Source organism: Stappia sp. (assembly GCF_040110915.1).
GTDB lineage: Bacteria > Pseudomonadota > Alphaproteobacteria > Rhizobiales > Stappiaceae > Stappia.
This window is the reverse complement of the sequence record NZ_CP157793.1, coordinates 1,021,807-1,136,312: the sequence shown is the minus strand read 5'-3', so window position 1 is coordinate 1,136,312 and position 114,506 is coordinate 1,021,807. Positions and strand designations below refer to the sequence as shown.

92 protein-coding genes, 2 tRNA genes, 1 pseudogene and 1 riboswitch (2 of these 96 only partly in view) are annotated in these 114,506 nt (G+C 68.1%); of the genes and pseudogenes, 59 read left to right on the top strand and 36 right to left on the bottom strand.

Annotated features, from left to right (window positions below; genetic code table 11):
- Positions 1-3,973, top strand: the 3' portion of a protein-coding gene (locus tag ABL312_RS04990) for a translocation/assembly module TamB domain-containing protein (protein ID WP_349360269.1). It extends 86 nt beyond the left edge of the window; 3,973 of the gene's 4,059 nt are visible here — the last part of the coding sequence; its start codon lies beyond the left edge, outside the window; its stop codon occupies positions 3,971-3,973.
- 4 nt (positions 3,974-3,977) lie between these two features.
- Here the strand turns inward: ABL312_RS04990 and ABL312_RS04985 are convergent, their stop codons facing one another.
- From ABL312_RS04985 to ABL312_RS04975, 3 genes are read right to left on the bottom strand one after another with little or no spacing between them, the layout of a single operon-like run.
- Positions 3,978-4,991 carry an Ldh family oxidoreductase gene (locus tag ABL312_RS04985; protein ID WP_349360268.1) on the bottom strand — a complete coding sequence of 338 codons (1,014 nt, stop codon included), beginning with the start codon at positions 4,989-4,991 and terminating at the stop codon, positions 3,978-3,980.
- Positions 4,992-5,038: 47 nt separating this feature from the next.
- Entirely contained in the window at positions 5,039-6,217 is a 1,179-nt protein-coding gene (locus ABL312_RS04980; RefSeq protein ID WP_349360267.1) for a UxaA family hydrolase, read from the bottom strand.
- 2 nt (positions 6,218-6,219) lie between these two features.
- The gene (locus ABL312_RS04975) at positions 6,220-6,507 is read right to left on the bottom strand and encodes a UxaA family hydrolase (protein ID WP_349360266.1); all 288 of its coding nucleotides are present in this window, start codon (positions 6,505-6,507) and stop codon (positions 6,220-6,222) included.
- Positions 6,508-6,910: 403 nt separating this feature from the next.
- Here ABL312_RS04975 and ABL312_RS04970 point away from each other — a divergent pair, with 403 nt between their 5' ends.
- The 4 genes from ABL312_RS04970 (at position 6,911) to ABL312_RS04955 (ending at position 11,182) form a co-directional block, all read left to right on the top strand.
- Positions 6,911-7,627, top strand: coding sequence for a GntR family transcriptional regulator (locus tag ABL312_RS04970; protein ID WP_349360265.1), 717 nt, complete (start codon positions 6,911-6,913; stop codon positions 7,625-7,627).
- Positions 7,628-7,883: 256 nt separating this feature from the next.
- On the top strand, positions 7,884-9,338 hold the full coding sequence (locus ABL312_RS04965; protein WP_349360264.1) for an NAD-dependent succinate-semialdehyde dehydrogenase: 1,455 nt from the start codon (positions 7,884-7,886) through the stop codon (positions 9,336-9,338).
- A 135-nt stretch (positions 9,339-9,473) separates the two neighbouring features.
- Positions 9,474-9,547, top strand: a tRNA-Cys gene (locus tag ABL312_RS04960).
- A gap of 90 nt (positions 9,548-9,637) precedes the next feature.
- Positions 9,638-11,182, top strand: a complete 1,545-nt coding sequence (locus ABL312_RS04955) for a hypothetical protein (RefSeq protein WP_349360263.1) — start codon at positions 9,638-9,640, stop codon at positions 11,180-11,182.
- Here the strand turns inward: ABL312_RS04955 and ABL312_RS04950 are convergent.
- The 5 genes from ABL312_RS04950 to ABL312_RS04930 form a co-directional block, all read right to left on the bottom strand.
- The gene (locus tag ABL312_RS04950; protein WP_349360262.1) at positions 11,155-11,391 is read right to left on the bottom strand and encodes a hypothetical protein; all 237 of its coding nucleotides are present in this window, start codon (positions 11,389-11,391) and stop codon (positions 11,155-11,157) included. The two genes, ABL312_RS04955 and ABL312_RS04950, sit on opposite strands and share 28 nt — an antisense overlap.
- Before the next feature lie 213 nt (positions 11,392-11,604).
- Complete coding sequence (gene arsH / locus ABL312_RS04945) at positions 11,605-12,333, bottom strand: arsenical resistance protein ArsH (RefSeq protein WP_349360261.1); 729 nt, start codon at positions 12,331-12,333, stop codon at positions 11,605-11,607.
- 9 nt (positions 12,334-12,342) lie between these two features.
- The gene (gene arsC, locus ABL312_RS04940; RefSeq protein WP_349360260.1) at positions 12,343-12,762 is read right to left on the bottom strand and encodes an arsenate reductase (glutaredoxin); all 420 of its coding nucleotides are present in this window, start codon (positions 12,760-12,762) and stop codon (positions 12,343-12,345) included.
- Positions 12,759-13,298: an arsenate reductase ArsC gene (locus ABL312_RS04935; RefSeq protein WP_349360259.1), complete on the bottom strand. Its 540-nt coding sequence runs from the start codon at positions 13,296-13,298 to the stop codon at positions 12,759-12,761. Before ABL312_RS04935 ends, arsC begins: the two co-directional genes overlap by 4 nt.
- A 10-nt stretch (positions 13,299-13,308) precedes the next feature.
- Positions 13,309-13,641, bottom strand: a complete 333-nt coding sequence (locus tag ABL312_RS04930; protein ID WP_349360258.1) for a metalloregulator ArsR/SmtB family transcription factor — start codon at positions 13,639-13,641, stop codon at positions 13,309-13,311.
- A 172-nt stretch (positions 13,642-13,813) separates the two neighbouring features.
- On the opposite strand from ABL312_RS04930, the gene cobD reads away from it, so the two are divergent.
- The 3 genes from cobD to ABL312_RS04915 are packed head-to-tail and all read left to right on the top strand — an operon-like array spanning position 13,814 to position 16,428.
- Complete coding sequence (cobD, locus tag ABL312_RS04925) at positions 13,814-14,818, top strand: threonine-phosphate decarboxylase CobD (RefSeq protein ID WP_349360257.1); 1,005 nt, start codon at positions 13,814-13,816, stop codon at positions 14,816-14,818.
- A 6-nt stretch (positions 14,819-14,824) separates the two neighbouring features.
- Positions 14,825-15,805 (top strand): adenosylcobinamide-phosphate synthase CbiB, encoded by a 981-nt coding sequence (cbiB, locus tag ABL312_RS04920; protein ID WP_349360256.1) that lies wholly within the window; start codon positions 14,825-14,827, stop codon positions 15,803-15,805.
- An 8-nt stretch (positions 15,806-15,813) separates the two neighbouring features.
- On the top strand, positions 15,814-16,428 hold the full coding sequence (locus ABL312_RS04915; RefSeq protein WP_349360255.1) for a DUF938 domain-containing protein: 615 nt from the start codon (positions 15,814-15,816) through the stop codon (positions 16,426-16,428).
- Between the two features lie 5 nt (positions 16,429-16,433).
- Here ABL312_RS04915 and ABL312_RS04910 read toward each other — a convergent pair whose 3' ends face one another.
- The 7 genes from ABL312_RS04910 to cobU form a co-directional block, all read right to left on the bottom strand.
- A complete protein-coding gene (locus tag ABL312_RS04910) occupies positions 16,434-16,985 on the bottom strand; it encodes a hypothetical protein (protein ID WP_349360254.1) in 552 nt (183 codons plus the stop codon).
- A 69-nt stretch (positions 16,986-17,054) separates the two neighbouring features.
- Positions 17,055-18,518, bottom strand: coding sequence for a cobyric acid synthase (locus ABL312_RS04905; protein WP_349361347.1), 1,464 nt, complete (start codon positions 18,516-18,518; stop codon positions 17,055-17,057).
- A 23-nt stretch (positions 18,519-18,541) separates the two neighbouring features.
- Positions 18,542-18,844, bottom strand: a complete 303-nt coding sequence (locus tag ABL312_RS04900) for a YrhK family protein (protein ID WP_349360253.1) — start codon at positions 18,842-18,844, stop codon at positions 18,542-18,544.
- 30 nt (positions 18,845-18,874) lie between these two features.
- A complete protein-coding gene (gene cobO, locus ABL312_RS04895) occupies positions 18,875-19,486 on the bottom strand; it encodes a cob(I)yrinic acid a,c-diamide adenosyltransferase (RefSeq protein ID WP_349361346.1) in 612 nt (203 codons plus the stop codon).
- Between the two features lie 17 nt (positions 19,487-19,503).
- On the bottom strand, positions 19,504-23,298 hold the full coding sequence (cobN, locus tag ABL312_RS04890) for a cobaltochelatase subunit CobN (RefSeq protein ID WP_349360252.1): 3,795 nt from the start codon (positions 23,296-23,298) through the stop codon (positions 19,504-19,506).
- Positions 23,299-23,323: 25 nt separating this feature from the next.
- On the bottom strand, positions 23,324-24,424 hold the full coding sequence (gene cobW, locus ABL312_RS04885; protein WP_349360251.1) for a cobalamin biosynthesis protein CobW: 1,101 nt from the start codon (positions 24,422-24,424) through the stop codon (positions 23,324-23,326).
- Positions 24,421-24,978, bottom strand: a complete 558-nt coding sequence (gene cobU / locus ABL312_RS04880; protein ID WP_349360250.1) for a bifunctional adenosylcobinamide kinase/adenosylcobinamide-phosphate guanylyltransferase — start codon at positions 24,976-24,978, stop codon at positions 24,421-24,423. Before cobU ends, cobW begins: the two co-directional genes overlap by 4 nt.
- A 127-nt stretch (positions 24,979-25,105) precedes the next feature.
- Positions 25,106-25,330: riboswitch (cobalamin riboswitch) on the bottom strand.
- Between the two features lie 226 nt (positions 25,331-25,556).
- Here cobU and ABL312_RS04875 point away from each other — a divergent pair.
- The 5 genes from ABL312_RS04875 (at position 25,557) to ABL312_RS04855 (ending at position 33,665) form a co-directional block, all read left to right on the top strand.
- Positions 25,557-25,632 (top strand) — tRNA-Asn (locus ABL312_RS04875).
- 180 nt (positions 25,633-25,812) lie between these two features.
- Complete coding sequence (locus ABL312_RS04870) at positions 25,813-29,619, top strand: leucine-rich repeat domain-containing protein (RefSeq protein ID WP_349360249.1); 3,807 nt, start codon at positions 25,813-25,815, stop codon at positions 29,617-29,619.
- Between the two features lie 227 nt (positions 29,620-29,846).
- A complete protein-coding gene (locus ABL312_RS04865) occupies positions 29,847-31,127 on the top strand; it encodes a hypothetical protein (RefSeq protein WP_349360248.1) in 1,281 nt (426 codons plus the stop codon).
- 5 nt (positions 31,128-31,132) lie between these two features.
- Complete coding sequence (locus ABL312_RS04860) at positions 31,133-32,296, top strand: GNAT family N-acetyltransferase (RefSeq protein WP_349360247.1); 1,164 nt, start codon at positions 31,133-31,135, stop codon at positions 32,294-32,296.
- 10 nt (positions 32,297-32,306) lie between these two features.
- On the top strand, positions 32,307-33,665 hold the full coding sequence (locus tag ABL312_RS04855) for a hypothetical protein (protein WP_349360246.1): 1,359 nt from the start codon (positions 32,307-32,309) through the stop codon (positions 33,663-33,665).
- A gap of 100 nt (positions 33,666-33,765) precedes the next feature.
- On the opposite strand, the gene ABL312_RS04850 is transcribed toward ABL312_RS04855, so the two are convergent.
- From ABL312_RS04850 to ectA, 4 genes are all read right to left on the bottom strand, one after another.
- A complete protein-coding gene (locus tag ABL312_RS04850; protein WP_349360245.1) occupies positions 33,766-35,271 on the bottom strand; it encodes an aspartate kinase in 1,506 nt (501 codons plus the stop codon).
- 138 nt (positions 35,272-35,409) lie between these two features.
- The gene (locus ABL312_RS04845; RefSeq protein WP_349360244.1) at positions 35,410-35,802 is read right to left on the bottom strand and encodes an ectoine synthase; all 393 of its coding nucleotides are present in this window, start codon (positions 35,800-35,802) and stop codon (positions 35,410-35,412) included.
- A gap of 5 nt (positions 35,803-35,807) precedes the next feature.
- A complete protein-coding gene (ectB, locus tag ABL312_RS04840; RefSeq protein WP_349360243.1) occupies positions 35,808-37,097 on the bottom strand; it encodes a diaminobutyrate--2-oxoglutarate transaminase in 1,290 nt (429 codons plus the stop codon).
- A gap of 96 nt (positions 37,098-37,193) precedes the next feature.
- Positions 37,194-37,745 (bottom strand): diaminobutyrate acetyltransferase, encoded by a 552-nt coding sequence (gene ectA / locus ABL312_RS04835; RefSeq protein WP_349360242.1) that lies wholly within the window; start codon positions 37,743-37,745, stop codon positions 37,194-37,196.
- A 190-nt stretch (positions 37,746-37,935) separates the two neighbouring features.
- On the opposite strand from ectA, the gene ABL312_RS04830 reads away from it, so the two are divergent.
- Positions 37,936-38,415 (top strand): MarR family transcriptional regulator, encoded by a 480-nt coding sequence (locus ABL312_RS04830; protein WP_349360241.1) that lies wholly within the window; start codon positions 37,936-37,938, stop codon positions 38,413-38,415.
- A gap of 292 nt (positions 38,416-38,707) precedes the next feature.
- Positions 38,708-39,976, top strand: coding sequence for a diguanylate cyclase (locus tag ABL312_RS04825; protein WP_349360240.1), 1,269 nt, complete (start codon positions 38,708-38,710; stop codon positions 39,974-39,976).
- Positions 39,977-40,057: 81 nt separating this feature from the next.
- On the opposite strand, the gene amt is transcribed toward ABL312_RS04825, so the two are convergent.
- A complete protein-coding gene (gene amt / locus ABL312_RS04820; RefSeq protein ID WP_349360239.1) occupies positions 40,058-42,745 on the bottom strand; it encodes an ammonium transporter in 2,688 nt (895 codons plus the stop codon).
- 422 nt (positions 42,746-43,167) lie between these two features.
- Here amt and ABL312_RS04815 point away from each other — a divergent pair, with 422 nt between their 5' ends.
- The 7 genes from ABL312_RS04815 (at position 43,168) to ABL312_RS04785 (ending at position 49,529) form a co-directional block, all read left to right on the top strand.
- Positions 43,168-43,875, top strand: coding sequence for an ABC transporter permease (locus ABL312_RS04815; RefSeq protein WP_349360238.1), 708 nt, complete (start codon positions 43,168-43,170; stop codon positions 43,873-43,875).
- The gene (locus tag ABL312_RS04810) at positions 43,868-44,701 is read left to right on the top strand and encodes an ATP-binding cassette domain-containing protein (RefSeq protein WP_349360237.1); all 834 of its coding nucleotides are present in this window, start codon (positions 43,868-43,870) and stop codon (positions 44,699-44,701) included. The genes ABL312_RS04815 and ABL312_RS04810 overlap by 8 nt, the downstream gene beginning before the upstream one ends.
- An 82-nt stretch (positions 44,702-44,783) precedes the next feature.
- Positions 44,784-45,617, top strand: a complete 834-nt coding sequence (locus ABL312_RS04805; RefSeq protein ID WP_349360236.1) for a substrate-binding domain-containing protein — start codon at positions 44,784-44,786, stop codon at positions 45,615-45,617.
- 143 nt (positions 45,618-45,760) lie between these two features.
- Positions 45,761-46,585, top strand: a complete 825-nt coding sequence (locus ABL312_RS04800) for a molybdate ABC transporter substrate-binding protein (RefSeq protein ID WP_349360235.1) — start codon at positions 45,761-45,763, stop codon at positions 46,583-46,585.
- Positions 46,586-46,669: 84 nt separating this feature from the next.
- Entirely contained in the window at positions 46,670-47,710 is a 1,041-nt protein-coding gene (locus ABL312_RS04795; protein WP_349360234.1) for an iron ABC transporter substrate-binding protein, read from the top strand.
- Positions 47,686-48,741 carry an iron ABC transporter permease gene (locus ABL312_RS04790; protein WP_349360233.1) on the top strand — a complete coding sequence of 352 codons (1,056 nt, stop codon included), beginning with the start codon at positions 47,686-47,688 and terminating at the stop codon, positions 48,739-48,741. Before ABL312_RS04795 ends, ABL312_RS04790 begins: the two co-directional genes overlap by 25 nt.
- Positions 48,738-49,529: an ABC transporter ATP-binding protein gene (locus ABL312_RS04785; protein ID WP_349360232.1), complete on the top strand. Its 792-nt coding sequence runs from the start codon at positions 48,738-48,740 to the stop codon at positions 49,527-49,529. The genes ABL312_RS04790 and ABL312_RS04785 overlap by 4 nt, the downstream gene beginning before the upstream one ends.
- A 52-nt stretch (positions 49,530-49,581) precedes the next feature.
- On the opposite strand, the gene ABL312_RS04780 is transcribed toward ABL312_RS04785, so the two are convergent.
- Positions 49,582-50,277 carry a GntR family transcriptional regulator gene (locus ABL312_RS04780; protein WP_349360231.1) on the bottom strand — a complete coding sequence of 232 codons (696 nt, stop codon included), beginning with the start codon at positions 50,275-50,277 and terminating at the stop codon, positions 49,582-49,584.
- 383 nt (positions 50,278-50,660) lie between these two features.
- Here ABL312_RS04780 and ABL312_RS04775 point away from each other — a divergent pair, with 383 nt between their 5' ends.
- The 6 genes from ABL312_RS04775 (at position 50,661) to ABL312_RS04750 (ending at position 58,045) form a co-directional block, all read left to right on the top strand.
- Positions 50,661-51,332, top strand: a complete 672-nt coding sequence (locus ABL312_RS04775) for a hypothetical protein (protein WP_349360230.1) — start codon at positions 50,661-50,663, stop codon at positions 51,330-51,332.
- Positions 51,333-51,754: 422 nt separating this feature from the next.
- Complete coding sequence (locus ABL312_RS04770) at positions 51,755-53,233, top strand: deoxyribodipyrimidine photo-lyase (RefSeq protein WP_349360229.1); 1,479 nt, start codon at positions 51,755-51,757, stop codon at positions 53,231-53,233.
- A 24-nt stretch (positions 53,234-53,257) separates the two neighbouring features.
- Positions 53,258-54,562, top strand: coding sequence for an FAD-dependent oxidoreductase (locus tag ABL312_RS04765; protein ID WP_349360228.1), 1,305 nt, complete (start codon positions 53,258-53,260; stop codon positions 54,560-54,562).
- Between the two features lie 2 nt (positions 54,563-54,564).
- A complete protein-coding gene (locus ABL312_RS04760; protein WP_349360227.1) occupies positions 54,565-55,395 on the top strand; it encodes a DUF1365 domain-containing protein in 831 nt (276 codons plus the stop codon).
- A gap of 29 nt (positions 55,396-55,424) precedes the next feature.
- Positions 55,425-56,654 carry a cyclopropane-fatty-acyl-phospholipid synthase family protein gene (locus tag ABL312_RS04755; protein WP_349360226.1) on the top strand — a complete coding sequence of 410 codons (1,230 nt, stop codon included), beginning with the start codon at positions 55,425-55,427 and terminating at the stop codon, positions 56,652-56,654.
- A gap of 29 nt (positions 56,655-56,683) precedes the next feature.
- A complete protein-coding gene (locus ABL312_RS04750; RefSeq protein ID WP_349360225.1) occupies positions 56,684-58,045 on the top strand; it encodes an MFS transporter in 1,362 nt (453 codons plus the stop codon).
- A gap of 43 nt (positions 58,046-58,088) precedes the next feature.
- On the opposite strand, the gene ABL312_RS04745 is transcribed toward ABL312_RS04750, so the two are convergent.
- Together ABL312_RS04745 and ABL312_RS04740 are read right to left on the bottom strand one after the other, a co-directional pair.
- Complete coding sequence (locus tag ABL312_RS04745; RefSeq protein WP_349360224.1) at positions 58,089-58,925, bottom strand: SDR family NAD(P)-dependent oxidoreductase; 837 nt, start codon at positions 58,923-58,925, stop codon at positions 58,089-58,091.
- Positions 58,926-59,252: 327 nt separating this feature from the next.
- Entirely contained in the window at positions 59,253-59,903 is a 651-nt protein-coding gene (locus tag ABL312_RS04740; protein WP_349360223.1) for a ChrR family anti-sigma-E factor, read from the bottom strand.
- 461 nt (positions 59,904-60,364) lie between these two features.
- Between ABL312_RS04740 and ABL312_RS04735 the strand changes: the two genes are divergently transcribed.
- From ABL312_RS04735 to ABL312_RS04705, 7 genes are all read left to right on the top strand, one after another.
- Positions 60,365-61,405: a cysteine synthase A gene (locus ABL312_RS04735; RefSeq protein WP_349360222.1), complete on the top strand. Its 1,041-nt coding sequence runs from the start codon at positions 60,365-60,367 to the stop codon at positions 61,403-61,405.
- Between the two features lie 11 nt (positions 61,406-61,416).
- Positions 61,417-62,868, top strand: coding sequence for a cardiolipin synthase (cls, locus tag ABL312_RS04730; RefSeq protein ID WP_349360221.1), 1,452 nt, complete (start codon positions 61,417-61,419; stop codon positions 62,866-62,868).
- Between the two features lie 161 nt (positions 62,869-63,029).
- The gene (locus tag ABL312_RS04725) at positions 63,030-63,746 is read left to right on the top strand and encodes an alanyl-tRNA editing protein (RefSeq protein WP_349360220.1); all 717 of its coding nucleotides are present in this window, start codon (positions 63,030-63,032) and stop codon (positions 63,744-63,746) included.
- Between the two features lie 52 nt (positions 63,747-63,798).
- Positions 63,799-64,644 carry a 3-mercaptopyruvate sulfurtransferase gene (sseA, locus tag ABL312_RS04720; protein WP_349360219.1) on the top strand — a complete coding sequence of 282 codons (846 nt, stop codon included), beginning with the start codon at positions 63,799-63,801 and terminating at the stop codon, positions 64,642-64,644.
- A gap of 246 nt (positions 64,645-64,890) precedes the next feature.
- Positions 64,891-66,561 (top strand): formate--tetrahydrofolate ligase, encoded by a 1,671-nt coding sequence (locus ABL312_RS04715; RefSeq protein WP_349360218.1) that lies wholly within the window; start codon positions 64,891-64,893, stop codon positions 66,559-66,561.
- Positions 66,562-66,878: 317 nt separating this feature from the next.
- Positions 66,879-67,466 (top strand): hypothetical protein, encoded by a 588-nt coding sequence (locus ABL312_RS04710; RefSeq protein WP_349360217.1) that lies wholly within the window; start codon positions 66,879-66,881, stop codon positions 67,464-67,466.
- A 16-nt stretch (positions 67,467-67,482) separates the two neighbouring features.
- On the top strand, positions 67,483-69,171 hold the full coding sequence (locus ABL312_RS04705; protein WP_349360216.1) for a methyl-accepting chemotaxis protein: 1,689 nt from the start codon (positions 67,483-67,485) through the stop codon (positions 69,169-69,171).
- Between the two features lie 24 nt (positions 69,172-69,195).
- Here the strand turns inward: ABL312_RS04705 and ABL312_RS04700 are convergent, their stop codons facing one another.
- Positions 69,196-70,314, bottom strand: a complete 1,119-nt coding sequence (locus tag ABL312_RS04700) for a methylglyoxal synthase (RefSeq protein ID WP_349360215.1) — start codon at positions 70,312-70,314, stop codon at positions 69,196-69,198.
- Between the two features lie 175 nt (positions 70,315-70,489).
- Here ABL312_RS04700 and ABL312_RS04695 point away from each other — a divergent pair, with 175 nt between their 5' ends.
- The 7 genes from ABL312_RS04695 to ABL312_RS04665 all read left to right on the top strand — a co-directional run bounded on the left by ABL312_RS04695 (position 70,490) and on the right by ABL312_RS04665 (position 77,107).
- Entirely contained in the window at positions 70,490-71,197 is a 708-nt protein-coding gene (locus ABL312_RS04695; RefSeq protein WP_349360214.1) for a B12-binding domain-containing protein, read from the top strand.
- A 3-nt stretch (positions 71,198-71,200) separates the two neighbouring features.
- On the top strand, positions 71,201-71,890 hold the full coding sequence (locus ABL312_RS04690; RefSeq protein WP_349360213.1) for a DUF1638 domain-containing protein: 690 nt from the start codon (positions 71,201-71,203) through the stop codon (positions 71,888-71,890).
- A 103-nt stretch (positions 71,891-71,993) separates the two neighbouring features.
- On the top strand, positions 71,994-72,629 hold the full coding sequence (gene catB / locus ABL312_RS04685; RefSeq protein WP_349361345.1) for a type B chloramphenicol O-acetyltransferase: 636 nt from the start codon (positions 71,994-71,996) through the stop codon (positions 72,627-72,629).
- Between the two features lie 280 nt (positions 72,630-72,909).
- Positions 72,910-73,209, top strand: a complete 300-nt coding sequence (locus ABL312_RS04680) for a virulence factor (RefSeq protein WP_349360212.1) — start codon at positions 72,910-72,912, stop codon at positions 73,207-73,209.
- The gene (locus tag ABL312_RS04675) at positions 73,206-74,102 is read left to right on the top strand and encodes a methylenetetrahydrofolate reductase (protein ID WP_349360211.1); all 897 of its coding nucleotides are present in this window, start codon (positions 73,206-73,208) and stop codon (positions 74,100-74,102) included. The genes ABL312_RS04680 and ABL312_RS04675 overlap by 4 nt, the downstream gene beginning before the upstream one ends.
- Positions 74,099-75,052 (top strand): methyltetrahydrofolate cobalamin methyltransferase, encoded by a 954-nt coding sequence (locus ABL312_RS04670; RefSeq protein WP_349360210.1) that lies wholly within the window; start codon positions 74,099-74,101, stop codon positions 75,050-75,052. Before ABL312_RS04675 ends, ABL312_RS04670 begins: the two co-directional genes overlap by 4 nt.
- Before the next feature lie 15 nt (positions 75,053-75,067).
- Complete coding sequence (locus ABL312_RS04665; protein WP_349360209.1) at positions 75,068-77,107, top strand: ASKHA domain-containing protein; 2,040 nt, start codon at positions 75,068-75,070, stop codon at positions 77,105-77,107.
- A 42-nt stretch (positions 77,108-77,149) separates the two neighbouring features.
- Here ABL312_RS04665 and ABL312_RS04660 read toward each other — a convergent pair whose 3' ends face one another.
- Both ABL312_RS04660 and ABL312_RS04655 read right to left on the bottom strand, forming a co-directional pair.
- On the bottom strand, positions 77,150-78,061 hold the full coding sequence (locus ABL312_RS04660; protein WP_349360208.1) for a DUF1194 domain-containing protein: 912 nt from the start codon (positions 78,059-78,061) through the stop codon (positions 77,150-77,152).
- A gap of 154 nt (positions 78,062-78,215) precedes the next feature.
- Positions 78,216-79,466, bottom strand: coding sequence for an amino acid permease (locus ABL312_RS04655; protein WP_349360207.1), 1,251 nt, complete (start codon positions 79,464-79,466; stop codon positions 78,216-78,218).
- A gap of 211 nt (positions 79,467-79,677) precedes the next feature.
- Here ABL312_RS04655 and ABL312_RS04650 point away from each other — a divergent pair, with 211 nt between their 5' ends.
- Positions 79,678-80,013, top strand: coding sequence for a hypothetical protein (locus tag ABL312_RS04650; protein WP_349360206.1), 336 nt, complete (start codon positions 79,678-79,680; stop codon positions 80,011-80,013).
- Positions 80,014-80,666: 653 nt separating this feature from the next.
- Here the strand turns inward: ABL312_RS04650 and bmt are convergent.
- Both bmt and ABL312_RS04640 read right to left on the bottom strand, forming a co-directional pair.
- Positions 80,667-81,674 (bottom strand): betaine--homocysteine S-methyltransferase, encoded by a 1,008-nt coding sequence (gene bmt, locus ABL312_RS04645; RefSeq protein ID WP_374730176.1) that lies wholly within the window; start codon positions 81,672-81,674, stop codon positions 80,667-80,669.
- A gap of 341 nt (positions 81,675-82,015) precedes the next feature.
- The gene (locus ABL312_RS04640) at positions 82,016-84,577 is read right to left on the bottom strand and encodes an FAD-dependent oxidoreductase (protein ID WP_349360205.1); all 2,562 of its coding nucleotides are present in this window, start codon (positions 84,575-84,577) and stop codon (positions 82,016-82,018) included.
- Between the two features lie 298 nt (positions 84,578-84,875).
- On the opposite strand from ABL312_RS04640, the gene ABL312_RS04635 reads away from it, so the two are divergent.
- The 6 genes and pseudogenes from ABL312_RS04635 (at position 84,876) to ABL312_RS04610 (ending at position 93,441) form a co-directional block, all read left to right on the top strand.
- A complete protein-coding gene (locus ABL312_RS04635) occupies positions 84,876-86,417 on the top strand; it encodes a trimethylamine methyltransferase family protein (RefSeq protein WP_349360204.1) in 1,542 nt (513 codons plus the stop codon).
- 329 nt (positions 86,418-86,746) lie between these two features.
- Entirely contained in the window at positions 86,747-87,841 is a 1,095-nt protein-coding gene (locus ABL312_RS04630; RefSeq protein WP_349360203.1) for an ABC transporter ATP-binding protein, read from the top strand.
- 100 nt (positions 87,842-87,941) lie between these two features.
- Positions 87,942-89,042: an extracellular solute-binding protein gene (locus ABL312_RS04625; protein ID WP_349360202.1), complete on the top strand. Its 1,101-nt coding sequence runs from the start codon at positions 87,942-87,944 to the stop codon at positions 89,040-89,042.
- A gap of 1,256 nt (positions 89,043-90,298) precedes the next feature.
- A pseudogene (locus ABL312_RS04620) lies at positions 90,299-91,132 on the top strand (ABC transporter permease subunit); the annotation flags it as partial.
- 11 nt (positions 91,133-91,143) lie between these two features.
- Entirely contained in the window at positions 91,144-91,998 is an 855-nt protein-coding gene (locus tag ABL312_RS04615) for an ABC transporter permease (RefSeq protein ID WP_349360201.1), read from the top strand.
- A 207-nt stretch (positions 91,999-92,205) separates the two neighbouring features.
- Positions 92,206-93,441: a M24 family metallopeptidase gene (locus ABL312_RS04610; protein WP_349361343.1), complete on the top strand. Its 1,236-nt coding sequence runs from the start codon at positions 92,206-92,208 to the stop codon at positions 93,439-93,441.
- Positions 93,442-93,510: 69 nt separating this feature from the next.
- Here the strand turns inward: ABL312_RS04610 and ABL312_RS04605 are convergent, their stop codons facing one another.
- From ABL312_RS04605 to ABL312_RS04590, 4 genes are all read right to left on the bottom strand, one after another.
- Positions 93,511-94,164, bottom strand: a complete 654-nt coding sequence (locus ABL312_RS04605) for a sarcosine oxidase subunit gamma family protein (RefSeq protein ID WP_349360200.1) — start codon at positions 94,162-94,164, stop codon at positions 93,511-93,513.
- A gap of 207 nt (positions 94,165-94,371) precedes the next feature.
- Complete coding sequence (locus ABL312_RS04600) at positions 94,372-95,703, bottom strand: FAD-dependent oxidoreductase (RefSeq protein ID WP_349360199.1); 1,332 nt, start codon at positions 95,701-95,703, stop codon at positions 94,372-94,374.
- Between the two features lie 152 nt (positions 95,704-95,855).
- A complete protein-coding gene (locus ABL312_RS04595; protein WP_349360198.1) occupies positions 95,856-98,099 on the bottom strand; it encodes a molybdopterin cofactor-binding domain-containing protein in 2,244 nt (747 codons plus the stop codon).
- A gap of 4 nt (positions 98,100-98,103) precedes the next feature.
- Positions 98,104-98,562, bottom strand: a complete 459-nt coding sequence (locus tag ABL312_RS04590; protein ID WP_349360197.1) for a (2Fe-2S)-binding protein — start codon at positions 98,560-98,562, stop codon at positions 98,104-98,106.
- 133 nt (positions 98,563-98,695) lie between these two features.
- Here ABL312_RS04590 and ABL312_RS04585 point away from each other — a divergent pair, with 133 nt between their 5' ends.
- A complete protein-coding gene (locus ABL312_RS04585; RefSeq protein ID WP_349360196.1) occupies positions 98,696-99,703 on the top strand; it encodes a LysR family transcriptional regulator in 1,008 nt (335 codons plus the stop codon).
- A 439-nt stretch (positions 99,704-100,142) separates the two neighbouring features.
- Positions 100,143-100,700: a DUF2335 domain-containing protein gene (locus ABL312_RS04580; protein WP_349360195.1), complete on the top strand. Its 558-nt coding sequence runs from the start codon at positions 100,143-100,145 to the stop codon at positions 100,698-100,700.
- 21 nt (positions 100,701-100,721) lie between these two features.
- Here the strand turns inward: ABL312_RS04580 and ABL312_RS04575 are convergent, their stop codons facing one another.
- Positions 100,722-102,137 (bottom strand): short-chain fatty acyl-CoA regulator family protein, encoded by a 1,416-nt coding sequence (locus tag ABL312_RS04575; protein WP_349360194.1) that lies wholly within the window; start codon positions 102,135-102,137, stop codon positions 100,722-100,724.
- 377 nt (positions 102,138-102,514) lie between these two features.
- Between ABL312_RS04575 and ABL312_RS04570 the strand changes: the two genes are divergently transcribed.
- The 5 genes from ABL312_RS04570 to scpA all read left to right on the top strand — a co-directional run bounded on the left by ABL312_RS04570 (position 102,515) and on the right by scpA (position 108,884).
- Positions 102,515-104,047, top strand: coding sequence for an acyl-CoA carboxylase subunit beta (locus tag ABL312_RS04570; protein ID WP_349360193.1), 1,533 nt, complete (start codon positions 102,515-102,517; stop codon positions 104,045-104,047).
- Between the two features lie 10 nt (positions 104,048-104,057).
- A complete protein-coding gene (locus ABL312_RS04565; RefSeq protein WP_349360192.1) occupies positions 104,058-104,294 on the top strand; it encodes a DUF4160 domain-containing protein in 237 nt (78 codons plus the stop codon).
- Entirely contained in the window at positions 104,275-104,559 is a 285-nt protein-coding gene (locus tag ABL312_RS04560) for a DUF2442 domain-containing protein (protein ID WP_349360191.1), read from the top strand. The genes ABL312_RS04565 and ABL312_RS04560 overlap by 20 nt, the downstream gene beginning before the upstream one ends.
- 162 nt (positions 104,560-104,721) lie before the next feature.
- A complete protein-coding gene (locus tag ABL312_RS04555) occupies positions 104,722-106,725 on the top strand; it encodes an acetyl/propionyl/methylcrotonyl-CoA carboxylase subunit alpha (RefSeq protein ID WP_349360190.1) in 2,004 nt (667 codons plus the stop codon).
- 11 nt (positions 106,726-106,736) lie between these two features.
- Positions 106,737-108,884 carry a methylmalonyl-CoA mutase gene (gene scpA / locus ABL312_RS04550; RefSeq protein WP_349360189.1) on the top strand — a complete coding sequence of 716 codons (2,148 nt, stop codon included), beginning with the start codon at positions 106,737-106,739 and terminating at the stop codon, positions 108,882-108,884.
- A gap of 93 nt (positions 108,885-108,977) precedes the next feature.
- On the opposite strand, the gene ABL312_RS04545 is transcribed toward scpA, so the two are convergent.
- Positions 108,978-109,562, bottom strand: a complete 585-nt coding sequence (locus tag ABL312_RS04545) for a hypothetical protein (RefSeq protein WP_349360188.1) — start codon at positions 109,560-109,562, stop codon at positions 108,978-108,980.
- A gap of 94 nt (positions 109,563-109,656) precedes the next feature.
- Positions 109,657-110,265 carry a hypothetical protein gene (locus tag ABL312_RS04540; RefSeq protein WP_349360187.1) on the bottom strand — a complete coding sequence of 203 codons (609 nt, stop codon included), beginning with the start codon at positions 110,263-110,265 and terminating at the stop codon, positions 109,657-109,659.
- Between the two features lie 244 nt (positions 110,266-110,509).
- Between ABL312_RS04540 and ABL312_RS04535 the strand changes: the two genes are divergently transcribed.
- The 3 genes from ABL312_RS04535 (at position 110,510) to ABL312_RS04525 (ending at position 114,380) form a co-directional block, all read left to right on the top strand.
- Positions 110,510-110,995 (top strand): Lrp/AsnC family transcriptional regulator, encoded by a 486-nt coding sequence (locus tag ABL312_RS04535; RefSeq protein WP_349360186.1) that lies wholly within the window; start codon positions 110,510-110,512, stop codon positions 110,993-110,995.
- Positions 110,996-111,177: 182 nt separating this feature from the next.
- The gene (locus ABL312_RS04530) at positions 111,178-112,311 is read left to right on the top strand and encodes a saccharopine dehydrogenase NADP-binding domain-containing protein (protein ID WP_349360185.1); all 1,134 of its coding nucleotides are present in this window, start codon (positions 111,178-111,180) and stop codon (positions 112,309-112,311) included.
- Positions 112,312-112,511: 200 nt separating this feature from the next.
- Complete coding sequence (locus ABL312_RS04525; RefSeq protein WP_349360184.1) at positions 112,512-114,380, top strand: potassium/proton antiporter; 1,869 nt, start codon at positions 112,512-112,514, stop codon at positions 114,378-114,380.
- Between the two features lie 35 nt (positions 114,381-114,415).
- Here ABL312_RS04525 and ABL312_RS04520 read toward each other — a convergent pair whose 3' ends face one another.
- On the bottom strand, positions 114,416-114,506 hold the 3' portion of the coding sequence (locus ABL312_RS04520; protein ID WP_349360183.1) for a ChaN family lipoprotein. 902 nt of this gene lie beyond the right edge of the window; the window shows 91 of its 993 coding nt (coding positions 903-993); the start codon falls outside the window, past its right edge; the stop codon is at positions 114,416-114,418.

Sequence of the window (114,506 nt, the reverse complement as noted above, 5' to 3'; positions counted from 1 at the left end):
CGTCCTCGGCGGGGCGACGCTCGCCGCCCTGCAGACCGCGCCCGGACGCGTGGCGGCCGCGAACGTCATTTCGTGGGCGGCCTCGGGACCGGACCGCACGCTGAAGCTGGACGGCCTCACGGTCGGCTGGGGGCTCGACGTCACGCTGGAGCGGGCACGGCTCGGCGACGGTACCGGCGATTATCTGACGCTCGAAGGCCTCGCCCTTGCCTGGCAGCCAACCGCGCTTCTGGGCGGACGCATCGCGGTCGATGCGCTGACGCTCGACCGGCTCGCCCTCGACCGGCTCCCGGCCCCCGCCGACGAACCCGAGCCCGCCGAGCCGGCGGGCGAGATCGGCCTGCCGAACCTTCCGGCCGTCGATCTCGGCCGGGCCGCCATCGGCGACATCGCGCTGGGGCCGGCGGTCGCCGGCACGGCCATGCGGCTCACCGCCGACGCGCGTGGACAGGTCGCGGCGGGGGGCCTGACGGCCAGCCTGTCGGTCGAGCGGACGGACGGAACCGCCGGCGCGCTTTCCGCCGACATCGCCTTCGTGCCCGCGCAGAACCGGCTCGACCTCGCGCTTACCGGATCGGAACCGCGCGGCGGTCTCGCCGCGCGCCTGCTCGATATTCCCGGCCTGCCGGCGCTCGACCTCTCGGTTGCCGGCGCCGGGCCCCTGTCCGACTGGAGCGCCGATCTCGCGCTGAAGCTCGACGGCGAGACGGAGGTTTCCGGCACGGCCCGACTGACCAGCGCGGAGGACACGCGCCGGCTGACGGCCGGGCTCGACGGCCGCCTCGCCCGGCTCGCCCCGCCCGTCGCCCAGGCGGTCCTGCTCGGCGACACGCGCCTGACGGCCACGGCCGAGCTTGGCACCGATTTCACCCCGCGCAGCCTCACCGCCGATCTGACGACGCAAACGCTTTCGCTCGACGTCGAGGCGAGCCGGGATGCCGCCACGCAGCGCCTGACGGCCCGTGTCGACGGGCGCCTGTCGGCCGGCGGCGACGCGCTCATCGCCCTCGACCTGCCGGAGCGGCGCATCGCCATTGGCGAAACGACCCTGGCCATCTCGGCCGACGGACCGCTCGACGCGCTCGGCTGGCAGGTCCGGCTCGCGACGGCGCGGCTTGCCACCACGGAGGCCGCCCTGTCGGGTCTCCGCGCGCGGCTTTCGGGCACGGACTTCGATGCCCGGCAGCCGCTCGCGCCGCTCGCTGTGGAGCTTGCGGCCGAGATCGCGGCAGTCGAGGCGAGCGACCCGGCGCTTGCGGCGTTCAACGGCCCGGCCGATCTCGACGCCACCGCCCGGATCGACGCCGCCGCGCAAGGGATGACGCTGGAGACCGCGCGGCTTACGCTCGCCGCGCTGACCGCCTCCGCGACGGGCGACATCGCCGCCGACGCGCTCGACGCGACCCTCGACGTGGAGATCCCCCGGATCGGCGCGTTCGACCCGCGCCTTGCCGGCGCCACGACACTCACCGCCGCACTCACCGGCACGCCGGCCGCGCCGCGCGTCGCCGCCACCGCCACCGCCGAGCGGCTGATGCTGGACGGCAATCCGGTTGAGGACCTGCGCCTCACCGCCGACGTCGATGTCGCCGCGCCGCGCGCGGAAATCGATCTCGCCGCGACGCTGGAGGGCCAGGATCTGACGGCCCGTCTGCACGCGGAACCCGATGGCCCGGGCGCGCGCATCGACCCGCTCACGCTGGCCAGCGGCGACAATCGCATCGAGGGCGCGCTGCGGATCGCCGATCTCGCGCGGGCACTCGACACGCTCAGCGGCGAGTTGACCATCGACGCGCCGGATCTGTCCGCCTTTTCCACCCTCGCCCTCACCGACCTCGGTGGGGCGCTGGAGGGCACGCTCAGCCTCACCGAGCGCGACGGCGTGTCCGATGCCCGCCTTGCGCTTTCGGGCCGCGACGTCGTTGCCGCGGGAACCACCATCGGGACGCTGTCGGCGGATCTCGCCGCGCAAGGCCCGCTCGCCGCGCCGCGTCTGGCGGGCGAGGCGGAGGCGCGCGCACTTGCCTTCGGCGAAACGCGCATCGCCCGGGCGACGCTTTCCGCCACGAGCGAGGCCAATGCGCAGACGCGCGTGCAGCTTGACGCGCGTCTGGCCGAAGGCAACACCGCCGACGGGCTCGCGCTGGATGCCCGGCTGGTGCCGGAGGGCGACGGCCTCGCCATCGTCCTCGCCGCGCTCGACGGCCGCTACCGGGGAATCGACACCAGGCTCAGCGAGCCGGCACGGATCTCGGTCGTCGACGGGGCGGCGCGCATCGAATCGCTGTCGCTGCGCCTCGGCTCGGGCACGCTCACGCTGGCCGGCACGGCCGGCGACCGGCTCGATCTGAGGGCACGGGCGGACCGGCTCCCGCTGGCGCTCGCCAATTCCGTCGCGCCGGGCTTCGGTCTCGCCGGGGCGCTCTCCGGCTCGGTCGAGGTCACCGGCGCGGCGGCGGACCCGCGCGCTTCATGGACCCTCTCCATCGCCGGGCTTGGCGCGGCGCCGCTGCGCAGTGCGGGCGTCGGCGATCTGGCGCTTGCCTCAAACGGCAGCTTTCAGGGGATGCGCCTTACCCAACGCACGCAGGTGACCGGGACCGAAGGGCTTCAGGTCGTGGCCGAAGGGCCGGTCACGGTCTCCGGCGCCGGCGCGCTCGATCTTTCGGTTTCGGGACAGCTGCCGCTCGGCGTCGCCCGGCGGCAGCTCCTGCTCGCCGGCCTGTCGGCGCAAGGGGCGATGACGCTCGCAGGCCGCATCGGCGGGTCCTTCGCCGCGCCACAGGTCGCGCTGACGCTGACGCCGAACGCGGTGGCGCTCACCCATCTCGCCTCGGGCCTCGCACTGCGCGAGGTCGCCGGCACGGTGCGCGTCACCCGGGAGACGGTGACCATCGACGGGCTCGCCGCGGCCATTGCCGCCGGCGGAAGGCTTTCGGCCGACGGCAGCATCGGGCTCGACGGCGGCATGCCGGCGGATCTCTCGCTCACCGTCACGGACGGGCAATATTCCGACGGGCGCATCGTGCGTGCCCGCGTCAACGCCGACCTGCGGCTCAACGGCCCGCTCGCCTCGCCGACCACACCGGCGCGGCTCTCCGGCACCGTGACCATTCCGCGCGCCGACATCACCATCCCCTCCAGCCTGCCCGGGACCATCGATCCGGTGTCGGTCACCCACCGCAATGCGCCGGAAGACGTGCGCCGGCAGGACGCGGCACTGCATGGCGGCGACGGGGGCGGCGGAGGCGGCAATGGCGGCGGACGCCCGCTCGCCCTCGATGTGACCGTCACCGCGCCCGGTCAGATATTCGTGCGCGGACGCGGGCTCGACGCGGAACTCGGCGGCTCGCTGCGCCTTGTCGGCACCAGCGCCGACCCGCAGGCGGTCGGCGGCTTCAGCCTGCGCCGGGGCGTGCTTCAGGTGCTGACCCGGCGGGTGAATTTCGACAAGGGCGAAGCCTCCTTCGCCGGCTCGCTGATGCCCGATCTCGATTTCGCCGCGACCTCGCAGGCGGGCAATGCGGCGGTCACCATCACGGTGCGCGGACCGGCGAGCCAGCCGCAGATCGCCTTCACCTCCTCGCCGGACCTGCCGCAGGACGAGATCCTCGCCCGCTTCCTGTTCGGACGCGGCATGAGCGACCTGTCGCCGGCGCAGATCGCGCAGCTCGGCGCCTCGGTTCTGGCGCTCACCGGCGGCGGCGGCGAAGGACCGCTCGGCCAGCTGCGTCAGGCGCTCGGCGTCGATGCCATCGACGTCGACACCTCCGACGCCGACGGTCCCACGGTGTCGGTCGGCAAATATCTGGACGACAACATCTATCTCGGCGTCAAACAGGGCACGCGCGACGCCTCCAGCCGCGTCACCGTCGACATCGACGTGACCAGGTCCCTGAAACTGCGCGGCGAGGTCGGCGCCGACGGGGAATCGAAGGCCGGCATCTTCTTCGAACGCGAGTTCGGCGACTGAGCGATCAGCCCGCGCCGGCGAGCGCGGCGATCTCGGCGTGCAGAGGGGCGGGAACCGCGATCCCGTCGCGCGCGGCGCGCGCGCGCGCCTCGAGGCGCCGGCTGCCGGGCAGGCGCGCGCCCTCCTCCGCCGCGATGGCCGACACGAGCGTCGTCACGCGCGCGCCATAGGCGCCGGCCGACACGCGGCCCGGATCGATGGCGAGCACCGTCTGACCGAGATCGGGGGGCGCGCCCTCGCCGGTGAACAGGCTCGACGCCTCGAAGGCGAGGCTTGCCCCGACGAGCGCGGCCGACATCACCTCCACCATCAGCGCCAGCGCGGCCCCCTTCGCCTCGCCGATGGGGATCATCGTGCCGGCAAGCGCCGCCCTGGTGTCGGTGGTCGGGCGACCTTGCGGGTCCAGCGCCCAGCCCTCGGGGATCGCCGTGCCGGCCTTGTCGGCGGCCATGATCTTGCCGCGCGCCACGCGCGAGACGGCGAAGTCGATGACCAGCGGCGGCTGGTCGGGCACGGGAGCCGCGAAGGCGATGGGGTTGGTGCCGAAGAGCGGGCGCTTGCCGCCCCAGGGCGCGATGGCCTGCGGCGAATTGCCGAAGACGAAAGCCACGAGCCCCTTGTCCGCCAGGCGTTCGCAATGGGCGCCCGCCTGCCCGAAGTGATGCGACCGGCGGATTGCGGCAATCGCAAGTCCCGTTTCGGCGGCGATTTCCGGCAGATGCGCGACCGTCAGGTCGATGGCAGGATAGGCGAAGCCAAGCCCCGCATCGACGCGCAGCACGGCAGGCGCCGCGCGTTCCGCCACCGGAACCGCGTGGCCGTCGACCTTGCCCGAACGCGCCTGCGCCGCATAAGACGGCACGCGCGACAGGCCGTGCCCGCCCTGCCCGTCGATCTCGGCGGCAATGAGGGCGCGGGCAACGCTCGCGGCATTGTCCGCAGCAGTGTTGCTGGCGATGAGCGCGGCACTCACCAGCGCCTCCGCCTCGCCCGGCGTGAGGGTTTTCGTAGCGGCCATGCGGACTGTTCCGTTCGATTGATCAGGTCAAGACGTTGCGATGCGCGTCACGCGCTGCGATAGAGCTTCGTCATGGAGAACTCGCGGTGGCCGAGTGCCTCAGCGGCGGTGGCGCGGCCGTTGGCGGTGCGCGCGATCATCTGGATCAGCGCGTCGCCCGCCTGATCGATGGTCATCTCGCGGCTGAGCACCCCGGTCACGTCCACGTCGATGTGCTCCGACATGGTGCGAAGCGTGCGCGGATTGCCCGAGATCTTGATCACCGGCACGATCGGATTGCCGATCACATTGCCCTGACCGGTCGGGAACGTGTGGATCACATAGCCCGCCGCCGCCATCAGCGTCACGCATTCGGCGGCCGCCGACGAGGTGTCCATGAAGTAGAGCCCCGGACCCTTCTCCGGCGCGACCGCCGGCCCCAGCGCGTCGATATAGGTCGAGGTGCGGCCGATCTTCTCCAGATTGCCGAGCGCCTTTTCCTCGATGGTCGACAGGCCGCCCAGGATGTTCCCCTTGGTCGGCTGGCTGTCGGAGAGATCCGACGTCTTGAAGGGTTCGATCACCTCGTCCTGATAGGCCTGGAACAGCGCCATGAACTTCTCGCCCGCCTCGGGCGTCGCCGCGCGCCTGACGCAGATATGCTCCGCGCCGGTGATCTCCGAGGTCTCGCCGAAACAGCCGTAGAGCCCGTGCGGCAAGAGCTTGTCGTACATGTTGCCGACCGTCGGGCAGGACGACAGGCCCGTCGTCGTGTCGCTCTCGCCGCATTTGGTCGAGACCCACAGGTCGGTGAGCGGACAGGGCTCGCGCTCCAGCTCGCTCGCCCAGTGGACGAACTCCTTGGCCTTGCGCGAGGCGGCCGCGATGGTCGCGATGTCGCCGTTCTGCTCGATGGAAAAACCCTCCACCGGCTTGCCGGTCTTCGCGATGCCGTCGACGATCACCTTGGTCCATTCCGGCTCGATGCCGATGACGACGACGGCGGCGACATTCGGATTGGCACCGGTGCCGATGATCGTGCGGAAATGGAGATCCAGATCCTCGCCGAACTGCAGCCGGCCGTAGGCATGCGGGATCGCCAGCGTGCCCTTGATGTTGTTGGCGACCGCCTCGCAGGCGGCGTTGGAAATGTCGTCCACGGGCAGGATCAGCACGTGGTTGCGCACGCCGACGCGGCCGTTCTCGCGGCGCCAGGCGCGGACTTCGAGGCTCTTGGGGTCCTGCATGATCACCACCGCTTGGTCTTGAGATTGTGGGTGTGGACGTGGCCGCCCTTCGGGGCCGGGCCGGTCATGCGGCCGATGTCCTCGCCGTATTTGATCACCGTGTCGCCCTCGGCGAGGTCGACCAGCGCGACCTTGTGGCCGATGGGAATGTCGGCGTTCACCTTAAGGTGAAAGTCGCTGTCGTCTTCCGTCACCACGCACAGCATGTCCGTGCCGGCCGTCAGACCCTCCACAACGACAACGCCGACATTGTCGGCCCGGTCGTGAACGAGAAGATGTGGTTTGGACATGCATGCCTCCTAACGCCTCGGCGGGCCGGCCGCGCTCGCGGTTGGTCTGCAAGGACCGGAACTCGGGTCAATCCTTCCCAGGTCCCTGCCCCGATGCGCCGTCGCACGAGCGGGCGCCCTTGAAAAACTTATGTCTTATATAAGACATCTTACATCAAAGATTGGACAGCTTTGCAAGGTCGGACTATGACCGAGGAAACGGATGCCGACCGTCCGGCCGCGCGCGGCCATGCACGGACGCCTCCGCCACAGGCATGGCGAGCCGCGCATGGCGCGGCGGGCATGGCGAGCCGGGCATGGCGCGGCGGGCATGGCGAGCCGGGCATGGCGAAGCCGGGCCGGCCGCCTCGGCCGGCCGGATCGTGCACGTGAAGACAAGACCACCGCAGGAAAGTGACCCGTCATGGCCGACGCGCCGGGATATCGCCCTCTTTATCGTCAGGTCCAGGACATGTTCGTCGCCCGCATCTCCGACGGGCGCTGGAGCCCGGGGCAGGTGCTGCCGAGCGAACAGACGCTGGCCTCCGAACTCGGGGTCAGCCAGGGCACGGTGCGCAAGGCGCTCGACGCGATGGCGGCCGACAATCTTCTGGAGCGCCGCCAGGGCAAAGGCACCTATGTGCGCGAGGTCACGCCGGAGCGCTCGCTGTTCCAGTTCTTCCGCATCGCGCGGCCGGGCGGCGCGCGGCTGACGCCGCAAAGCGGCCCGCCCGACGTCACGCAAGGGCCCGCCACCGAGGCGGAAGCCGCGCGTCTGGCCCTCGCGCCCGGCGAGACGGTGATCCGCATCGTGCGCGCCCGTCTGATCGAGGGTACGGCGCGCATCGTGGAGCGCATCGTCCTGCCGCAGGCGCGCTTTCCCGGGCTGACGGAGCGCGACCTGCCCAATGCGCTTTACGCGCTCTATCAGGGCAGCTACGGGATCTCGATCACCACGGCGGAGGAGGAACTGGCCGCCGTTGCCGCCGATGCCGATGCCGCCCGGCGGCTCGACGTCGCGCCGGGCACGCCGCTGCTGGAGATCGACCGCATCGCCCACGATCTCAACGGCCAGCCGGTCGAATGGCGGCGCTCGCTGTGTCACACGCGAGACCTCGTGTACGCGGTCACCCTGCGCTAAGCTCGCGGGCAACGGGAGGGGCCGGGCGATTCCCCTTTGCGCTCCGCGCGCGCCCGACGGCGGGGCAATGGCCGGCCGCACACCGTCCCAGGGCCGGGCAATGCCCGGCCGCGGAACGCTCAAAGGCCGGCGCCCATGCCCGGCCGCACCCATTCATGTCCCGGACGGGCCGGCCCGGCCCGCCGGCGACGCATCGACCGAGGCGCGAAGGGAACCGTCCCGCGCGCCGCGCAGACGCACAGTCGGGAGGCTCTTCATGATCAGCGATCACCCCCTTTTCAGGCAGGCCTGCCACATCGGCGGACTGTGGTCGCACGCCGACAGCGGCGCGACCATCGAGGTCACCAATCCCGCGACCGGCGAGACGATCGGCACGGTTCCACGCTGCGGACGGGCCGAAACGGCGCGCGCCATCGACGCCGCCTATCTCGCCTTTCAGGACTGGAAGGCGACCACGGCCGAGGAACGCGCCGCGCTGATGACGGCGCTGTGCGACGCGATCATGGACAATCACGACGCGCTCGCCGAAATCCTGACCACCGAGATGGGCAAGCCGCTTGCGGAGGCGAAGGGCGAGATCGCGCTCGGCGTCAAATATGTGCGCTTCTTCGCCGAACAGGCCAAGCGCATCGACGGGGACATCATTCCCTCGCCCTGGCGGGGCAAGAAGATCCTGGTGACGAAGGAGCCGGTCGGCGTCACCGGCGCGATCACGCCCTGGAATTTTCCCCATTCGATGATCTCGCGCAAGCTGGGCGCCGCGCTCGCGGCCGGCTGCACCATGGTCATCAAGCCGGCGAGCCAGACGCCCTATTCCGCGCTCGCCTTCGGCGCGCTGGCGGAACAGGTCGGCTTTCCGCGCGGTGTGGTCAACGTGCTGACCGGCTCGGCCGCCGAGATCGCGGCGGAGATGTGCGAGAACCCGAACCTGCGCAAGATCACCTTCACCGGCTCCACCGAGGTCGGCAAGGGGCTCGCCTCGCATGCCGCCGCCAACATGAAGAAGATCTCCATGGAGCTCGGCGGCAACGCGCCCTTCCTGGTGTTCGACGACGCCGATCTCGACGCGGCGGTCGAGGGCGCGATGGTCTCCAAGTTCCGCAACTCGGGCCAGACCTGCGTGTGCGCCAACCGCATCTATGTGCAGTCCGGCGTCTACGACGCCTTCGCCGAAAAACTCGCCGCGGCCATCGCCGGGCTGAAGGTCGGCAACGGCCTCGACGAGGGCGTCTCCCAGGGCCCGCTGATCGACCTCAACGCGGTGGAGAAAGTCGAGGATCACATCCGCGACGCCACATCCAAGGGCGCAAGGGTGCTCGCCGGCGGCAAGCGCCACGCCAACGGCGGCAGCTTCTTCGAACCGACCCTGATGGCCGATGTGACCGCCGAGATGAAGGTCGCGCGCGAGGAGACCTTCGGCCCGCTCGCCCCCCTCTTCCGCTTCGACAGCGAGGAAGAGGCCGTCGCGCGCGCCAACGACACCGAATATGGCCTGGCCTGCTATTTCTACACGCAGGACCTGGGCCGCGCCTTCCGGGTGATGGAGGCGCTCGAATACGGGCTCGTGGGCGTCAACGAGGGGCTGATCACCACCGAGGTCGCGCCCTTCGGCGGGGTCAAGGACTCGGGCGTGGGCAACGAAGGCTCCAAATACGGCGTCGACGATTATCTCAACATCAAATACGCCTGCGTCGGCGGGCTCGGGCTGTAAGGCCCGGCCCCCAGCGCCTTCACGTCCGGCGGAGGAGGCCCGCGGCCCTCCGCCGGGCGTTATGCACATGCCGGCTGGCGGCTTCGGCAGACATTGCTTGACAGCGCCGGCCAACTCCCTGAAAAGACGCGTCACGGCCTCGTGGCGGAGTGGTGACGCAGCGGATTGCAAATCCGTGTACCCCGGTTCGATTCCGGGCGAGGCCTCCAACCTTTCCTGACAGCTCTTCCCGATGCGCCAGTCGCTGCCGCCTTCGCCGGATCGTCGTGCCATGGCGGCCCCGGGACGGACGGTCTGACATGGCGCGCACGCCGGATCACACGCCGCTTCCGCCCGCCACGGGCGACACCGGCGCGATGCCGGCCCTGTCCCCCACGCCCCTCCTCGCGATTACCCTGCTGCTGACGCTGGCCGTCGGTCTCGCCGATGCCCTCCACCTTGCGCTCGGCTACTGGGGCGGCGGGCGGACCTTCGACGCCGAAACGAGCGGCGTGTGGACGGCGCTGGCGCTCGATGCCGCCAACGGGCTCGTCTACCGGCCGGTGCTGGCCGAGGACGGCTACGGCGGCACGCGCTACATGCCGGTCTTCTTCCTGTTGCACGGGCTGGCGATCCGGCTGATCGGCGATGCGACGCTTGCGGGCGTGCTGCTGATGCAGGCCAGCGTCATCCTCATGGTTGCCGCCATCGCGCGGCTGATCGTGCAGCAGGGCGTTGCGCCGATCTGGGCCATCGCGGTGGCGCTGCTGACCTATATCACCACGCTGTATCAGCAGTATCTCAGCGACGTGAACTGCGACTATCTCGCCGCCGCCTTCAGCCTCTGGGGTCTGAGCCTCTTTCTCGGCCGCACTGACGGCCGGGCCCGCCGCGCCGCGCAGGCCTTCGGCCTCGTCCTGATGATCGCGGCCTTCTACACCAAGTTCTCGACCGTCTATGTGCCGGCGGCGCTTTTCCTGTCCTACGTGGTGCACGGGCGCTGGCGCGCAGCCCTCGCCTTCGCGGTGGCCGCCCTTGCCCTGCTGATTGCCGTCGGCGCGGCCTTTCATGTGCTGTCGGACGGGCGGATGATCGAAGCCCTTGCCGCCACCGCGACCGGCGGCACGGACCTCGCGTTCGCCCTAGGCTTCGCGCGGCGCTTCGCGGAGGAACTGATCCTCTATCATCCGGCCGTCGGCGTCTGTTTTCTCCTGGCACTCGGCAAATGGGCTCTGGACGGCCCCCGCCGCTGGCGCGCGCCGCTGCATTTGACTTTCGTCCTGGTCACGCTGGTGACGCTGGTCGTCTTCACCTCGCGCGGCATCTCCGGAAACCACCTGATCCCGCTTCATGCGGTCAGTCTTGTGCTGCTGGGCTCCGCGCTCACCGGATCGCGCGGCCAACGCCGCGCGCTCGCCGCCGGCATCGCGGTCCTCGGTCTCATCGTGGTCGCGACCTGGCTACCGGGTGTACCGTCGGTGCGCGCAACGCTTGCCGCGCGCGCCAATCCCTCCATTGCCGAGATCCGCGCGGCGATCGATCGGCACGTCCCGCCCGACGGGCTGCTTTATGCGCATCACCCGATGTATCCGATCGTGGCGGGACGCCGGCCCTTCGTGCTCGACGTCTACAACCTCGACCTGTTCCTGCGCCGCGACCATCCGGTCGGACGGGATTTCAGGACCCGGCTCGCGGAGGCTCAATTCGACGCGCTGATCGTCCCCCACCCGGACAGGATCGCCCGCATCCTGGGCGCCGACAGCGACGCCGCCCGGCGCTATCGCGTCGCCGACACCCTCGGCCGCTACACCATCCTGGTGCGCGCCGCGCCCCGCGATCAGTCGCCGGGGGCGCGCGCGGAATGACCGCGGGCGTGGAAATGCGCCCGGTCGCCGGTCAGGACCAGCGCCAGTTCGTCGATATCCTCGATCACCGCATCCATGCAGCGGGCAAGCCCGGAGCGCGGCCGCATGCCGCGCCGCGCCTCCACGAGCGCGCGGCGCAGATCGGCCAGCGTGCGCAAAAGCGCGGCATGGTCGAGCGGGGGCGGGCCGGAACGACGGGGATCGGCCATCGGATCTCCTGCGGGCCTCGCATGCGGGCCGGTTCGATGGGGCAAACGCACGGCCGTGCGGGCTCCCCGCGCGAAGGCGTCTCTTCGCACCGGGCCGCTCGCACAATCGCTCAATGTTCTTTATTTGTTCTTTTATTGTGAGAGACGCGGCGCCTGTCAAGCGCCGCGCCGCAACGGGCGGCCCGCCACCGAGCGCGGGGTCAGAGCATGGGGTCAGAGCGCGCGCTGGTTCACCCGCTTCGACAGTTCCGCCCGCGTCTCCACCCGCTCGGAGTAGCGGTCGACCAGATAGTCGGAGCGCGCCCGCACCATCCAGGTGAATTTCACCAGTTCCTCGACCACATCGACGATGCGATTGTAGAAGGGCGAGGCGCGCATCCGGTCGTCCTCGCCGAATTCGGTGAAGGCCTTGGGCACCGACGACTGGTTGGGGATCGTCACCATCCGCATCCAGCGCCCGAGAATGCGCATCTGGTTGACCGCGTTGAAGCTCTGCGATCCGCCGCAGACCTGCATCAGGGCGAGCGTCTTGCCCTGGGTCGGGCGCACCCCGCCCAGCGACAGCGGCAGCCAGTCGATCTGGGCCTTCATGATGCCGGTCATCGCGCCGTGGCGCTCCGGCGAGACCCAGACCATGCCTTCCGACCAGGTGGCGAGATCGCGCAGTTCCACCACCTTGGGGTGATCGGGCTCGGCCGCATCGGGAAGCGGCAGGTCGCGCGGATCGAAGACACGGGTCTCGCAGCCGTACCAGCGCAGCAGGCGCTCCGCCTCCTCGGCGACCAGCCGCGAGAAGGAGCGCGCCCGCAGCGAGCCATAGAGCAGGAGAATGCGCGGGGCATGGCCGGGATCGCCGGGGCCGGCGAGCGCGGCCGTGTCGACGGGAACCAGACGGTCGGGATCGACCGCCGGCATGTCGGCGAGCAGGTCGGAAGAGGTCATCGGGGCCGTTCAGCTTGCGGGGATGAGATCGGGGTCGGCCGGCGCGCCGTCTTCCTTGCGGAAGTTTTCGGGCAGCGGCGCGTCGAGCAGCGCCAGAACCGTTTCGGACGGGCGGCACAGGCGCACGCCCTTGCGGCTCGCGACGATGGGCCGGTTGACCAGGATCGGGTGCTCCAGCATCGCGGCGAGGAGCGTCTCGTCACCGACGGACGGGTCGGTCAGTCCCAGATCCGCCGCCGGCGACTTGGAGACGCGCAGGGCGTCGCGCGGCGTCAGACCGGCGGCGGCGAAGAGCGCCTGCAGTTGCGGCCGCGTCCAGCCGGTCTTCAGATACTCCACGACCACCGGCTCCGTGCCGCTGGCGCGGATCATGGCGAGCACGTTGCGCGAGGTTCCGCAGTCCGGGTTGTGATGAATCACCACGGTCATTCGGTCGTTTCCCTGTCGGAGGCGGGCCCGTCCGTCGTCGCGTCCATACGGCCGATGTCCGCGAGACGCCGCTGCAGCGACAGCGTGTCGAGGCTGTCGACGGGCAGACTAGCGAAGATGGAAATCCGCGCGTTCAGCATGCGGTAGGCTTCCGCGAAGGCGAGACGCCGCTCGGCCTCGGAACCGTCCACTGCCGCCGGGTCCGGCACGCCCCAATGGGCGGTCATCGGCTGGCCCGGCCACACGGGGCAGGCCTCGCCGGCGGCGTCATCGCAGACGGTGAAGACGAAATCGAGGTCCGGCGCCCCCTCTTCGGCGAATTCGTCCCAGCTCTTGGAACGGGCGAAGCCGGTGTCGATGTCCATGCGCCGCAAGAGATCGAGCGTGAAGGGATGCACCTCGCCCTTGGGGTGGGAGCCTGCGGAAAAGGCACGGAACCGCCCGCCCCCGACCTTGTTCATCAAGGCTTCGGCCAGGATCGACCGGGCCGAGTTGCCCGTGCACAGGAACAGCACCTTGTAGGTCTTGACGCTCATTGTCTTGTCCTCAGCAGTCGCACACAAGCGCATCGAGCACCGGCTGGCAGAGATCCGCCCGGCCGCCGCAACAGTCTTCCAGCAGAAAGGCCATGAGATCGCGCACGCCTTCCATGTCCGCGAAGTAGCGGATCGTGCGCCCCTCCCGCGCGTTGCGGACCAGCCCGGCCCGCAGCAGCACGGCCAGATTGGCCGACATGGTGTTCTGCCGCACATCGAGCGCGGCTCCGATCTCCCCGGCCGCCATGCCGTCCGGGCCCGCGCGCACCAGCAGGCGGAACACATCGAGCCGGGTTTGCTGGCTCAGCGCGGAGAGGGCTTCGAGGGCGCGTTTCGTATCCATAAATCATGAATACATGATATTTTGATGCGTGACAAGCGCGGACGGCACACAAGGCGCCGGCGTCGGCTGCTATCCCCACCCGTGTCGCATGCGCGCTTGGCATCACCGAAGGCGGGCATTACCGTCCGCCTCACGTCCGGCACATCCGGACCGGACAGGAAGGGCGGACGCGATGAAGCACGGCGGAGATCTCGGCAGCGCACTGGCGCGCTTCGGCGGGCTGGCGTCGGAGTGGATGGATCTCTCCACCGGCATCAACCCGCATGCCTACCCCCTTCCCGACACGCTGCCCGCCGAAGCCTGGACGCGCCTGCCCGCGCAGGACGCCCTGACGCGGCTGATCGCGGCGGCGCGCGCCGCCTATGCGGTGCCGGGCGATCTCGATCTGGTGGCCGCCCCCGGCACGCAGGCGATCCTCGCGCATCTGCCGCATGTGATGCCGGACGGCGGCGTCGCCGTGGTCGGGCCGACCTATGGCAGCCACGCGGAGATCTGGCGCCGCGCCGGGCGCGTGGTGCATGACCTCACCTCCCCCTATGCCGATCTGCCGGACGACGTGCGCCTTCTCGTCATCGTCAATCCGAACAATCCGGACGGCCGGCTGGTGGATGCGCAAAGCTTGCGCCACCACGCCGAGCAGCTCGCCGCGCGAGGCGGCTGGCTGATCGTGGACGAGGCCTTCGCAGACTGCGTGCCGGGCGCAAGCGTGCTCCCGCATCTCAACGGCCTGCCGGTCATCGTGCTGCGCTCCTTCGGCAAGTTCTTCGGCCTTGCCGGGCTGCGGCTCGGTTTCGCCGTGGCGCCGCGCGCCCTCGCCGAGCGGCTGACCGTGGCGCTCGAAAGCTGGGCGGTTCCGGGACCGGCGCTGGAGATCGGCGCAAGGGCGCTGGAAGACACCGCCTGGCAGGACGCGATGCGCGCGCGGCTTGCCGACGAGGCGGCCGATCTGACCCTCATGCTGCAGATGCAGGGCCTGAGCGTTTTCGGCGGCACGCCGCTCTTCGTGCTCGCCGGCACGCGCGACGCCGCCGCACTGCACCGCGCGCTCGCCCGTCAGCACGTGTGGACGCGCGTCTTCGACTATGCGCCGACCTGGCTCCGGATCGGCCTGCCGGACGGACAGGCGGGGCGCGCCCGGCTGGAGGCCGCGCTTGCCGCCGCCATCGCGGAGCCCTGAGCGGCCATGCTGTTCTTCTCCGATGCCGCGCTGCTGCTGGTGCTGGCGCTCGCGCTCGACGCGCTCGTCGGCGATCCGCCGGCCCTGTGGCGGCGCGTGCCGCATCCGGTGGTGCTCTTCGGCAAGCTCGTGGAGATCGCCGATCAGGACTTCAACACGCCGGACGCGCCGGAACGCCGGCGCAAGGCCTATGGCGTCGTCTTTCTCGTTGCGCTGGTGGCGCTTGCGCTGCTGATCGGCTTCCTGCTGGAGGCGATCCTGCGCGGACTGCCCTTCGGCGAGATCGGCATCGTTCTCGTCGCCGCGATCTTCCTCGCCCAGAAAAGCCTGTACGAGCATGTGGCCGCCGTGCGCGACGGGCTCGTCGGCGAGGGGCTGGAGGGCGGACGGCGGGCCGTGGCGATGATCGTCGGGCGCGATCCCCGGCAGTTGGACGAGGCCGGCGTCTCGCGCGCGGCGATCGAATCCTGCGCGGAAAACTACGCCGACGGCGTGGTGGCGCCGGCGTTCTGGTTCCTGCTACTCGGGCTTCCCGGTTTGCTCGCCTACAAGGCGGTCAACACGGCCGATTCCATGATCGGCCACAAAACGGAGCGCCACGGCGCCTTCGGCTGGGCTTCGGCGCGCTTCGACGATCTGGTCAATCTTCCGGCCGCACGCCTTGCGGGCCTGACGATCCTGGCCGCCGCGCCGCTGTTTGGCAGCAGGATCGGCGCCTGTTTCGCCAGGATGCGCCGCGATGCGCCCAACCACCGCTCGCCGAACGCCGGCTGGCCGGAAGCGGCGATGGCCGCCGTTCTCGGTCTGGCGCTGGCCGGACCGCGCGCCTATCGCGGCTACACGGTCGACGATCCCTTCATGAACCCGGACGGGCGGCGCGACGCCACCGCCGGGGACATCACCCGCGCGCTGAAAGCGCTCGTGCTCGCCTGCGCCCTGCACGGCGGCCTTATCCTCGCCGTCGCGCTTCCCGCCCTTCTGACCTGAGGCCCGCCATGCTGCCCCATGCCCCCGCCGCCGAGCGCAACAAGGACGCGATCCTCGCCGCGCTGACGCCCCATCTGACGGCACGCCGGCGGGTGCTGGAAATCGGCAGCGGGACGGGGCAGCATGCGGTGCACATCGCGACCGCCCTGCCGCATCTCATCTGGCAGTGCAGCGATCTGGCCGACGCCGTGCCCGGCATCGCCGCGCGGCTCGAAGCGGAAGGCTCGCAGCGCACGCCCGCCCCGCTCGCGCTCGACGTCGCCGCCCCGCCCTGGCCGCTGCCGCCGGCGGACAGCCCGGAGGCCTTCGACGCGGCCTTCACGGCGAACACCTTGCACATCATGTCCTTTGTCAGCGTGGGGCATTTCTTCGCCCGCGTCGGCGATCATCTCGCGCCCGGCGGGCTGCTCGGCGTCTACGGGCCGATGAAATACGGCGGGGCCTTCACCACGGCGAGCAACGCGGCCTTCGACGCGCAGCTCAAGAGCTGGAACCCGGAGAGCGGCATTCGCGATTTCGAGGCGCTGGACGATCTGGCGCGGGCGCAGGGGCTGCGGCTGATCGAGGACATCGCCATGCCCGCGAACAACCAGCTTGTCCTCTGGCAGCGCAAGGCTTCGTAGGCGCTTCAGTCCGTCAGCGCGCCGCCGGGCCGCCAGCCGCGCAGGCGGCGCAGCACGCCCGCCACCTTGCCGGGTCCGAGGACGAGAAGACCGCCGGCCAGCAGCAGGAAGGCGTCGGAGAGGATCTCCGGCCATTGCCCGACCAGCCATTGCGCCGCGCGGTTCCCGGCGAGGTTGTCCGCCATCCCCGCCCCGTAGGCGACCGACCAGTAGACCGCCTTCTTCAGCCCGGCCATGGCCAGCGCGAGGCCGACCAGCGACACGCCGATGACCTCCAGCGGGGCGGAGGCCTCCGCCGTCGCCTCGCTCTCCCGACGGTCGAACCCGAGCCCGCCGAGCAGCACCCCCGGCCAGAGGATGAGGACGAGCGCGACCGCGAAGAGGACAATCATCACGCCCGCGAAAAGCGCGGACTCCAAGGCATTCGGCGACGCGGGCTGCAGGGAGAGGGCAAAGGGGAGCGACGGCATCTGGATGACGAGCAGATAGACCCCGAAAATCCGCACGATGAGGCGGGCGTAGGACGGACCTCGCGCGAATCTGCGAGACAGGGACATGCGGGGCTCCGGGCCGGTTTCAAGTGCAGCGATCACACCGTATCCAGGATCGGCTGCAAAATACACCTACTAATTGCAGGCGATTGAGAACAGAGCCTCGATGTCCAGGCAGCCTTCCAGATGCGCGGCGAGCGCATCCAGCGTCGCGTCGATCTCCTGCGCATAGGCGAGCGACGCCGGCGCGCCGAGCCCATCCAGAAACGCCGCGCGGAAGCGGTCGTCGGTGAAAACCCCGTGCAGATAGGTGCCCGCGATGCGCCCGTTCGCCGCGACCGCGCCATCGTCGTGCGTCCCGTCGTCATGCGTCCCCTCGTCGCCCGAAGAAATCCGGGCGAAGGGGCGGTGCGTGTCCGCGCCCCCCGTGCGGCCGATGTGGATCTCGTAGCCGGCGAGCGGCGCGCCGCTTGCCACGTGACGGCCCGTGACCTCCACGAGCCGCTTGTCGGGCGTCAGCACCGTCTCGACGTCCAGCAGCCCGAGCCCCTCGACCGTGCCGGCCGGTCCCTCGATGCCTTGAGGATCGGAAATCGTGCGGCCCAGCATCTGATAGCCGCCGCAGATCCCCAGCACCCGCCCGCCGCGCCGCACATGGGCGGCGAGATCGATGTCCCACCCTTGCGCGCGGAAGAAGGCGAGATCGCCGACGGTCGACTTGGAGCCCGGCAGCAGCACCAGATCCGCGTCGCCCGGCAGCGCGTCGCCGGGCGACACCAGCGTCAGCGACACGCCGGGCTCCATGCGCAGCGGATCGAGATCGTCGAAATTGGCGATCCGGCTGATCACCGGCACGGCGATCCGGACCGGCCCGTCGCCCGTGCCCGAGGCGAGATCCAGCGCATCCTCCGCCGGCAGCTTGCGCGCATCCGCGAACCACGGCACCACGCCGAGCGGCGCCCATCCGGTGCGCGCCGCGATCTCGCGCATTCCATCGTCGAAGAGCGACACGTCGCCGCGAAACCGGTTGATGAAGAAGGCCTTGATGCGGGCCCGCTCGTCCTCGGGCAGGATCGTATGCGTGCCGACGACGGAGGCGATCACGCCGCCCCGGTCGATGTCGCCGCACAGGACGACGGGAAGGTCGGCGGCCTCGGCGAAGCCCATGTTGGCGATGTCGCCGGCGCGCAGGTTGATCTCCGCCGGGCTGCCCGCCCCCTCCACCAGCACCAGGTCGGCGTCGGCACCGACCCGCTCGAAGCTTTCCAGCACCTTGGGCAGAAGTTCCGCCTTGCGGCTGCCGTAGGCGCGGGCGCGCAGGGTGCCGGCGCGCCTGCCCTGCACGATCACCTGCGCGCCGACGTCCGTTTCCGGTTTCAGGAGCACCGGGTTTATGTGCACGCTCAAGGGCACGCGCGCGCCCAGCGCCTGCACCGCCTGCGCCCGGCCGATCTCCCCGCCGTCGGCGGTCACGGCGGCGTTGTTGGACATGTTCTGCGGCTTGAAGGGCCGCACCCTCAGCCCCCGGTTGGCGAACAGCCGGCACAGGCCGGCGACGATCAGGCTCTTGCCGACATTCGATCCGGTCCCCTGGATCATCAGGGCGGGCGGCCGCCTCGCGCTCACGGGCGATCCTGCTCCTCGAGCCGCGCGCCATAGGGGCGGAATTCGTCCGGCACGGGCAGGCGCGTGAGGTGCAGCTCCAGCGCCAGCCGGATGGTCGGACGCACGGCGAAGAGGATCGAGCCGATCAGGAACAACCACGTGCCGGCATAGAGCAGGCTGTCGTAGAAGAAGAACACGCTGCCGATGACGAAGAACACGGCGGCCAGAAACTCCACCAGCGTGCGCACCAGTTCATAGCGGCGCACGAGCTCCCCGTGATCCGGCGACGCCCGGCGCGTGCTGCTGTCGAAGAGTTTCATCTTGCCCCCAATTGCTTCGTCCGCCTCGTTCTAAAACTCGATCCCCTCCTGCGGCTTCACGCCGGAGCGGAAGGGATGTTTCACCTGCGTCATCTCGGTGACGAGGTCGGCGATCTCCAGAAGCTCGTCCTTGGCGTTGCGGCCCGTGACGACGACATGCACGTCCTCGGGCTTCTCGTCGCGCAGGAAGGCCACCACCTCCTCGATCGGCAGGTAATCGTAGCGCAGGACGATGTTGAGTTCATCGCACAGCACGAGGCGATAGTCGCCGGAGCGGATCATCTCCTTGGCCGCTTCCCAGGCCTGACGCGCCGCGTCGATGTCGCGCTGGCGGTCCTGGGTTTCCCAGGTGAAGCCCTCGCCCATGCGCTTGATCGTCACCAGATCGGAAAAGCGCTCCAGCGCCATGCGCTCGCCGGTCTCGATGCGCCCCTTGACGAATTGCACCACGGCGACCTTGTGGCCATGGCCGAGCGAGCGGAACACCATGCCGAAGCCCGCCGTCGACTTGCCCTTGCCCTTGCCGGTGTGGACGATCACCAGGCCCTTCTCGATGGTCTTGGTGGCCATGATCTTGTCGCGCGCGGCCTTCTTCTTGCGCATCTTTTCCGCGTGGCGCGCGTTGAGCTCCGCGTCACTCATCTCGGCTTTCCTGTCGCTCACCCGATCGTCTCCCCCTGTTCGATTGTCAGCGCCGCGCGCGTCGAATTGCGCCGCGGCGTCCAAAGGCCGCGCTCCACCGCCTCGCGGAAGCGCGCCGCGATTTCCTCAAGCGCCTTCGGATTGGCCTCGGCGAGAAAGTCCCGCACGCGCGGATCGTCCAGATAGGCGTCATAGAGCTGGTCGAAATGATGGTCGCCCACCGCGTTGGTGGTGGCGGCGAAGGCGAAGAGATAATCGACCGTCGCGGCGATCTCGAAGGCGCCCTTGTAGCCATGGCGCATCACGCCGGCGATCCACTTGGGGTTCGCCGCGCGACCCCGCACCACCCGGCCGATCTCCTCGCCCAACGTGCGGATCACCGGGCGCTCGGGGCGCGAATGGTCGTTGTGATAGACCTTCGGCGCTTCGCCCTTCAGCGTCTCGACCGTTGCCGCCAATCCACCCTCGAACTGGTAGTAATCGTCGGAATCGAGCAGGTCGTGCTCGCGGTTGTCCTGATTGTGCAGCACCGCGTCGACCCCGGACAAGCGGTCTTCCAGCGCATCCCGCGCGCCCTCGCCCTGCACACCGCCACCATAGGCATAACCGCCCCAGGCGAGGAACGCGTCGGCGAAATCGGCACGCGCCTCCCACCCGCCCTCGTCGATCAGGGCCTGCAAGCCCGCGCCATAGGCCCCGGGCTTCGAGCCGAACACGCGGAAGGTGGCGGCGCGGGCCGCCGCCTCCGCGCTCTCGCCCTCGGCCGTGCGCCGGCGGGTCTCGCGCTTGATCGCCTCGGCCAGGGGATTGGCGTCGGCAGGCTCGTTCAGCGCGGCGATGGCGGCGACCGCCGACTGGAACAGATCCATCTGGTGCGGGAAGGCATCGCGGAAGAAGCCCGACACCCGCAGCGTGACGTCGACGCGCGGGCGGCCGAGCTCGGACAGCGACAGGATGTCGAAGCCGGTCACCCGGCCCGACCCCGGTTCCCACTTCGGCCGCGCGCCGATCAGCGCCAGCGCCTGGGCGACGTCGTCACCCCCGGTGCGCATGTTGGCCGTGCCCCAGCAGGACAGCACCACGGCGCGCGGGTAGTCGCCCTCGTCCTGGAAATGCCGCTCGACCAGCCGCTCGGCGCTCGCCGCGCCGATCCGCCAGGCGGTTTCGGTCGGCACCGCGCGCACATCGACGGAATAGAAATTTCGCCCCGTCGGCAGCACGTCGGGCCGTCCGCGCGTCGGCGCGCCGGACGGCCCCGGCGGCACGAAACGTCCGGCGAGCGCGTCGACCACGGCCGCGATCTCATTGTCGCCGGAGGCCGCAACCGCCGGGGCGATGCGCGTGCGGATTTCCTCCAGCACGGCGGCGGTCGCCGCGAAGCCTTCCGGCGCCGTCCCCGCCTCGACCAGACGCGCGGCCAGCAGTTCCAGCCGCTCGACCGTGTCGCCGACGCTGCGCCAGGGCGCATCGGACACAGCCGTGAGCGCCGCCGGGCGCGGGCCTCTCCACTCGGCCTCGAAGGCGCAGTCGAGCGGGTCGAAGTCTGTCTGGCTCGTGATCCCGGCGCGCGCTTCGCTTGGCCGGGACGACGCGGGCGCGAGACCCAGATCCTGCGCCAGCGCCCGCGTCAGTCCCGCATTGCCCGCGCCCGCGCCGCGCGGCACGCGCACCAGCGCGGCCAGCAGATCGGTCAGCAGCCGCCCCCGCGGCGCTTCGCCCAGCACATGCAGCCCGTCGCGGATCTGCAATTCCTTCAGGTCGCACAGATGCGCGTCGAGCCGGGCGAGACGGGTCTCCTCGTCCATCGCGTCGGTGAGGCCGATGTCCGCATCGAGCCCGGCGCGCGTCGCGGCATCGAGAATATCGCGGGTCAGCGCCTTGAGCCGGCGCGGATCGACGCCTTGGGCCAGATAATACTCGTCGAGCAGCACCTCGAGTTCGGCGGCGACGCCGTGGCTTTCGGCGCGCGTCAGCGGCGGCGTCAGGTGATCGACGATGACGGCCGAGGTACGGCGCTTGGCCTGCGCGCCCTCGCCCGGATCGTTGACGATGAAGGGATAGACGTTCGGCACGGGGCCGAGCACGGCCTCGGGGTAGCAGGCCGCGCTCAGCGCCAGCGCCTTGCCCGGCAGCCATTCCAGATTGCCGTGCTTGCCCAGATGCACCACCGCATCGATCCCGAAAACCGCGCGCAGCCAGATGTAGAAGGCGAAATAGTGATGCGGCGGCACCAGATCCGGGTCGTGATAGGTCTCCTTCGGATCGATGTTGTAGCCGCGCGCCGGCTGGATGCCGACGACCACCTGCCCGAAGGTCGTGACCGCGAGCCGAAAGGCGCCCTCCGCCACATGCGGGTCGCGCTCCGGCGCGCCCCAGCGGTCGGTGACCGCATCGCGAACGCGCGCGGGCAGCCGCGCGAAGTGGTCGCGATAGATGTCGAGATCGAGCGTCGCGCCGCCGGTGCGCACCGTGCGGTCGGCGAGTGCGTTGGTCGGCCCGGAACTGATGACCTCCATCAGCGCCGCGCTGTCGGCCGGCCGCCCCTCGACGCGGTAACCCTCGCGGGCGAGGGCGGCCAGCACGTTGACGCAGGAGGCCGGCGTGTCGAGGCCGACGCCATTCGCCAGCCGTCCGTCCTTGTTGGGATAATTGGCGAGCACCAGCGCGATTTTCTTCTCCGCTGCCGGCATTTGGCGCAGCCGCGCCCAGCGCGCGGCGAGATCGGCAACAAAGCCGATGCGGTCCGCCTTCGGCACGAAGCGCACGGGCCGCGACTGGGTCAAGGTGTCGCGTTCTCCCTGCTCCTTGAAGGAGACGGCCCGCGTGGTGATGCGTCCGTCGACCTCGGGCAGCACCACATGCATGGCGAGATCGCGGATCGACAGGCCCTGATCGGCGTCGTTCCACCCGTCCTGAGAGGACGAGGCGAAGATCGCCTGAAGCACGGGCGCGCCTGGCGCATCAAGTGGGGTCGGCTCATGCGCGCGCCCCGCCTTCGACACGGCGAAGGCAGTGGCATTAACCACCACGTCCGGCGGCGCGGCCTCGAACAGCGCCGCCAGAACGCCGGCCGATTCCGCCTCCTTCAGCGAGGCGACGAAGACCGGCAGCGGGTTGAGGCCGCGCTCCCGGAACGCCGCCACCAGCGCGTCGACGGGGGCGGTCTGCCCGCCCTGCAGCAGCGCCCGATAGAACACGAGCGCCGCGACAGGGGCCTCTGCATCGTCCCAGGTGGCCGTGAGATCGGAAAGCCCGGGCGCCGACACCCCCGGCAGATAAAGACCCGCGCGCGACAGCGGACGCGGCGGATCGGGCTCCGCCGCACCTTCAAGAAGATGCGCCGCATAGCGCAGCATGTTGTCGGCGTTCTCCGGCCCGCCCTCGACCAGATAGCGCCACAGCCGCTCGACCGCGCCCGCCTCCAGCGTGGAGCGGGCCGCGAGATCGGCGTCCCAGCGGTCGTCACCGGGCATCACGGCGAGCGCAATGCCATGGCCGCGCGCCAGTTCCGTCAGCCGCTCCAGCCCGTAGGGCCAGTATTCCGCGCCGCCGAGCAGCCGCAGCACGATCAGCCGCGCGCCCTGTGCCGTCGTCTCGGCATAAAGGTCCACCGAATAGGGATGCGACAGCGCCAGGAAACTGGCAAGCCGCAACCCCGGCGCCCGCTCCCCGAGCCGCTCGGCGGCGGCCGCCAGCGCCGACAGCTCCGTGTCGGCGGCCGACAGGACGAGAAGATCGGCGGGCGACTGCTCCAGGTCGACCGCCTCGTCGCCCTGATCGATCGCCCCGCTGCGGCCGGCGAGAATATGCATGCGCGCGCCCCGTCCGATGCCGGCCTCAGGCGGCGTCCGCCTCGGCGAGCAGTCCACGCACACGCGCGACATCGAAGCCGGCGACCCCGATCGCCACGAGATGGCCGGGCGCGCGCGCGTCGCGGGCGAACCATGCCTCCACCCGCGGGCCGACCGCCTGCACCATGGCGGGTGCCGCCTTGCCAGAAACCGCGACGGCACCCTTGATCCGCAAGACGCCGGGAAGCGCCATCGCGGCGGCGACGCGCGCCTCCAGATCCTTGAGCGACGCCACGGCAGGCACCGCGATCACATGGCTTTCGAAGTCGTCGTGATCGTGGTCGTGATGATGGTGATGATCGTGGTCGTCGTGATCGTCGTGGTGGTGGGGGTGGTGACCGCTCTCGTGATGGCTTTCGCGGCCCGTCATGTCGTCTTCCGAGGCGCTGCCGCGCCCGAGCAGCACGTCGGCCGAGAGGACGCCCTTTTCCGCCGCGACGATCTCCACCGCCGGGCGCAGACGCGCGGCGACCTTCGCCCGCACCGCCTCCAGCGCGGCGGCGTCGACCAGATCCGCCTTGTTGAGCACCACGAGATCGGCGCAGCGCAGCTGGTCCTCGAAGAGTTCCTCGACCGGGCTGTCGTGGTCGAGCGCGTCGTCGGCCGCCCTTTGGGCCGCGACCGCCGCCTCGTCGCTGGCGACCCGGCCTTCGGCCACGGCGGCCGTGTCGACCACCGTCACCACCGCGTCGACGGTGACGCGCGTCTTGACGCTCGGCCAGGAAAAGGCCCGCACCAGCGGCTGCGGCAGCGCCAGCCCCGACGTCTCGATGACGATGTGATCGGGCGCCTCGTCCCGGTCGATCAGCATTTCCATGGTCGGCAGGAAATCGTCGGCCACCGTGCAGCAGATGCAGCCGTTGGTGAGTTCCACCACATCGTCGGCCGCGCAATCGGGATCGGCGCAGCCGTCGACCAGCGCGCCGTCGAAGCCCATGTCGCCGAACTCGTTTACGATGAGCGCGATGCGCTGCCCCCTGGCCTCGCGCAGGAGGTTGGCGAGCAGTGTCGTCTTGCCCGCCCCCAGAAAGCCGGTGACGATGGTGGCGGGGATTTTCGGCTTCGGCGCCTTTGCGGATGCGGTCATAGGCGGATCTCCGGTTGGCTGGCGTTCGGTTTGAGGACGAGCGGCAGGCCGGCGGCGACGAGCACCGCCGCCTCGCAGGCCTGGGCCATCATGCGGTTGAGGCGGCCCTGTTCGTCGCGGAAGCGCCGGGCGAGCGCGTTTTCGGGCACGATGCCGGAGCCGACCTCATTGGTGACGAGCACCACAGGCCCGGCCGCGCCGCGCACGGACTCGGCGAGCGCGGCCACCTCGGCGGGGATATCGGCTTCGGCGAAGAGACAATTGGACAGCCACAGCGTCAGGCAGTCGACCAGCACGGCGCGATCGGGCGCGGCCTCGCGGGCGATCACCTCGGCGACGGCGCGCTGTTCCTCGATTGTCGTCCACCCGGGGCCGCGCTGATCGCGATGGCGGGCGATGCGCGCCTCCATCTCGGCATCGAAGGCGCCGCAGGTCGCGACATAGACGGGCTCGCGGCCGCTGGCACGGATGAGCCCTTCGGCGAAAAGGCTCTTGCCGGAGCGCGCGCCGCCGGTCACCAGCACGCTGCGCACGGCCGGGGCGGCCTCCGTCATGGCGCGGCGCGCGACGCGGCCGGGACACGGCCCGGCGGGTGCGGGAACGGGAAATCACCTGCGCCGGGGGGAGGCCCGGCGACTGCGAGACGAATCATGGAGCCCTCCTGCCGTCCACCCGACGGCGCGTGACGCGGTTTCGGCCGGCTCGTCTCCTGGCTTACGGGTCGTCGCCCGGCCCTGCCCTTCCCGGGCTTGTCGCCCAGTGGTCATGCAGGAAGGCTCGCCGCTCACAGTTGCGGGGGCAGCTGCGGATTCGGGAGCCCTGATTGGGTCCTCCCCCACCGCATTCCGAATTTCTCCTCCCGCGGACTTCGTCCGCTGCGGGAAGACCGGACATGCCTATCCTTACCGCGCCGGACGGGCTTCAACAAGAGCGGGCACGCACGCCACGCGCCGCGCCGCCCACTGCAAACCTGCAAGCCCGCGCACCGACAACCGCGCCGCCACCCCATGGCGCTGCCGCGATGGCCAACGCCCGCGCTGTGGAAAAGTTTTCCGACAAAAGGCTTGGCAAATCGGGACGGGATTTGCTAGAAGCTCGCCACCGACGCGATGCACTGCATCGCCAAGCGTGATCCCCGGTAGCTCAGTTGGTAGAGCAAGCGGCTGTTAACCGCTGGGTCGCTGGTTCGAGTCCGGCCCGGGGAGCCACCACGCTCCTGTTTGATTGTCCTCCCGACATTGACAGATCTTGACCACGCCGCGCATTGACGATGCTGCGGCCTTATGCGTTATCCCGCCTTTCCTGCCTCTTACCCGTGTCCGTTGCGCCTGTCGTCGGCCGTATGCTGTGATCGCGGCATTCGAGTCGTCGATTGAAGGATATGGGCATTGTCTGACAAGGATCGGATGGCCGCCGGAGAGGAAGAAGCCCGGCGCCGGATCGCGGCGTGCAAGGCAGCCCGAAACGAGGAGCTCGACCTCGGCGGTCTGGCCTTGCAGGCGTTTCCGCCGGAGGTTCTGGAGTTGACATGGCTGAAACGGCTCTTTCTCGGCCTGTCGGCAAACGCCCGGAAAATGCCGTGGTTCAGAGTCACTGAAGACGACAAACAAACAGCGAACGTGTTTCAGACGTTACCAAGCGAATTTTCATCCGCGCTATCGCGTCTGGAAGTGCTTGACCTGAGTTGGTTGCCAATTTCAGACCTGTCCCCGCTTCACGACCTTGATCACATGCGGGGTCTAAACTGCGCCTTCACACTTGTGGACAACCTCTCGCCACTTCGAAAATCCGCGAACCTCGTTTACCTCGTGTGTGATCACACTAAGATCCGCAATCTCAAGCCGGTCACAGATCTCCCTCAATTGCTGGGCCTCACTTTCTCGCATACATCGATCACAGATCTAACTTCTATCGATAGCCTAAGAAACCTGCAAATACTCGACTTTTCAGAAACGGCGGTGATCGACATAGAGCCGCTCAAAGAACTTGTATATCTGGAGAACCTAACGCTACACCACACAAGAGTTCGCGACCTATCGCCAACACGAGGGATGATGCAGCTGCGGGCTCTCGACTTTTCTGGAAGTGAAATAGACGATCTGACCCCACTTCAAGGATTGGCAGAATTGCAATGCCTCGCGTTCTCCAGAACTGAAGTCGCTGATCTGTCCGCGCTCCAAGAGCTAACGGCGCTGCAGAGCATAAACTGCTCCATTACGCAGGTCACAGACCTCTCGCCAATCGCGACACTAACGGCGTTAAAGAACCTTCAGTGCTCCGGGACGCAGGTAAAAGACCTAACGCCGATCGCAGCCCTAACGAAGTTGCAGAGCCTCGAGTGCTCTGGGACGCAGGTAAAAGACCTATCGCCGATCGCAACCCTAACGAATTTGCAGAGCCTCGAGTGCTCTGGGACGCAGGTAAAAGACCTAACGCCGATCGCAGCCCTAACGAAGTTGCAGAGCCTCGGGTGCTCCAGTACTCAGATCAAAGATCTATCTCCGGTTAAAAAACTAACAAGATTAACATTTCTTTCCTGCAAATTCACTTTGGTGACCGACCTCACACCGATCCAACCCCTCTCCAGATTACAACACCTCAATTTCACTGGAACCAATGTTTCCAGCCTCATACCACTACAAGATCTGATAGGACTGCGATCATTGGAGTGCGCCTCCACCAGAATTGTCGACCTCGTGCCACTCAAGGATTTGCCCCAACTGCAACATCTTGGCTGCTTTGATACAAGAGTGGACGATCTCGCGCCGCTCGAGAGAATCCTCACACTAAGAATTCTAGCGTTCAGCAACACAAAAGTAGCAGATTTGACCCCGCTCTCGAGGTTAAAGCGCCTAGAGCAAATCGGCTGCTCCGACACAAAGGTCAGCGACCTCACCCCGATCGCCGGCCTCACGGCGCTGCAAATCCTTCACTGTTCCGGCCTGAAGATCGAAACGCCGCCACCGCCCGAGTTCTGGATGAAGGACACACTTCAAAACCTCCGTTTCCACAGAACAAGGATCCCGGGACTTCCGCCCGAGGTCCTGTCTTCTTCCCCTATAGATAACTGCCTCCAGTCCCTGCGCGCGCATCTCGCCGATCTGGGCGACGCGCCGGTAGAGATGAGCGATGCCAAGCTCATGATCCTCGGCAACGGGCGGGTGGGAAAAACCCAACTCGTGCGGCGTCTGCGCGGCGAAGGTTTCGAGGAAAACGCCGACTCCACGCATGGCATTCTTGTCGCCGATCTCGCCGTTCCCGGGCGCCCAGCCGGCGATCCCGCGCGGTTCCATGTCTGGGATTTCGGCGGGCAGGACATCTATCACGGCACGCATGCGCTCTTCCTGCGCAGCCGCGCCGTCTTCGTGATCTGCTGGACCCCGGCAATGGAGGACAGCGACACCCATGAGCATGACGGCCTGCGGTTTCGCAACTTTCCGCTCGCCTATTGGCTCGATCACGTGCGCCAGTTCGCCGGCGACGACGCCCCCGTCCTGGTCGTGCAGACGCAATGCGACGCGATCGAGGACGAACGCGACCTGCCGGACCCGGCCCGGGAGGCGCTCAAGGGGTTCTCCGGCTTCAAGCGCGTCCTTCATACAAGTGCGCGCGACGGGCATGGCTTCGCGGCGCTCAAAGAGGATCTGAACCGGGCCTACACCAGCTTCAATCCACCCCTGATCGGCCCCGGTCGCGCGGCGGTGAAAACGCAACTGGAAGCCTGGCGCGCGGAGGATGTGGCGCGGCCCACCAAGGAGCGCAAACATCAGACCCTGAGCTACGCGACCTATCTGCGGCTTTGCGACAAAACCGGCGACATCTCCGATCCGGCGATGCTGCTGAGGTTCCTGCACAATGCCGGGACGGTGTTCCACGGGGACGGGATCCTGCACGACAAGATCATTCTCGATCAGCAATGGGCGCTGGAAGCGATCTATGCCGTCTTTCACCGGGGTCTGTGCTACCGCGCGCTCAAGAACGCCGGCGGACGTTTCACCCGGCCGGATCTGGGGGTCTATCTCTGGGACAAGGACTATGAGCCTGAGGAGCAGCGCGTGTTCCTCTCGATGATGGAAAGCTGCGGCATCTGCTTTGCCCATCGCAACGCCCATGCCAGCGATCCCGACATGATCGACTATATCGCGCCGGAACTCCTGCCCACGGAGCGTCCAGGGCACGTGACGCGGCTGTGGGACACCGAGGACGACCGCGATCGGCGGGCCGACTTCGCCTGCGATGTTCTTCCCGAAACGCTCATCCGCGGCATCATCGCGGAGATCGGGCAACAGGCCGGCGTCGATGGCGACTATTGGGCGACCGGGCTTTCCGTCTTCGAGGACGGGTCCGGCGCTGAAATCCTGATCGAGCAGCAACGCCCGGACCCCGACAGCTGGAGCGGAAACATCGTGCTGCGCGCGCGGCCACGGCAGCCAACCTCCGCCGCCCGTCCGAAGCTTCTGGACCATATGACCGGGATCGTGAAACGGCAGGCCGCCCGTTTCGGCGTGTCGCTTACCGTCAAGGGCAATGACGCTCTGCCCCGGGCGGGCGGTGTCCGCGAAGAAGAGCAGACCGAGGAGCGTGCCTTGTCGTTTTCCCAGGCCAAGCCGGCCGATCCCGAATACTTCGTGTCCTATGCCTGGGCCGACGACAAGACGCCTGAGGGAAGAAAACGGGAGGCCGACGTCGACCGCCTTTGCGCAGACTACGGGCGGCGCGGCATCCACATCGTCCGCGACAAGGACGATCTCGGCTTCGGCGACAGCATCTCGAAATTCATGAGGCGGATCGGTGCAGGCGACCGCGTGTTCGTCTTTCTGAGCTACAGGTATCTCAAGTCGTCGAATTGTATGTTCGAACTGTTTGAGATCTGGCGCACCGCGCAACAGGAGGAAGACGCCTTCCTGGACCGCGTGCGTGTGTTCACGATTGGCGACGTGGATATATGGAGCCCGATGGGGCGGCTCCGGCATGCCGCGCACTGGAAGGACGAGTTCGAAAGATTCAAGATGCACGTCAAAGAGCATGGCGCGGACTTGCTGTCCCCCAAGGATCACGCGGCCTGGCGGCGCATGCGCGAGTTTGCCCACTCAACCGGCGAGATCCTGACAATCATCGCCGACAGGGTGCACCCGCGCACGTTCGAGGAGTTCCTCGAGTGGGGCTTCGACGATCCGCCGAACGAGGCCCGATAACGCAATGCACGATGGTGTGCGCATGCAATTGCGCGTGCGGCGCACCCCTGCCCCGCCCGGCAACACCGCGTTTACCACGCGCGGGAAAAGCCCGTGACCTCAGGGGGTATCGCCGCCCTCGGTTAACCGGGCCGCAGGGCCGGCGGGCTAGTCTCGACGCCAAGTTCGAGACCCGCCGCCGCGCTTTGGCGGCCGGGCGCGGTCGTTCAGTTGCAGGGACAGGCGTCATGACACATCCGACAAGGACCGAAAGCCCGAAGGGCGCGGTGCTGCTGCTCGGCAACTATCGCCCGACGCAGGTGATCGCCCGGCGGCTCAAGGCGCGCGGGCATCGCATCGTCTGCGGGCTGGAGGGCTACGAGGGCGACGCGGAAAAGTCCCGCGCGGTCGACGAGACCTGGGATCACCCCTCGCTGTCGCGCGCGCCGGAGGACTTCGCCCGCGCGCTGACCGGTTTCCTCGCCGCGCGCGGCGACGTCACGGCGGTCCTGCCGGTCGCCGAACCGGCGGTGCGTTTCTTCGCCGAACACGACATGAGGCTGCCGGCGCATGTGCGCCTCGTCGCGCCCGACCCGGATCTGGTGCGCCGCTGCCTCGACAAGCGCTTCATGATGGAGCTCGCGCGCAACTGCGATGTGCCGATCGCGCCTTTCGCGGAGGTGCATGATTTCGACGCCTTGACCCGACACGCCCACGCCATCGGCTTTCCGCTCGTCATCCGCCCGGCCTCGGCCGACACGCTGCTGTTCGACAACAAGGCGATCACGGTGACGGACGCGGAGGACTTCGCCACGTATTTCTCGCTCTGGCCGGCGGGCCACGAACTCCTGCTGCTGCAGAAGAAGGCCGAGGGCCCGCGCCACAACGTCTATTTCGCCGCCCGCAACGGGCGCATCGAGCGGGTTCTGCATGCGCTCATCACCCGCACCGACCGCGCCGACGGGTCCGGCCTCGCGCTCGACGGCGTGACGCTGCCGCTCGACCCGGCGCTCAAGCGCGATTGCGAGCGACTGATCGCCGCCCTCGACTACACGGGCATCGGCTGCGCGCAGTTTCTGGTCGATCCCGACACCGGCACGCGCTCCTTCCTGGAGATCAACGCCCGCATCGCCGGCAATCATGCGGTCCCGGAATACTGCGGGCTGGATCTCACCGGCTTCCTGTTCGATCTCGCCACCGCGCCGCCCTCCCCGGCGCCCGCGCCCCTGGTCGAGGGGCGCGCCGGCGTCGCCTATTCCTGGCTGGCGCGCGACCTGCAGGTCCACAAGGGCGCCTATAATCTCGGCGGCCTTGCGCTTGGCGCGTATCTGCGGGCGGTGACGTCGGCCTTCGCCACCGCGCTGCGCGCGGATGTCGATGTGGGCTTCACCTGGCGCGATCCGGTCCCGGGCCTGCTGCAGATCTGCGACGAACTGCCCCTGATCGGCAAACTCACCCGCCGCCGCAAGACCGCCGCGCACCCGGCCCCCGCGCGCGCCTCCACCGCGCATCTGACCCGGAAAGCCTGACCCCGATGCACATGCCCGCCCCCTCGCCGTCGCTGACGCTGTCCCGCACCGACGCGGGCCTGCGCCCGTCGGCTGTCGTCAGGTCCTGCAAGGCCGCGACCTCGGTGCTGGACGTTCCCGCCGATCAATGGGACGCGCTCGCCGCGCGCTTCGACGATGTCGTGCAGGAACAGCTCCAGTCCTTTTACGACGGCCGGTTCCCGCGCGACGCCTTCCGCCGGCTGGCGGTCTATCGCGGCGACGATCTGATCGGCGCCGCGCTGGCCCGGCGCATGCCCTCTCCGGTGCCGGGCCTCGTGGTGCATCAGGTGCAGGGCGGCCCGATGTGGCGGCTTGCGGGCCGCGCGCCGGACTTCGGCGTTGTGCCGGAGCTTTATCGCGCGCTCGCCGAGGAGCTCGCGCTCACGCGCGGCGGGCTGCTGCTGATGCTGCCGCGGGCCGAACCGACCGACGCCTTCGATTACAACAGCGTCTTCGCCCGTCTCGGGTTTCGCGTCGTCGACCGGCCGGTGTCGCCGGAGCGCTATTTCGTCGATGTGTCGATCCCGGCGGACGAGGTGCGCACGAGCTTCAACCAGAAAACCCGCGCGCACATCAAGAAGTCCGAACAGGCCGGCCTGACGGCAGGTTTCGAGGATACGGTCGAGGGCTTCGACACCTTCTATGCGCTGTACCGGGAGATGGTCGCCCGCAAGGGACTGATGGACTACAACCCGGTCACCGCGATCCGCCACCGCATGGCCGCCGACACGCCCCTGCCGCGCCCGCGCATTCTGGTCGTGCGCAAGAACGGCGCGCCGGTGGCGGCCGCCGTGATCGACCGGCTCGGCGACCGCGCCACCTATCTCTATGGCGCGTCGAGCGATGCCGCGCTGCCGCTCAAGGCCGGCTTCTTCATGCAGTGGAAGGCCATCGAATACCTGTGCGGCGAACCGCGCCTCCTCTGGTACGATCTGATCGGTGCCAATTCGAAGGACAGCAGCCTGCACCAGTTCAAGCGCGGCCTCGTCGGCAAGCAGGGCCGCATCGGCGAGGAGGCCGCCTGGCACTGGATCGCCGGCGGTCCCGTGACCCGCCGGGTCGCGCCGCTGGCGCTCAAGGCGCGCGATGCCCGGCGGGCGGTGCGCGTGTTTCTCGACACGCTGCGCGGGCCGGCGCGGCCGGGCTGAGGCCGACGCCATGTTCCGTCTCTTCGCCAAGATCTCGACCCTGACCGGCGCGCGCCTCTTCGGCGCGGCCTGCGGCTTTCTCACCGCGCTCCTGATCACCCGCCATGTGGGAACGGAAGCGCTGGCGCTCTATGCCGTGAGTCTGTCGTCGGCCGCCCTTGTGGCGCTCTTTCTGGTGCTCGGGCTGCCCGCCTTCGCGCAGATGCTCACCGCCGAGTATCAGGCGCGCAATCAGCCGGGCAAGATCCTCGGACTGGCGCTCACCGGCTTTGTCCTGCTGCTGATACTCGGCAGCGCGCTCGCCGCGGCGGTCGTCGTCTTCGGCGATGCGATCCAACCGCTGATCCCCTCGCTCGGGCATTCCGGCCTCATCGCCGTGGCGGTGATCGCGCCGGGTGCAGCGCTTCTGACCCTCAACGGCTCGATCCTCGGCGGGCTGCAACGCCAGGTCGCCGCGCAATTGCCCGAAAGCCTGATGCGCCCGGTGACCATGCTGGCGCTGCTCGTCGGCGCGATCCTGGCGGGCGTCGCGCCGTCCGGCACCAGCCTGCTCGTGCTCGCCGCAATCGTCGTATGGGCGGCGGCGCTCGCGCAGCTCGTCTTCCTGTGGCGCGGCATCGCGGCACTCGGCCCCGGGGGCGGCCTGCCGCGCCCGCAGCTCGACCTCGCCCGCTGGCGCGAGCTGGCGCCGACATGGTTCTCGATCTCGCTCGTTTCCGACTATGTGATCGAGTTCCACCTGATCGCGGCCGCCTTCTTCCTCGCCCCGGCGGAGGTCGCGCTGCTGCATGTGTGCTTCCGCATCCGCCTGCTCGCCGGGCTCGGCATGCGTTCCATCTACAGCATCTTCCAGCCGAAGCTGTTTCACGCGATGGCCAGCGCCGACGAGGCGCGCACGCGCGACACGGTGGCGATGACCAACTGGCTGTCGGTGGGCTATTCGGTTTGCGCGCTCGTCGGACTGGCCCTGCTCGGAAGCCTGGTGCTCTCCGTGTTCGATCCCTCCTTCACGCAAGGGCATGGCCTGCTGATGCTGATCTCGCTGGCCTTCCTCGTGCGCTCCGCCTTCGGGCCGGCGATGTCGATCCTGGCCAGCCACCGCCAGCAACGCACCATCCTGGCGATCCTCGGCACCTCGCTCGCCCTCTCGGCGGGTCTCGTGGTCACCCTGACGCCGCAGCTCGGCGTGCTGGCCATCGGCATCGCCTATACGAGCGGGCTGACGGTCAACGCGGTGGCGGCCTGGCTGGTGGTGCGCCGGCGCTGGGATCTCGACACCGCCGTATGGGCCAGCGGACGTCCCCGCCTTGCGCCCTTCGCGGCGCTGCTGCAGACGCCCCCCGCGCCGGCCGCGGACCCGCCGCGCTGACCGGCGCGCCGGATCACGCGATCCTTCCAATGCAAACGGGCGCCGGGGGAAGATCCCACCGGCGCCCGTTCCGAAGTCAGCCGATTGCGTCCCGGGCCTCTCAGGCGGCGTGGCGCAGATCGCCGTCGCCGGAGCGCGCGTCGCTCTCGCAGAAGGTGCGATGCAGCGTCTTGATGGCCGCATCCTTGTCGCGGGCCGAGACGACGAACTGCACGTCGACCTTGCGGCCCGTCTCCTGCGCGGAGATCACCTCGATGCCGTCCGCGTCGAGCGCCTTGAGGCCGCCGAGCATGACCTTCAGCCCGCTCAGGTCGCGCCCGATCACCGACACGATGGCCGAGCGCCGCGTGGCGATGCGCGCGGACGGGTAGCGCTTCATCAGATCCTGCTCCACGCGCTTGAGGTGCTTCAGCGGCGCCTCGACGTGATGCACGATCGAATTGGCGTTCGACACCTTCGACACGATGCGCACGTTGTGGCGCGTCAGCACGTCGAGGATCGCGGCGTCATAGCCCTTCACGCCGACCATGTCCTGCTCGAAGAGCTCGAGCGCGGACACCGGCAGACCGGTGACCATCTCCACGCCGGCCGTATCCGCCGGTTCGGCGTCGATCAGCGTGCCCGGGTCCTCGGGCTCGAAGGCGTTCGTCACGCGCAGCGGCACGCCGGCCTGGCGCAGCGTCTTGGCGGCGTTCGGGTGGATCGCCTCCATGCCCATGTTGGACAGCTGGTCGGCCACATCGTAGTTGGTGCGGCCGATCTTGCGCACGCTGTCCGCGCCCACCAGACGCGGGTCGGCGCTGGAGAGGTGGAATTCCTTGTGAATGATCGCCTCGCGCGCGCCGGTCTGCGCGGCGATATTGGCAAAGGTCACCTCGGAATAACCGCGGTCGTACTCGCCCATCAGGCCCTCGCTGCACTGGGCATAGCCGGTGACGATGGGCAGTTCGCGCTCCAGGTCGATGCGCGCCATGGCGTTGCCGATGCGCTCGGCCAGATCCGGCTGGCTTTCGTCGCGCCAGCCCGACAGGTCCACGAAGCGGGCGTTGACGTTGGCCCGGCGCAGCAGCAGCGTCAGCGCATGCGCCGAATGCGCCTCGCCGAGGCCCGACAGCAGCTCGCGGATCGTCTGCATGTGTTCGGCCAGGTTGAAGTGGCCGTAGGAGCACAGGCGCTGCAGGTCGATCAGACAGCCGCGCGCGCCCTCGATGCGCTCGCGGACGAATTCGTCGGCCACGTCGCGGTCCGCCAGTTCGTCGAACAGCTCGGCGTTGATGCGGTGCATCTCGCGCGCGACGGAGCTGAGCGCCTCGGTCCAGCCGAGGTCCTCGTCGGCGTCGGCGAACAACGCGTAGACGCCCGGCTTGCCGGTCTTCTTGTCCTCGAGCAGCTTGTTGGTGATGCCGCCGAAGGCGGACACCACGAAGACCCGGTTATACAGGTCGTCCTCGCCGCGCGTGCCGACGAGGATCGTGTCCACCAGCTCGCGGGCCCGGCTCATCGACGTGCCGCCGATCTTTTCCACCGTATGCCCGGTCGGGGCGGGACGCGCGTCATTGTCCGACACGAGAGAAGACGTGGAAGGCGAAGTCCGATTGTCGCTCATGATCGAAATCAGGGGGCTTTGGGTGTGGTCTCGCCTGGGACATGGCCGTGTCGGCCCGCGCGCTTCCGTGGCGCGCGCCCGGCGGGCTCCGGCGCGCGGGGCGCCGGAGCGGATCTCGGTAAATCTGTGGCGGCGCTGTCAGGCCGCCGTATCGGCCGGCGCGTAGGAGCCGTCCTCGCGGTGCACCTCGTCGCCCGTCACCGGAGGGTTGAACACGCAGGCGAACACGGTCTCCTCCTCGCAGCGCAGGATGTGCTCGTCATGCTTGTCGAGCGCATACATCACGCCGGGGCGGATTTCGTGGGTCTCGCCGGTGGCGATATCCGTGATCGAGCCCTTGCCGGAGACGCAATAGACGCTCTCCAGATGGTGCTTGTAGTGGAAGCGGTGCTCGGACCCGGCCTCGATCGTGGTGATGTGGAAGCTGAAGCCCATACCGTCGTCCTTCAGGAGAAGGCGGACGCTGTTCCACCGCTGGGCACCGACCTTGCGGTCGGTGTTCTTGGCTTCGTGAAAGTCTCTGACGATCATGTCGCTTACTCCGCAGCGATCTTCGTTGTCTCGACGCGTTCGGCGACGGCGGCCTCGAGAATGTCGAGCCCCTTCGCGAACAGCGCCATGTCGATGTTGAGCGGGGCCAGCACCTTGACGACCTCGTCATGGGCGCCCGACGTCTCGATGATCAGGCCGTCCTCGAAGCAGCGCTTGCAGATCTCCGAGGCGAGCTCGCCGGTACCGACGTCGACGCCGCGCATCATGCCGCGCCCCTTGAGGCGGGCATCGGGCAGCATCGCCGCGATGCGCGTCAGGCGCTCCTCCAGAAGGGCGGCGCGTTCCGCGATCCCCTTCTGGAAGCTGTCGTCGGCCCAGAACTTCTCCAGCGCGACCCGCGCCGTGACGAAGGCATGGTTGTTGCCCCGGAAGGTGCCGTTGTGCTCGGCCGGGCCGAAGACGTCGTGCTCCGGCTTCACCAGCAGCGCGGCGAACGGCAGGCCGAAGCCCGACAGCGACTTCGCCATGGGCACGAGGTCCGGCGACACGCCCATGTCCTCGAAGCTGAAGAAGGTGCCCGTGCGGCCGCAGCCGGCCTGGATATCGTCGATGATCAGCAGCGCGCCATGGGCCCGCGCGATCTCCTCGACCCGGCGCACCCACTCCGCGCTCGCCGCGTTGAGGCCGCCCTCGCCCTGCACGGTCTCGAGCAGGATCGCAGCCGGCGCGTCGATGCCACCGGACGGGTCGGAGAGCATCTTGTCGAGAAGCTCCGCCGCGTCCGCGCCAGAGGCGACATAGCCGTCGAAGGGCATCCGCGTGGTGTTGGCGAGCGGCAGGTTGGCGCCGCCGCGATGGTAGCTGTTGCCGGTGGCGGCGAGCGCGCCGAGCGTCACACCGTGGAAGCCGTTGGTGAAGGTCACGACATTCGTGCGACCCGTCACCTTGCGCGCCAGCTTCAGCGCGGCCTCGACCGCGTTGGCACCGGTGGGGCCGGTGAACATCACCTTGTGGTCCATGCCGCGCGGCGCCAGGATCAGACGCTCGAAGGTCGACAGGAACTCGGCCTTGGCGGCCGTGTGCATGTCGAGACCATGGGTCACGCCGTCGCTCATCATGTAGTCGACGAGCGCCTGCTTCATGTCCGGGTCGTTGTGACCGTAGTTGAGCGACGAACAGCCGGCGAGAAAGTCGATGTGCTCGCGGCCGTCGGAGTCGACAAGGGTCGCGCCGCGCGCCGACGTGAACACGCTCGGAAAGCTGCGGCAGTAGCTGCGCGCCTCGGACTCGCGGCGCGCAAAGATCGTACGGTCGTCAGATTTGACGGTCGTCATGGCAATCCTCTCGGGATTCAAGTGCAAAAGATCGGGTTAAAGCGGCCGTGACGCCGCGCATCCTGCGCGGCGCGTCGGGCCTGGCTCGGGCGCGCCTCAGGCTGCGCTGCGGGCCCGCTCCTCGAAGCGCAACGTCACCATGTGCTCGGTGGCGTGCTCGCCGTCGAAATGCGCGTCGCGGCGATAGTAGGGCTCACGCTCCATCTTGGCGCCGCTGCGCCGTGCGAGCGAGGAAAACAGCGCCCAGCTCGCGTCATTGTCCGACGTGATGGTGGTCTTGAGATGACGCACCCCGGCGCAGGCGTCGCGCGCCAGCAGCGCGCCCAGCAGGCGCTTGCCGAGGCCCGCACCCTGGGCGGACGGCGATACGGCCACCTGCCAGACGAACACGCTGTCGGGCGCGTCGGGCAGCAGATAGGCGGACACCCAGCCGACGATCTCCCCGTCGCGCTCGGCGACGACACAGGTGTCGGCGAAATGGTCGCACTGCAGAAGGTTGCAGTACATCGAATTCTCGTCCAGCGGATCGCACTCGGCGATCAACCGCCAGATTGCGGCTCCGTCCTCCGCCGTCGGGCGGCGGAAGGTGATGCCGTCATTGGCACGGTCAGCAGCACGATGCTTGAGCTTGATTTGCGTAAGGCTCATGGGCTCCTCGTCTCCGTTCGAGCGAGATAATACGTTTATCGAACTATTTTTCAACCTTCAGCGCCAAAAAAATGAGCAAAATCAGCGAAAACGCTTCCAGCTCAGAAGGATATGGCGGTCAAAAAGTTCGCTTATCGAATGACGCTTCGTCTGCTAACAACGGCCGAAACGAAAAATAAAGGGACTGGGCATGGAGAATCGCGTCCAAACGAGCCTGATCGCCCTCAGGCGCATCCTGCGGGCCACGGATCTGAACGCGCGCAAGCTCGCGCGCGCGACCGGGCTGACGACTCCGCAGTACATCGTGCTCTCCATCATCGCCGAACATGGCGAAATCACGCCGAAGGGCATCGCGACGCGCGCCGGCGTCGGCCAGGCCACGGCGACGTCGCTGCTCGACAAGTTGGAAGCCCGCGGGCTGGTGACGCGCACCCGGGGCAAGACGGATCGCCGCATCGTCTGGGTGGCGGCGACCGAGGCCGGCCACGAGACACTGCGCACCGCGCCCGATCCGCTGCAGGAGGTGTTCGCCAGCCAGTTCGAGAAGCTCGAGGACTGGGAACAGGCGATGATCGTCGCGTCGCTCGAACGGGTCGGCGCGATGCTCAATGCCGGAACGCTCGACGCCTCGCCCCTGCTCGACGTCGGCGCGGTCGACCGCAAGAACTGATCCCGCCCCTCGGGCCGCCCCCCCGCCGACGCCGGACGCAACGTGCAGAGATCCGGACGAACCGCACAGATCAAATCCAAACTCTTGTGCGCGCAGCGTAATTTTCGAACATTTGCGCCGTAAAGGCGAAAATCCGGGCCGATCCGCGTCAATCTACCAGTCGTTTTCCATTGCGAATCAAGTTTTTACTTGCACCGGTACGTAGTTTGACGTGTCTCTCCGCGTCGATGAGACACGCTCCATGTTCACGTTTTCGTCGCCACACTCGCATTCCGGAACCAAGTCGCTGCGCATGGCCTTCCTTCCAGAAAACCAGAAACTGCTGAGCGCCTTCGTCAATGCCATCGGGGCAAGCGTGGCGGTCTACAGGCGCATGGAGGACGAGGACTTCCATGTTTCAGCGGCGAACCGGCAGTTCGCCACCATGCTGGATCGCGCGCCCGATGAGCTCGGCGGGGCGCGGCTGTCGCACATCGTGCCGCGCTACATCTACATTCCGCTTCTCGAGCAGATCGAGGCCTGCCTGAAGACGCAAAGCACGACGGAAGCCGAATTCGTGATCGACCGGGGCGGCCGGGTCACATGGTGGCGCTTCGTGCTGTGCCCGATCTTCGCCGGCGACGGCGCCGCGCGCCGGGTCCTCAACACCTGCATCGACATCACCGACAAGAAGTCGCTCGAAACCTCGCTGACCCAGACGCAGAGCCGCTTCGAGGCCGTGGTCGATTCCGCCTATGACGGCATCATCTCGGTCGACGAGAACCACCGCATCGTGCTGTTCAACAACGCGGCCAGCGAGATCTTCAAGACGCCGAAGTCGGAGGCCGTCGGGCGCAAGCTGGAAACCCTGATCCCGACCCGCTTTCGCGAGAAACACGCGAGCTATCTCAACGGCTTCGCGCGCTCGCCGATCAAGTCGCGACCGATGGAATCGCGCGTGTCGGTGATGGGTCTGCGCAGCGACGGGTCCGAGTTTCCGGTGGAGGTGACCATCGCCAAGATCAACGTCGGCGCGCGGACCGAGTTCACGGCGGTGGTGCGCGACATTTCCGAACGCGCGAAGCTGATGGAAGAGTTGCAGCGCGCCGCGATCCACGATCCGCTCACCGGGGTTCACAACCGGCGCCACCTGTCCCGGATCCTGCACGACGAGATCGAGCGCTGTCGGCGGTTCGATCACGTGCTCACCCTCGCGATGATCGACCTGAACAACTTCAAGGACATCAACGACACCTACGGCCATCAGGCGGGCGACGAGGTGCTGGTCGCCTTCGCGCGCACCATCGGGCAGCACCTGCGCGACGTCGACACGCTCGGACGCTGGGGCGGCGACGAGTTCATGGTGATCTGGCCGGAAACGGAGGAAGCACAGGCCGAGACGGTGATGGACACGATACGCGAGCGGCTGGCGGAGGTGGCCGGCACCCTGTCCGTGCCGGACATCGACATCGCCTTCAGCGTCGGTCTTTACGAGACCGACGGGTCGATCGAGGCCCGGGAGCTTGTGCTGCGTGCCGACGACCGGCTCTACCGCGACAAGAAGGGCCCCGCACCCGAGTAAGCCCGACGACGCGCTAGAACGCGCCTCGGCGGGCGGCTCCGCGCGACGGGCGCGCGGCCAAACCCGGCCCCCGACCCCGGGTCAGCCGGCAAGGCGCATCGCGCCGGGCTCTTCCGCCTGCGCTGCCCGCGCCAGCCGGTCGATCAGGTCGTTGAGGTCTTCGTTGTCGCCGGCCTCGGCCGCGAAACGAAGCTGCAGCCCGGACGCATCGCTTGTCACGACACGGGCCGGCAGCGCCGAGCGGACGCCGTCGACCCGCACGACGACGTCGGTTTCGGGCGCAATCCCGCCCTCGCCCCCCTCGCAGATCACGCCGTCGAGCGACAGCCGGCGCGCCCGGGTCGCGACGACCGTGTCGCCGACACCCAGGCTCGCCCCGCACAGGCAGTCGTACCAGGGCATGGCCGCCGTCTCGGCAGCGCGGCGCACCTGATCCGCGATCCGCGCGAAGCCCTCGCGCAGTCTGGCGGCCGCCTCTTCCACCCGGTGCGCCGTCACGCCGATGGTATGGGCACTCTTTTCCAGACTGTCCTGGCTCGACACCACGTCCTCGGACGCCTCGAGAATGGAGCCGACGCTCTCCCCGACGTCGCGCATGCCCCCGCCGATGGAGGCGATGGCGGCGCCGGAGGATTCCGCGCCGCCCTGGAGCCGGGCGGCGGCCTCGCGGGCCCCGTCCATGCGGGCCGCGATGGCCGCGACGCGGGTGTCGAGATCGCCCGACACGCCGTGCAGCGTCTCCACTTCCTTGACGATCAGATCGGTCGCCTGCGCGGTCTGTTCGGCCAGTTGCTTCACCTCGTTGGCGACCACGGAAAAGCCGCGCCCCGCCTCGCCGGCGCGCGCGGCCTCGATGGAGGCATTGAGCGCCAGCATGTTGGTCTTGGCGGAGATATCCGTCACCAGCGCGATCAGTTCGCCGATGGAGGCGGCGGCCCCGGTCAGCCGGTCGGCCGCCGCGCGGCTGGCCAGCGTCTCCCGACCGACGGTCTCGATGGCGTCATGCACGTCGCAGATCTCGTCCCGCATGCGCTTCATGACGGCGGTCATCTCGTCCGAGACGGTGCGCGCCTCGTCAATGGCGCGCTCGTTGACCCGCGAGGTCTCGCGGATGCGTTCGGCACTCTGGCCGGCACGCGCCCCGGCGGCCCGCGTGATTTCCGCCTGATCGACCACCGTGCGCGCATGGGCCTCGAGAGGTTGGAGACAGGCGGCCGCGACCGTCTCCATGTCGGCGCGCACTTCGGCGACGAGCGCGTCCAGTGCCCGCCGGGTGCGCTCGGCATGGGCATGGCGCGCCTTGCGGATGACCTCGCGTCGCTCCAGCCGGTCAAGGACGCGGTTGAAAAGCTCCGCGACCTCGCCGGATTCGTCGCCCTGCTCCACCCGGACCCGGTCGGCGAGCGTGACCTCGCCGAACGCCATCTCCCGCATCGCCTCCTGCAAAACGCCCGTGCCCAGCGTCACGCCGTGCTCGGAGGCGTTCAGCCCCTGGATCTCGTCCTCCTCCGACACGCGGAAGCCGCCGCCGGGCGTGGTCCGCCAGACGCGCTCGACACACCACATCAGCACGAAGGAGACGCCGAAGGCCCAGACGAACACCAGACCGGCGCCGGCGAGCTGGACGAGGATCTGATCCATGCGCGAACCGGCCGCGAGCGCATCCTCGCGGGCGAAGACGCCGACCATCACCGTGCCCCACACGCCCGCGATGCCATGAACGGGAATGGCCCCGATCGCGTCGTCGAGCCGAAACACGCGCTCCATGGCAAGCTGCCCGAAAAAGGCGACCGTGGACCCGCCGGCGGCGATCATCAGCGCCGACCAGACCGTCACCGCGTCGCAGCCCGCGGTGATGGACACCAGCCCCGCAAGCACGCCGTTGATGGAATGCTCGGGCCGGTACAGGCCGCAGTGCCAGCGTCCCAGCATCATCTGGGTCACGCCGCCGATGGCGCCAGCGATCACGGTGTTGACCACGATATGCGCGAAGGCCGGCGTTCCGGCGGTCGTCGATCCGCCGTTGAAGCCGATCCAGCCGACCCAGAGAATGATGCAGCCCACCGTTGCCAGCACGGCACTGTGGCCGTTGATCGGCTGCGGTGTGCCATCCCGCGCGAACCGGCCGATGCGCGGCCCCACCACGATCACCGCGGCAAGCGCCACCCAGGCGCCGACCGAATGCACCACGGTGGATCCCGCGAAGTCGATGAAGCCCCAATCGGCGAGAAGCGCCGGATTGCCGGGCACCAGAAGGTTGCCCCAGGCCCAGTGCCCGGCGACCGGATAGATCACCAGCCCCGTCGCCACCGCCAGAAGGAAGTAGCCTTCCAGCTTCATCCGTTCCGCCGTGGCGCCGGACACGATGGTGGCCGCCGTGCCGCAGAAGACGAGCTGGAAGACGAAGAAGGTCATGCTCCACTCGTCGAGACTGTCGAACATGAACAGCGACGGATCCCAGCCGACCAGGCCGTTCCAGCTCGTCCCGAACATGAGCATGTAGCCGACCGCCCCGAACACCATGGTCGAAAGGATGAAATCGGCGATGTTCTTCTGAGCGACGTTGATCGAGTTCTTCGACCGCACCAGACCGCTCTCCAGGAACAGGAAGCCGGCCTGCATGAAGAACACCAGCCCGGCCGCCAGCATCGTCCACACATGGTCGAGATTGGTTTGCAACGCGAATTGTTCGGAGGCGAAGGACGGCGTGGGCGCGGCTATCCAGAGGCCGGCGAGCGCCAGGCCTCCAGGCGTGTTCCAGGCTCGCATGTTGTACTCCAGCACAGTGATTTTTTTTGCAGCTTAGGAACACACCCGTTAACGCAAGGTCACTTCAATAAAAAACGTCGGCGAAGATTCGCGGACACAAAGGTCGATTGAAAAACACCTATCGACTTTCGGAGAAGACCTTTCAACCAGGGGCAACACATCACGCCTGCCGCACCGTGATGTCGGGTGTCCGCGCTCCTCCGACGTTCACCGCTTTCCCGTCGCCGGTGAGTCGAATTGCGCATATTACTGCATTTTCTGTTATTTCCTCCGAAGCAATCCGGTCCGCCCCCGCGCGGAACATCCCGCGCGGCGCGCGCGGTTCAGACGTTTTCCAACATCCTGCGAGAATGCCCGCAGCACGGTGTGGATTTTCTGATATTTTTGTGCATTCCTTCCCCGAAGGAGGAGATTTCGCACATATGGAAAGCTTCACGTCCATTCTCGGGCAGGCCGTCGGGCTCATTCTCGGCGCGGACCCCGATCTCGTGGAGATCGTGGCCCTGTCGCTGCGCGTGACGCTGACGGCGGTGGTCATCTCCTGCGTGATCGGCCTCCCGCTCGGCGCGCTGGTCGGCACGTTCCGCTTTCCCGGACGCACCATCGTCACCGTGTTCCTCAATGCGCTGATGGGCTTGCCGCCGGTCGTGGCCGGCCTTGTTGTCTATCTCGCCCTGTCGGCCGCCGGGCCCTTCGGCCCCTTGCGCCTGCTCTACACGCCGACCGCCATGGTGATCGCCCAGACGATTCTGGTGACGCCCATCGTCGCCGCGCTCACGCGTCAGGTGGTGGAGGATCTCGACCGCGAGTACGCGGAGCAATTCGCCTCGCTCGGCGTCGGGCCGGCAAGCCGCATCGCCGCGCTCCTGTGGGATGCCCGCTACTCGCTGCTGACCGTCGCGCTCGCCGGTTTCGGCCGGGCGGTGGCGGAGGTCGGCGCGGTGATCATCGTCGGCGGCAACATCAACCACGTGACCCGGGTCATGACCACCACGATCGCACTGGAAACCTCCAAGGGCAATCTGGAACTCGCGCTCGCCCTCGGCGTGGTGCTGCTGACCATCGCCATCGCCGTCAACGCCGCCGTGATGGCGTTGCGCGCCTCTGCCGTGAGGTCGGCCTATGCCTGAGGTCTGCACCGCCACCGTTCATGCGCTCGACGCGGCCGAACGCGCGCGCGCCATCGACACGCCGCATCGCGATGCGGCCGACGCCCTGCTCGCCGCGCGCGGCGTCACCTTCGAGGCCGGCGGCAAACGGCTGATCGGCCCGCTCGATCTCGCCATTCCCCGGGGACGGCGGCTTGTTGTGATGGGCGCGAACGGCGCGGGCAAGAGCCTGCTGCTGCGCCTGTTGCACGGGCTGATCGCGCCCGGCGCCGGCGATATCGTGTGGAACGGCCGGCCGCTGGACCGCGCCGCGCGCCGCGCGCAGGCCATGGTGTTCCAGCGCCCCGTGATGCTGCGCCGCTCGGTTCTGGCCAATCTGCAATTCGCGCTATCGGTGCGCGGCATCGGCGGTGCGGAACGCAAGCGCCGCGTCGCCGAGGCGCTGGAGCAGGCCCGGCTCACGGAGCTTGCCAAACGCCCGGCGCGGGTGCTGTCGGGCGGCGAACAGCAGCGGCTGGCGATCGCGCGCGCGCTGGCCTGCGCGCCGGATCTGCTGTTCCTCGACGAGCCGACGGCCAGCCTCGATCCGGCCTCGACGCATGCCATCGAGGATCTCATCGCCACCGCGCACGGGCGCGGCGTGACCATCGTCATGGTCACCCACGATCTGGGACAGGCGCGGCGCATCGCCGATGACGTCGCCTTCCTCGATGCCGGCCGGCTTGTGGAGGCGGGTCCGGCCGCGCGCGTGCTGGAAAGCCCCCGCTCGCCGGCCGCCCGCGCCTGGCTGGAAGGCCGGCTCTACATCGCGCCGCAGGGCGCGAGACACGGCCCCGCGCCCCGCTGACGCGCGGGTTTCCCTGCCGAGGCAAACCCGCGCCACCCAGTCAAACCGACCCTTTCACTCCAACCAAAACAAGGGAGATACCATGATCAGACGCCAGTTCCTCGCGCTTGCCGCCGCCGGCGCGCTCGCGCTTGGCCTTGCCGGGCCGGCCTCGGCGGAGGATGATTTCATCATCGTGCAGTCGACGACCTCGACGCAGAACTCCGGCCTGTTCGACCACATCCTGCCGATGTTCACCGACAAGACGGGCATCGAGGTGCGCGTGGTTGCGGTCGGCACCGGCCAGGCGATCCGCAACGCGGCGAACGGCGACGGCGACGTTCTCTTCGTCCACGCCAAGCCGGCGGAAGAGAAGTTCGTCGCCGACGGCAACGGCGTGAAGCGCTTCGACGTCATGTACAATGATTTCGTGATCGTCGGCCCGCCGTCCGATCCGGCCGGGGTCGCCGGCTCCTCCGACGTCGTGGCGGCGCTGACCAAGATCGCCGAGGCGCAGGCGCCCTTTGCCTCGCGCGGCGACGACAGCGGCACCAACAAGGCGGAACTCCGCCTGTGGAACCAGGCCGGCATCGACGTGTCGGCCGCCTCCGGCGGCTGGTACCGCGAGACTGGATCGGGCATGGGCGCGACGCTCAACACCGGCACCGGCATGGGTGCCTACATCATGACCGACCGCGCCACCTGGATCGCCTTCGGCAACAAGGGCGACTACCAGATCGCGGTCGAGGGCGACCCCAAGATGTTCAACCAGTACGGCATCATCCTGGTGAACAAGGAAAAGCACCCCGGCGTGAAGGCCGAGCTTGGCCAGCGCTTCGTCGACTGGGTGATCTCCGAGGAAGGCCAGGCGGCCATCGCCGGCTACAAGGTCGACGGCCAGCAGCTGTTCTTCCCCAACGCGTCGGCGGGAAGCTGAGCCTGAGGCCGGGCACCATCTTGCGCCCGGCCGCAATCTTCGCACGGCGCGCCCGCGCCGTGCGGCCCCCCTTCCTCGCCGCCTGTCCGTTTGCACCGCATCGCGCGCCATTGCGCCGCGTCCCTGCGCTCAGGAGATCCGACGTGCCGAGCCTGCTCCGCGCAATTCTCATCGCCCTTTTCGCCCTCGCCACCCTCGCCCCGGTTTCCGCCATGGCCGACCCGTCCGTGAAACTCCATGCCGCCGGCAGCCTGAAGGCCGCGATGACGGAGATTGCCGACGCCTACGCCGAGGAAACCGGCGTCGCCGTCGAGCGCGCCTTCGGGCCCTCCGGCCTGCTGCGCGCGCGGCTGGAGGAGGGCGAGGCCGCGGAGGTCTTTGCCTCCGCCAACATGAAGCACCCCACGACGCTCGCGAACGCCGGCAGGAGCGGCCCCGTCGCGCTGTTCGCCCGCAACCGGCTTTGCGCGCTGACGCAGGCCGCCGTCGATGTGACGCCGGAGACGATGCTGGCCGCCCTGCTCGATCCCGACACGCGCGTCGGCACCTCCACGCCGAAGGCCGATCCGGCGGGCGACTACGCCTTTCAGGTCTTCGACAAGGCCGAGGCGCTTCAGACGGGTGCGGGCGACACGCTCAGGTCCAAGGCGCTGCAACTGACCGGCGGGCCCGACAGCGCGCCGCCGCCGGCCGGCCGAAACCCCTATGCCTGGGTGATGGAGAACGACAAGGCCGACATCTTCCTGACCTATTGCACCAACGCCGTTCTGGCGAAGGGCGAGGTCCCCGCCCTGCGCATCGTGCCGCTGCCGGAGCCGCTTGCCGTGGGGGCCGACTACGGGCTCACGGTGCTGAACGGCGCCTCGGAAAACGCCTGGCGGCTCGCCGCCTTCATCCTGTCGCCGAAGGGGCAGTCGATTCTGAAGACCTACGGGTTCGCCGTGGCGGGCGTCCCTGACGCGACCTAGATACCGAGTGGCCGCAAACCCGGCACGGGACTGCCCCGGAGGCGGGGACACGCGGAGGGCCGGGCAAGAGAGGAGACCCCGCGCATGACACGTCTGGCGTTGTTTCTTCTGACCCTCGCCGTCGCCTGGGCCGCCGGCCCGGCGGTTCAGGCGCGCAGCATCACCGATTCCGCCGGGCGCGTGGTCGAGCTGCCCGAGACCGTCACCCGGGTCTTCGCCGCCGGGCCGCCGGCCGCGATCGTCGTTTATGCGCTGAAGCCCGACGCCCTTCTCGGCTGGCCGCGCGCCTTGCGGGCGGTCGAACGCCCCTATATCGCCGAGGCCTACCGCGACCTCCCCGAAACCGGCCGCCTGACGGGACGCGGCGGTGGCGCCAATCTGGAGCGCGTGATCGCGCTGAAGCCGGACGTCATCGTCGACTTCGGCTCCGTCCGCGCCACCTACATCGATCTCGCCGACCGCGTGCAGGCGCAGACCGGCATTCCCTATATCCTGATCGACGGGAGGTTCGAGGCAACACCGGCCGCGCTGCGGCTGCTGGGTCAGGCGCTTGGCGTCGCCGAGCGCGGGGAGACGCTGGCGCGGGATGTCGAGGACACCTTCTCTCGGCTCGACGCCACGCTCGCCGATGTGCCGCAGGAGGCCCGTCCCCGCGTCTATCTCGCGCGCGGACCGGACGGGCTGGAGACGGGCCTGAAGGGCTCGATCAACACCGAGATCATCGAACGCGCCGGCGGGCGCAACGTGGCCGAGGCCCCTGGTCAATACGGGCTCGTGCGCGCCTCGCCCGAACAGGTGATCGTCGCCGATCCCGACACGATCATCACCTGGGACCGCACCTTCTTCGACCGGGTCTGGCGCGACCCGCTTTGGGCCGGCATCACCGCCGTGCGCGAGGGCCGGGTCTATCTGTCGCCGCGCGCGCCCTTCGGATGGATCGACCGCCCGCCGTCGATCAACCGGCTGATGGGGCTCGAATGGCTCGCCGGCCTGTTCTATCCCGACCGCTGGACGGGCGACCTGCGCGTCGCCACCCGCGAATTCTACAAGCTCTGGTACCACGTCGACCTGTCGGAGCCGGAGCTCGACCGGTTGATCGAATGGGCGAACGGGCGCGCGCCGTGACGCAGCCGGCGCCCTCGCCGCGCGGCATCGCCGTCCCTCTGCTGGCATTCCTTTCCGGACTGGTCGCGGCGCTGGCCTTCGCGGCCCTCCTCGTCGGTCCGTTTCCCGTGCCGCCGGCGACGGCGCTTGCGGTGCTCGCCGGCAGCGTGACGGGGATCGCATCCGACGCGTCCGAGGCGGCACGCACGGTGGTGCTGTCGATCCGCCTGCCACGCGTCGCGGCCGCCCTGCTGGTGGGCGCGGCCCTCGCGGCCGCCGGCGCGTGCTACCAGACCCTGTTTCGCAACCCGCTCGTCTCGCCCGATATTCTCGGCGTGTCGGCGGGCGCGGCCCTTGGCGCCGTGCTCGGCATCTTCCTGGCCCTGCCGGTCGCCGCGATCCAGCTGATGGGCTTCGCCGGGGGGCTCGGCGCCGTGGCGCTCGTCGGCTTCGTCGCGGCCTCCGTGCGCAGCGGCGACCGCACGCTGGTGCTGGTGCTCACCGGCGTCGTCGTCGGCGCGCTGACCGGGGCCGCCACCTCGCTGCTCAAGGTGCTCGCCGATCCTTACGATCAATTGCCCGCCATCACCTTCTGGCTGCTGGGCTCGCTGGCCGGCGCCAAGCCGGAGGATCTCCTGCCGGCCGCGCCCGTGGTGGTGCTCGGGCTGATCCCGCTCATCCTTCTGCGCTGGCGCATCAACGTGCTGTCGCTCGGCGACGAGGAGGCCCGCGCGCTCGGCCTGGAGGCCGGCCGGCTGCGGGCGGCCGTCATCGTCTGCGCCACGCTCGTCACGGCCAGCGTGGTGGCGATCGCGGGCATCGTCGGCTGGGTCGGGCTCGTCATTCCGCATATCGCCCGCATGCTGGTCGGCCCCGGCTTCGGCGTGCTGCTGCCGGCCTCGGTCCTGCTCGGAGCGGGCTACCTTTTGCTGGTGGACACGCTGGCGCGCACCATCGCCGCGACCGAGGTGCCGCTCGGCATCCTGACCGCCGTCGTCGGCGCTCCGTTCTTCCTGTGGCTGCTGGCGCGCGGACGGCGGAGCTGGGCATGAGGCTGGAGGCGCGCGATCTCGCGATCGGCTATCCCGGCCGGACCGTGGCGCGCGGGATCTCGCTTGCCGCCGGCGCCGGGGATGTGCTGTGCCTGCTCGGGCCCAACGGCTCGGGCAAGACGACGCTGTTCAAGACGCTTCTCGGCCTCCTGCCGGCCAAACACGGGACGGTGCACCTCGACGGCGTGCCGCAGGCGCGCCTGTCGCGCGCCGAGACCGCCCGCCGCGTCGCCTATGTGCCCCAGGCCCACGCCGCCCCCTTCGCGCACACCGCGCATGAGATCGTGCTGATGGGCCGCACGGCGCGTCTCGGGCCCTTCGCGCAGCCCGGCGCACGGGACCGCCGCATCGCGCGCGATGCGCTGGAGCGTCTCGGCATCGGCGATCTCGCGCCCGCCGACTACACGCGCCTGTCCGGCGGTCAGCGCCAGCTTGTCCTGATCGCCCGCGCGCTCGCGCAGGAGGCGCCCGTGCTGGTGATGGACGAACCGACGGCCAGTCTCGACTTCGGCAATCAGGCGCGGGTGTTGAGCGAGGTGGCCGGGCTGGCGGCGAGCGGCCTCACCGTCGTGCTGTCGACGCACGATCCCGATCAGGCCTTCGCCGTCGGCACCACGGCGATGCTGCTGGAGGACGGCGGCGTCGCGGCCCAGGGCGCCCCGCAGGCGGCGCTCACGGCCGATCTGCTGTCGCGGATCTACCGGGTCGAGGTGGAGATTGCTCGGCTTGCCGGCGGGCGCAGCGTCTGCCTTCCCTCCCTGCGGCGTCCGCAAGCCCCGCAGACGTGAGCCCGAGCCACCGGCCATCCGCCGGCGAAAGAAGCGGCGGCGGGACCCGATGTCAGACGGCCTCAACCGCAAGACCGTGCAGCCGTGCGACGCGGGTCAGCAGCCGGTCAAGATCTTCGACGCGCCGCGCGAAGGCCGCGTCGATCAGGGCATGCGCGCCCCGTCCGTCCCCGGCCCGCAGGGTGTCGACGAAGACCCTGCGCTCGCGGCAATGGGACGCCATGTCCCTGCGACCGGCGAAATCGACATGGCGCATGACATGCGTGCGGTCGATGGCGCAGGCGACCACATGCGTGAAGGCCGGGTTGCTGATCTCCTCGAGCATCAGACGATAGAAGCCTTCCATTTCGGCGACATAGGCGTCGGGCGCGGCCTGCGGGCCCAGCGCCTCGATCGCCTCCATGTCGAGCCAGGGCGCCGCGTCCCGCGCGCCCCCGGCGCGGATCACCGCGTCGCTGGCAAGCTTCGCGGCGAAATAGATCATCTCGAAATCCATGCGCATCGCCTGCAGGCCGAGGCCGCGCACGGAGTAGCCGCGCCCGGGGACATGCTCAATGAAGCCGTCCTGGGCGAGCGCCGCGAAGGCCTCCCGCACGGGAATGTGGCTGACATTGAATTCCGCCGCGATGTCGCCGCCCGCCAGCGCCGTGCCCGGAGGCACCTCAAACGCGCAGATCCGGCGACGAAGCGCCACATAGACCCTGTATCCGTGGGTCTGCCGGCCAGATACCGCCAATGTGACGCCCATTCGACTCGACTCCCTGCCGCATCGCCCCCCCGCGCCCTCTATCGTTGACGAAATGTCGCGCACAACTCGAGATTCAAAAATCTCACAAAAACGTGATGACGACAAAGCCATAACGGCGCCGTCTTCACGCCACACTCTTGCCACGGTTCAAATTCCAGCAATTTCAATGGACTAGACAAGGAACGACGGAACATGGTTACGCGCTCCTTAAGGAAAGGACGCCAATCCGTGATCCATATTACGGATTCGTCAGCAGGTTTGAGGAAGCATGTCACCGATCCTGTCTAAAATACTTGGACGGGAACACCAAATCTTAAGGTGTTCAACATTCAGGCGACCATCGGTGGGAACACATCGAGGCCGCCGTGCCTTGGGAGGCGAGAATGTACGGCTTCAAGATGGACCCCATTGAGACCGCGCGACGCGGCACCGTGACGGCTGTCGCCGCGCTGGCCCTGCTGGGCATGGCGACGGCGGGCGTTTCCGCCGTGGAGACCCTTGCGACGGCCGCCGGAAAAGGCGACCGCGAAACGTTCCTGCTGCCCGAGGACCGGCTTGCCGTGACCCTCGGCACGCCGGCCGGCGCGGCCTCCGGCGACGAGGAATACGCGATCTGGGTCGGCGAGGTGGAGCTGCGCGGTCGCAAGACCGTGTGGGTCGAGCTCATCGACCGGCACGGCGAAGTGATCTACGACAGCGAGGTCGCGCACAATGAGACCCACCTGCTGCCCGACGGGCGCGCGGTGGTGGTGCGCGCGTTGCTCGACCCGCAAGCGGAAGAGCCCACCGCCGTCGCCAAGACCGACCAGTCGCGTGTCGCGCCCGATGCCCGGCTCGTGGTGACGCGGCGTGTCGTCGATGCCCCGGCCGTGCAGACCGCGATCGAATTCATCGAGGAAATCCCGCGCGAGGAGCCGCGCGAGGACATGACGATGATGATGCGGGTCGCGGCCTTCGGCGAGCGGGTCTGGGCCGCGATCACCGGCGCGATGAGCGCGGCGGCCGACGGCGTGGCCGTTGCCTGGGCCTGGATCACGCAGACCCTGCAGGCCTGATCTCCTCGCTGACCTGCTTGCACGCCCGACCCGCGTGTCACTGTCGCGCGAATATCCGGCCGCGCGAAGACCGGGCGAGCCGACACGCGCCCTGCGGTCATGCGGTCGATGAGGATCCGCTAGCGGGCATGGCCCGCCAGCATTCCGCGCACTCCCGCGCAGGAGCATGCCCCTTTCCGCCATCCCCACAGCGAAGCGGCCGGCAGTACAGCGAAGCGGCCGGCGGTCCGCCAGGGCACGACGCCGAACCTGACGAGACGCCAGGAGACGCGGCAAGACGCGGGCGGCTTCCTGCCGCTTTCCCACGGTTTGCACGGTGCCGCTTATTTTGTTGATCGGTTTCGAAAAATTGCCAATCCATCGAGGTCGAACGGCCGTATGAATCGGGTGCTTGCATCTCTTGCACCGGATACATTCACCGTATGGCTTCTTCCGATACGCCCGCCCCGACGCTTCTCTGGTTTCGAAACGACCTGCGCCTTGACGACAACCCGGCCCTTCGCACCGCGCTGGAGACGCCGGCGCCTGTCGTCGCGCTCTTCGTGCTGGAGGAAGACGAACAAGGGGCGGCCGGTCCGCGCCCGCTCGGCGGGGCGGCGCGCTGGTGGCTGCATCGGTCCCTGACCGCGCTGGCCGCCGATCTGGAGCGTCACGCGATCCCGCTGGTGCTGCGGCGCGGCCGGGCCGAGGACATCGTGCCGGAGGTGGTCGGCGAGACGGGGGCCGCACGGGTCGTGTGGAACCGCCGCTACGACGGCGGCGGCATTGCCGTCGACAGCGCGCTCAAGAGCCGGTTGAAGGCGGACGGCATCGCCGTCGACAGCTTCAACGGCTCGCTGCTTCTCGAGCCCTGGGAGGTGAAGACCGGCGCGGGCGAGCCCTACAAGGTGTTCACGCCCTTCTGGCGCGCCGCACGCGCGGCCGGAGATCCGGCGCCGCCGCGCGATGCCCCGTCCGCAAACCCCGAGCGCCTGCGGGTGTCCGCGCCGCCGGGCGAAGCTCTCGACGACTGGGACCTCTTGCCCACGAAACCGGACTGGGCCGGCGGCCTGCGCGACACCTGGACGCCGGGCGAAGCGGGCGCGCGCGACAGGCTCGAAGCCTTTCTCGACGACCGGCTTGCGCGCTATGCGGGCGAGCGCGACCTTCCCGGGGCAGAGGCGACCTCGATGCTCTCCCCGCATCTGCGCTTCGGCGAGATCTCGCCGCGCCGCATCTGGGCGGCGGCCGCCCATCGCGCCGCCGACGACGACCGCATCTCGGACCGTCAGCTCTCCAAGTTCCAGGCCGAGCTCGGCTGGCGCGAGTTCTCCAACCACCTGCTGTTTCACTTTCCCGACCTCGGCCGCGAGAACTTCCAGCCGAAGTTCGACGCCTTTCCCTGGCGCGACGATCCCGACGGCCTGCGCGCCTGGCAGAAGGGACAGACCGGCTACCCCTTCGTGGATGCGGGCCTGCGCGAATTGTGGGCCACCGGCTACATGCACAACCGCGTTCGCATGGTCGTCGCCTCCTTTCTGGTCAAGCATCTGATGATCGACTGGCGGGCCGGCGAGGCCTGGTTCTGGGACACGCTGGTCGACGCCGACCCGGCCAACAACACCGCAAGCTGGCAGTGGGTCGCCGGATCGGGGGCGGATGCCGCGCCCTATTTCCGGATCTTCAACCCGACCACGCAGGGCGAGAAATTCGACCCGGAGGGCGATTACACCCGCCGCTGGGTGCCGGAACTCGCCGATCTTCCGAAGAAATATCTGTACAAACCGCAGGAAGCCCCGCGCGAGATTCTCGAGCGCGCCGGCATCCGCCTGGGGGAGACCTACCCCCGCCCCATCGTCGACCACAGCCGCGCGCGCCAGCGTGCCCTCGACGCCTTTCAAACCACAAAGACTGCGGCCTAAAGCCGCCAGGGAAGAGGACACGCCATGCGCATAGCCGTCATCGGATCGGGCATCGCCGGAAATGCCGCCGCCTGGGCTCTGAGCGAACGCCACGACGTGACGCTGTATGAAAAACGCGACCGTCCGGGCGGCCACAGCGCCACCGTCGACGTCGACTACGACGGCACACAGATCGCCGTCGACACCGGCTTCATCGTCTACAACGACCTGAACTACCCGAATTTCACCGCCCTGCTCGATCACCTCGGCGTCAAGACCGAGGCGAGCGACATGAGCTTCGCCTTCTCGCTCGACAAGGGCGTGCGCGAATGGTCGGGCAGCGACCTCAACACCATCTTCGGCCAGCGCCGCAACATCGCCTCGCCGCGCTTCCTGTGGATGCTGCGCGAGATCCTGCGGTTCAACCGGCTTGCCGTGACCGACCGCGCCAGTGGGGTCACGGCCGGCCTGTCGCTGGAGGCCTATCTCGACAAGCGCCGCTTCGCGCGCAGCTTCGCCAGCGATTATCTGCTGCCGATGGGGGCCGCGATCTGGTCGACCCCGCCGGCCGACATGCTCGCCTTTCCCGCCGACAATTTCATCGCCTTCTTCGAAAACCACCGTCTGGTCAACATGGACCGGCCGATCTGGCGGACCGTGTCCGGCGGCAGCCGCACCTATGTCGAGCGCCTGCTGTCGCCGCTCAGGGACAAGATCCGGCTGGCGACACCGGTCCAGCGGATCGTGCGCGCGAACGGAAAGGTGCATGTGGTCGACCACACCGGCCATGAGGATGTCTTCGACCATGTGGTGCTGGCCGCCCACACGGACCAGAGCCTCGCCATGCTGGGCGATCCGACGCCGGAGGAACGCAACATCCTCGGCGCCATCCGCTACCGGCCGAACCAGGTCTACCTGCATCGCGACGCGGCCCTGATGCCGAAGCGCAGGCGCGTGTGGGCGTCGTGGAACTATCTCTCCTCCAGCGATCCCGGCGCGCCCTATCGCGACGCCTCGGTCAGCTACTGGATGAACCGGCTGCAGAACCTGCCCGCCGACAAGCCGCTGTTCGTCAGCCTCAACCCGGTGGAGCCGCCGCGCGAAGACCTCACCTTCGCCACCTTCGAGTACGATCATCCCCAGTTCGACGCCGGCGCCATGGCCGCCCAGCGCGCGCTCGGGCAGATCCAGGGCACCGGCAACACCTGGTACTGCGGCGCCTGGTGCGGCTACGGGTTTCACGAGGACGGTCTGCGGGCCGGTCTCGAGGCGGCGGAAGCGATCGGCTGCGACATCCCGTGGCGCGTCGACAGCCGGGGCGTCGCCCGGCCCGCGGAAGCGGCGGAGTGACAATGCAACGCCCGGTCACGACCTGGAGCGACAACGGCCCCGCGCCGGAGGCGGCGGCGGTGCTCTACCCGGGCAAGGTGATGCATGCCCGGCTGAAGCCCTTCGGCCATCGCTTCACCTACACCGTGTTCTCGCTGCTCATCGACCTCGACCGGCTTGCGGACGCGAACCGTCTGTCGCCGCTGTTTTCGGTGAACCGTTTCAATCTCCTGAGCTTTCGCGCCGCCGACCACGGCCCGCGCGACGGCAGCGACCTCAGGACCCATGTCGACGCCCTGCTGGCCGAGCAGGGGCTCGCCCGCCCCTCCCGCGTCCTGCTTTTGTGCTACCCGCGGGTCGCGGGCTATGTGTTCAACCCGCTGTCGGTCTATTTCGCCTATGACGGCGACGGCGCGCTGACGGCGCTCGTCTACGAGGTGCGCAACACCTTCGGCGAGTTGCACACCTATGTCGCGCCGGTGCGCAGCGGCCAGGCCGGGCCGGAAGGCGTGCGCCAGGACCAGCAGAAGCTGTTCTACGTCTCGCCCTTCATCGACATGGCGCAACACTATCATTTCCGCATCCTGCCGCCGGGCGCGGCGGTGCGGGTGCGCATCCTGGAGACCGATGGCGATGGGCCCTTGCTGTCGGCCAGCTTCGCCGGGCGGGCCCGCCGGCTCACCAGCCGCGCCGTGCTCTCGCTCTGCTTGAAAATTCCTTTCATGACACTCAAAGTAATCGGAGGCATCCATTGGGAAGCTCTGAAATTGTGGTTGAAGGGAGCGCCGTTCCACTCTCCGTCGAAGCGCGCGCGGGCCGCGGCCCACGCGCCCGCCTCCTCCTCCCGCGCCTGACCGCGCCGGCCGTTTGACGAGGTTTGACCATGTCGACTGCAATCGTGCTCACGCCTGACAATGCCGGCCGGGCGCTTGCCGGCCTGCCCCGGCTTGCCAAACTCGGCATGCGGGTCGCGCTGAACCTGAGCGTCGGATCGCTGCTGGTGGAAACGCCGGAGGGCCGCCGCTTTCTGGTGCGCGGCCATGGGCCCGGCCCCGACGCGGACGTGAAGATCCACTCGTGGAAGTTCATCCGCCGCCTGCTGAGCGGCGCCGACGTGGGCGTCGCCGAAGCCTATATGGCCGGCGAATGGACGAGTTCCGACGTCACCACCTTCCTGGAGCTGTTCTGCCGCAACCGCGACGCGACCGCCGACATGCTGCGCGGCACGCGGCTCTACCGGGCGCTGATCCGCCTGCGGCACTGGCTGAACCGCAACACGCGATCGGGATCGCGGCGCAACATCTCCGCGCATTACGACCTGGGCAACGCCTTCTACCGCGAGTGGCTCGACCCTTCGATGACCTATTCCTCCGGGCTCTACGAGGGCGGCGTCAACGATCTGGAACAGGCACAGCGGCGCAAGTATCTGTCGCTCGCCCGGGAAGCGGAAATCCGCGAGGGCCACCATGTGCTCGAGATCGGCTGCGGCTGGGGCGGCTTCGCCGAATTCGTCGCCAAGGAGATCGGCGCCAAGGTGACCGGCCTCACCATCTCGCGGGAGCAGTACGACTTCGCCTGCCAGCGGATGCAGGAACACGGGTTGTCCGACAAGGTGGAGATCAAGCTGCAGGACTACCGCGACGAGGCCCGCCAGTACGACCGCGTCGCATCGATCGAGATGTTCGAGGCGGTGGGCGAGCAATATTGGCCGACCTACTTTCAGAAGGTCTCCGACTGCCTGAAGAGCGGCGGACGCGCGGGCCTGCAGATCATCACCATCCAGGACGAGCTGTTTCCCGACTACCGCAGCACGCCCGACTTCATCCAGCGGCACGTGTTTCCCGGCGGCATGCTGCCGCCGCCCGGAACGCTGGAGGATCTTGGCGCCCGCACCGGGCTGACGCTGGCCGCGCAGAAGATCTTCGGCCATGACTACGCCCGCACGCTGGAGGAATGGCGCGTGCGCTTCTGGGCCGCCTGGCCGCGCATCCGCCCGCTCGGCTTCGACGAGCGCTTCAAGCGGCTGTGGGAATTCTATTTCCACTACTGCGAGGCGGGCTTTCGCTCCGGGAACATCGACGTGCGCCAGATGATCTATGTGAAGGCGTCCTGATCCGTGACGTGCGGACAGGGACGCCGGACGTGACGCGGAGCGCAGCGCCAGACAGCGCCAGCGCGCCGCCCGGGTTGGCGCGCCTCACCCGCGCGGCGCTGCTCGTCTATGCGGCGCCGGCGTTGCCGCTCGCGGCCCTCACCCTGCCGCTTTACGTGATCCTGCCGACCTTCTACGCCGAAACGGTCGGTCTGCCGCTGGCCACAGTGGGCGCGATCCTGCTTGCCGTGCGCCTGCTGGACGCGCTGTCGGACCCGGTCGTCGGGGTGCTGGCGGACCGCTATCATCCCCCGCTCGGGCGGCGGCGCGGCTGGTTTCTGCTCGCCGCGCTTCCCGCGGCCCTTGCCGCCTACATGATCCTCACCCCGCCGGGCGACGCCGGCGCCGGCTATCTGCTCTTCTGGGGCATCGCACTGTCGCTCGGCTACACCGCCTGCGTCATTCCCTATACGGCCTGGGGCGCCGATCTCGTCGCCGACTACCACGGACGCAGCCGCATCGCGGGCGCGCGCGAGGGCATGGTTCTGGTGGGGACGCTGGTCGCCGTGTCGGTGCCGGCGCTCGCCGAGACGCTCGGCGCGCAGGATCAGGCGCTGGGGCTCATGATTCTCGCCGTCTTCGTCGCCCTGGCGCTGCCGGGCCTGACGCTGCTGGCGGTGCTGCGCCTGCCCGAACCGGTGGACGCGGGCCGGCCGCTCCCCGCCTTTCGCGAGGGGCTGCGCCACGTCGCGCGCAACCAGCCGTTCCTGCGCCTGCTGGCCGCCTTCGTGCTCAACGGCTTCGCCAACGGTCTGCCAGCCACTCTGTTCCTGTTCTTCGTGGCGCGCGTGCTCGACGCGCCGCAGATGCAGGGGCCGTTCCTGTTTCTCTACTTCCTGTGCGGGATCGCCGGCGTTCCGCTCTGGCTCGCCGTCAGCCGGCGGTACGGCAAGCACCGCACATGGTCGGTGGCCATGCTCGGCGCCTGTGCGGTCTTCATTCTGGTGCCGCTGCTGGGCGCCGGCGATCTGGTGGGCTTCGCGATCATCTGCGTGCTGACGGGACTGGCGCTCGGCGCCGATCTGGCATTGCCGTCCGCGATCCAGGCCGATGTGATCGACGTCGACAATCTCTCCTCCGGCAGCCGCCGGTCCGGGCTCTACTTCGCGCTCTGGGGGCTGGCGACGAAACTGTCGCTGGCGCTCGCCGTCGGGCTCGCCTTTCCGCTTCTGCAACTGGCCGGCTTCGAGGCGGGCGGCACGGGGGCGGACGGGCTCGTCATGCTGGTCGCGCTCTATGCCATCGTTCCGGTCGCGCTGAAGCTTGCGGCCATTGCCTTGATGTGGCGGTTTCCGCTCGATGCCTCCGAGCACGCGCGCCTGTCGAGCGCGCTGGGGCGCGACCCGGCCTGAGCCTCACGCGGACAGCCCGTCACGCCCCGTTGACCCTCAACGCCTACCCGGCGTCCTCACCGGTGCCGTCAGGCGGCCCCTTCTTCGCCCAGCCGGTCGTGCGCCCGAGCAGCGGGAAATAGAGCCGATACGGCAGGATCCGCAGGAACTTGAGCTGCCAGGTGAAGCGGCGCGGGAAGGTGATCTCGAAATTCCCCTTGCGCGCGAGACCCGACACGAGGCGCTCGGCCGCCGTCTCGACCGGCAGGAGATGGGGCATCGGAAAGGGATTGTCCTTGGTCGCGGGCGTGTCGACGAAGCCCGGCGACACGATCTGGATGCGCACGCCGATCCGGTCGAGATCGAACTTGAGCGCCTCGCCCATGTTGATCAGCGCCGCCTTGGTCGCGCCATAGGCGGCCGATGTCGGCAGGCCGCTGTAGCCGGCGACAGAGGCCACCAGCGCGATCTGTCCGCGCCCGCGCCCGCGCATGGCCGCGATCAGCGGCACCAGCGCGTTCACCGTGCCGCCGAGATTGACGTCGAAGGACTTGTGGAAGTCGGCAAGATCCGGCGCGGTGCCGTCGACCGGCAGATAGATGCCGGCATTGAGCACCGCCAGCGCCACCGGGCCGAAATCCGCCTCGATGCCGCGCACGATCTCCGCCATCCGCTCAGGCTCGGTCGTATCGCCCTCATAGACGCGGATCTCGCCCGGTCCGTCGGCAGCCTGCGCGGCGAGCGTTTCAAGCGCATCGCGCGAGCGCGCCGTCACCGCCACGCGCCAGCCGCGCGCCGCGAGCTCTCGGGCAACCTCCGCGCCGATGCCGGAACTCGCTCCGGTCACCCAGGCGATCCCGTCTCCGGGTTGCGCGACATAGTCGGCCGTCGAACGTGTCATCGAACCTCCGTTGGGGGGGGGTCTTTCGCGCGCCGTTGCAGGAGAGCGGCGCGCCCGGCAAGCCTACGCCCGCCGCGGCCGGCACGATACACCCCTCGCGGTCCACGCGGGTGGCGGATGATGGCAAGACGTGACGCGGGATGGCGCCAGACGCGGACCGCTCGGGCCGGCCGGGGCTTCAGGGCCGACGGCGTGCCGGCGGCGTCGCCCGGCACGATTCCGCAAACTCATCGCGCCAACTTATCGCGTCGGCACCGGCCGCCGCGGGAAGGAGCGTTGCCGCGTCCGGCGCCAAATGTCGGCGGCGTGCGCCCTCACTCCGCCGTGTCAGCCCCTGAGAAAGGGGGCGAACAGCCGGCCCAGCGGTCCGGTGAGGCGCAGGCTGCCCTCGGTCACCGCGAAGCAGAGACAGTCCTCGCCTTCGTCGGCGATCGGACGGTGGTCCACGTCGTCGTCGGCATAGGCGACGTCGCCGCGAACGAAATGCCCGTTCACGTCGCTGAAACCGCCTTCCAGCACGAGGGTCAGCTCGGTGCCGTGGTGGGTGTGCGTCGGCATCGCCTGCCCGGCGCGGATCCACAGGAGGCTCGCCGAGCAGCCGTCGACATCCTCGCCGAGGCGATACTCGCGAAAGCCCGGCAGACGGGTCTTCCAGGGAATGTCCTCGACATCCTTGCCGATGAAATCGTAAAGCGCGCGCGGCAGACGGGTCTTGCGAGCGGGCCGCTCGGCGGGCACCACGATCTGCGGCTCGGGGCTCGCGAAGATCGCAGCCAGCATGCCGTCGCGATCGCTCAGATCCGCCGGCGCGACATCCTCCAGCAGGGAGCCGCAAGCCGCTTCGAGATCGCGCACATAGTCCCGGTTGACCGGCGACAGATCCAGGTGCGACCGCACCAGGAGCCGGGCCGGCTCGGCGAGCGTTCCGGCGACATATCCCGCCAGAAGCGCATCGAACTGTTGCTGTGTCTGCTCCATTCCGCTTCGCACCTTCTCAGTTGCGCGTTCGCGCCGTCTCGATAGCACATGCGCGCCGTGTCAGTCGCGCGTTCGCACTCCCATGGTCGCACACATGGTCGCACGTTCACGCCGTCGTCCCTGCGATGCCGACGCCATCGCAAGGAGATGCCCCTTGCCTTCGACCGTCGCCGCGCACCGCATGTCAATTCGAAGCGACGACCGACACTGTCAACTTGCGTCATCACGTCGCATTCATCCCGGTTACGTAGCCCGCAAGGCAGCGGATCAACGCAAACCGAGATTTATGTCGATCTAGCGCGCGGCCGCGGTTTTTTCGACCCGCGCAACAGAACAGTCCGACGGAGATTGTCAACGGTTCAAGGCGGATTCGCGCGCGACTTGATGCGCGTCGCGTGCCCGCATACCTTGCGCACACGCCCCGGCCGCGACGGCCGCCCACAACCGGAACATGAAATCCCATGGACATTACACCCTCCGTCATCGATGCGATCGGCAACACGCCGCTCATCCGCCTCAAGCGGGCCTCGGAGCTCACCGGCTGCGAAATCCTCGGCAAGGCGGAGTTTCTCAATCCCGGCCAGTCGGTGAAGGATCGCGCGGCGCTCTTCATCATCCGCGACGCGGTGGCGCGCGGCGCGCTCGCGCCCGGCGGCGTGATCGTGGAAGGCACGGCGGGCAACACCGGCATCGGGCTTGCGCTGGTCGGCAACGCGCTCGGCTACCGTTCGGTGATCGTCATCCCCGAGACGCAGAGCGAGGAAAAGAAGGACATGCTGCGGCTTGCCGGGGCGGAACTCGTGCAGGTGCCGGCAGCGCCCTACAAGAACCCCAACAACTACGTGAAGATCTCCGGCCGCCTCGCCGAGCAGCTGGCCAGGAGCGAGCCGAACGGCGCGGTCTGGGCGAACCAGTTCGACAATGTCGCCAACCGGCAGGCGCATATCGAGACCACCGGCCCGGAAATCTGGCGCCAGACGGACGGCAAGATCGACGGCTTCATCTGCGCCGTAGGCTCCGGCGGCACGCTGGCCGGCGTCGGCATGGCGCTCAAGGAGCGCAACGCCGACGTCAAGATCGGCCTCGCCGACCCGATGGGCGCCGCCCTCTTCCACTATTACGCCCACGGCGAACTCAAGGCGGAAGGCTCGTCCATCACCGAAGGCATCGGCCAGGGCCGAATCACCGCCAACCTGGAAAACGCCCCCGTCGACATGCCCTTCCAGATCCCGGACGCGGAGGCGCTGCCGATCGTCTTCGATCTGCTGGAGCACGAGGGCCTGTGCCTCGGCGCCTCCTCGGGCGTCAATGTCGCCGGCGCGATCCGCATGGCGCGCGAGCTCGGCCCCGGGCACACCATCGTCACCATCCTGTGCGACTACGGCACGCGCTATCAGTCGAAGCTGTTCAACCCGGACTTCCTGCGCTCGAAGGATCTGCCCGTGCCGGCCTGGCTGGAGCGCAAGAGCGACATCGAGATCCCCTTCGAGCCGAGCGAATAGGACCGGGGGCGATGATGCGCGACGTCGACCTGGTCGAGACCTTCCTGGCCAACCTGCCGATCATCGCCGCCTTCACGCTCGCCCTTTACACGCTGTCGGCCGTCTGCGCGGTGCGCGAGGTGTTCAACTCGCGCACCTCGCAAGGGTCGATCGCCTGGCTGCTGTCGCTTCTCTTCCTGCCCTTCCCGACCGCCTTTCTCTATCTGGTCTTCGGCTGGAAGCGCTTCGAGGACTATGTCGAGGTGCGCGGCTTCGCCGGCCGCGCAACGCGGGCGGAGCGGGCCCGCGATCTCGGACTGGTCGACGCGAAGACCAGCACCACCTGGCCGGTGCTCACCCGCATCGCCCAGATCCCCTTTCTGAAGGGCAACACGGCCGAGGTCCTGGTCGACGGGGTGGATACGTTCGACTCCCTGCTTGCCGGCATCTCCGGCGCCCGGCACGAGATCCTCGCGCAGTTCTTCATCATCCATGACGACCGGATCGGCCGCGATTTCGCAGAGGCGCTGATGGAGCGCGCCCGCGCCGGCGTGCGCGTGTATCTGCTCTACGACGACGTCGGCAGCAAGAGCCTGCCGCGCGCCTATCTGCGGCGGCTCAGGGCGGCGGGCGTGCGCGTCGCCGGTTTCAACCAGCGCCACAAGTGGCTCCGGATCACCGGGCCGATGCGGCTCAACTACCGCAATCACCGCAAGAACGTCATCGTCGACGGCACCTCCGCCTGGGTCGGCGGGCACAACGTGGGCGACGAATACCTCGGCCGCTCGGCGACCTTCGGACACTGGCGCGACACGCATGTGCGGGTCGACGGCCCCGCCGCGACCGCCTGCGCGCTGGCCTTCGGCGAGGACTGGCACTGGGCGACCGGCACGCCGATCCGCCCCCACCTGCCCGATCCCATCCCCCAGCCCGGCGACGAGCCGGTGCTGGTGATGCCGACCGGCCCGGCCGACACCTTCGAGGATTGCGGCATCGCCTTTTCCGAGATCATCGCGCGGGCCCGCAAGCGGCTGTGGATCGTCAGCCCCTATTTCGTGCCCGAACAGGCGATGCAGACCGCGCTGCTCGCCGCGTCCATGCGCGGCGTCGACGTGCGCATCCTGCTGCCCGAGAAGGCCGATCACCGGCTCGTCTGGCTGGCGAGCTACGCCCATGCCGACGACATGGTGGCCAACGGCATCCGCGTCTATCGCTACACCTCCGGCTTCCTGCACCAGAAGGTCGTGCTGGTCGACGACGCGCTCGCCGGCATCGGCACGGTCAATTTCGACGCCCGCTCCTTCCGCATCAACTTCGAGATCACGCTGTGGTTCACCCATGCCCGCACGATCGGCGCGGTGAGCGACATGCTGGAGCGCGATTTCGCGAATGCCCAGGACACAGACCCGAACGATCTCGACCAGCGCTCGCTCGCCTTCCGCTTCGTCGCGCAGGCCGCACGGCTGTTCTCCCCGATCCTGTGACCGCCCCCGAGCTACGGGTCGGCGGGCGCACGGGCCGGCGGGCGCACGGGCCGGCGGGCGCACGCCGGCGGAAGCGTTTGATAGCCGGTCTGTTTCGGCTAGGCTGTCGCCGACCATGGAATCGGACCGGCGCTCGACCCGGTCAGGGCGTGAGGATCTCGATGACGGACCTGCTTTTTCGCGACGACGCCTATCTGCGCAGCTGCGAGGCGACGGTGACCGGCGTCAACGAGCGCGGCGGCATCCTGCTCGACCGCACCGTGTTCTACGCGACCGGCGGCGGCCAGCCCGGCGACAGCGGCCATATGGAGCGCGCCGACGGCAGCGAGATCGCCATCGCCACCGCCGTCTACGGCGAGGATCGCGCTTCAATCGTGCATGTTCCGGCGGAGGGCTCGGCCCTGCCCGAGGTGGGCGAAAAGATCGTGCTGCATCTCGACTGGGCCCGGCGCTACCGGCTGATGCGGGTGCACACCGCGCTGCATCTTCTGTCCGTGGTGCTGCCGTTTCCCGTCACCGGCGGCCAGATCTCCGAGGGCGAGGGCCGGCTCGATTTCGACATTCCCGAAGCGACCCTCGACAAGGAGGAGATCGCCGAGAAGGTCAACGCCATCGCCGCCGGCGATCACGCCGTCACCGCCGAATGGATCACCGACGCGGAGCTTGAGGCCAAGCCCGATCTGGTCAAGACCATGAGCGTCAAGCCGCCGATGGGGTCGGGGCGCGTCCGGCTGATCCGCATCGGCGCGGATGTGGACCTGCAGCCCTGCGGCGGGACGCATGTGAGCCGCACCTCCGAGATCGGCCCGCTCGCCGTCACCAAGATCGAAAAGAAGGGCCGGCAGAACCGCCGCGTCCGCATCCGCCTCGCCGACTGACCGCCCAAGCCCTTCCCTGCCCCGCGTTCCGCATTCATCCGGAGATCCGTTCATGTCCGTTTCCCCGCTCGTCTCCACCGACTGGCTCGCCGACAAGCTCGCCTCGCCCGACGTCGTCGTGGTGAATGCCTGGCTGCCGCCGGTCGGCGCGCCCGACACGGCGCCGGAGTATCGGGACAAGCACATCCCCGGCGCGATCTTCTTCGACGTCGATGCGATCAGCGATCCGGCCAGCGACCTGCCGCACATGCTGCCGCCCACCCATGTGTTCTCCTCGAAGATGCGCAGGCTCGGCATCGGCGACGGCCAGACCATCGTCGTCTATGACGGCATGGGCATGTATTCGGCGGCCCGCGTGTGGTGGACCTTCCGCGCCATGGGCGTGACCCGGGTCTTCGTGCTCGACGGCGGGCTGCCGAAGTGGGAGGCAGAGGGCCGGCCGCTGGAGGACATGCCCCCGGTGCCGCGCGGCGAGCGCCACTTCAGCGCCCGGCTCGATCACGGGCTGGTCGCCGACCGCGCCAAGGTCGCGCGCGTGCTGGAGGCCGGCGGCCAGGTGCTCGACGCGCGTTCGCGCGGGCGCTTCGCCGGCACGGAGGACGAGCCGCGTCCGGGGCTGAAGCGCGGTCACATGCCGGGCGCGAAGAACCTGCCCTTCCCCGATCTTCTGGAAGACGACGGCCGGCTCAAGTCCCCCGAGGATCTCGCCCGCGCCTTCGACGCCGCCGGCATCGACCGCAGCCAGCCCGTGGTGACCACCTGCGGATCGGGCGTCACCGCCGCGATCCTGACGCTGGCGCTCGCCGTTCTGGGGCACGACAAGGCGCCCGTCTACGACGGCTCCTGGACGGAATGGGGCGGACGCGACGACACGCCGATCGCCAAAGGCGAGGCCTGAGGCCGGCACGCGGCAACGGGCAGGCAACGCTTGCGCGCGCGCGAAAACCGGGCGTGCCGAGCGATGCGCCGCATCGATCGATCGATAAGCGGCGTCGATTACAGGACAAGCGGGCGTCGCAATCGCGTCATCCCCGGCGCGGTGCCTTGTCTAGCCTCGCCGAGAAAGTGAACCATCGCACCGCCGGACGAACCGGCCGGGCAAAATCCGGTCGGGCCAGACCCGGCCGGCACAAGGGAGTGGGACATGGCCAGCGACATCGAGATCGCCCGCGCGGCAACAACCCGTCCGATCACCGAGATCGGCGAAAGGCTCGGCATTCCGGCCGAGGCGCTCGACAGCTACGGGTCGACCAAGGCCAAGGTGCGCTCCGACTTCATCAAGGGGCTCTCGGACCGCCCCGACGGCAAGCTCGTGCTGGTCACCGCCATCAATCCGACGCCGGCCGGGGAAGGCAAGACGACGACCACGGTCGGCCTCGGCGACGGGCTCAACCGCATCGGCAAGAAGGCGGCGATCTGCCTGCGCGAACCCTCGCTCGGGCCCTGTTTCGGCATGAAGGGGGGCGCGGCCGGCGGCGGCCATGCGCAGGTCGTGCCGATGGAGGACATCAACCTCCATTTCACCGGCGACTTCCACGCGATCACCTCGGCGCACAATCTGCTCTCCGCGCTGATCGACAATCACGTCTACTGGGGCAATGCGCTTGGCCTCGACGTGCGCCGCATCACCTGGCGCCGCGTCATGGACATGAACGACCGGGCGCTGCGCGAGATCGTCTCCTCGCTCGGCGGGGTGGCGAACGGCTTTCCGCGCGAGGCCGGCTTCGACATCACCGTCGCCTCCGAGATCATGGCGATCCTTTGCCTGGCGCGCGATCTGGAGGATCTGCAGGCGCGGCTCGGCGACATCGTCGTCGGCTATCGTCGCGACAAGACCGCCGTGACCGCGCGCGATCTGGAGGCCGACGGCGCCATGACCGTGCTGCTGAAGGAGGCGATGCAGCCCAACCTCGTGCAGACGCTTGAGAACAATCCCGCCTTCATCCACGGCGGCCCCTTTGCCAACATCGCCCATGGCTGCAACTCGGTGGTCGCCACGAAGACCGCGCTGAAGCTCGCCGACTACGTGGTGACCGAAGCCGGTTTCGGCGCCGACCTCGGCGCGGAAAAATTCTTCGACATCAAGTGCCGCAAGGCGGGGCTGGCGCCCTCGGCGGCCGTGATCGTCGCCACCATCCGCGCGCTGAAGATGAACGGCGGCGTCGGCAAGGACGATCTCGGCGCGGAGAATGTCGCCGCGCTGAAGAAGGGCTGTGCCAATCTCGGCCGGCACATCGAGAACGTGAAGCAGTTCGGCGTGCCGGTCGTGGTCGCCATCAACCACTTCGTCTCCGACACGGACGCGGAGGTGGAGGCCATCCGGGACTACGCGAAGGAACAGGGCGTGGAGGCGATCCTGTGCCAGCACTGGGCGAAGGGCTCCGAGGGCACCGTGGCGCTGGCGCACAAGGTGGTGGAGCTCGTCGAGCACGACAGCGCGCAATTCGCCCCGCTCTACGAGGACGACATGCCGCTGTTCGAGAAGATCCAGACGGTGGCGCGGCGCATCTATCGCGCCGACGAGGCGGTCGCGGACAAGGCGGTGCGCGACCAGTTGCACCGCTGGGAGGCCGACGGCTTCGGCGCCCTGCCGGTGTGCATGGCCAAGACGCAGTATTCCTTCTCGACCGACCCGAACCTGCGCGGCGCGCCAACGGGCCATGTCGTACCGGTCCGCGAGGTGCGCCTGTCGGCGGGCGCCGGCTTCATTGTCGCGATCTGCGGAGAGATCATGACCATGCCCGGCCTGCCCAAGGTGCCGTCCGCGAATCACATCCGTCTCGATTCGCAGGGCCGTATCGACGGGTTGTTCTGAAGTTTCCGAAGCACGTTTTTCGCGAAGGGCGCCGGACGGCGCCCTTTTTGCATTCCGACCGGCGAAGTCCTTGCAGGCCTGCGTTGCACGGGACCAGTGCACGCAGTTGCCAGGCCGTGCGCGCGTCTGCGCTGCGGCCGAACACAACCGGCCACACGAGAAGGTCAAATCGTACTACAAATATTTATACATAATATTTCATATAATAATACAATGATATGAAATTTTTTTACTTTATTTATTAGTCATTAATTCAGTCGGTTGCATATTTTAAATACTGCATCAAATAAAGGGGAAGAGTTATGCAGCGCCTATTATTGGTTGCACTGATCGTCTGCGGTGCTCCGCCGGCCCTGGCCGAGGGCACGCCGCCAGATCCGCGTGCGCTGATCACGCCCGAGATCGTCTCGCAGGTGCGCGGCTGGCTGTCCAATCCGATCGTCCCCCTGTCGATCAAGGCGCAGAACGCGGCGCGCGGCAATCTCACCCAGGCCGAGATCGACGCGCTCGACACGCAGTGGCGCACGGAGCGCGAGGCGGACGACAAGCCGCTGATCTCCGCCACCCTGTCGGCGCCGCTGTCGATCTACCTGCTGCGCGTGCAGGCGCATGCCCTGGGGCTCTACCCCGAGATCTTCGTGATGGACGCCAACGGGCTCAATGTCGGCCAGAGCGCGATCACCGGCGACTACTGGCAGGGCGACGAGGCGAAGTTCCAGAAGACCTTCCCGAACGGCCCGGACGCCGTTTTCATCGACGATCCCGAGTGGGAGGACGAGCGCGGCATCTGGCGGGCGCAGCTCAATCTGTCGCTGCCCGATCCCGACACCGGCCGCACGATCGGCGCCGCCACGGTCGAATTCAATCTCACCGAGCTGATGCGTCGCGCGTCCTTCGGCTCCTGAGGCATCGAGGTTTTTCATGTTGCAGAATCTTCCCGTCAGCGCGAAGGCCGCAGGTGCCTTCTTCGCCCTCGCTCTCGTCGGCGCCGTATCGGGCGGGGTCGCGGCCCTCAACTCGTCGAATGCGCTTGGCGAGGTCGAGCGCGCGAACACGCTCGCCCAGCTCAACGCGGAGACCCGCGACCTGGACGGCCAGATCGTCGAGCAGGCGCTCACGCTGAAGACCTTTCTCCTGACCGGCAACCGCGACTGGCTCGCCACCTCGCAGGAGCAGGGCCGCGCCATCGCCGCCGGCTTCGACACGCTGAGCGGCACCGTCGGCGAGGTCCTTCCCGCGGAACGTCAGCGGCTGAGCGACCTGCGCGCGGCGTGGACCGCCTGGAGCCGGCAGATCGCGCAGCGGCAGATCGAGAACATGCGTCGCCCGGAGACGGTCGATCTGGCCCGCGCCATCGAGATCACGCCGCCGGCGACCGAGCTGTTCCAGGCGGTGCGCGCCGAAGCCGCCGCCTTCTCCGCCGCCATCGCCTCGGCCCGTGCCGCGTCGATCGAGAAGCAGAACGCCGCCCTCGGCCTCGTGCAGACGGTCGCGCTTGCAAGTGCCGCCCTGATCACGACGCTTGCGGTGCTGTTGGGGCTGTTCAATCACGTGCTGGTCTCCCGTCCGCTCGGGCGCCTGTACCGCGTCACCGAGCGGCTCGCCGAAGGCGACACGGATCAGGAGATCGGCTTTGAAGGACGCCGCGACGAGATCGGCGCCATGGCCGGCGCGCTCGGCGTGTTCCGCAACAACCTGATCCGCACCCGCGAGCTGGAGCGCGAGACGGAGGATCAGCGCGCCGACGCCGAGCGGATCAAGCGCGCGGAAATGGAGAGCGTGGCGGCGGAATTCGAGGGCACCGTGATGTCGATCTCGGGTGAGATGCTCGCCATGCTGGACGACCTCAACGCCGCCGCGACGCAACTCTCGGACATTGCCAATGGCACCAACGAACAGTCGATCTCGGTGTCCGCGGCCGCCGAACAGGCGACGACGAACGTCAACACGGTGGCCAGCGCCACGGAGGAGCTGTCCGCCTCCATCCGCGCGATCACCGATCAGGTGACCTCCACCGCCGACATCACCAGTCGCACCGAAGCGGAGGTCGGACGCTCCTCGGAGGCCGTCGCGACGGTGCAGCAGGTGGTCGCGCGCATCGGCGACGTCACCAAGCTGATCACCGACATCGCGGAGCAGACGAACCTTCTCGCCCTCAACGCCACCATAGAGGCGGCGCGGGCCGGCGAGGCCGGCAAGGGCTTCGCGGTCGTCGCCTCGGAGGTGAAGGCGCTCGCCGAGCAGACCTCCAAGGCCACGGAACAGATCGACCGCCACATCGCCGACATGCGGGCGGCCGCCGATGCCTCGACCGACGCCTCGGACAGCGTCGCCGGGCTGGTGCGCGAGATCGCGACCACGACCGACGCCATGGCGAGCGCCGCGCAGGAGCAGAACGTCGCCACGACGGAGATCGCTCGCAGCGTCTCGGAGGCCGCGCAAGGGACGGCGAGCGTGTCCGCCTCCATCGCCCGCGTCAGCGAGGGCGCCGGCGAGACCGGCCGGCTCAGCGACACGACCCGCGCCGCGGTGGACCAGCTCCACGCCCGCGCGACGCGGATGCAGGACGCCATGCGGGATTTTCTCACCAAGGTCCGTCAGGCGGCCTAACCGTAGTCGGATCCGGCCGCAGGATCACGGGCGGGGCTTCGGCTCCGCCCGTGGCGTTTCCAGAAACGCCTCGCGTGGCGCCTCAAGACTGGCGCTGACGACGAGATCGGCCGCCGCCGGCGAGCAGGCCATCGGCGTGTCGTGCAAGATGGCAAGCCGGGTTAGCGCGATCAGATCGACGTCGCTTGCATGGTGGCCGTGCGGATCGGCGAAGAAGATCACCGCATCGAGTTCGCCGGTCGCGATCAACGCGCCGAGCTGCTGGTCGCCGCCATGCGATCCGCGCTGCAGGCGCTGGATGGACAATCCCGGCACGCTCTCCATCAGCATCGCCCCCGTGCCGCCGGTGGAGATCAGCGTCTGACGCTTCAGGATTTCCGCGTGCCGCGCGACCCAGGCCTTAAGATGCGCCTTGCGCGCGTTATGCGCGACGAGCGCCAGCCGGCGCGGCGCGGTGGAGCGCCGGCGTGCGGACAGCGTCAGCGCCAGGATCGCGCGCACCTGATCAGCAAGCCCCGCACCCGGCGCGGCGAACTGGCCCTGAAAGGCCGCCGTGCCCACCGTGAACCCGGCCGCGCCGGCTTCCGCCACCGCCTCGATCCGGTCCGGCCGGTCGATGCTGCCGGCCATGATCACCGGCTTGTCGACGGTCTCGCACACGCGGCGCATCAGCGCCGGCACGTCGCCGGCGAAGCGATAGGCGAGCAGATCGAGACCGTGCACGCTCTCCAGATCCGTCAGCCGCCGGGCGCTCTCCGCAATCGTATCGATGGAGCCGGCGAGTACGCTCGGGTGACCGACAATGTCGCCGGCGAAGGGATAGTAGCGCACCGGATGGGCCTTGAGCAGCGGCGCGACCGCATCGGGGCGCGTGCCGCCGAGCAGGCAGTCGACCTCCAGGTCGATCGCCGCGCGGGCCGAGCGCAGTTCGCTGTCCTCGTCGAGACTGACGACCTCGAGATAGGCGCGCCCGCCGGCCTCGCGGATCGCGCGCGCCAGCCCCTTCAGCTCGTCGAAGGCAAGGCCCACGTCCTTGAAGCCGATGTGCCGCGCGCCGCCGGCCAGCACCTCCTCCAGCCGGCGGCGGGCGTCGGAAATCGTGCGGTCGTCCTCGGTCAGCATGAAGATGAAATCGAAGGCCATCCGCGTCCGCTCCGTTGTGAAAACGCCTGTCCGGGCAGGGGCCAGGCGTGCGCGCTGCGCCGTCCTGTCGCACCAGCGACCGCGCGTGTCGCATGTGGGATACCGGCGCGGGCGCGCGCGCCCCACAGTCGGTCTTGTTAAGTACACCAAATCCCTTGCTCGCGGGGAACGGCACATGTCGGAAGAAGAAGATCTCGATCTCAGGTCGCTGTCGGACGAAGAGCTCGTCGAGCAGATGCATGACGATCTCTACGACGGGCTCAAGGACGAGATCGTCGAGGGCGTCGAGATCCTGCTGGAACGCGGCTGGACGCCCTACAAGATCCTCACCGACGCCCTCGTCGAAGGCATGCGGATCGTCGGCGTCGACTTTCGCGACGGCATTCTCTTCGTTCCCGAAGTGCTGATGTCGGCCAACGCCATGAAGGCCGGCATGGGCCTGCTGCGCCCGCTGCTCGCCGAGACCGGCGCGCCCAAGGTCGGCAAGATGGTCATCGGCACGGTCAAGGGCGACATTCACGACATCGGCAAGAACCTCGTCTCTATGATGATGGAGGGCGCGGGCTTCGAGGTGATCGACATCGGCATCAACAATCCGGTCGAGAACTACCTCGCCGCGCTGGAGGAGCACAAGCCGGACATTCTCGGCATGTCGGCGCTGCTGACCACCACCATGCCCTACATGAAGGTGGTCATCGACGCGATGGTCGAAAAGGGCATCCGCGACGACTACATCGTCATGGTGGGCGGCGCGCCGCTCAACGAGGAATTCGGCCAGGCGATCGGCGCCGACGCCTACGGGCGCGACGCGGCCGTGACGGTGGAGCTCGCCACGGACCTGATCGCGCGCCGGCACAACCAGCTCGCCGCCCGCGCAGGCTAGGCCATGACCGCGCCGGCGACGGGGTCGGGGGCGCAAATGGGGGCGCACACGGGAGCGTTGGCCGGGCAAGCGGCCACGCCCGCCGGCACGCCGCACGTGCCGGGCGATGCCGCCGCCCGCGTGCTTGTTATCGCCTGCGGCGCGCTCGCCAACGAGATCCTCGCCATCACCCGCCAGCACGGGCTGACCCACGTCGCGCTGCAATGCCTGCCGGCGCAGCTTCACAACCGTCCGGAAAAGATCCCCGAGGCCGTGCGGCGCGCGATCCATGTCGCCCGCCCGCACTATGGCCGCATTCTCGTCGGCTATGGCGATTGCGGCACCGGCGGACTGCTCGACAAGGTGCTGGCGGAGGAAGGGGTCGCCCGGCTCGACGGCGCGCATTGCTATGCCTTCTTCGCGGGTCTGGACGTCTTCGACGCGGAGGCCGAGGCCGAGCCCGGCACCTTCTACCTCACCGATTTCCTCGCCCGGCACTTCGACAGTCTCGTGTGGCGCCCGCTCGGGCTCGACACGCATCCGGAACTGCGCGACGCCTATTTCGGCAACTACACGCGCCTGCTCTATCTGGTGCAGGTGCCGGATGAGGGTCTGGAGGCGCGTGCCCGCGCCGCCGCCGAGCGGCTTGGCCTCGCCTATGCCCGGCGCGTCACCGGCTACGGTCTTCTTCAGGACCGCCTCGCCGACCTTTGACACGCGCCACGTCAAGGGGCCGGGTTGCGCGCATCGTCTTGCGGCCGCGTCCGATCCGTGCTTGTCGGGTCGCCACACAGGCCACCGATTCATGAGGCAAGACGTGCAGAATTTCTTCGAGAGCCCGTTCAAGGGCGTGCCGCTCGACCGGCAGGTGACCAATCCCAACATCCGCGTCGGCCGTTTCAGCTATTACTCGGGCTACTATCACGGCCATTCCTTCGACGACTGCGCGCGCTACCTGATGCCCGATCGCGACGATGTTGACCGACTGATCGTCGGCAGCTTCTGCTCCATCGGCAGCGGCGCGGCGTTCATGATGGCGGGCAATCAGGGGCACCGCGCCGACTGGGTCTCGACCTTTCCCTTCTTCTACGCCGGCGAGGGGGAGACCTTTGCCAAGGCGGTCGACGGCTATCGCCCGGCCGGCGACACGGTCATCGGCAACGACGTGTGGATCGGCTCCGAGGCGCTGATCCTGCCCGGCATCACCATCGGCGACGGCGCCATGATCGGCGCGCGCGCCGTGGTGACCAAGCCGGTCGAGCCCTATGCCGTCGTCGCGGGCAACCCGGCGCGCCAGATCCGCAAGCGCTTCGGCGACGCCGACATCGCCCGCCTGCTCGAAATGCGCTGGTGGGACTGGCCGCTGGAGCGGATCGAGGCGGAGATGGCGGCCTTGTGCGCCTCCGACATCGCGGGGCTGCATGCCCGCTGGGTCGCCGACGGCCGGCCCTGAGAGCACCCGGGCCCACAATCGAAGGCGGATCCCCTCGCCCGCCCGCCCCCCGCCGTGCCGCACCGGGCGCGCCCTGCGCCCGGCATGTGGCCCTTGCAAGAAGAATGTGCCGTTCTATTCGACGCGATACACGGGGGCTGCCGCCCAATACTGGCACCCCAAGTGAAACGCCGTTTCGCCCCTGTCGTTTTCGCGATTGCGCGTGTCGTGTGTGCACCGATGAACACGGGGCACGCAGGCATCATGCCCCCATCAGGATCGCACGGGTGGAGGCGGACCGGTGGCGCAGAAGACCATCGTTTACTGGCGGGACATTCCCGCCCAGGTGCTCGTCAAGGCGGGGCGCAAAACCGCGCGGCGCGAGCTGCCGGAGCGCTTCATCCAGGCCATCGACCGCTGCGCCATGACCATCGGCGCCAGGGACAGCGACGCCTATCTCGCCGAGTGGCGTCGCGGCGATCCCGAATCCGTGGGCGAGGATCTCGAGGGCGAGGCGGACGCCGCGCTTGCCGAGCTCGACACGGCTTACCCCAACGAGCGGCTCAAGGCGCTCATCGACACCGGAGGGCACGCGACATGACCGATCCCCGGCTGAACGCCCAAGGCCGTTTCGCCGCCTCGACCGAGGTGTCGCCGCGCCAGGCGCTCGACAAACCCGAAGCGCTGGCGCCGGTGCCGAAACTCACCCGCGTCTATCTCACCGACCTCGGCAACGTGGGCGAGGACGACATCGTGCGCGCCGCCCGCGTCATCCATGACATGGGGCTCGTTCCCGTGCCGCATATGGCCGCGCGCCGCTACCCGAGCCTCGAGGCGTTCGAACGCCGCCTGCGCCGCCTCGTCGGCGAGGCGGGGGTGCGCGAGGTGCTGGCGATTGCCGGAGAGGCGGACACGCCCGGGCCGCTTGCCTCCTCGCTGGCGCTGCTGGAAACTGGGCTGTTCGACGAGATGGGCATCGAGCGCATCGCGGTCGCGGGCCATCCCGAAGGCGCGCCTGAGATCCCGACCGACACGATCCGCGCCTTTCTGATGCGCAAGCACGAGCTGGCCGCGCAAAGCGACGCGCATTTCCACATCGTCACGCAGTTCGGCTTCGACCCGCAGCGCGTCAACCTGTGGCTCGACGAGATCGCGTCCTGGGGCAACCGCTTTCCGGTTCACATCGGCATCGCCGGGCCGGCCAAGATGACGACGCTCGTGAAATACGCCGCCTTCGCCGGCGTCGAGAACTCGCTCGCCTTCCTCAGGAAGCGCGGCGGCGCGGTGGTCTCCATGCTGTCGGGCTACGACCCGGAAACCATGGTCGGCCCGCTGGAAGCACGTATCGAGGTGCGCCCGCACACGCAGCTCGAGCAGATCCACGTCTTTCCCTTCGGCGGGCTGAAGAAGACCTCCGAATGGCTGTTGCAGCGCGGGAGCTGGTCGTTTCAGCCCGCCCCCGAGCGCCCGTACCCTGCGGAGTTAGCGCAATGACACGCACAATCGTGGCCTCGGCCACCAAGGAAATCATCATCGGCTTCGATCAACCCTTCTGCGTGATCGGCGAGCGCATCAATCCGACCGGGCGCAAGAAGCTCGCCGCCGAGATGATCGCCGGCGATTTCTCCACCGTGGAAAAGGACGCGCTGGCGCAGGCCGCCGCCGGGGCCACCATGCTCGACGTCAACGCCGGCGTGACGGCGGTCAACCCGAACGAGACCGAACCGCCGCTGCTGGTCAAGACGCTGGAGATCGTCCAGGGCCTGACCGACCTGCCGCTGTCCATCGACAGTTCCGTCACGGCGGCGATCGAGGCCGGTCTGAAGGTCGCCAAGGGCCGGCCGCTGGTGAACTCGGTCACCGGCGAGGAGGAAAAGCTCGAGGCGATCCTGCCGCTCATCAAGAAGTACAATGTGCCGGTCGTCGCCATTTCCAACGACGAGACGGGCATCTCGGAAGATCCGGACGTGCGCTTCGCGGTGGCGAAGAAGATCGTCGAGCGCGCCGCCGACTACGGCATTCCCGCCCATGACATCGTCGTCGATCCGCTCGTTATGCCGATCGGCGCCATGGGCACGGCGGGCCAGCAGGTGTTCGCGCTTCTGCGCCGGCTGCGCGAGGAGCTCAAGGTCAACACCACCTGCGGGTTGTCCAACATCTCCTTCGGCCTGCCGCACCGCCACGGCATCAACGCCGCCTTCATCCCGATGGTGATCGCCGCCGGCATGACCAGCGCCATCATGAACCCCTGCCGGCCGCAGGAAATGGAGGCGGTGCGCGGCGCCAACGTGCTGACCGGCGCCGACCCCAACTGCAGCGAATGGATCATGACCTATCGCGACCACAAGCCGGGTGCGGCAGCCGCCTCCCCCGCCCCGACGGCCGGCGACGGCGGCGGGCGCCGGCGCGGCGGCCGCGAGGGCCGGCGGCGCGCCAGCGCCTGACACGCGGGACCGGCGATGAGCACATCCGGCGAGACCGCAAGGGTCGTCTTTCAGCCGAGCGGACGGCGGGGCGAATTTCCGCTCGGCACGCCGCTGCTCGATGCCGCGCGCGCGCTCGGCGTCTATGTGGAATCGGTGTGCGGCGGGCGCGGGATCTGCGGCCGCTGCCAGATCTCGGTTTCCGAAGGCGCCTTCGCCAAGGAGAAGCTGACGAGTTCCGCCGAGCATCTCGGTCCGGTGACGGATGCGGAAGCGCGCTACGTCGAGCTGCGCGGGCTTTCCGCCGACCGGCGTCTGTCCTGTCAGGCGACGATCCTCGGCGACATGGTGGTCGACGTGCCGACCGACGCCCAGACCAACCGGCAGGTGGTGCGCAAGCGCGCGGAAGCGGTAAAGGTGCCCGCCGACAGCGCGGTGCGGCTCGTCACAGTCTCCGTCGCCGAACCGGACATGGACATGCCGCTTGGCGACGCCGACCGGCTGCTTGAGGCGCTGATGGCCGAGACGGGCCTCGCCGGCCTCACGCTGGACTTTCCGTTGATCTCGCGCGTGCAGTCGATCCTGCGCGCGGGCCACTGGACGGTCACCGCCGCGATCTGGCAGGACGACGCGCGGCCGGCCGAGGTCATCGCGCTGTGGCCGGGCGAGAAACGCAGCGCCTACGGGCTTGCCGTCGACATCGGCTCCACCACCATCGCGGCGCATCTGTGCGACCTGACGAACGGGCGCACCGTCACCTCGGCCGGCACGTCGAACCCGCAGATCCGCTTCGGCGAGGATCTGATGTCGCGGGTCTCCTATGTGCAGATGAACCCGGAGCGGCTGCCGGAGCTGATCTCCACGGTGCGCGCGGCCATCGACGCGCTGGTCGGCAAGCTCGTCGCCGACGTGGGGGCAGAACGCAGCGACGTTCTGGACGCCGTCTTCGTCGGCAATCCGATCATGCATCATCTCTTCCTCGGCACCGATCCGACGGAACTGGGCGGCGCGCCCTTCGCGCTCGCCGTCTCCGGCGCGGTGCATGCGCGCGCCCGCGATCTGGATCTCGAACTCAATCCCGGCGCGCGGGTCTACATGCTGCCCTGCATCGCGGGGCATGTGGGGGCCGATGCGGCGGCCGCGACGCTCTCCACCCGTCCCTTCGAGGCCGACGCGCTGACGCTCGTCGTCGATATCGGCACCAACGCGGAAATCGTGCTCGGCACCCGCGAGCGGCTGCTGGCGGCAAGCTCCCCCACGGGGCCGGCCTTCGAGGGCGCGGAAATCTCCTGCGGCCAGCGCGCCGCGCCCGGCGCCATCGAGCGCATCCGCATCGATCCCGAAACGCTGGAACCGCGCTACAAGGTCATCGGGCTGGACGAATGGTCCGACGATCCCGCCTTCGCCGACAAGAAGGATCAGGTCGGCGTCACCGGCATCTGCGGGTCCGGCATCATCGAGGCGGTGGCGGAGCTTTATCTGGCCGGCGTCATCACCGAGGACGGGCTGATCGACGGGTCGCTCGCGACGCGCTCGCCGCGCATCGTGCAAAAGGGGCGCACCTACGCCTATGTGGTCGCCGAGGACGGCATCGAGCTCACCATCCGGCAGACCGACATTCGCGCCATCCAGCTCGCCAAGGCCGCGCTCTATGCCGGCGTCAAGCTGCTGCTCGACAAGCTCGGCAATCCGGAGATCGCCCGCATTCGCCTGGCCGGCGCCTTCGGCAGCTACATCGACACGAAATACGCGATGATCCTCGGTCTCATTCCCGATTGCGATCTGGACGAGGTGTCGGGCGTGGGCAATGCCGCCGGCACGGGCGCGCGCATGGCGCTGATCAACCGCGGCGAACGGCGCACCATCGAGCGCGTGGTGCGCGACATCGAGAAGATCGAGACGGCGCTGGAGCCGAAGTTCCAGGAGCACTTCGTCCACGCCATGGCGCTGCCGAACAAGATCGACCCCTTCCCGCGCCTGCGCGCCGCCGTGCCGCTGCCGGACCCGAAGACGGGCGACGAGACGTCGCCGGATGCGGAGGCCGGCGGGCGCCGCCGGCGGCGACGGCGCGCGTGACGGGTCCTTTCCCGGAACAAGGACGCAGCATGGACCGACGTCTCAGGGGTTCGGGCCCTGAAACTGCCAGCCGCGCTGCCGCCAGAGCTTTTCGCCGACCAGACAGTCGTAGGGCTCCGGCTGCTGGAACTGTACCGGAATCACGCGCGGTTCAGGCACGGGCGCGGTGCCGATTTCCAGCACCAGCTTGCGGCGCACGGCTTCCGGGAACTGGTCCCAGCCGTTGACCGGGATCATGAAGCTGCCCGGACCGCCGATCACGCAGCGGCGGTAATAGGTGTCGAGATCGGGAATGGAGAACCAGGAGGCGAAGCCGTCCTCGGTCATCAGCGGCAGGCCGTTGATGGTGATTCCCTGCGCGATCGCCGCGTCGCGGGCCTGGGTCACGGGCAGACCCTGGTTGTTCGGGCCGTCGCCGGACACATCGATCACCCGGCGTTCGGCCGTATAGGGCAGCGCGTCGAGCAGGCGCATGCCCTGCGCGATGGCGCCGGAAATCGAGGTGCGGGTCGCGCCCGCGTCGGAGCGCTGCAGCAGCCGGTCGGCCACCGCTTGCGCATCCGCCGGCGTCGCGACAATCGTCCAGCCGACGATTTCCCGCACGTGGAAGTCGGCCGCCCACTCGAACAGGGTGAGCGCGATCCGCCCGGGCGCCCCCTGCCCAATGGCCCGCATCACCTCCGGGCTGGTGATCGCCTCGGCATAGCCGCGCCGCTGGATGCGGATCTCGTCCGGCGACATGGAGCGCGACACATCGACGGCGAGCACCAGCGCCACATCGACATAGTCTCCGGCCCGAAAATCGGCGGCCAGGAAATCGGCGGTCTGAGAATCGACGGTCTGAAAATCGCTGGTCCGCGCTCCGCCGCGCTCCAGCGCGACGGCCGGCGCGTGGAGGCAAAGGCCCACCACGAGCGACAGGATCAGACTCCGGGCGGATACGATCGCGGACATCCCCCAAGGGTAGCCGAAGCGAGCGCAAACGTCAGGCCGAATTGACGCTGCGGGAGAACAAGCGGGGCGCGATTGTCGCTCGAGCGGGCCAGCCCGCCATCCTGTGGCGCCGCTCCCCAGTCATGTGGCCCCGCTCCGCCGTCTGGGGCAACCGTCAGCCCGGCGCGATGACGGCTGACAAAATCTGAAAGCCGGCAATGCCGAGGCACAGGGCCGCGCCGAGCGCGCCCCACCAGCGGAAGCGGCGCACCAGCGGATCGTCGAGGCTGCGTCCGAGCGCGACCAGCGCCAGATTGACCAGCGCGAACACCCCGAGCGTCACCAGACTGGACCATTCCGCCAGCCGGACGAGCGGCACGAGCAGGGCAAGCGTCAGCACGCAGGCGGCGACGGTCACGGTGGCCCGCGTCGGCGTGCGCCGCCAGGCCCCGACCGCGCCGAACCAAGCCGGCGCCAGGCCTTCGTTGGCCATGCCGTAGAGCACCCGGCTCGCCATCACGATCTGCACGAGGATGCCGTTGATCATGGCCAGCGCCGCGACGCCCGCGATCCCCTCGCCCGCGCGGCCGGACACGGCCTCGAACAGCACCGCGAGGGGGGCCGCCGATCCCGCGATCTCCGCCCGGTTCGGCGCCTGCGCGGCAATGGCCGCCAGCAGCGCGTAGAGCGTTACCGTGATGGCGATGGTCCACAGGATCGCGCGCGGCACGGTGCGCGCCGGGCGCACCGTTTCTTCCGCCATGTTGACGATGTCCTCGAAGCCGATGAAGGCGAAGAAGGCGAGCACCGCGCCCGACAGCACGCCGGCCAGCAGCACCGCATCGCCCGCCGGCACGAAGGACAGGGCAACCGACGGGAGGTCGCCCAGCAGCGGCACGCCGAAGCCGATCACCACCACCAGCGCGCCGACCTCAAGCACGGTGACGAGTGCGGCGAGAACCACGCTCTCGCGCACGCCGAGCCAGGCAACGCCGGCGAGCGACAGGATCACGGCGCCGACGAGCAGCTCTTCCGGCACGGCGACGAGGGCGCGCATGTAACCCGCGAAGGCCAGCGCCACCACTGCACTGGAGATCGTGCCGGTCGCGACCATGCCGAAGCCCGCCACGCGGCCCCAGACCCGGCCGAGTCCGCGATTGACGAAAACCGCCTCGCCGCCGGCACGCGGAAAGACCCGCACGAGCAACGCGTAGGATACGCCCGTCACGGCGGCGATCAGCCCGGCGAGCAGAAAGGCGAGCGGCGCGTGATCGCCGGCCAGCCGCAGAACCTCGCCAATGAGCGCGAAGATCCCCGCCCCCACCGTCACCCCGACGCCGTAGAACACAAGCCACGGCAGGCTCAGGGTGCGCCGTAGGTGGGGCGCACCGTCCGGCAGAGCATCTTGATGCAGGGTGGTCATCATGGCGACAGCTTGGCAGCCTCATAAGCCCCGCCCACACGAGGAATCCGGTTGATGATCGGGCGAGCTTTCTGCGCTGATCGCACGATCTCCCCCTGCGTTAATTTTATGAAATTTCTTGTCAAGGGCCTTGCGGGATTTCTCGAATCATGGTTAAGATTCACCGAATCTAACGCAGAAAATGCTCAAAACTCAAGATATTGATGTGTTTTAAATGGTGAACGGCAGAATACGTGAGTCAGACCTGATCGAGCCTGTTTTGAAAATCATCGCAAAATATGGAGACAATAACGAAGGACTCGACATAACAAAAATTGACGAATTACTCAGAAAAATTTTACCTATTTCTGATGAAGACAAGAAAATACTCAAAGGGCGAAAGGATGACAGATTCAGCCAAATAGTAAGAAACCTTGTTAGTCACCGCACTCTCGAACGCCACGGCCTGGCTCATTATCAGAAAACTAGCACGTACAGACGAGGCGCTTACTACCTTACTCGCAAAGGAGCGAGCATGGTTTCTGAAAAAAACAAGACCCGAACAGCCTGATTTGTTTGACTAGTGGAGAAACAACGATCCTGAAATGAAGTAGCTACACAGACACAGAGGATCGGTGTGGCTAAAACTCAGCAGGATCACTTCGACTGAATAGCCGTGAGCGCACCGACAGACTTTGCACCTCATAATCAGCACGTCTAAGGACCGTTTTCAATTGACATATCAAAGGACGATCGAAGATGGCAGAATTCTACGTAAACAAAAATCCGCAGCCCAATGGAGACCATGAGGTTCACACGGTTGGGTGCCCCTTTCCACCCGACTACTCGAACCGAATCCAACTCGGGCATCATCTGAACTGCCATTCAGCCGTACAAGCAGCACGCCAGCACTTCCACCAAGTCAACGGTTGCTTTTACTGCACAAATGACTGCCATACCAGCTAAGGAGCCAGATCTATGGCAACGAACCCACCCAACGGAGACGGACGCCGAATTGGTGCAGTCCGTGATCGCTCTCAAGTCTACAATCCTAAAACTGACAATTGGACGAAACGCGATACCAGCACAGGCCGGTTTATGAACCAAAAGGCGGATAAGAAGCCATTTAAGGGTGTTCGCCGCGAGAAGTGAGAAACGCGAACGTCACAAAAGAACCGACGCGTTTTTAAAAATGTCTGAGTACATTTCAATTTTAGCGCGCCCTCACCCCCGCCGGCGGCTGCGGCGGCGGCCGGCGCCGTCTTCGGCGGTCGGGGTCGCTGGCGGCGAGACGAGCGGGCCGATGCGCGCCACCACCTCTTCGACGCTCGGGCGGGCGGCCGCCTTATGCGCGTCGATCGCTCCGCGCATCGCCGCGAGATGGGCGAAGGACGTGCCGCAGCAGCCGCCGATGATGCGCGCGCCGGCGTCCATCGCAAGCCGGGCATAATCGCCCATCAGGTCCGGCGTGCCGGTGTAGACCACCTCGTCGCCCTTGATTTCCGGGATGCCGCAGTTGGCCTTGGCGATGACGATGGCCTCGGGATGGGCCTGCGTGATCTCCAGGATCGCGGCGAGCAGGTCGGACGCGCCGACGCCGCAGTTGGAGCCATAGGCCACCGGCGTGCAGGCGAACTCGCCGGCGAGCGCGCCCAGCCCCGCCGGGGTCAGGCCCATCATGGTGCGCCCGGCCGTGTCGAAGCTGGCGGTCACCACGAAGGGCATGTCGACCTTCGCCGCCGCCTCGGCGGCCGCCTTCATTTCCTCCGAAGCCGACATGGTCTCGATCCACAGCACATCCGCGCCGCCGACCTTGAGCCCTTCCGCCTGCTCGACAAAGGCCGCAACCGCCTCGTCGTAGGTGAGCGCGCCGAGCGGCGCGAAAAGCTCGCCGGTCGGACCGATGGAGCCGCCGACGATCACCTCCCGGTCGGCGGCGTCCGCGACCTCGCGCGCCAGCCGTGCGGCGGCGGCGTTGAACTCATGCACGCGGTCCTCGAAGCGATGCAGCTTCAGCCGGTGCCGATTCGCACCGAAGGTGTTGGTGAGGATGATGTCGGCACCGGCCTCCACGAACCTGCGGTGCAGCGTGCGGATGTCGTCGGGCCGGGTGATATTCCATTCCTCCGGCGGATCGCCGGACTGGAGCCCCATGTCGAACAGATTGGTGCCCGTCGCCCCGTCGGCGAGCAGCGTGCCCTTGCGGGCCAGAAGGTCTTCAAGTCTGTTCAACGCCTCTATCCTCTCGATTCCGCGGGACCACCCGTCCCGCAAACGACGGCGCGCACGCCGCGACACACCAACCGTGCAGGCGGCCTGCCCCACACACCCGCGTCATCCCCGACCTGATCGGGGATCCAATCCACCTCGCCGTCCGCTCGACGGTCGCGCGGAGGCGCAAACGCGTGCGCCAACGCTCCGACCGTCCCATCCGCCGGGGGTGCCAATAGGCCCCGGATCTCCGGCTGCGCCTGCGTCCGGGGTGACGGCGGAGAGGGGCGCGCCCTTTGCGCCCGCCATCCGCGTCCATCCCGGAAATCCAGACGTCGACGCGACGACCACCGCCGCGCGCCTCAGCTTCTCGGCTTCAGGTTCTGCGGATCGTAGAGCGGCGCGTAGCCGACGCCGGCGACCTCGACCGGAAAGGTCTCCGAAAAATAGTCGACGGCCAGCTTCCGTCCGACCTCGGCGTGATCGTGCGGGAGGTAGGCGAGCGCGATGGTCTTGCCCACCGTTGGACCGTAGGCGATGGAGGTCGTGTAGGACCGCCGGCCCAGGCAATCGACAAGGGTTTCGCCGGTCGCGGGATCGAGCACGGGCAGCGTGCCCACGGGGAAGCGCTCGACGCCGCTTGCGTCCACATTGTCGGTCATCACCAGCGTGCACAGCCTCGCCGGCTGATGCGGGCGGGCACGGTACTCCAGATGCTTCGCCTTGCCGCGAAAGTCCGCCTCCTTGACCTTCGGTCGGGCGAGATCGGCCTCATAGAGATTGTACTGGGTGAGCAGATCGGCGTTCTGCAGGCGCAGCGACTTCTCCAGGCGCCGGGAGTTGGCGTAGGTCTCGATCCCAACCGCCATGATGCCGAGCGACCGCAGGGCATCCCAGACCGCGAGACCGTCCTCATAGGCCATGTGCAGTTCCCAGCCCTGCTCGCCCACATAGGACAGGCGCAGGGCGCGCACCGGCCTGCCGGCGATCTCGATCTCGCGCATGGCGGCGAAGGGGAAGTTTTCCGGATCGAGCGCGGCCGGGTCGGCGACCACCTTCTTCAGGTTGGCCCGGGCGTTGGGGCCCCAGATGCCGATGGTCGTGAACCGCTCGCTGACATCCGTCACCGTGACGTCGAAGCCCTTGTCCTGCGCCACGCGCTTCACGTAGTGGAAGTCGCGTGGGCCCGCATCGGCGCCGTCGACGATGCGGCAGCGGTCGGCCATGCGCAGCACCGTGAGATCGGCGCGCACCATGCCCTCGTCGTCGAGGAAATGCGTGTAGATGCCCTTGCCGATGTTGCCGTCGCCGCCGATCTTGGCCGCGCACAACCATTCCATCAGCGCCAGATGGTCGGGGCCTTCCACGTCGAACATGTAGAAATGCGACAGGTTGATGAGCCCGCAATCCTCGCTCATCGCCAGATGCTCGGCATTGGACACGCGCCAGAAGTGGCGGTTGTCCCATTCGTTGCGGCGCTCGGGGATGCGGTTGCCGTATTTCTCCAGCAGATGCTCGTTGGCGGCGTAGCCGTGGGCGCGTTCCCAGCCGCCCAGTTCCATGAAGTAGCCGCCGAGTTCCACCTCGCGCTCGTAGAAGGGCGAGCGCTTGACGTTGCGCCCGCTTGCATAGGGCTCGCGCGGGTGAACGGCGGGGAAATAGATCTTCTGCGCCGCCTCGTAGCAGCGGCCCTCGATGAAGTCCTCGGTCATCTGATGGGGATAGAAGCGGGCGTAGTCGATGGCGGCGTGGTCGATCTCCGTGCGCCCGTCGGTGATCCAGTCGGCGATCAGCTTGCCGAAGCCCGGCGCGTCCTTCACCCAGATGGCGACGCAGTACCACAACCCGCGCACCTTCTGGCTTTCGCCGCAGGAGGGGCCGCCGGCGGCCGAGACCTGCAACAGCCCGTTGAACGACCAGCTCTCGTTGTAGCCAAGCTCGGCGAGCACCGGCGTCAGCTCCATGGCCCGCTCCAGCGGTTCCATGACCTGTTCCAGTTCCAGATCGCGCTGCGAGGGCGACAGGCGCGCCTGCTCCTTTTCCAGCAGGTCGCGCGGGTGGCACATGCGGGGATTGTCGGTCTCGTAGTAACCCCACTCGATCTGGCCGCCCTCGGTGGTCCTGGGATCGCCGGTGTCGCGCATGTAGGCGGAATTGCCCTGATCGCGCAGCAGCGGGTAGCCGATGTCCTTGCCCGTGCCCTCGAACTCGGTGAAGGGACCGAAGAAGGTCAGCGGATGATCGACCGGCATGACGGGCAGATCCTCGCCGACCATCTCGGCGATCAGCCGACCCCAGAGGCCGGCGCAGACGATGACATGCTCGGCGTGGATCGTGCCGCGATGGGTGACGACGCCCCTGATGCGCCCGCCCTCCACGATCAGCGACTTGGCCGGCGTGTTGGCGAAGGCCTTGAGCTTGCCGCTCTGCTCGCCCTGGTCGACGAGCTTGCCGGCCACGGCTTGCGAGCGCGGCACGACCAGACCGGCATCGGGATCGTAGAGGCCGCCCTGGACCTGATCCTCCTCGATCAGCGGGAACTTCTCCTTGATCTCGGCGGGCGTGACAAGATGCGCGCGGGTGCCGAAGGCCTTGCCGGAGCTGACCTTGCGCTTGATCTCCTCCATCCAGGCGTCGTCGCCGGTGCGCGCGACCTCCAGGCCGCCGACCCGCTCGTAGTGGCCCATCCTGTCGAAGAACTCGACCGAGTAGAGCGACGTCCAGGTCGACAGGAAGTCGTGGCTCGTCGTGTAGCAGAAGTCGGAGGCATGGGCCGTCGACCCGATGTCGGTCGGGATGCCGGACTTGTCGATGCCGACGATGTCGCTCCATCCCCGCTCGATGAGATGATGCGCGATCGACGCCCCGACGATCCCGCCCAGACCGACGATGACGATTTGTGCCTTGTCCGGAAACGCCGCCATTTCTGATCCCTCTCGTGTGCAGGCGCCCGCGGCCTCGGGCCCGCGCGTCTGCCATCGCAATCCGCTGTCTTCGCCGTTGTCGTCGCGGAGGCCCGTCGTCTCCGGTCCGCGATCCCATGCCGCGCAGTATCGCGACAGACGATGCGCCGAAGTGGTCCAATTGCGGCATGGCGGTATCGCCGCGACGACACGCCCATGACGTTTTTAGGGGATCGAAGGACGCTTTCGCGTCTCAGGTCCGACCGGCCGCGGCGCACAGTACGGTCAGCATTGCGACACGGGTTAAGGGTGGACGGCCATGAGTGACCAGGCAGCGCGCGCCGGACGGCGCGGACGGGCGGCGAGAACGGAGAAGCGGCGCGGGTCGAGCGCCGCCCTCGCCACGCCCTACATCGTCCGGAATCTGCCGCTCCTCGACATTCTCAGCGACGAGGGCGCGGAGATCATCGAGGCGAATGCGGACCGGCTTCTGCAGGAGATCGGGCTCGAGTTTCGCGAGGATCCCGAAACGCTTGCGATCTGGAAGGAAGCAGGCGCCGAAGTCGACGGCGAACGCGTGCGCTTTCCCAAAGGGATGCTGCGCGAACTCATCAAGACAGCACCGGCGCAATTCACCCAGCATGCGCGAAACCCGGCGCGCAACGTCGAGATCGGCGGCAACAACACCGTGTTCGCGCCGGTCTACGGCCCGCCCTTCGTCACCGACCTCGACAAGGGCCGGCGCTACGGCACGATCGAGGATTTCCAGAACTTCGTGAAGCTCGCCTATCTCTCGCCGCATCTGCACCACTCGGGCGGCACGGTGTGCGAGCCCGTCGACCTGCCGGTGAACAAGCGGCACTTCGACATGGTCTATGCCCACCTCAAATATTCCGACAAGCCGTTCATGGGCTCGGTGACCGCGCCGGAACGGGCGGAGGATTCGGTCGCCATGGCGCGGCTCGCCTTCGGGGAGAGCTTCGTCGACGAGAACTGCGTGATGATCCAGCTCATCAACGCCAATTCGCCGCTCGTGTTCGACGCGACCATGCTCGGCGCGCTCAAGGTCTATGCCCGCGCCAACCAGGCCTGCATCGTCTCGCCCTTCATCCTGGCCGGCGCGATGAGCCCGGTGACGGTGGCCGGCACCCTGGCGCAGGTGCTCGCCGAAGCGCTCGCCGGCTGCGCGCTGACGCAGCTCGTGCGCCCCGGCGCGCCGGTCGTCTTCGGCGCCTTCGTATCCTCGATCTCGATGCAATCGGGCGCCCCGACCTTCGGCTCGCCCGAAGGCAGCCTGCTGCTGAACGGGGCGGCGAAACTGGCGCGCCGCGCCGGCCTGCCGTTCCGCTCCGGCGGCTCGTTCACGGCCTCCAAGACGCCGGACGCGCAGTCCGCGCAGGAATCGGCCCAGACAATCCTCGCGACGCTCCTGTCGGGCGTGAATTTCGCGCTGCATTCGGCCGGCTGGCTGGAGGGCGGGCTGTGCTCCTCCTACGAGAAATTCGTCATGGACGCCGACCAGCTCGGCATGATGCATGTGCTCGCCAAGGGAATCGATCTGTCGGAGGAAGCCCAGGCCATGGACGCGCTGGCGGAAGTCGGGCCCGGCGGGCACTTCCTGGGGGCGGCGCACACCCAGCGCAATTTCGAAAGCGCCTTCTACCGCTCCGAGATCGCCGACAACAATTCCTTCGAGCAGTGGAGCGCCGACGGCGGCCTCGACGCGGCCTGGCGGGCGAACCGCAAGTGGAAGCAGATGCTCGCCGCCTATGAGGCGCCCGACCTCGATCCGGCGACCGACGAGGCGCTGATCGGCTACATGTCGCGACGGAAGGCCGAATTTCCAGACAGCAACGTGTAAGTTCTTCGGCACAACGACAGCGAGGCCCGGCCCGCCCCGGCCGGCACAAGCAACGTCGGGGCGGAGACTTGCGCTCCCAAGCAACGTCGCCGTCAAGGCGCGCCGTGTTCGCGCCGCAGCATCGCTTTGTTTTCATTTATGGAATTAATAAAAATTCTTCATACCCCCTTTCATTGTGAGTCAAATTTTGCTTAGCTTGCCGGACTTTCAGGGTCTTGAAACGAACCACAAAGAGTTCGTGGCAGGGAACAGCACGTCATATGCCGACTCGGGACAGATGTCCCGGGCCGCTCATGCACGCCCCTGCCCGCGATTGCTTAGGGGCACAGATGACACAGACCAGGGGCGCAGCCGTCCGCTACGAGAACGTCCAGAAGAGCTACGACGGGGAGACCCTCGTGGTGAAGAACCTCAATCTGGACATTCCGCCGGGCGAATTCCTGACGATGCTTGGCCCGTCGGGGTCCGGCAAGACGACATGCCTGATGATGCTTGCCGGCTTCGAGCCGGCCACGCATGGCGAGATCTTCCTCAACGACCGCCCGATCAACAACGTGCCGCCGCACAAGCGTGGCATCGGGATGGTGTTTCAGAACTACGCGCTGTTCCCGCACATGAGCGTGGCGGAGAATCTCGCCTTTCCGCTGCAGGTGCGCGGCATGGGCAAGGCGGAGCAGGAGGCGAAGGTCAAGAAGGCGCTCGAGATGGTGGAGCTCGGCGACTTCGGAAGCCGGCGTCCGGCGCAGCTCTCGGGCGGCCAGCAGCAGCGCGTCGCCGTGGCGCGCGCGCTGGTCTTCGAACCGGAGCTGGTGCTGATGGACGAGCCGCTGGGCGCACTCGACAAGCAGCTGCGCGAGCAGATGCAGTATGAAATCAAGCACATCCACGAGAACATCGGCGTGTCGATCGTCTATGTGACGCACGATCAGACCGAAGCGCTGACGATGTCGGACCGCGTCGCGGTGTTCAACGACGGGGTGATCCAGCAGCTGTCGACGCCGGACGATCTCTACGAGAATCCGCAGAACTCGTTCGTCGCCCAGTTCATCGGCGAGAACAACAAGTTGAGCGGGACCGTCACGGCGGTCGAGGGCAGCACCTGCGACGTCAAACTCGACGACGGCACAATGCTCAAGGCAGAAGCGGTCAATATCGACGGGGTGGGGTCGCGGACCACCCTGTCCCTTCGTCCGGAACGAATCGAGTTCGACACGCACGAAGACATGGACAACCTTGTGACTGGCCGCATCGAGGAAATGATCTATCTTGGAGACCATATCCGCGTGCGCATGAACGTCGCGCAGAACGACGAATTTGTCGTCAAGGTGCGCAACCGCGGTCAGAAGCGCGATCTGAAGACCGGGCAATCGGTCGAGATCGGATGGGCCGCCGGCGACTGCAAGGCGCTCGACGCCGTCGCCTGACGCGGGCCGGCCCGCACGACGCCTGCCGCCGGCCGCGCGGCCGGGGGCATCCCATCCCGAGAGCACCTCGGGCGAACACCAAAACGAGGGGACTTACTCGATGAAGCTCAAGACACTCCTTCTCGCTGGCGGCGCCAGCGCGATGATGACGACGGGGGCGCTGGCCCTCGACCTCACCTTCGTCTCGTGGGGCGGCGCCTATCAGGAGTCGCAGAAGAACGCCTACACCGAGCCCTACATGGAGATGAACCCGGACATCAACGTGATCTGGGACGAGTCCTCCAACGAGGCCGTCGCGAAGCTGCGCGCCATGAACGAAGCCGGCAACCTCACCTGGGATCTCGTCGACGTGGTGGCCTCCGACGCCATCCGCCTGTGCGACGAGGGCCTCGCCGAGGAGATCGACTTCGACGAGGTGCTCGCCGCCGCGCCCGACGGCACCCCGGCCTCGGAAGACTTTGGCGACCTGATCGTCTCCGACTGCTTCATTCCCCAGATCGTCTACTCGACGACCTTCGGCTATCGCTCCGACGTCGAGGAGTGGGGCGGCCGCGAGCCGGACGACATCTGCGACGTCTTCGACCTGGAGGCCTTCCCGGGCAAGCGCTCGCTCGAAAAGCGCCCGATCAACAACATGGAATGGGCCCTCCTGTGCGACGGTGTCGCCAAGGAAGACGTCTATGACGTGCTGGAGACCGAGGAAGGCGTCGATCGCGCGCTCGCCAAGCTCGCCACGATCAAGGATCAGGTCGTGTGGTGGTCGGCCGGCGCCGAGACCCCGCAGCTGCTCGCCGACAAGGAAGTCGTGATCGGCTCGACCTACAACGGTCGCCTGTTCTCGCTCATCGAGGAGCAGGATCAGCCGGTGAAGATGCTGTGGGACGCGCAGGTGTTCGACCTGGACGGCTGGATCGTGCCGGCCGGTCTGCCGGAAGAGCGCAAGAAGGCGGTGATGGACTTCCTGTTCTTCGCCACCGACACCCAGCGTCTTGCCGATCAGGCCAAGTACATCTCCTACGGCCCGGCCCGCAAGTCCTCCGCTCCGCTCGTCGGCCAGCACGCGGAACTGGGCATCGACATGGCGCCGCACATGCCGACCGATCCGGCCAACGCCACCAACACCTTCCTCTACAATTACGAGTGGTGGGCGGACTATCGCGATGACCTGGACGCCAAGTTCCAGGCCTGGCTCGCGCAGTAATCCGGCCTGAGGCAGCGCGCGCCGCGCGCTGTCCGCCGACAAGATCGATCCGCGCCGCCTCGGCGCGGATCCCCTTCCGCACCGGCGCGACGTCGGGACCCGACGGCCGACGCGGCTCCGTGCGCCCGCTCTGCCTGCGCCGGCTCAGGGGTCCGCCCGGACCGCGGGGCTCGCGGGGACTGCGGCCCGAAACCATCCCCGGGAAATGGCCAGGGTAGGTGTGGGCGACGGTCCAGGCACGGCGCGCCGGATGCGAAACCCGAGACGCATAACCAGACGCATAACCAGAACAGGCCCGACCCGTCGTCGTCCGCCCGACCGCCGAACCCCGGCGCCGGGGACACGCGGCACCGGGCGACCAGAGATCCTTTCGACGGGGCGGCACGATGACCACGAACACATCCGCAGCCGATCAGACCGGGGCCGACGCCAACGGCGCGCCTCAGGTCCTGACGACACAGGACGGCAAACCGCTCAAGGCCAGTCTGGCCCGCGCGCTGCGGCGCGAGAAGATGCGCTCGCTGGTCCTGATCGCGCCGCTTCTGATCTTCGTCCTGATTTCCTTCGTCGCGCCGATCCTCGACATGTTGTTCCGCTCCGTCGAGAACCAGATCGTGTCCGAAACCCTGCCGCGCACGGTGGTGGAGCTGCAGGAGTGGGACGCCGACAGCGGCGAGGCGCCGGGCGAGAGCGTCTTCAACGCCCTGCATTTCGACATGATGATCGCGGCCGAATACAAGCGGCACACGCAGCTCGGCACGCGGCTGAACTACGAGGAAAGCGGCATCTCCTCGACCTTCCGCCGCACGGGACGGCGGGTCGACGATTTCGGCGAGGTCTATACCGACCAGTTCGTCGCGCTGAATCCGGTGTGGGAAGAGCCCGTCACCTTTGTGATGCTGCTGGCCTCCCCCGAGTGGATCGCCGATCAGGCCGCCTGGGCCGACGAGCGCGCCGCCGCCCGCGACGCGGGAACCGACTTCGAGCGGCCGGAGCCGGCCTTTGCCTTCCGCGACGGCGTCGCCGCGGCGCTGCCGCGCACCTTCGACATCTACGGCGAGTTCGCGCGCTTCATCCAGACCGAGGAGGCCGACAGTCCCACGGATGAAGAGCCGTGGAACGCCGTCTACACCGCCCTCTACCGGGATCTCGTCGCCAACCCGGCGGCGGCCGACGCCTTCTCGGGCGACAGCGCCGCGCTGCTGTCGCAAGCCGCGGCGGCCGTGCCGGGCTTCGAGACGGTCAGCATGAAGGAAGCGTTCATCGACGCCGACGACGACTGGGGCGATCCCGAGAAGTGGGCGGTGATCAAGACCTTCTCGCCGCGCTACACCTCCGGCTATTTCCTGTCCGCGGCCGACGCGCAGCTGACCCCCGACGGCATCGAGCTGAAGCCCGAGGACGAGCGGATCTATCTCTTCCTGTTCGGCCGCACGCTGTTCCTGTCGCTGACGATCACCTTCTCCTGCCTGCTTCTGGGGTACCCGATCGCCTTCCTGCTCGCCGCACTCCCGGCGCGCACGGCGAACCTCCTGATGATCCTGGTGCTCCTGCCCTTCTGGACATCGCTGCTGGTGCGCACCTCGGCGTGGAAGGTGCTGCTGCAGCAACAGGGCGTGATCAACGACTTCCTCGTCTGGGCGCATGTGGTGGACGATGCGGGACGGCTGGTGATGATCAACAACCAGACCGGCACGATCATCGCCATGACGCACATCCTGCTGCCCTTCATGATCCTGCCGCTCTATTCGGTGATGAAGACGATCTCGCCCTCCTACGTGCGGGCCGCCAAGAGCCTCGGCGCGACCGACTGGACCGCCTTCTGGCGGGTCTATTTCCCGCAGACCGTACCGGGCATCGGCGCGGGGGCGATCCTCGTGTTCATCCTGGCCATCGGCTATTACATCACGCCGGAACTGGTCGGCGGCACGAGCGGCATCTTCATCTCCAACCGCATCGCCTATCACATCTCCAGTTCGCTGAACTGGGGCCTGGCGGCCGCCCTCGGGGTGATCCTGCTGGGCGCGGTGGTGCTGCTCTTCTACGTCTACGACAAGATCGTGGGCATCGATAACGTCAAGCTGGGCTAAGGAGACCCGACATGTCCGCTCTTCCCGCCTATGCTTCCACCGGACAGCGCGTGTGGCACTACACGTTCCGCACGATCTGTGGGGTGATCTTCTTCTTCCTGATCTTCCCGATCCTGGTGATCGTGCCGCTCAGCTTCAACGCGGAGAACTTCTTCACCTTCACGCCGGAGATGCTGGCGCTCAATCCGGAGGGCTATTCGCTCAAGCACTACGAGGACTTCTTCACCAATCCGGACTGGCAGGTGGCGCTGAAGAATTCCTTCGCCATCGCGCCGGTGGCGACGATCCTCGCCACCGCGCTCGGCACGCTGGCGGCCATCGGCCTGTCGCAGTCGCATGTGCCCTATCGCTCGGCGATCATGGCGATCCTGATCTCGCCGATGATCGTGCCGCTGATCATCTCGGCCGCCGGCATGTATTTCTTCTACTCGCGCATCGGCCTGCAGGGCACCTATCTGGGCGTCGTGCTGGCCCATGCCGCGCTCGGCACGCCCTTCGTGATCATCACGGTGACGGCGACGCTGGTCGGCTTCGACCGGAGCCTGACGCGCGCGGCGGCGAGCCTTGGGGCCAATCCGGTCACCACCTTCTTCAAGGTGCAGATGCCGCTGATCATTCCGGGCGTGGTGTCCGGCGCGCTGTTCGCCTTCATCACCTCCTTCGACGAGGTGGTGGTGGTGCTCTTCCTCGGGTCGGCCGGCCAGAAGACCCTGCCCTGGCAGATGTTCACGGGCCTGCGCGAACAGATCTCGCCGACGATCCTCGCCGTCGCCTCGCTGATGGTGTTCATCTCGATCATCCTGCTGACGGTTCTGGAGTTCCTGCGCCGGCGCTCCGAACGCCTGCGCGGCCTGACGCCGTCCTGACGGGCGGCGCACACGACCCCGGAGACGCACGCGCTTTTCGCAAGAGGAGCCGGTGACGGAACGCCAGTCACCGGACGGGAGAGATCCTCCCGGGCGCGCGGCTCCGCATCACCCCACGGCCTGGCGGGCCGGTTCCTGACGGGAGCCGGCCCGTTTGCGTCGGTCCGGCTGCCCTGCCTCATGGAGGACCTGATGAGCAAGGACCGGATGACACACAGCGGAACGGACCCCGACGGACTGCTGCGCACCACGCGCTGGCACAATGGCGAGAAGGCGTGGAGCCCCTTCAGCGCCGGCGAAATGGACCGCCGGCAGGACGCGATCCGCACGGCGATGGAGGCGCGCGGCATCGATGCGGCCCTTTTCACCAGCTACCACAACATCTGCTACTTCTCCGGCTTTCTCTATTGCGCCTTCGGGCGGCGCTACGGATTCGTCGTCGACGCACACTCCGCAACGACGATTTCCGCCGGCATCGACGGCGGCCAGCCGTGGCGGCGGACCCATGGCGATGCAATCACCTATACCGACTGGCGACGGGACAATTTCTTCTTCGCGCTTCAGGGCCTGACCAAGGGCGTCAAGCGGCTCGGCATCGAGTTCGACACGGTGTCGCTGGAGCTGAAGGGGCTGCTGGAGGACGCCCTGCCCGGGGTCGAGCTGGTCGACATCGCCGGGGACGCCATGCGGCTCAGGACCGTGAAGTCGGCGGAGGAACACGCGCTCATCCGCGAGGGCGCGCGCATCTGCGACATCGGCGGCGCGGCGGTCGTGGAAGCCGTTGCTCCGGGCGTGCCCGAGCACGAGGTGGCGATCGCCTCGACCAATGCCATGATCCGCGAGATCGCGCGGTCCTTTCCGCAGGTCGAACTGATGGACACCTGGACCTGGTTCCAGTCCGGCCTCAACACGGACGGGGCGCATAATCCGGTCACCAACCGGGTGGTTCAGGCGGGCGACATCCTGTCGCTCAACTGCTTCCCGATGATCTTCGGCTATTACACCGCGCTGGAACGCACGCTCTTCTGCGAGCATGCCCCGGACGCGCATTTAAGGCTCTGGGAGATCAATTGCGACGTGCATCGCGCCGGGCTCGATCTCATCCGCCCGGGCGCGCGCTGCTGCGACATCGCGCGCGAGCTCAACGAGATCTACCGGACGCATGGCCTGCTGCGCTACCGCTCCTTCGGCTACGGCCATTCCTTCGGCGTGCTCAGCCACTACTACGGGCGCGAGGCTTCGGTGGAACTGCGCGAGGACGTGGAGACCGTGCTGGAACCCGGCATGGTGGTCTCCATGGAGCCGATGATCATGATCCCGGAAGGCCAACCAGGCGCCGGCGGCTATCGCGAACACGACATCCTGATCGTGACCGAGACGGGCGCGGAGAACATCACCGGCTTCCCCTTCGGCCCCGAGCACAACATCCTGCGCAAGGGCTGAGGGCCGCGCGCCCGACCGCCTGCAGCGGCGCGTCGCACGGTCAGGGGACGGCCCCGGGCATGGCCCCATTTATGGACCCAGCCCCTGGTCGCGCGGCGCGCCGACGAGGGCTGTCCCCTCGCCGACCTCGTAGCCGTGCTCGAAGCTCGCATCGAGCAGCCAGTCCCAGACGGTCTGCGCCAGGCTTGCCGACACGATCACATCGAATTCCTCCGCCGCGCGGCGCAGGATGACGACCGGAACATGGTCGATGACGGCCTGGGCGAGCGATCCGGGCGGGAAGGCGCGCGGGTCGAAGTCGATGGCGACCGCCTTGTTGAGCACCTCCGGAGCCACCGCGCCGGTGAGCCGCACGCCGCGCCGCGCGGAACCGAGATCCACCACGGCGGCCTCTTCGCTGTCGAAGGCCTGCGCCAGCCGCTCCGCGTCGGCCGCGTCGTCCGACAGCCAGAGGAAGCGGCCGAAGGCGAGCCAGCCGAGCAACGCGCCCTCGCCTTGCGCGAAGCGGCCCGGTCGGCCGGGCGGATCGGCGGCCAACAGATCCGCGAGCTTCTCGGCCACGCCCTGCAAGCGATTCGGCCAGGACCCGATTTCCAGAACGGCGCCGACCGTGAGGTCGGTGAGGTGAAGGGCGGGGTCTTGGCCGGGGTCCGGGGCGCCGCCGCGCGACCCCGGTGGTGGCGGCGCCCAGCGCGGTTCTCCGGCAGGGTGCGCGTCAGACATGCATGCGGCTCCCATCGCGATCGACAACAAGATCGACCGCCGGCAGCGGCGCGGACGCGCGCCGGAAGCGCCGCCCGCCCGGGGCGGGTGCGTCTGCGACGGTCATGCCCCCAGACTCGCCCTGCGGCCCGCATCGGTCAAGGGGCGCGACCTGCGGGCGGTGGCCGCACCGCCCAGTCGTGGCGCAGCCCGGTCACGCGGCCCGGCCTACGGCACCTCGAACACGGGCAAGGGCAGATGCGGCCCCTGCGCGCCGATGACGGACGGGGCCGCGATCTCGACCGATCCTCCGCCGCAGGCCGCGACCGCCGCCATGCCGGCGGCATGTCCGCTCGCGAGGGACGCCGCGAGATCGAACGCCCCGGCCGCGGCGCCGCAAACCCGCCAGTGCTCACCCGTTTTGCCCGCCCCGAGCGGGCGCGGCGTCCAGCCGCCGGAGACCAGCAGGCAGTCGCAGGACGGACGCATGGCGTTGCGGCCCAGGTGTCCGGAGGCCGGGTCGAATCCCCGGATCTCGACCCCGGCCAGCGCCCGGCGTCCGCGCGTCGCGGCGACAACGGCGCCGGCTTCCAGACGCAGGCCGCGCGCGGCCAGTCCGGCTGCCAGGGCCGCATCGATCCGCGGGCGCATGTCGACCACGGCCTTGATCGACACGCCCATATCCGCGAGCGCGCAGGCCGTCGCCGCGCCGCCGTCGGTGTTGGCGAAAACGACGACCGACCGCCCCGCCGCGACGCCATACCGGCGCGCAAGGGCAAGGCCGGTCGCGGCGCGCATGACGCCGGGCCCGTCGTGCGCGGGAAAGACGTGCCCGGGAAAGACGAGCGGGCGTTCGCGCGCGCCGGTCGCGATCACCGTCCGGCGGGCGCGGATCGTCCAGAGGCGGCGCCGAAGTACTTGCGGGAATAGCCCGCCGGTCCTCCGCTCCACCGCACACCAGACACCGTCTTCCTCTGGGTCCTCGACGGTCGTCCGCGTCATCACACGGACGTGCTCCAGCGCCGCCAGACCCGCGCCCCTGCGCGCCGCCCAGTCCGCCGGAGCAAGCCCGTCGACCGTGCCGTCATCCTCGGCCGCACGCCCGCCGACATGCGCGTTTTCGTCAAGGAGAATCACCCGCAGGCCCGCCCGCGCGGCAACGCGCGCGGCGGCAAGCCCCGCCGGCCCGCCGCCGATCACCAGCACGTCGCAGGCGGCCTCCGCCGGCTCCGGATCGCGCGACGGCGCGTCGGCAGCCATCGGAGCGCGGCCGAGCCACCGGCGGCGCGCGCCGAGCCGGATCTCGAGCCCGTCGCACAGCTCCGTCGTCGCGAGCGAGACGGTCGTCGCGCGAGGCTGCGTGCCGGGGAAGACGCACGGCAGGCGTGCGGCCTCGCCGCCCGCTTCCCCGCCCGAGACCAGAGCGTGCCCGCAGGCCAGCAGCGCGGAGGCCAGCGTATCGCCCGCGAACCCCGTTTCCGGTTGCCCGTCGACGCGAAAGGACAGCGGCCTGCCTCGGTCGATGAATCGCCCGCCCGTCCCCAGCCTGTATCCGCCCATGGTCTCTCTTTCCTGCCCTGCGTCGCGGCCCGTTCGACTATCGCCAAAGCGAACGCCCCGCAAGAAACGCGGACCATGAAAAAACCGCGCCGGCGCTTGGTCCGACGCGGTTTCATAAGGCTCCGGTCAGGAGATGCGATCTGGACGGGCGATCAGGCGAGACCGCTCTTCGCGAGCGGCAGGACACCCGGCACCTCGCCGGTCGCCGCGCGGATCGCATTGGCGACAGCCGGCCCGATCGGTGGCGTGCCGGGCTCGCCGGCCCCCGTCGGCGCGGCCTCGGAGGCCAGCACCGACACCTCGATCTCCGGCATGTCCTCCATCGTCAGCGAGCGGTAGGTGTCGAAGTTGAGCTGGTCGACACGCCCCTCGCTCAGGGTGATCTCGTCGAAAAGCACCGCGCCAAGGCCATATCCAATGCCGCCCTCCATCTGCGCCTTGACGTTGTCCGGATTGACGGCGATGCCGCAATCGACCGCGCACCAGACCTTCTCGACCTTGAAGGTGCCATCGTCGCGCCGCGACACCTCGGCGATCTCGGCGACATAGGAGTTGAAGGACTTGTGCACCGCCACGCCGCGGAAGCGCGCGCCGGCCCGGGGCCCGGACCAGCCGGCCATCTCGGCGACCTTGTCCAGCACGGCAAGCTTGCGGGCGTTGTCGGCATCCTTCTGATCGTCGCCGGTCGGCGTGGTCAGCAGCGACCGGCGGAAGGCGACCGGGTCGGCCCCGGCGGCGGCCGCCACCTTGTCGATCATCGCCTCCATCGCATAGGCCGTGTGGGTGTGGCCCACCGCGCGCCACCACAGCACCGGCACGCCGACCTTGGGCGAGTGCAGCTCGCCGCGGAAGTTGGCGACCGGATAGCTCGCGTCCTTCACGCCCTCCACGGAGGTCTCGTCGATGCCATCGTGCACGACGAAGTCCTCCATCATCGTGCCGCTCATGATCGATTGCGTCACGATGCGATGGTGCCAGGCGACGAGCTTGCCCTCGCCGTCGAGACCGGCGCGGATCTTGTGCACGCCCATCGGCCGGTAGTAGCCGCTGCGGGTGTCGTCCTCGCGGGTGTAGACCAGCTTGATCGGCTGCGCCTTGCCCCAGGCCTTGGCGATGGACGCGGCCTCGACGATGTGCTGCGCGTCCGGCGAGGTGCGCCGGCCGAAGGAGCCGCCGGCATAGAGCGTGTTGATCGTCACGTTCTGCGGCGGGATGCCGAGCACGGCGGCGGCCGTGGCCTGGTCGACCGTCTGGAACTGGGCCGGATACCACAGGGTCGCGCGCTCGCCCTCCCAGTGAATGGTGACGACCATCGGCTCCATCATGCCGTGCGCCAGATAGGGAAACTCGAAGGTCTGTTCGACCACCGTCGCCGCACCTTCAAGCGCAGCCGCCGCGTCGCCGTCGGCGCGGAAGACCGGACCGTCTTCCTCGGCAAGCGCCCTGTATTCGGCAAAAAGCGCGTCGGTGGAGCGGGTTTCGGCCGCCGTGTCGTCCCACTCGATCTCCAGAAGCCCCTGCGCCTTGATGGCCGGCCAGGTGGAGGTCGCCAGCACCGCGATGCCCTGCGGCACCTCGATCACGTCGACCACGCCCTTGACCTTGCGCGCCTCGCTCGCATCGAAGGATTTCACCTTGCCGCCGAAGGCGAGCGGGCGGGTGAGGACCGCGACCAGCATGTCGTCGCGCTGAATGTCCATGCCGTAGGTGCCCGGCGCGCCGACGGTCTTGTTCGGCACGTCGAGACGCGGAAATTCCTTGCCGATGTAGACCCACTGGTCGGGTGTCTTCAGGGTGACCTCGGAGGGCACATCCATGCGCGCCGCCGCATCGGCCAGCTCGCCGAAGGTCGCGGACGGGCCTGAAGGATGCGACACGGTGCCCGCCGTCACCGAAATCTCGGATGCCGGAACGCCCCAGCGCTCGGCCGCGGCCGCCACCAGCATGGCCCGCGCCGTGGCACCGGCGGTGCGATACTGCTCGAAGGAATTGGCGATGGCGGTGGAGCCGCCCGTGCCCTGCATGCCGAAGAAGAGGTTCTTGTATTTCTCGGCATCGGCGGGTGCGAACTCGGCGCGTACCTGTTCGGCGGCCGCATCCAGCTCATCGGCCACCAGCGTGGCAAGCCCCGTGGCGTTGCCCTGGCCCATGTCCAGATGCTTGTTGAGCACGGTGACGATCCCGTCCGGCGCGATGCGCACGAAGGGGGTGAACATCTCTCCGGCCTCGGTCGCGCCCCCCGTTTCGGCGGCACCCGCGCCGGTCACGGGGAGTTTCAGGCCGATCATCAGACCGCCTGCGGCGCCGGCCGACATCTTGAGAAAGCTGCGGCGGCTCGGACGCGCGGGCTGAGCCGCAGGGGCCATATGGGCAAAGCGTTTCATCATATGCAGCATGGCCTCAGCCCTCCATCTTCTCGGCCGCGCGGTGGATCGCGGCGCGAATGCGGTGGTAGGTGGCACAGCGACAGAGGTTGCCGCTCATCGCCGCGTCGATGTCTTCGTCGGTCGGCTTCGGCGTGTCGCTCAGAAGGGAGGTCGCGGCCAGGATCTGCCCGGACTGGCAGTAGCCGCATTGCGGCACGTCGAGGTCGCGCCAGGCTTCCTGCACCGCCTCGGCGGCCTTGCCGTTCACCCCCTCGATGGTGGTGATGGCAACGCCCTCGACATCGCCGGCCGCCGTCTGGCAGGCGCGGATCGGCATGCCGTCCATATGCACCGTGCAGGCGCCGCAGGCGGCGATGCCGCAGCCATACTTCGTTCCGGTCATCCGCAGCTCGTCGCGCAGAACCCACAAAAGCGGCGTATCCGGGTCGACGTCGACCGCCCGCTCCTCGCCATTCACGTTCAAACGGATCATCCGTCCCTCCTGAAGCTGTCCGGGCCGACGGAAAACGCGTGCCGCCGGCCTTGCGAAATTGCGATCACGGATTAAGTGGGGCAGCATGTCGCCAGCGTCCAATTGATTTTGGGTATCCGGAGCTATTCAGCGCATGAATATCGCATCGATCGACCTGAACCTGCTGGTGGCCTTCGACGCGCTCGTCAGCGAACGCAGCGTCACCCGGGCGGCGCGGCGCATCGGCCTGTCGCAGCCGGCCATGTCGAACGCGCTCGGCCGATTGCGCGCGCTGCTCGACGACGAGCTGTTCGTGCGCTCGGGCCGGGGCATGGAGCCGACGGCCCGGGCCCGGGCGCTCGCCCAACCGGTGCGCGAGGCGCTTGCCCGCATCGAGGAGGCGCTTGCCCCCGCGCTTGCCTTCGATCCGGCCGATCTCGACCGAGTCGCGCGCCTCGCCATGACCGACAATTCCATGGCCGTGCTGCTGATCGACATGATCGAGCGGTTCCGCAAGGATGCGCCGAGGCTCGACCTGCATGTCAAGAACGCGCGCCCCTCCGGCATGACACCGATGCTGGACGACGGCGAGGTCGATCTCGCCATCGGGGTGATCGGCGATCTGGAAGGGCGACACCGCGCCGCGCCGCTCTACACGGACCGGCTCGTGGGCATCGCGCGGCGCGGCCGCTTCGGCCCCGGCGGCCCGACGCTGGAGGCCTTCTGCGCGGCCGAACACGTGCTGGTCGCCCCGCGCAACGGTCCCGGCGGGGCGATCGACGCGACCCTTGCCGCGAAAGGGCTCGGCCGGCGCGTCTTTTTGACGGTGCCGCAGTTCATCGCGGCACCCTACGCGGTCGCCAAGGCGGATCTCGTCGCCTGCCTGCCCGCGCGCATCGCGCTCGCCAAGGCGGATCTTCTGGACCTGGAGATCTTCGAACCGCCGGTGGAGATGCCCGACTTCACGGTGTCGCTGATCTGGCACCAGCGCGACGACGCCGACCCGGCGCACCAATGGCTGCGCACGACCATCGCGGAGGTCGCGGAAGAGGTCACCCGCGTCGGCGCCGATCCGCGCTGGCCGTTCTGCTGCCTGCCGCAGGGCACCGACCGCCCGTCCGAGGCTCCCGTGTGCCCCTCCGTGCCGGCCACTCCCGCCTGAGCCGCCTGAACCGCCTGAACCGCCTGAACCGCCTGAACCGCCTGAACCGCCTTCAGCGGATTGCAGCGCTTGCTTTTCAATGCCACCTTAAACATGTAAGCGTTACGCTTAATTTGAGCTGGAGCGTTTCGATACCCTGCTCTCAATCGCGGATTGTGCACGCGCCGTCACCGCGCGGTACAATTCCGTCAGATCGATTGAAGCAATCGGTGACATCTGAAGTTGGCGGGACACTGGAGCATTGAAATGTCCATGAGCCACACATCTCTCGCGAAGCGCCGGGCACGGTCCTTTCGTGCGGCTGCGCTCGGTGTCATCGGTCCCGCGCTGATGGTCGCACCGATCACCGGGGGAACCTCACTGCAGCGGGGCGAGAGCGTGACGTCTGCGTGGGACAACACGGCCAAGCTGCTCAGGCGCGCGACGCGAAAAGTCGGGCATGACATCAAAGCACCCCGATAGAGACGTCGGCACCCCGGGTGGCCGGACGACACCGCGCGCCCCGGAAGATACCCAGCCGCAGGACACCATTCGGGACATCGCCCGGGCCTCCGCCGACGATCTTCTGCGCCCGGACGAAGCCGATCGATTTGCCGAGACATTCAGCAGGCAGTTTGTGAACCGGATGATGAGCGGCGAGGCCGGATTCGGTCTTGCTACCATCGAGATGATCGAGAGACACCACGCCGGTCCGATCCCACCGGCGGAAACTCTGGCCGGGTATGAAGATGTCGTTCCCGGCGCCGCCAAGCGCGTGTTCGACATGGCCGAGCGCGATCAGGAAGCCTTTATCGAGTCGCAACGCGCCCAGCAGATCAGCGACAACAGATTTCGCCTCACCTCCTATATCGGCGGGTTCATCGCGCTCGTTCTGATCCTTGCGACGGGCTCCATACTGGCTTTCCATGGCCATGAAGCTTCATCCCTGGCCGCTTTCGGCATGGGCGCGGTGTCGATCATCGGCGTCTTCGTGAATGCCTGGAAACAGAAGAAATAGGAACACCCGCCTGAGCCGCCTTCAGCGGATTGCGTAGGGCACCAGCCCGCGCTTGTTGCTGTCGATGCTGATCGGCCGGTTGAGCGGGGGCACGGAGCGCTGCGGGCAGGTCAGGCGTTCGCAGATCCGGCAGGAGATGCCGATGGGCTCGAAGGCCGCGTCGCGAGTCACGTCCAGATCGTCGCAATAGACGATCTCGCGGGCGTGGGCGATCTCGGTGCCCAGCGCGATCGCGTAATGCAGGACGGGGCCGCTGAAGCCGCCCGACTTCTTCACGATGTGCGCGGCAAGCGAGATGTAGCGCGAGCCGTCCGGCGTTTCGGCCAATTGCCGGATGATCGTGCCATGCGCCTCGAAGGCGCGGTGCACGTTCCACAAGGGGCAGGCCGCGCCGAAGCGTGCGAATTGCAGGCGCGTCGCGCTGTGGCGCTTGGTGATGTTGCCGGCGCGGTCGACGCGGGCGAAGAAGAAGGGAATGCCCTTCAGACGCGGACGCTGAAGCGTCGACAGGCGGTGGGCGACCTGCTCCAGGCTCGCCCCGAAGCGGTCGGCGATCAGATCGAGATCGTGCCGGGTCTCCTGCGCGGTGCGCAGGAACGGCTTGTAGGGCAGCACCAGCGCGCCCGCGAAGGCGTTGGCGAGGCCGATGCGGGCGACGTGGACCGCATCCTCGGTCTGGAAATTCGCCCGCCGCAACACGTCGTCGATGATCTCGGTCGCCTCCAGCAGCGCGATCTGGTGGGCGAGTTGGAAGATGATCGTCGCCTCGGGCAGCGCCTCGTTGAGCACAAGGCGGCGGCTGCCGCCGTCATAGGTGCGGATCTGGCCGCTGTCCTCGCCAGCGCGGCGGCGTTCCACGCTGACGCCATGCGCCGCTTCCAGATGCTGGACGAGATCGCGGGCGAAGACGCGACCCGTGCCGGTGAGCCGTTCGGACAGGGCCTCCGCCGCCACGTCGAGGTCGTGGATGTAGTTGTTCTCGAAATGGAAGAAGTCGCGCACTTCCTCGTAAGGGGTCGGCCGGGCCGCCGCCTCGTTGCGCGCCAGCGTCGCGTCAAGCATGACGAGCTGCTCGCTTGTCTGGCGATAGGCCTGATGCAGCCGCACCAGCCCATGCGCCAGATCGGGCGCGTTCTGACAGACCATCTTGAAGTCCTGCAGGCCCGGCACCGCGCCGGCGAAGACCGGATCGGCGAAGACCTCCTGCAGAGCGGCCAGCAGACGGTCGTTCTCATCCACGCTGAGCGCGGAGATATCGAGGCCGAAGCGTTCGCTGAGCGACAGCAGCACCGGCGCCGAGACGGGCCGCTGATTGTTCTCCAGCTGGTTGACATAGCTGGTCGACAGGCCGAGCCTTTCGGCAAAGTCCCGCTGCGTCAGCGCCGCCTTTTCGCGCAAGGCGCGGATCTGGCGCCCGAGGAAGAGTTTTTTCATCATGACCGGGTCCTGGGCAGGGGCGGGTTGGGCGTCGCGGTGAGTTTGCAAATTCGCAAAATGTGTTTTGCAAACAGATTATATTTGCATTGCGGCTTTTTCAACACTCCCATGACGCCGCCAAACCCGGTACCTGCGGTGCCAGACCCTTGGGATGGACCCTGAGGGATCGGGGGGATCGGACGATATCGCATCTCGCCCGGACGCATCCGTCGCCCGAGCCGGGCCGAAGGGCCCGCCGCCTCCGGCGCTTTGCGGATGTATCCGCGTGCGTCCGGCGGTATCGTTGCGCGGCAAGAGCATGCGCCTCGCGCCCTCTCCCCGGTCCATTGGGCCCCGCCCCTTTGTCGCCCGTCGTACCTGATCCGAAAGGCCCGTCCATGCAGGAAATTTTGCAGGAACTGGAAAACCGCCGCGCCGCCGCGCGGCTTGGCGGCGGTCAGCGCCGCATCGACGCCCAGCATTCCAAGGGCAAGCTGACGGCGCGCGAACGCATCGACGTCTTTCTCGACGAGGGCTCCTTCGAGGAATACGACATGTTCGTCGCCCACCGCTGCATCGACTTCGGCATGGCCGGCACGCAGATGCCCGGCGACGGCGTGATCACCGGCTGGGGCACGGTCAACGGCCGTCAGGTCTATGTCTTCGCCCAGGACTTTTCCGTCTTCGGTGGTTCGGTGTCCGAGACCCACGCCCAGAAGATCTGCAAGATCATGGATATGGCCGTGCAGAACGGCGCGCCGGTGATCGGGCTGAACGATTCCGGCGGCGCCCGCATTCAGGAAGGCGTCAGCTCGCTCGCCGCCTATGGCGAGATCTTCCAGCGCAACATCCTCGCCTCCGGCGTGGTGCCGCAGATCAGCGTGATCATGGGCCCCTGCGCGGGCGGCGCGGTCTATTCGCCGGCGATGACCGACTTCATCTTCATGGTGCGCGACACCTCCTACATGTTCGTGACCGGCCCGGACGTGGTGAAGACGGTCACCAACGAGGTGGTCACGGCGGAGGAGCTCGGCGGCGCCAAGACCCACACCAGCAAGTCCTCTGTCGCCGATTGCGCCTTCGACAATGACGTGGAAACCCTCGTCGCGCTGCGCCGTTTCATGGACTTCCTGCCGTCGAACAACCGCGAAAAGCCGCCGGTGCGTCCCTTCTTCGACGATCCTGAGCGCATCGACAATTCGCTCGACACGCTCATTCCCGACAATCCGAACAAGCCCTACGACATGAAGGAGCTGATCGTGAAGGTCGCCGACGAGGGCGATTTCTTCGAGCTCCAGGAGGCGTTCGCGCCCAACATCGTCACCGGCTTCATCCGCATCGAGGGCCAGGCCGTGGGCGTCGTCGCCAACCAGCCGATGGTGCTGGCGGGCGTGCTCGACATCAACTCCTCGCGCAAGGCGGCGCGCTTCGTGCGCTTCTGCGACTGCTTCAACATCCCGATCCTGACCTTCGTCGACGTGCCGGGCTTCCTGCCGGGAACGACGCAGGAATACGGCGGCGTCATCAAGCACGGGGCGAAGCTGCTTTACGCCTATGGCGAGGCCACCGTGCCGAAGGTCACCGTGATCACCCGCAAGGCCTATGGCGGCGCCTATGTGGTCATGGCCTCCAAGCACATCCAGGGCGACGTGAACTACGCCTGGCCGACCTCCGAGGTCGCGGTGATGGGCTCCAAGGGCGCGACCGAGATCCTCTACCGTTCGGAGCTGAACGATCCGGAGAAGATCGCCGCGCGCACCAAGGAATACGAGGACCGCTTCGCCAATCCCTTCGTCGCGGCGGAACGCGGCTTCATCGACGACGTGATCATGCCGCATTCCACGCGGCGGCGCGTCGCGCGGGCCTTCGCGGCGCTGCGCAAGAAAAAGACCGAGACTCCCTGGAAGAAGCACGACAACATTCCGCTGTGAGGCAGACGCGATGCCGACGATCCTAAGATGGAAGGGGCATCGCTTTCTGTTTTACTCCAAGGAGATCGGCGAACCGCCGCATGTCCATGTCCTGAAGGACGGAAAACAAGTGAAGATCTGGCTGGCCACGCTGACCATCGCCCGGAACGTCGGCTTCGCGCCGCATGAGGTGAATGATATCTTGAAGGTGACCGCGCAACACCAGACGGCTTTCCTGGAGGCTTGGAATGACCATTTTGGACATTGACGAGAAGCAGCTTCAGGTCACGGACGTCGACGTCACCGAGACGGTCCTCATTTTCAAGATGGCCGACGGTCGCCGCATCGAAGCGCCTTTGTGGTGGTATCCACGGCTCCAGGCCGCCAGCCCGCAGGACCGCCGAAAGTGGGCAATCCTGCCTTTCGGCGATGCCGTGGGCTGGGAGGACATCGACGAGTATGTCAGCGCAAAGGCCCTGATCGTCGGAGGCCCGGCCCCCGGCGCCAAGCCCCCGGCGGAGGCGGCGGAGTGACCTTGCCGGCCACAGGCTCGATAGGCGCCGCGGCCGGCCGATTTCGCCGCCGCGGTGCGAGGCCGGCGCCTCGCGACGAAAGCCATCACGCGTGAACAGTGAACACAACGGACGTGTCGACCCGGACCGCCTGACGCGGCACTCAGACTGGAAAGACAACGAATGCTGAAGAAAATCCTGATCGCCAATCGCGGGGAAATCGCCTGTCGGGTCATCAAGACCGCGAAGAAGATGGGCATCGCCACCGTCGCCGTCTATTCCGACGCCGACCGCGACGCGCTGCATGTGAAGATGGCCGACGAGGCGATCCACATCGGCCCGCCGCCGGCCAACCAGTCCTACATCGTGCTCGACAAGATCCTCGAGGCGATCCGTGCGTCCGGCGCCGACGCGGTGCATCCGGGTTACGGCTTCCTCTCGGAGCGCGCGGATTTCGCCGAAGCGCTCGCCAAGGAAGGCGTCGCCTTCATCGGCCCGCCGGCCAAGGCCATCGAGGCGATGGGCGACAAGATCACCTCCAAGAAGCTCGCCGCCGAAGCGGGCGTCTCCACCGTGCCGGGCTACATGGGCCTGATCGCGGACGCCGACGAGGCGGTGAGGATCGCCGCCGAGATCGGCTATCCGGTGATGATCAAGGCGTCGGCCGGCGGCGGCGGCAAGGGCATGCGCATCGCCTGGAACGAGGCGGAGACGCGCGAGGGCTTCCAGTCCTCGAAGAACGAGGCGGCCAGTTCCTTCGGCGACGACCGCATCTTTATCGAGAAATTCGTCACCCAGCCGCGCCACATCGAGATCCAGGTGCTCGCCGACACGCATGGCAACACGATCTATCTCGGCGAGCGCGAATGCTCCATCCAGCGCCGGAACCAGAAGGTGATCGAGGAAGCCCCCTCGCCCTTCCTGGACGCGGCGACGCGCAAGGCGATGGGCGAGCAGGCCGTGGCGCTGGCCAAGGCCGTCGGCTACGCTTCCGCCGGCACGGTGGAGTTCATCGTCGACGGAGACAGGAACTTCTACTTCCTGGAGATGAACACGCGCCTTCAGGTGGAGCATCCGGTCACCGAGCTGATCACCGGCATCGACCTGGTCGAGCAGATGATCCGCGTCGCCGCCGGCGAAAAACTCGCGATCGCGCAAGACGACGTCAAGCTCAACGGCTGGGCCATCGAAAGCCGCCTCTACGCCGAGGATCCCTACCGCAACTTCCTGCCCTCCATCGGCCGGCTGACCCGCTATCGGCCGCCGGAGGAGGGCACGCGCGACGACGGCACCATCGTGCGCAACGACACGGGCGTCTACGAGGGCGGCGAGATCTCGATGTTCTACGACCCGATGATCGCCAAGCTGTGCACCTGGGCACCGCAGCGCATCGAGGCGATCGACGCCATGTCGGCCGCGCTCGACCGCTTCGAGGTCGAGGGCATCGGCCACAACCTGCCCTTCCTCTCCGCCGTGATGGATCATCCGCGCTTCCGCTCCGGCGCGATCACCACGGCCTTCATCGCCGAGGAATACCCCGAAGGCTTCGCCGGCGCGACGCTGGCGGACGGCGACATCGCCAATCTGGTCGCGGTGACGGCGGCCTGCAATTTCGTGTCGGAGACGCGCTCCACCCAGATCAGCGGGGCGATGGACAATCACCAGCGCGCCGTGGGCGCCGACTGGGTCATCGGGCTTGGCAAGACCGAGTATCCGGTGAGCGTCGCCGCGGTCGACGGCGCCTTCCGCGTCGACGGCCCCGGGGGCGCGAAGACCGTCGATCTCGACGGCTGGCGTCCGGGCATGCCGCTGGTGACGGCCACCGTCGACGGCACCGCACTGGCGGTCAAGGCGACGCGGACGATCCTCGGCTACCGCATGCGCATGCGCGGGGCCGATCTCGTCTTCAGTTGCCTCACGCCGCGACAGGCCGCCGCCGCCCGCCTCATGCCGGAGAAGATCCCGGCCGACACCTCGAAGATGCTGCTGTGCCCGATGCCGGGCCTCGTGGTCTCCATCGCGGTGAAGGAAGGCGACGCCGTGGAGGACGGGCAGCCGCTCGCCACCGTGGAAGCCATGAAGATGGAAAACGTGCTCAAGGCCGAGCGCAAGGGTGTCGTCAAGACCATCGCCGCGAAGCCGGGCGACAGCCTGGGCGTCGACGAACTCATCATGGAATTCGAATAGGAGCGCGAGCCATGGCCGAGACGAAGACCGTGCGCGACTGGATGGACCTGGCGTCGAAGGAGCTCAAGGGGCGCGACCCGGAGGAGCTCGTCTGGCAGACGCCGGAGGGCATTCCCGTCAAGCCGCTTTACACCGAAGCGGACCTTGAGGGCATCGATCACCTCGGCACGCTGCCTGGGTTCGAGCCCTTCCTGCGCGGACCGCGCGCGACCATGTACGCCGGCCGCCCCTGGACGATCCGGCAATATGCCGGCTTTTCCACGGCGGAAGCCTCGAACGCCTTCTACCGCAAGGCGCTCGCCGCCGGGCAGCAGGGCGTTTCGGTCGCCTTCGATCTCGCCACCCATCGCGGCTACGACAGCGATCATCCCCGCGTCGTCGGCGATGTCGGCAAGGCCGGCGTCGCCATCGACTCGGTGGAGGACATGAAGATCCTCTTCGACGGCATTCCGCTCGAGCAGATCTCGGTCTCCATGACCATGAACGGCGCCGTCATTCCCATCCTCGCCAATTTCATCGTCGCCGGCGAGGAACAGGGCGTGCCGCGCGAGAAACTCTCCGGGACCATCCAGAACGACATCCTCAAGGAGTTCATGGTCCGCAATACCTACATCTACCCGCCCGAGCCCTCGATGCGGATCATCGCCGACATCATCGAGTACACGGCGAACGAGATGCCGAAGTTCAACTCGATCTCGATCTCCGGCTATCACATGCAGGAGGCAGGGGCGACGCTGGTGCAGGAGCTGGCCTTCACGCTCGCCGACGGGCGCGAATACGTGCGCGCGGCGCTGAAGAAGGGGCTCGACGTCGACCGCTTCGCCGGTCGTCTGTCGTTCTTCTTCTGCATCGGCATGAACTTCTTCATGGAAGCGGCGAAGCTGCGCGCCGCGCGGCTCCTGTGGTCGCGCATCATGGACGAGTTCGAGCCCAAGAAACCAGGCTCCAAGATGCTGCGCACCCATTGCCAGACCTCGGGCGTGTCGCTGGCCGAGCAGGATCCCTACAACAACGTCGTGCGCACCGCCTTCGAGGCCATGTCGGCCGTGCTCGGCGGCACGCAGTCGCTGCACACCAACTCCTTCGACGAGGCCATCGCCCTTCCGACGGAGTTCTCGGCGCGCATCGCCCGTAACACGCAGCTCATCCTGCAGCACGAGACGGGCGTGACCGCCGTGGTCGATCCGCTCGCCGGTTCCTATTACGTGGAAAGCCTCACCAACGAGCTCGCCACCCGCGCCTGGGAGATCATCGAGCGGATCGAGGCGGAAGGCGGCATGACGGCCGCCGTCGACAAGGGCCTGCCCAAGCGCATGATCGAGGAGGCGGCGACCCGCCGCCAGGCGGCCATCGACAAGGGCGACGAAGTGATCGTCGGCGTCAACAAGTACCGGCTGGAGGACGAGGACGATCTCGACATCCTCGAGATCGACAACACCGCCGTGCGCCAGTCGCAGGTGCGCCGGCTGGAGAAGATCCGGGCGACACGCGATCCCGACAAGGTCGCCGAGACGCTCAAGGCGCTGGAGGAGACGGCGCGCACCGGCGAGGGCAACCTGCTCGACAAGGCGGTCGACGCCGCGCGGGCCCGTGCAACCGTCGGCGAGATCTCCGACGCCATGCGCGCCGCCTTCGGCGATCATGCCGCCACGCCGCAGGTCGTGCGCGACATCTACGCCGGGGAATACGCCGACGAGCCGGAGTATCAGACGCTGGTCACGCGTCTCACGGACCTGGCGAAGGATCTCGGCGAGACGCCGCGCGTGATGGTCGCCAAGCTCGGCCAGGACGGGCACGACCGGGGCGCCAAGGTGATCGCCTCCGCCTTCGGCGATGTCGGTTTCGAGGTGCTGGCCGGGCCGCTGTTCCAGACGCCGGAGGAAGCCGCCGACGCGGCCGTCGCGGCCAAGGTGCATGTGATCGGCGTGTCGTCGCTCGCCGCCGGCCACAAGACGCTGCTGCCGCAGCTCGTGCAGGCGCTGGAGGACAAGGGCGCCGGGCACATCATCGTCGTCACCGGCGGCGTGATCCCGCGTCAGGACTATCAGTTCCTGAAGGACGCGGGCGTCTCGGCGATCTTCGGCCCCGGCTCCAACGTGCTCGACGCCGCGCGCACCGTGCTGGATCTCATCGCCGGCCGCCGCCGCAACGTGGCGTGATCGCGCGCCGCCGCAGTGCCGTGCCCTGATCGGCCGGTCGCCCCGCGACCGGCCGTTTCGTTTTCGGCCGTCGTCTCCCCCGCGGGGTCTTGCTCAAAACACCTTGATCCGCGCCGCAATCGGCTCGCCCTTGTAGCGAACGGCGCCGATGAACTCGCCGGTTTCGACGAGTTCCAGCGTTCCGACCAGATCGACCACGTTGTAGAGCAGCTTGTCGCCCTTGATGGTCACCGCGTACCCTTCAGAGCACATAGAGTTGTAATACAGGGAAATGCAGCCCGCTTCGCGATTTCTGTAGGCGACATTGTACACGACGAGTGTCCCGTGCCGTTTGACGAATTCGCGTGCCTGGCGCCCCAGTCCCTGGTCGGAGAGCTCCAGATCGATGCGGGGCATGGCCATCAGCGCGTCGAAGGCGATCTGTTGCCGCAGGAGCGGGTCCCGCGCCGATTTCAAGCCGACGCGAATGGCATAGGAGCGCAGGATCGGATCGTCGGAGCAGGCAAGCCGGCGGTACGCGACAAGGCGATCGATCGGGTCGGCGTCCGCCTGTTCCAGCCTGTCCCTGTATTCCTTCATTTCTCCCGGTGTCAGCTGCGTTGTCGCATCACACGCCGCGACCGGCTGCGCCAGCGCGCTGCCAAGCAGAGCGACCGGAAAGATCAGGTAACGTCGCATCGTCCCTTGCCCCTTTTCCCGTTTCCCTTCGGTTTTCCGCAACGGCCGCAACTTGCGCCCGCCAATCGAGCCACTGACGGCTGGGTGCGCCCCCTCACTCGCGCCGCACCACCGTGAACACCGAAGCCCCCTGCACATCGCGCGCCACAACCGAGACCGCACAGCCGGGGAACACCTCCGTCCTCTCCGCAAGGGCAAAGCGCACCTCGAACATCAGCGCCTCTCCCCGGTACGGAAATGCCAGATCGGAATTCGTGAGAAGAATGTCCTCCCCCCGGCGCTTTGCCCGAAAGCCCCGCCAGCCGCACAAGGAAAACGCCTCGCCCGCCAGGACGCTGACCCGGCGTCCGCCCTCAAGCGCGCTCGACGGGAGCGGACCGGACCGTTCGGACGGCCCCGCCTCCCGAGGCCGCGCGCCTGCGTCCTCACGGGAGGGAACCGTCCCCGGATCGACGCCCGGTGGCGCGGCGGTTTGCTCCCCCATCCTGTCGGTCGAGGAGGTTTCACCGTTTGGCGAGGCCGGCTGCGCAATGGTCTCAGCCGCCTGGTCCGCCGGCGGCGAGCCGCGCGTTTCGTGTGTCCCCGGGGGCGGTCCGACCGACGGGGGCTGGACGATGACCGGAACGGGCGGATCCTGGAAGAAAATGGCGTTAATCCGCGTCGCGATCACATTCGCAACGATGGGCCACGTCAGCGCCGTCATGAGCGGCGCCCCGATCAGCAGGGGCCAGAGCCGACGCCAGTTCAAAGGCTCCTCCACGGTTCCGACAGACGCATCGGCCGATCCGCCCGGCTCTCAGGTTGCGTCAAATAGCGGCCGCTCACAACCCGAAATCGCGGAAGCTCCCCGGAACACGCTTTGGCACATGCGAAAGGCACACGCGGGCTATCGCGACGTGCTCACACTGCTACTATCGACAGATCGTCAGCCTCACCAACGGATCGTCATGTCCCTGTCCCGCGACACCCTCGACCGCAAGCTCATCGCGCTGTTGCAGACCAATGCGCGGATGCCGACCGCGCAGATCGCCCGACGGCTCGGCATCGCCCGCTCCACGGTGCACGAGCGCATCGCGCGGCTGGAGCGCGCGGGCGTGATCGCCGGTTACACGGCCGTGCTCGCCAAGCCCATCGAGGGCGCGCCGGTGCGCGCGCTGGTGATGCTGGCGGTGGAGCAGCAGCAGGTCCGCCAGACGCTGAAGCGGCTTGAAACCTTTCCCGAAATCCGCACCTGCCTGACGATTGCCGGCGAGTTCGACATCTTCCTCGTGGTCGAAGCCCCGCAGCTTGAGGATCTCGACGAGGCGCTCGACGACATCGCCGCCGTGCCGGGCGTGACGCGCTCGCGCTCCTCCATTGTGCTCGCCTCCAAGTTCGACCGGCAGCCGGCGCAGGCCGCGCCCGCCCTTCCGCTTGCACCCGACCCGGTGTGAGCGGGCCGGGCGCCCGGGTCCCGCCGCCTCCGATGGCCCGTCCTTGTGAGCTCCACAGCCGACATATTGCCGATTACGCCGGACAAACGTCGGGAACAGGTCCGCTTTCGACACATTGTGTCCTCCCGCCCGGACATGCTCCGGCGTAGCCTTCCCTCAGGTTTCAACTCGAGGAGGACAGCATGACCCGAAACATGCCGCAGTGGCCGGTCGTGATCGTCGGCGCGGGCAAGATCGGCCGCGCCATCGCAGCGCTCTTGCAGGACACCGGCGACTACGCCGTGACGCTCGCCGACCGCGACGCGGAGGCACTGGCGTCCGCCGCGCGCCCCGGGCTTGCCACGCGGCAGGTCGATGTCGCCGACGAGGAGGCCCTGGTCGCGGCCCTTGAGGGCACGCGCGCGGTGCTTTCCGCCGCGCCGTTCTTTCTCACCGAGACGATCGCCCGGGCCGCCAAGCGCACCGGCGCGCATTACTTCGACCTGACGGAGGATGTCGCCTCCACCCGTGCGGTGCGCGCGCTCGCCGCCGACGCGGACACGGTGTTCGCGCCGCAATGCGGGCTTGCGCCGGGCTTCGTCTCCATCGCGGGCCATGATCTCGCCCGCCGCTTCGAGGCGCTCGACACGCTGACGCTGCGCGTCGGGGCGCTGCCGCGCTATCCGACCAATGCGCTCAAGTACAATCTCACCTGGTCGACCGACGGTCTGATCAACGAATATTGCGAGCCCTGCGAGGCCATCGTCGACGGGAACCGCACGCTCGTGCAGCCGCTGGAGGGCTATGAGACCTTCTCGCTCGACGGGGTGACCTACGAGGCGTTCAACACTTCCGGCGGCCTCGGCTCGCTCGCCGACACGCTGGAGGGCGAGGTGAAGAACCTGCGCTACCTCACCACCCGCTATCCGGGGCATCGCGACATCATGCGGCTTTTGTTGCAGGACCTCGGCCTCAAGGGCCGGCGCGACCTGATGCGCGACGTTCTGGAAACGGCCGTCCCCCTCACCCGTCAGGACATGGTGCTGATCTTCCTGACCGCGAGCGGCACGCGCGAGGGGCGGCACGAACAGATGTCGGCGGTCTATCGCGTCACCGCGCGGGAGATCGCGGGCGAGACCTGGAGCGCGATCCAGACGACGACCTCCGCCGGCATCTGCGCCGCGCTCGACATGGTCCGCGCCGGGACCCTGCCGGCGGCGGGCCTGCTGCGTCAGGAGACGATCCCGCTCGACGCCTTCCTGGCGAACCGCTTCGGTCGGCTGTTCGCGCAAGAAGCCCCCGCCCCGGCCGTCACGGCACCGCAGGTCGCGGCCTGATCTCGGCCTGATCGCTTCACGGGTCCGATCGCAGGTTCGCGGCTGCGCGAGGAGCCGTGGCCCGGCGCCTCTGCAAAAAGGACGAGGCGCCGGGCGCTCCCGGGCTCGGCTATACTCGGTTGTCTGAATGATTCCCGTGCCCGGCCCGCCGGGCGCGGGGTTTCCGCCCGCTCGCAGGGGCGGGACCGGGACCGCCGCCGATGCTCGAAACCCTCAATCTCGTGATCCTGATCGCCGCCGGCCTGATCGCCGTGTCGGTGTTCACCTCCTTGATCAGCTTCCGCGTCGGCGCGCCCCTGCTGCTGGTCTTCCTGCTCGTCGGCCTCGCCGCCGGCGAGGACGGGCCCGGCGGCATCGCCTTTTCCGACACGCGCTCGGCCTATTTCATCGGCTCCATCGCGCTTGCGATCATCCTCTTCGATTCCGGGTTTCGCACCCGCTTCGCGACGTTTCGTCTGGCCGCCGCTCCGGCGCTGGTGCTTGCGACCGTCGGCGTGGCGGTCACCGCCGGCCTGGTCGGCGCGGCGGCGCATCATCTGCTCGGCTGGAGCTGGATCGAGGCGCTGCTGCTCGGCGCCATCGTCGGCTCCACCGACGCGGCCGCCGTCTTCTTCCTGCTGCGCGTCGGCGGCATTCATCTGCGCGAGATGATCTCCGCGACGCTGGAGGTGGAATCCGGCTCGAACGATCCGATGGCGATCTTTCTGACGCTGACGCTGGTCGGCCTGATCGCCAGCGGCGTGACGGATACGACCGCCCTCGAGGATGCCTCGACGCTCGGCACGGGGCTGGCGCTGCAATTCGTCCAGCAAATGGGCCTCGGGCTCGCGCTCGGGCTGGGCGGCGGCTATGCGATCGTCCAGATCGTCAACCGGGTGACGCTCGAGCCCGCGCTCTATCCCATCGTCGTGCTCGCCCTGGCGCTCGCGCTCTCGGGCGCGACCTCGCTCGTCGGCGGTTCCGGGTTTCTCGCGGTCTATGTCGCGGGGCTCGTTTGCGGCAACGTGCGCATCCGCCAGCAACCGGCGCTGAAGAACTTTCAGGGCGGCATGACCTGGCTCGGCCAGATCGGCATGTTCGTCACGCTCGGCCTGCTCGCCACGCCCTCGCAATTCGGCGAGGTCATCGTGCCGGGCCTTCTGCTGGCCTTCGTGCTGATCTTCGTCGCCCGGCCGCTCGGCGTGTGGCTCTGCCTGCTGCCCTTCGGCTTCACCCGTGCCGAGATCGCCTTCGTCTCCTGGGTGGGCCTGCGTGGCGCGGTGTCGATCCTGCTCGCCATCCTGCCGCTGATCGCGGACCTGCAGCACGCGCAGGCGATCTTCAACATCACCTTCCTGATCGTGCTCACCTCGCTGGTCCTGCAAGGCTGGACGATCCGCCCCATGGCGCGCTGGCTGAAGCTGATCGTGCCGGCGCGGCGCGGCCCCGTCGAACGCATCGAGCTCGAACTCCCCGGCGGCCACGATCACGAACTGGTCGGCTACACGGTCAATCCGGCGAGCACGGTGGCGCGCGGCGTGCGCATTCCCCGCTGGGCGCGCCCCACGCTGATCCTGCGCGGCGGACGCAGCGTGCGGCTGCAGAAGGCGGGCCGGCCGGAACCGGGCGACCTGATCTACATCCTCACCACCTCGCGGCAGGTGCCGGTGCTGGACGCGCTGTTCGCCGGCGCGGCGGAAGAGGAACACGATCCGGCGATGTATGGCGATTTTCCGCTCGATCCCCAGGCCCCGCTGTCGCAGATCGGCGCGCTCTACGGGTTTCGCGTGGACCGGCGCGACGCGGATCTGACCTTGAAGCAGGTGATGGAACGCGAGCTCGGCGACGACATCGAACCGACCGACCGGGTGCCTTACGGCGACATCGATCTCGTCGTGCGCGAGATCGACGACGATCACGGCATCACCGGGGTGGGGCTCGCGGTGGAGCATGTCGACCCGGAAGAGCCGATGCTGCCGTTCTTCTTCTCGCGCAAGGATATCGCCCGTGCGGCGAAAAGCGCCTTGCGCCGTCTGCGCATGGGCCGGGCCCGAAAGAAGGTGCGGGCCCGCCGGGCCACGCGCGAATGACCGGCGCGCCCGCTTGTCTTCCAGGTCTCGGCGCGTCAGTCGCCGCCGTCGCCAGCCGCATTGCCGAAGCGCTCCTTCAGGCCCGCGCAAGGGTCGCCGCGTTCGGCGCGCGGGGTGAACCAGACG

What these genes read in the sequence shown, in the direction of transcription:
- ABL312_RS04755 (WP_349360226.1), top strand. Translation starts at nt 55,425, where the DNA reads ATGTCGACTGCAATCGTGCTCACGCCTGACAATGCCGGCCGGGCGCTT.
- ABL312_RS04555 (WP_349360190.1), top strand. Translation starts at nt 104,722, where the DNA reads ATGCTGAAGAAAATCCTGATCGCCAATCGCGGGGAAATCGCCTGTCGG.
- ABL312_RS04865 (WP_349360248.1), top strand. Translation starts at nt 29,847, where the DNA reads ATGACACATCCGACAAGGACCGAAAGCCCGAAGGGCGCGGTGCTGCTG.
- ABL312_RS04715 (WP_349360218.1), top strand. Translation starts at nt 64,891, where the DNA reads ATGGCCAGCGACATCGAGATCGCCCGCGCGGCAACAACCCGTCCGATC.
- ABL312_RS04605 (WP_349360200.1), bottom strand. Translation starts at nt 94,164, where the DNA reads ATGTCTGACGCGCACCCTGCCGGAGAACCGCGCTGGGCGCCGCCACCA.
- ABL312_RS04560 (WP_349360191.1), top strand. Translation starts at nt 104,275, where the DNA reads ATGACCATTTTGGACATTGACGAGAAGCAGCTTCAGGTCACGGACGTC.
- ABL312_RS04950 (WP_349360262.1), bottom strand. Translation starts at nt 11,391, where the DNA reads ATGGCCGATCCCCGTCGTTCCGGCCCGCCCCCGCTCGACCATGCCGCG.
- ABL312_RS04790 (WP_349360233.1), top strand. Translation starts at nt 47,686, where the DNA reads ATGGGCGAACGGGCGCGCGCCGTGACGCAGCCGGCGCCCTCGCCGCGC.
- ABL312_RS04600 (WP_349360199.1), bottom strand. Translation starts at nt 95,703, where the DNA reads ATGGGCGGATACAGGCTGGGGACGGGCGGGCGATTCATCGACCGAGGC.
- ABL312_RS04625 (WP_349360202.1), top strand. Translation starts at nt 87,942, where the DNA reads ATGAAGCTCAAGACACTCCTTCTCGCTGGCGGCGCCAGCGCGATGATG.
- ABL312_RS04765 (WP_349360228.1), top strand. Translation starts at nt 53,258, where the DNA reads ATGCGCATAGCCGTCATCGGATCGGGCATCGCCGGAAATGCCGCCGCC.
- cobU (WP_349360250.1), bottom strand. Translation starts at nt 24,978, where the DNA reads ATGACGGAGGCCGCCCCGGCCGTGCGCAGCGTGCTGGTGACCGGCGGC.
- cobW (WP_349360251.1), bottom strand. Translation starts at nt 24,424, where the DNA reads ATGACCGCATCCGCAAAGGCGCCGAAGCCGAAAATCCCCGCCACCATC.
- ABL312_RS04825 (WP_349360240.1), top strand. Translation starts at nt 38,708, where the DNA reads ATGGCCTTCCTTCCAGAAAACCAGAAACTGCTGAGCGCCTTCGTCAAT.
- ABL312_RS04735 (WP_349360222.1), top strand. Translation starts at nt 60,365, where the DNA reads ATGGACATTACACCCTCCGTCATCGATGCGATCGGCAACACGCCGCTC.
- ABL312_RS04760 (WP_349360227.1), top strand. Translation starts at nt 54,565, where the DNA reads ATGCAACGCCCGGTCACGACCTGGAGCGACAACGGCCCCGCGCCGGAG.
- ABL312_RS04575 (WP_349360194.1), bottom strand. Translation starts at nt 102,137, where the DNA reads ATGATGAAAAAACTCTTCCTCGGGCGCCAGATCCGCGCCTTGCGCGAA.
- ABL312_RS04930 (WP_349360258.1), bottom strand. Translation starts at nt 13,641, where the DNA reads ATGGATACGAAACGCGCCCTCGAAGCCCTCTCCGCGCTGAGCCAGCAA.
- ABL312_RS04705 (WP_349360216.1), top strand. Translation starts at nt 67,483, where the DNA reads ATGTTGCAGAATCTTCCCGTCAGCGCGAAGGCCGCAGGTGCCTTCTTC.
- sseA (WP_349360219.1), top strand. Translation starts at nt 63,799, where the DNA reads ATGTCCGTTTCCCCGCTCGTCTCCACCGACTGGCTCGCCGACAAGCTC.
- arsC (WP_349360260.1), bottom strand. Translation starts at nt 12,762, where the DNA reads ATGACCGTGGTGATTCATCACAACCCGGACTGCGGAACCTCGCGCAAC.
- ABL312_RS04795 (WP_349360234.1), top strand. Translation starts at nt 46,670, where the DNA reads ATGACACGTCTGGCGTTGTTTCTTCTGACCCTCGCCGTCGCCTGGGCC.
- ABL312_RS04570 (WP_349360193.1), top strand. Translation starts at nt 102,515, where the DNA reads ATGCAGGAAATTTTGCAGGAACTGGAAAACCGCCGCGCCGCCGCGCGG.
- ABL312_RS04585 (WP_349360196.1), top strand. Translation starts at nt 98,696, where the DNA reads ATGAATATCGCATCGATCGACCTGAACCTGCTGGTGGCCTTCGACGCG.
- ABL312_RS04635 (WP_349360204.1), top strand. Translation starts at nt 84,876, where the DNA reads ATGAGTGACCAGGCAGCGCGCGCCGGACGGCGCGGACGGGCGGCGAGA.
- ABL312_RS04900 (WP_349360253.1), bottom strand. Translation starts at nt 18,844, where the DNA reads ATGAAACTCTTCGACAGCAGCACGCGCCGGGCGTCGCCGGATCACGGG.
- ABL312_RS04640 (WP_349360205.1), bottom strand. Translation starts at nt 84,577, where the DNA reads ATGGCGGCGTTTCCGGACAAGGCACAAATCGTCATCGTCGGTCTGGGC.
- ABL312_RS04985 (WP_349360268.1), bottom strand. Translation starts at nt 4,991, where the DNA reads ATGGCCGCTACGAAAACCCTCACGCCGGGCGAGGCGGAGGCGCTGGTG.
- ABL312_RS04700 (WP_349360215.1), bottom strand. Translation starts at nt 70,314, where the DNA reads ATGGCCTTCGATTTCATCTTCATGCTGACCGAGGACGACCGCACGATT.
- ABL312_RS04830 (WP_349360241.1), top strand. Translation starts at nt 37,936, where the DNA reads ATGGAGAATCGCGTCCAAACGAGCCTGATCGCCCTCAGGCGCATCCTG.
- ABL312_RS04665 (WP_349360209.1), top strand. Translation starts at nt 75,068, where the DNA reads ATGAGCACATCCGGCGAGACCGCAAGGGTCGTCTTTCAGCCGAGCGGA.
- ABL312_RS04775 (WP_349360230.1), top strand. Translation starts at nt 50,661, where the DNA reads ATGTACGGCTTCAAGATGGACCCCATTGAGACCGCGCGACGCGGCACC.
- ABL312_RS04785 (WP_349360232.1), top strand. Translation starts at nt 48,738, where the DNA reads ATGAGGCTGGAGGCGCGCGATCTCGCGATCGGCTATCCCGGCCGGACC.
- cbiB (WP_349360256.1), top strand. Translation starts at nt 14,825, where the DNA reads ATGCTGTTCTTCTCCGATGCCGCGCTGCTGCTGGTGCTGGCGCTCGCG.
- ABL312_RS04670 (WP_349360210.1), top strand. Translation starts at nt 74,099, where the DNA reads ATGACACGCACAATCGTGGCCTCGGCCACCAAGGAAATCATCATCGGC.
- ABL312_RS04970 (WP_349360265.1), top strand. Translation starts at nt 6,911, where the DNA reads ATGGCCGACGCGCCGGGATATCGCCCTCTTTATCGTCAGGTCCAGGAC.
- scpA (WP_349360189.1), top strand. Translation starts at nt 106,737, where the DNA reads ATGGCCGAGACGAAGACCGTGCGCGACTGGATGGACCTGGCGTCGAAG.
- ABL312_RS04810 (WP_349360237.1), top strand. Translation starts at nt 43,868, where the DNA reads ATGCCTGAGGTCTGCACCGCCACCGTTCATGCGCTCGACGCGGCCGAA.
- cobO (WP_349361346.1), bottom strand. Translation starts at nt 19,486, where the DNA reads ATGAGTGACGCGGAGCTCAACGCGCGCCACGCGGAAAAGATGCGCAAG.
- ABL312_RS04740 (WP_349360223.1), bottom strand. Translation starts at nt 59,903, where the DNA reads ATGGAGCAGACACAGCAACAGTTCGATGCGCTTCTGGCGGGATATGTC.
- ABL312_RS04975 (WP_349360266.1), bottom strand. Translation starts at nt 6,507, where the DNA reads ATGTCCAAACCACATCTTCTCGTTCACGACCGGGCCGACAATGTCGGC.
- ABL312_RS04780 (WP_349360231.1), bottom strand. Translation starts at nt 50,277, where the DNA reads ATGGGCGTCACATTGGCGGTATCTGGCCGGCAGACCCACGGATACAGG.
- ABL312_RS04655 (WP_349360207.1), bottom strand. Translation starts at nt 79,466, where the DNA reads ATGATGACCACCCTGCATCAAGATGCTCTGCCGGACGGTGCGCCCCAC.
- ABL312_RS04650 (WP_349360206.1), top strand. Translation starts at nt 79,678, where the DNA reads ATGGTGAACGGCAGAATACGTGAGTCAGACCTGATCGAGCCTGTTTTG.
- cls (WP_349360221.1), top strand. Translation starts at nt 61,417, where the DNA reads ATGATGCGCGACGTCGACCTGGTCGAGACCTTCCTGGCCAACCTGCCG.
- ABL312_RS04580 (WP_349360195.1), top strand. Translation starts at nt 100,143, where the DNA reads ATGACATCAAAGCACCCCGATAGAGACGTCGGCACCCCGGGTGGCCGG.
- ABL312_RS04660 (WP_349360208.1), bottom strand. Translation starts at nt 78,061, where the DNA reads ATGTCCGCGATCGTATCCGCCCGGAGTCTGATCCTGTCGCTCGTGGTG.
- ABL312_RS04565 (WP_349360192.1), top strand. Translation starts at nt 104,058, where the DNA reads ATGCCGACGATCCTAAGATGGAAGGGGCATCGCTTTCTGTTTTACTCC.
- ABL312_RS04695 (WP_349360214.1), top strand. Translation starts at nt 70,490, where the DNA reads ATGTCGGAAGAAGAAGATCTCGATCTCAGGTCGCTGTCGGACGAAGAG.
- ectA (WP_349360242.1), bottom strand. Translation starts at nt 37,745, where the DNA reads ATGAGCCTTACGCAAATCAAGCTCAAGCATCGTGCTGCTGACCGTGCC.
- ABL312_RS04815 (WP_349360238.1), top strand. Translation starts at nt 43,168, where the DNA reads ATGGAAAGCTTCACGTCCATTCTCGGGCAGGCCGTCGGGCTCATTCTC.
- ABL312_RS04770 (WP_349360229.1), top strand. Translation starts at nt 51,755, where the DNA reads ATGGCTTCTTCCGATACGCCCGCCCCGACGCTTCTCTGGTTTCGAAAC.
- ABL312_RS04725 (WP_349360220.1), top strand. Translation starts at nt 63,030, where the DNA reads ATGACGGACCTGCTTTTTCGCGACGACGCCTATCTGCGCAGCTGCGAG.
- ABL312_RS04525 (WP_349360184.1), top strand. Translation starts at nt 112,512, where the DNA reads ATGCTCGAAACCCTCAATCTCGTGATCCTGATCGCCGCCGGCCTGATC.
- ABL312_RS04690 (WP_349360213.1), top strand. Translation starts at nt 71,201, where the DNA reads ATGACCGCGCCGGCGACGGGGTCGGGGGCGCAAATGGGGGCGCACACG.
- ABL312_RS04745 (WP_349360224.1), bottom strand. Translation starts at nt 58,925, where the DNA reads ATGACACGTTCGACGGCCGACTATGTCGCGCAACCCGGAGACGGGATC.
- ABL312_RS04545 (WP_349360188.1), bottom strand. Translation starts at nt 109,562, where the DNA reads ATGCGACGTTACCTGATCTTTCCGGTCGCTCTGCTTGGCAGCGCGCTG.
- ABL312_RS04980 (WP_349360267.1), bottom strand. Translation starts at nt 6,217, where the DNA reads ATGCAGGACCCCAAGAGCCTCGAAGTCCGCGCCTGGCGCCGCGAGAAC.
- amt (WP_349360239.1), bottom strand. Translation starts at nt 42,745, where the DNA reads ATGCGAGCCTGGAACACGCCTGGAGGCCTGGCGCTCGCCGGCCTCTGG.
- ABL312_RS04915 (WP_349360255.1), top strand. Translation starts at nt 15,814, where the DNA reads ATGCTGCCCCATGCCCCCGCCGCCGAGCGCAACAAGGACGCGATCCTC.
- ABL312_RS04530 (WP_349360185.1), top strand. Translation starts at nt 111,178, where the DNA reads ATGACCCGAAACATGCCGCAGTGGCCGGTCGTGATCGTCGGCGCGGGC.
- ABL312_RS04935 (WP_349360259.1), bottom strand. Translation starts at nt 13,298, where the DNA reads ATGAGCGTCAAGACCTACAAGGTGCTGTTCCTGTGCACGGGCAACTCG.
- ABL312_RS04850 (WP_349360245.1), bottom strand. Translation starts at nt 35,271, where the DNA reads ATGAGCGACAATCGGACTTCGCCTTCCACGTCTTCTCTCGTGTCGGAC.
- ABL312_RS04845 (WP_349360244.1), bottom strand. Translation starts at nt 35,802, where the DNA reads ATGATCGTCAGAGACTTTCACGAAGCCAAGAACACCGACCGCAAGGTC.
- ABL312_RS04615 (WP_349360201.1), top strand. Translation starts at nt 91,144, where the DNA reads ATGTCCGCTCTTCCCGCCTATGCTTCCACCGGACAGCGCGTGTGGCAC.
- ABL312_RS04905 (WP_349361347.1), bottom strand. Translation starts at nt 18,518, where the DNA reads ATGATCCAGGGGACCGGATCGAATGTCGGCAAGAGCCTGATCGTCGCC.
- ABL312_RS04675 (WP_349360211.1), top strand. Translation starts at nt 73,206, where the DNA reads ATGACCGATCCCCGGCTGAACGCCCAAGGCCGTTTCGCCGCCTCGACC.
- ABL312_RS04610 (WP_349361343.1), top strand. Translation starts at nt 92,206, where the DNA reads ATGACACACAGCGGAACGGACCCCGACGGACTGCTGCGCACCACGCGC.
- ABL312_RS04540 (WP_349360187.1), bottom strand. Translation starts at nt 110,265, where the DNA reads ATGACGGCGCTGACGTGGCCCATCGTTGCGAATGTGATCGCGACGCGG.
- ABL312_RS04965 (WP_349360264.1), top strand. Translation starts at nt 7,884, where the DNA reads ATGATCAGCGATCACCCCCTTTTCAGGCAGGCCTGCCACATCGGCGGA.
- ectB (WP_349360243.1), bottom strand. Translation starts at nt 37,097, where the DNA reads ATGACGACCGTCAAATCTGACGACCGTACGATCTTTGCGCGCCGCGAG.
- ABL312_RS04855 (WP_349360246.1), top strand. Translation starts at nt 32,307, where the DNA reads ATGTTCCGTCTCTTCGCCAAGATCTCGACCCTGACCGGCGCGCGCCTC.
- ABL312_RS04860 (WP_349360247.1), top strand. Translation starts at nt 31,133, where the DNA reads ATGCACATGCCCGCCCCCTCGCCGTCGCTGACGCTGTCCCGCACCGAC.
- ABL312_RS04630 (WP_349360203.1), top strand. Translation starts at nt 86,747, where the DNA reads ATGACACAGACCAGGGGCGCAGCCGTCCGCTACGAGAACGTCCAGAAG.
- ABL312_RS04535 (WP_349360186.1), top strand. Translation starts at nt 110,510, where the DNA reads ATGTCCCTGTCCCGCGACACCCTCGACCGCAAGCTCATCGCGCTGTTG.
- cobD (WP_349360257.1), top strand. Translation starts at nt 13,814, where the DNA reads ATGAAGCACGGCGGAGATCTCGGCAGCGCACTGGCGCGCTTCGGCGGG.
- ABL312_RS04955 (WP_349360263.1), top strand. Translation starts at nt 9,638, where the DNA reads ATGGCGCGCACGCCGGATCACACGCCGCTTCCGCCCGCCACGGGCGAC.
- ABL312_RS04595 (WP_349360198.1), bottom strand. Translation starts at nt 98,099, where the DNA reads ATGCTGCATATGATGAAACGCTTTGCCCATATGGCCCCTGCGGCTCAG.
- ABL312_RS04590 (WP_349360197.1), bottom strand. Translation starts at nt 98,562, where the DNA reads ATGATCCGTTTGAACGTGAATGGCGAGGAGCGGGCGGTCGACGTCGAC.
- arsH (WP_349360261.1), bottom strand. Translation starts at nt 12,333, where the DNA reads ATGACCTCTTCCGACCTGCTCGCCGACATGCCGGCGGTCGATCCCGAC.
- ABL312_RS04805 (WP_349360236.1), top strand. Translation starts at nt 44,784, where the DNA reads ATGATCAGACGCCAGTTCCTCGCGCTTGCCGCCGCCGGCGCGCTCGCG.
- cobN (WP_349360252.1), bottom strand. Translation starts at nt 23,298, where the DNA reads ATGCATATTCTCGCCGGCCGCAGCGGGGCGATCGATCAGGGCGACGAG.
- ABL312_RS04910 (WP_349360254.1), bottom strand. Translation starts at nt 16,985, where the DNA reads ATGTCCCTGTCTCGCAGATTCGCGCGAGGTCCGTCCTACGCCCGCCTC.